Origin of the sequence: Acaryochloris sp. 'Moss Beach' (genome assembly GCF_021497025.1) — a bacterium.
Classification (GTDB): Bacteria; Cyanobacteriota; Cyanobacteriia; order Thermosynechococcales; family Thermosynechococcaceae; genus Acaryochloris; species Acaryochloris marina_A.
In genome coordinates this window covers 57,672-173,014 of the sequence record NZ_CP071717.1, presented here as the reverse complement: position 1 = coordinate 173,014, position 115,343 = coordinate 57,672, and the positions used below count along the sequence as shown (strand labels likewise).

Annotated in this window: 95 protein-coding genes, 17 tRNA genes and 4 pseudogenes (1 of these 116 only partly in view); 60 read left to right on the top strand and 56 right to left on the bottom strand. The window is 46.5% G+C overall.

What is annotated here, in order from left to right; genetic code table 11:
* Window positions 1-760: 760 nt before the first annotated feature.
* From HRE53_RS00885 to HRE53_RS00875, 3 genes are read left to right on the top strand one after another with little or no spacing between them, the layout of a single operon-like run.
* A complete protein-coding gene (locus HRE53_RS00885) occupies window positions 761-1,684 on the top strand; it encodes a DMT family transporter (RefSeq protein WP_235108726.1) in 924 nt (307 codons plus the stop codon).
* A 30-nt stretch (window positions 1,685-1,714) separates the two neighbouring features.
* Window positions 1,715-2,209 (top strand): ureidoglycolate lyase, encoded by a 495-nt coding sequence (locus HRE53_RS00880; RefSeq protein ID WP_235108725.1) that lies wholly within the window; start codon window positions 1,715-1,717, stop codon window positions 2,207-2,209.
* Between the two features lie 11 nt (window positions 2,210-2,220).
* Window positions 2,221-3,147, top strand: a complete 927-nt coding sequence (locus tag HRE53_RS00875; protein ID WP_235108724.1) for an ion channel — start codon at window positions 2,221-2,223, stop codon at window positions 3,145-3,147.
* 33 nt (window positions 3,148-3,180) lie between these two features.
* On the opposite strand, the gene HRE53_RS34250 is transcribed toward HRE53_RS00875, so the two are convergent.
* The 5 genes from HRE53_RS34250 to HRE53_RS00855 all read right to left on the bottom strand — a co-directional run bounded on the left by HRE53_RS34250 (window position 3,181) and on the right by HRE53_RS00855 (window position 5,706).
* A complete protein-coding gene (locus HRE53_RS34250) occupies window positions 3,181-3,303 on the bottom strand; it encodes a hypothetical protein (protein ID WP_255801066.1) in 123 nt (40 codons plus the stop codon).
* A gap of 16 nt (window positions 3,304-3,319) precedes the next feature.
* Window positions 3,320-4,021 carry a transposase gene (locus tag HRE53_RS00870; RefSeq protein ID WP_235108723.1) on the bottom strand — a complete coding sequence of 234 codons (702 nt, stop codon included), beginning with the start codon at window positions 4,019-4,021 and terminating at the stop codon, window positions 3,320-3,322.
* Window positions 4,022-4,028: 7 nt separating this feature from the next.
* Window positions 4,029-4,355 carry a hypothetical protein gene (locus HRE53_RS00865; protein WP_235108722.1) on the bottom strand — a complete coding sequence of 109 codons (327 nt, stop codon included), beginning with the start codon at window positions 4,353-4,355 and terminating at the stop codon, window positions 4,029-4,031.
* A 248-nt stretch (window positions 4,356-4,603) separates the two neighbouring features.
* On the bottom strand, window positions 4,604-5,068 hold the full coding sequence (locus tag HRE53_RS00860; protein ID WP_235108721.1) for a hypothetical protein: 465 nt from the start codon (window positions 5,066-5,068) through the stop codon (window positions 4,604-4,606).
* Window positions 4,981-5,706: an IS1 family transposase gene (locus HRE53_RS00855; RefSeq protein WP_235108720.1), complete on the bottom strand. Its 726-nt coding sequence runs from the start codon at window positions 5,704-5,706 to the stop codon at window positions 4,981-4,983. The genes HRE53_RS00860 and HRE53_RS00855 overlap by 88 nt, the downstream gene beginning before the upstream one ends.
* Before the next feature lie 381 nt (window positions 5,707-6,087).
* On the opposite strand from HRE53_RS00855, the gene HRE53_RS00850 reads away from it, so the two are divergent.
* Window positions 6,088-7,146 (top strand): substrate-binding domain-containing protein, encoded by a 1,059-nt coding sequence (locus HRE53_RS00850; protein WP_235108719.1) that lies wholly within the window; start codon window positions 6,088-6,090, stop codon window positions 7,144-7,146.
* A gap of 51 nt (window positions 7,147-7,197) precedes the next feature.
* On the opposite strand, the gene HRE53_RS00845 is transcribed toward HRE53_RS00850, so the two are convergent.
* Window positions 7,198-7,407, bottom strand: a complete 210-nt coding sequence (locus HRE53_RS00845) for a Nif11-like leader peptide family natural product precursor (RefSeq protein WP_212661772.1) — start codon at window positions 7,405-7,407, stop codon at window positions 7,198-7,200.
* A gap of 794 nt (window positions 7,408-8,201) precedes the next feature.
* On the opposite strand from HRE53_RS00845, the gene HRE53_RS00840 reads away from it, so the two are divergent.
* From HRE53_RS00840 to HRE53_RS00825, 4 genes are all read left to right on the top strand, one after another.
* Window positions 8,202-10,568 carry a peroxidase family protein gene (locus HRE53_RS00840; protein WP_235108718.1) on the top strand — a complete coding sequence of 789 codons (2,367 nt, stop codon included), beginning with the start codon at window positions 8,202-8,204 and terminating at the stop codon, window positions 10,566-10,568.
* A 123-nt stretch (window positions 10,569-10,691) separates the two neighbouring features.
* A complete protein-coding gene (locus HRE53_RS00835) occupies window positions 10,692-11,198 on the top strand; it encodes a DUF1643 domain-containing protein (RefSeq protein ID WP_235108717.1) in 507 nt (168 codons plus the stop codon).
* Between the two features lie 417 nt (window positions 11,199-11,615).
* Entirely contained in the window at window positions 11,616-11,795 is a 180-nt protein-coding gene (locus tag HRE53_RS00830; RefSeq protein ID WP_235108716.1) for a hypothetical protein, read from the top strand.
* A gap of 51 nt (window positions 11,796-11,846) precedes the next feature.
* Window positions 11,847-12,578, top strand: coding sequence for a hypothetical protein (locus HRE53_RS00825; RefSeq protein ID WP_235108715.1), 732 nt, complete (start codon window positions 11,847-11,849; stop codon window positions 12,576-12,578).
* 5 nt (window positions 12,579-12,583) lie between these two features.
* Here the strand turns inward: HRE53_RS00825 and HRE53_RS00820 are convergent.
* Window positions 12,584-13,823: pseudogene (locus tag HRE53_RS00820) on the bottom strand (IS256 family transposase).
* Between the two features lie 59 nt (window positions 13,824-13,882).
* On the opposite strand from HRE53_RS00820, the pseudogene HRE53_RS00815 reads away from it, so the two are divergent.
* A pseudogene (locus HRE53_RS00815) lies at window positions 13,883-14,233 on the top strand (ISKra4 family transposase); the annotation flags it as partial.
* An 895-nt stretch (window positions 14,234-15,128) separates the two neighbouring features.
* Entirely contained in the window at window positions 15,129-15,920 is a 792-nt protein-coding gene (locus HRE53_RS00810) for a WecB/TagA/CpsF family glycosyltransferase (RefSeq protein ID WP_315876529.1), read from the top strand.
* An 80-nt stretch (window positions 15,921-16,000) separates the two neighbouring features.
* Here HRE53_RS00810 and priA read toward each other — a convergent pair whose 3' ends face one another.
* The 4 genes from priA to HRE53_RS00790 all read right to left on the bottom strand — a co-directional run bounded on the left by priA (window position 16,001) and on the right by HRE53_RS00790 (window position 22,050).
* A complete protein-coding gene (gene priA, locus HRE53_RS00805) occupies window positions 16,001-18,493 on the bottom strand; it encodes a primosomal protein N' (protein ID WP_235108714.1) in 2,493 nt (830 codons plus the stop codon).
* 18 nt (window positions 18,494-18,511) lie between these two features.
* Window positions 18,512-19,783, bottom strand: coding sequence for a response regulator (locus HRE53_RS00800; RefSeq protein ID WP_212661767.1), 1,272 nt, complete (start codon window positions 19,781-19,783; stop codon window positions 18,512-18,514).
* 50 nt (window positions 19,784-19,833) lie between these two features.
* Entirely contained in the window at window positions 19,834-20,262 is a 429-nt protein-coding gene (locus HRE53_RS00795) for a response regulator (RefSeq protein ID WP_212661766.1), read from the bottom strand.
* 225 nt (window positions 20,263-20,487) lie between these two features.
* Window positions 20,488-22,050, bottom strand: coding sequence for an ATP-binding protein (locus HRE53_RS00790; RefSeq protein ID WP_235108713.1), 1,563 nt, complete (start codon window positions 22,048-22,050; stop codon window positions 20,488-20,490).
* Window positions 22,051-22,137: 87 nt separating this feature from the next.
* On the opposite strand from HRE53_RS00790, the gene HRE53_RS00785 reads away from it, so the two are divergent.
* From HRE53_RS00785 to HRE53_RS00675, 23 genes and pseudogenes are all read left to right on the top strand, one after another.
* The gene (locus HRE53_RS00785) at window positions 22,138-22,476 is read left to right on the top strand and encodes a hypothetical protein (protein WP_235108712.1); all 339 of its coding nucleotides are present in this window, start codon (window positions 22,138-22,140) and stop codon (window positions 22,474-22,476) included.
* Window positions 22,477-22,553: 77 nt separating this feature from the next.
* Window positions 22,554-23,072 (top strand): HNH endonuclease, encoded by a 519-nt coding sequence (locus tag HRE53_RS00780; protein WP_235108711.1) that lies wholly within the window; start codon window positions 22,554-22,556, stop codon window positions 23,070-23,072.
* The gene (locus tag HRE53_RS00775) at window positions 23,029-23,520 is read left to right on the top strand and encodes an alr0857 family protein (protein WP_235111305.1); all 492 of its coding nucleotides are present in this window, start codon (window positions 23,029-23,031) and stop codon (window positions 23,518-23,520) included. The genes HRE53_RS00780 and HRE53_RS00775 overlap by 44 nt, the downstream gene beginning before the upstream one ends.
* A gap of 201 nt (window positions 23,521-23,721) precedes the next feature.
* Window positions 23,722-23,796, top strand: a tRNA-Asp gene (locus tag HRE53_RS00770).
* 85 nt (window positions 23,797-23,881) lie between these two features.
* Window positions 23,882-23,982 (top strand) — tRNA-Cys (locus HRE53_RS00765).
* Between the two features lie 6 nt (window positions 23,983-23,988).
* Window positions 23,989-24,059 (top strand) — tRNA-Trp (locus HRE53_RS00760).
* A 143-nt stretch (window positions 24,060-24,202) separates the two neighbouring features.
* Window positions 24,203-24,309, top strand: a tRNA-Tyr gene (locus HRE53_RS00755).
* A 53-nt stretch (window positions 24,310-24,362) separates the two neighbouring features.
* Window positions 24,363-24,448, top strand: a tRNA-Ser gene (locus tag HRE53_RS00750).
* A 4-nt stretch (window positions 24,449-24,452) separates the two neighbouring features.
* Window positions 24,453-24,526 (top strand) — tRNA-Arg (locus HRE53_RS00745).
* 155 nt (window positions 24,527-24,681) lie between these two features.
* Window positions 24,682-24,757: transfer RNA gene (locus HRE53_RS00740), tRNA-Asn, on the top strand.
* A gap of 6 nt (window positions 24,758-24,763) precedes the next feature.
* Window positions 24,764-24,835 (top strand) — tRNA-Gln (locus tag HRE53_RS00735).
* A gap of 11 nt (window positions 24,836-24,846) precedes the next feature.
* Window positions 24,847-24,918: transfer RNA gene (locus HRE53_RS00730), tRNA-Gln, on the top strand.
* Between the two features lie 56 nt (window positions 24,919-24,974).
* Window positions 24,975-25,048, top strand: a tRNA-Leu gene (locus HRE53_RS00725).
* A gap of 66 nt (window positions 25,049-25,114) precedes the next feature.
* A tRNA-Leu gene (locus tag HRE53_RS00720) sits at window positions 25,115-25,188 on the top strand.
* A 52-nt stretch (window positions 25,189-25,240) separates the two neighbouring features.
* Window positions 25,241-25,314, top strand: a tRNA-Leu gene (locus HRE53_RS00715).
* Between the two features lie 4 nt (window positions 25,315-25,318).
* Window positions 25,319-25,396, top strand: a tRNA-Leu gene (locus HRE53_RS00710).
* 5 nt (window positions 25,397-25,401) lie between these two features.
* A tRNA-Pro gene (locus HRE53_RS00705) sits at window positions 25,402-25,475 on the top strand.
* 363 nt (window positions 25,476-25,838) lie between these two features.
* Entirely contained in the window at window positions 25,839-27,140 is a 1,302-nt protein-coding gene (locus HRE53_RS00700; RefSeq protein ID WP_235108710.1) for an RNA ligase family protein, read from the top strand.
* Window positions 27,141-27,249: 109 nt separating this feature from the next.
* Window positions 27,250-27,672: a hypothetical protein gene (locus HRE53_RS00695; RefSeq protein ID WP_212661761.1), complete on the top strand. Its 423-nt coding sequence runs from the start codon at window positions 27,250-27,252 to the stop codon at window positions 27,670-27,672.
* A gap of 105 nt (window positions 27,673-27,777) precedes the next feature.
* A tRNA-Met gene (locus HRE53_RS00690) sits at window positions 27,778-27,854 on the top strand.
* Window positions 27,855-27,869: 15 nt separating this feature from the next.
* Window positions 27,870-27,965, top strand: a tRNA-OTHER gene (locus HRE53_RS00685).
* 65 nt (window positions 27,966-28,030) lie between these two features.
* Window positions 28,031-28,549, top strand: coding sequence for an O-acetyl-ADP-ribose deacetylase (locus HRE53_RS00680; RefSeq protein WP_235108709.1), 519 nt, complete (start codon window positions 28,031-28,033; stop codon window positions 28,547-28,549).
* Window positions 28,550-28,645: 96 nt separating this feature from the next.
* Window positions 28,646-29,885: pseudogene (locus tag HRE53_RS00675) on the top strand (IS256 family transposase).
* On the opposite strand, the gene HRE53_RS00670 reads toward HRE53_RS00675, so the two are convergent.
* Genes HRE53_RS00670 through HRE53_RS00660 form a run of 3 tightly spaced genes read right to left on the bottom strand, consistent with a single transcriptional unit; the run spans window position 29,875 to window position 30,613 of the window.
* Window positions 29,875-30,069: a hypothetical protein gene (locus tag HRE53_RS00670; protein ID WP_235108708.1), complete on the bottom strand. Its 195-nt coding sequence runs from the start codon at window positions 30,067-30,069 to the stop codon at window positions 29,875-29,877. The pseudogene HRE53_RS00675 and the gene HRE53_RS00670 overlap by 11 nt on opposite strands.
* Window positions 30,066-30,266: a helix-turn-helix domain-containing protein gene (locus HRE53_RS00665; RefSeq protein WP_255801503.1), complete on the bottom strand. Its 201-nt coding sequence runs from the start codon at window positions 30,264-30,266 to the stop codon at window positions 30,066-30,068. The genes HRE53_RS00670 and HRE53_RS00665 overlap by 4 nt, the downstream gene beginning before the upstream one ends.
* Window positions 30,267-30,316: 50 nt before the next feature.
* Window positions 30,317-30,613: a helix-turn-helix domain-containing protein gene (locus HRE53_RS00660; RefSeq protein WP_235108706.1), complete on the bottom strand. Its 297-nt coding sequence runs from the start codon at window positions 30,611-30,613 to the stop codon at window positions 30,317-30,319.
* 1,119 nt (window positions 30,614-31,732) lie between these two features.
* Here HRE53_RS00660 and HRE53_RS00655 point away from each other — a divergent pair.
* Complete coding sequence (locus tag HRE53_RS00655) at window positions 31,733-32,443, top strand: methyltransferase domain-containing protein (RefSeq protein WP_235108705.1); 711 nt, start codon at window positions 31,733-31,735, stop codon at window positions 32,441-32,443.
* A gap of 249 nt (window positions 32,444-32,692) precedes the next feature.
* Here the strand turns inward: HRE53_RS00655 and HRE53_RS00650 are convergent, their stop codons facing one another.
* Window positions 32,693-33,967, bottom strand: a complete 1,275-nt coding sequence (locus tag HRE53_RS00650) for a DUF4336 domain-containing protein (RefSeq protein ID WP_235108704.1) — start codon at window positions 33,965-33,967, stop codon at window positions 32,693-32,695.
* Window positions 33,968-34,722: 755 nt separating this feature from the next.
* Between HRE53_RS00650 and HRE53_RS00645 the strand changes: the two genes are divergently transcribed.
* Window positions 34,723-35,073, top strand: coding sequence for a hypothetical protein (locus HRE53_RS00645; RefSeq protein ID WP_235108703.1), 351 nt, complete (start codon window positions 34,723-34,725; stop codon window positions 35,071-35,073).
* Here the strand turns inward: HRE53_RS00645 and HRE53_RS00640 are convergent.
* Entirely contained in the window at window positions 35,070-36,059 is a 990-nt protein-coding gene (locus tag HRE53_RS00640; protein WP_235108702.1) for a phosphotransferase enzyme family protein, read from the bottom strand. The genes HRE53_RS00645 and HRE53_RS00640 overlap by 4 nt on opposite strands.
* Before the next feature lie 441 nt (window positions 36,060-36,500).
* Here HRE53_RS00640 and HRE53_RS00635 point away from each other — a divergent pair, with 441 nt between their 5' ends.
* Window positions 36,501-37,127, top strand: a complete 627-nt coding sequence (locus tag HRE53_RS00635; RefSeq protein ID WP_235108701.1) for a type IV pilin-like G/H family protein — start codon at window positions 36,501-36,503, stop codon at window positions 37,125-37,127.
* A gap of 189 nt (window positions 37,128-37,316) precedes the next feature.
* Window positions 37,317-38,543 (top strand): (E)-4-hydroxy-3-methylbut-2-enyl-diphosphate synthase, encoded by a 1,227-nt coding sequence (ispG, locus tag HRE53_RS00630; RefSeq protein ID WP_212661756.1) that lies wholly within the window; start codon window positions 37,317-37,319, stop codon window positions 38,541-38,543.
* A gap of 20 nt (window positions 38,544-38,563) precedes the next feature.
* Here ispG and HRE53_RS00625 read toward each other — a convergent pair whose 3' ends face one another.
* Entirely contained in the window at window positions 38,564-40,105 is a 1,542-nt protein-coding gene (locus HRE53_RS00625; RefSeq protein WP_235108700.1) for a hypothetical protein, read from the bottom strand.
* A gap of 411 nt (window positions 40,106-40,516) precedes the next feature.
* Between HRE53_RS00625 and HRE53_RS00620 the strand changes: the two genes are divergently transcribed.
* From HRE53_RS00620 to HRE53_RS00600, 5 genes are all read left to right on the top strand, one after another.
* Window positions 40,517-41,260: a D-alanyl-D-alanine carboxypeptidase family protein gene (locus tag HRE53_RS00620; protein WP_235108699.1), complete on the top strand. Its 744-nt coding sequence runs from the start codon at window positions 40,517-40,519 to the stop codon at window positions 41,258-41,260.
* A gap of 5 nt (window positions 41,261-41,265) precedes the next feature.
* On the top strand, window positions 41,266-41,934 hold the full coding sequence (locus tag HRE53_RS00615) for a hypothetical protein (RefSeq protein ID WP_212661754.1): 669 nt from the start codon (window positions 41,266-41,268) through the stop codon (window positions 41,932-41,934).
* Complete coding sequence (locus HRE53_RS00610; protein WP_235108698.1) at window positions 41,934-43,097, top strand: pyridoxal phosphate-dependent aminotransferase; 1,164 nt, start codon at window positions 41,934-41,936, stop codon at window positions 43,095-43,097. The genes HRE53_RS00615 and HRE53_RS00610 overlap by 1 nt, the downstream gene beginning before the upstream one ends.
* A 97-nt stretch (window positions 43,098-43,194) precedes the next feature.
* Window positions 43,195-43,425, top strand: a complete 231-nt coding sequence (locus HRE53_RS00605) for a DUF433 domain-containing protein (protein ID WP_235108697.1) — start codon at window positions 43,195-43,197, stop codon at window positions 43,423-43,425.
* Window positions 43,422-43,775: a DUF5615 family PIN-like protein gene (locus HRE53_RS00600; RefSeq protein ID WP_235108696.1), complete on the top strand. Its 354-nt coding sequence runs from the start codon at window positions 43,422-43,424 to the stop codon at window positions 43,773-43,775. Before HRE53_RS00605 ends, HRE53_RS00600 begins: the two co-directional genes overlap by 4 nt.
* Here HRE53_RS00600 and HRE53_RS00595 read toward each other — a convergent pair.
* The 6 genes from HRE53_RS00595 to HRE53_RS00575 all read right to left on the bottom strand — a co-directional run bounded on the left by HRE53_RS00595 (window position 43,768) and on the right by HRE53_RS00575 (window position 48,552).
* Window positions 43,768-44,139 carry a hypothetical protein gene (locus HRE53_RS00595; protein ID WP_212661750.1) on the bottom strand — a complete coding sequence of 124 codons (372 nt, stop codon included), beginning with the start codon at window positions 44,137-44,139 and terminating at the stop codon, window positions 43,768-43,770. The genes HRE53_RS00600 and HRE53_RS00595 overlap by 8 nt on opposite strands.
* Before the next feature lie 151 nt (window positions 44,140-44,290).
* The gene (locus HRE53_RS34830) at window positions 44,291-44,518 is read right to left on the bottom strand and encodes an SUMF1/EgtB/PvdO family nonheme iron enzyme (RefSeq protein WP_315876076.1); all 228 of its coding nucleotides are present in this window, start codon (window positions 44,516-44,518) and stop codon (window positions 44,291-44,293) included.
* Window positions 44,457-45,515 (bottom strand): RNA-directed DNA polymerase, encoded by a 1,059-nt coding sequence (locus HRE53_RS00590; protein ID WP_235108695.1) that lies wholly within the window; start codon window positions 45,513-45,515, stop codon window positions 44,457-44,459. Before HRE53_RS00590 ends, HRE53_RS34830 begins: the two co-directional genes overlap by 62 nt.
* Before the next feature lie 4 nt (window positions 45,516-45,519).
* On the bottom strand, window positions 45,520-45,855 hold the full coding sequence (avd, locus tag HRE53_RS00585) for a diversity-generating retroelement protein Avd (protein ID WP_235108694.1): 336 nt from the start codon (window positions 45,853-45,855) through the stop codon (window positions 45,520-45,522).
* Window positions 45,856-45,928: 73 nt separating this feature from the next.
* Window positions 45,929-47,863 carry an SUMF1/EgtB/PvdO family nonheme iron enzyme gene (locus HRE53_RS00580; RefSeq protein WP_235108693.1) on the bottom strand — a complete coding sequence of 645 codons (1,935 nt, stop codon included), beginning with the start codon at window positions 47,861-47,863 and terminating at the stop codon, window positions 45,929-45,931.
* Between the two features lie 461 nt (window positions 47,864-48,324).
* Window positions 48,325-48,552, bottom strand: a complete 228-nt coding sequence (locus tag HRE53_RS00575) for a hypothetical protein (RefSeq protein WP_235108692.1) — start codon at window positions 48,550-48,552, stop codon at window positions 48,325-48,327.
* Between the two features lie 742 nt (window positions 48,553-49,294).
* On the opposite strand from HRE53_RS00575, the gene HRE53_RS00570 reads away from it, so the two are divergent.
* Window positions 49,295-50,110 (top strand): M23 family metallopeptidase, encoded by an 816-nt coding sequence (locus tag HRE53_RS00570; RefSeq protein WP_235108691.1) that lies wholly within the window; start codon window positions 49,295-49,297, stop codon window positions 50,108-50,110.
* On the opposite strand, the gene HRE53_RS00565 is transcribed toward HRE53_RS00570, so the two are convergent.
* A complete protein-coding gene (locus HRE53_RS00565) occupies window positions 50,105-51,034 on the bottom strand; it encodes an FTR1 family protein (RefSeq protein WP_235108690.1) in 930 nt (309 codons plus the stop codon). The two genes, HRE53_RS00570 and HRE53_RS00565, sit on opposite strands and share 6 nt — an antisense overlap.
* 478 nt (window positions 51,035-51,512) lie before the next feature.
* Here HRE53_RS00565 and HRE53_RS00560 point away from each other — a divergent pair, with 478 nt between their 5' ends.
* On the top strand, window positions 51,513-53,687 hold the full coding sequence (locus tag HRE53_RS00560) for a glutamine synthetase III (protein ID WP_212661748.1): 2,175 nt from the start codon (window positions 51,513-51,515) through the stop codon (window positions 53,685-53,687).
* 131 nt (window positions 53,688-53,818) lie between these two features.
* Window positions 53,819-54,775 (top strand): polyphosphate kinase 2, encoded by a 957-nt coding sequence (ppk2, locus tag HRE53_RS00555; RefSeq protein ID WP_235108689.1) that lies wholly within the window; start codon window positions 53,819-53,821, stop codon window positions 54,773-54,775.
* A 503-nt stretch (window positions 54,776-55,278) separates the two neighbouring features.
* Here the strand turns inward: ppk2 and HRE53_RS00550 are convergent.
* The 6 genes and pseudogenes from HRE53_RS00550 to HRE53_RS00525 all read right to left on the bottom strand — a co-directional run bounded on the left by HRE53_RS00550 (window position 55,279) and on the right by HRE53_RS00525 (window position 63,424).
* Window positions 55,279-56,961, bottom strand: coding sequence for an IS1634 family transposase (locus tag HRE53_RS00550; RefSeq protein ID WP_235108688.1), 1,683 nt, complete (start codon window positions 56,959-56,961; stop codon window positions 55,279-55,281).
* A 125-nt stretch (window positions 56,962-57,086) separates the two neighbouring features.
* Window positions 57,087-58,163: a beta-N-acetylglucosaminidase domain-containing protein gene (locus tag HRE53_RS00545; protein WP_235108687.1), complete on the bottom strand. Its 1,077-nt coding sequence runs from the start codon at window positions 58,161-58,163 to the stop codon at window positions 57,087-57,089.
* Between the two features lie 114 nt (window positions 58,164-58,277).
* Window positions 58,278-59,958, bottom strand: a pseudogene (locus tag HRE53_RS00540) (alpha-glucosidase).
* A 107-nt stretch (window positions 59,959-60,065) separates the two neighbouring features.
* Window positions 60,066-61,613: a mercuric reductase gene (locus HRE53_RS00535; RefSeq protein ID WP_235108685.1), complete on the bottom strand. Its 1,548-nt coding sequence runs from the start codon at window positions 61,611-61,613 to the stop codon at window positions 60,066-60,068.
* Between the two features lie 95 nt (window positions 61,614-61,708).
* Window positions 61,709-62,767 (bottom strand): glucokinase, encoded by a 1,059-nt coding sequence (locus HRE53_RS00530; RefSeq protein WP_212661743.1) that lies wholly within the window; start codon window positions 62,765-62,767, stop codon window positions 61,709-61,711.
* Between the two features lie 453 nt (window positions 62,768-63,220).
* Complete coding sequence (locus HRE53_RS00525) at window positions 63,221-63,424, bottom strand: hypothetical protein (protein WP_212661742.1); 204 nt, start codon at window positions 63,422-63,424, stop codon at window positions 63,221-63,223.
* A 507-nt stretch (window positions 63,425-63,931) separates the two neighbouring features.
* Between HRE53_RS00525 and scpB the strand changes: the two genes are divergently transcribed.
* Window positions 63,932-64,429: an SMC-Scp complex subunit ScpB gene (gene scpB, locus HRE53_RS00520; RefSeq protein WP_212661741.1), complete on the top strand. Its 498-nt coding sequence runs from the start codon at window positions 63,932-63,934 to the stop codon at window positions 64,427-64,429.
* 875 nt (window positions 64,430-65,304) lie between these two features.
* Window positions 65,305-66,408: an inositol-3-phosphate synthase gene (locus HRE53_RS00515; RefSeq protein WP_212661740.1), complete on the top strand. Its 1,104-nt coding sequence runs from the start codon at window positions 65,305-65,307 to the stop codon at window positions 66,406-66,408.
* 79 nt (window positions 66,409-66,487) lie between these two features.
* Here the strand turns inward: HRE53_RS00515 and HRE53_RS00510 are convergent, their stop codons facing one another.
* From HRE53_RS00510 to HRE53_RS00500, 3 genes are all read right to left on the bottom strand, one after another.
* A complete protein-coding gene (locus HRE53_RS00510) occupies window positions 66,488-67,036 on the bottom strand; it encodes an NAD(P)H-quinone oxidoreductase subunit J (RefSeq protein WP_212661739.1) in 549 nt (182 codons plus the stop codon).
* A gap of 75 nt (window positions 67,037-67,111) precedes the next feature.
* On the bottom strand, window positions 67,112-67,474 hold the full coding sequence (gene ndhC, locus HRE53_RS00505) for a photosynthetic/respiratory NAD(P)H-quinone oxidoreductase subunit C (RefSeq protein WP_212661738.1): 363 nt from the start codon (window positions 67,472-67,474) through the stop codon (window positions 67,112-67,114).
* 195 nt (window positions 67,475-67,669) lie between these two features.
* Window positions 67,670-69,394, bottom strand: a complete 1,725-nt coding sequence (locus HRE53_RS00500) for a DEAD/DEAH box helicase (protein WP_235108684.1) — start codon at window positions 69,392-69,394, stop codon at window positions 67,670-67,672.
* A 487-nt stretch (window positions 69,395-69,881) separates the two neighbouring features.
* Between HRE53_RS00500 and HRE53_RS00495 the strand changes: the two genes are divergently transcribed.
* Complete coding sequence (locus tag HRE53_RS00495; RefSeq protein ID WP_212661736.1) at window positions 69,882-70,157, top strand: hypothetical protein; 276 nt, start codon at window positions 69,882-69,884, stop codon at window positions 70,155-70,157.
* Window positions 70,158-70,793: 636 nt separating this feature from the next.
* Here HRE53_RS00495 and HRE53_RS00485 read toward each other — a convergent pair.
* From HRE53_RS00485 to HRE53_RS00470, 4 genes are all read right to left on the bottom strand, one after another.
* Window positions 70,794-71,048: a hypothetical protein gene (locus tag HRE53_RS00485; protein WP_212661735.1), complete on the bottom strand. Its 255-nt coding sequence runs from the start codon at window positions 71,046-71,048 to the stop codon at window positions 70,794-70,796.
* Between the two features lie 186 nt (window positions 71,049-71,234).
* Window positions 71,235-72,146, bottom strand: a complete 912-nt coding sequence (locus HRE53_RS00480; RefSeq protein WP_235108683.1) for an RNA polymerase sigma-70 factor — start codon at window positions 72,144-72,146, stop codon at window positions 71,235-71,237.
* The gene (locus HRE53_RS00475) at window positions 72,125-72,514 is read right to left on the bottom strand and encodes a hypothetical protein (RefSeq protein WP_235108682.1); all 390 of its coding nucleotides are present in this window, start codon (window positions 72,512-72,514) and stop codon (window positions 72,125-72,127) included. Before HRE53_RS00475 ends, HRE53_RS00480 begins: the two co-directional genes overlap by 22 nt.
* A gap of 8 nt (window positions 72,515-72,522) precedes the next feature.
* Window positions 72,523-72,984 carry a carboxymuconolactone decarboxylase family protein gene (locus HRE53_RS00470; RefSeq protein ID WP_212661731.1) on the bottom strand — a complete coding sequence of 154 codons (462 nt, stop codon included), beginning with the start codon at window positions 72,982-72,984 and terminating at the stop codon, window positions 72,523-72,525.
* Between the two features lie 133 nt (window positions 72,985-73,117).
* Between HRE53_RS00470 and HRE53_RS00465 the strand changes: the two genes are divergently transcribed.
* Window positions 73,118-73,768, top strand: a complete 651-nt coding sequence (locus tag HRE53_RS00465; protein ID WP_235108681.1) for a GIY-YIG nuclease family protein — start codon at window positions 73,118-73,120, stop codon at window positions 73,766-73,768.
* Between the two features lie 34 nt (window positions 73,769-73,802).
* Here the strand turns inward: HRE53_RS00465 and HRE53_RS00460 are convergent, their stop codons facing one another.
* From HRE53_RS00460 to moaC, 4 genes are all read right to left on the bottom strand, one after another.
* Window positions 73,803-74,564, bottom strand: a complete 762-nt coding sequence (locus tag HRE53_RS00460) for an ATP-grasp domain-containing protein (protein WP_235108680.1) — start codon at window positions 74,562-74,564, stop codon at window positions 73,803-73,805.
* Window positions 74,565-74,730: 166 nt separating this feature from the next.
* Window positions 74,731-75,348: a glutaredoxin gene (locus HRE53_RS00455; RefSeq protein ID WP_235108679.1), complete on the bottom strand. Its 618-nt coding sequence runs from the start codon at window positions 75,346-75,348 to the stop codon at window positions 74,731-74,733.
* Window positions 75,349-75,516: 168 nt separating this feature from the next.
* Entirely contained in the window at window positions 75,517-75,708 is a 192-nt protein-coding gene (locus tag HRE53_RS00450) for a glutaredoxin (RefSeq protein ID WP_235108678.1), read from the bottom strand.
* Between the two features lie 211 nt (window positions 75,709-75,919).
* Window positions 75,920-76,417, bottom strand: coding sequence for a cyclic pyranopterin monophosphate synthase MoaC (gene moaC, locus HRE53_RS00445; RefSeq protein WP_235108677.1), 498 nt, complete (start codon window positions 76,415-76,417; stop codon window positions 75,920-75,922).
* 86 nt (window positions 76,418-76,503) lie between these two features.
* Between moaC and HRE53_RS00440 the strand changes: the two genes are divergently transcribed.
* Window positions 76,504-76,577, top strand: a tRNA-Arg gene (locus HRE53_RS00440).
* Between the two features lie 213 nt (window positions 76,578-76,790).
* Entirely contained in the window at window positions 76,791-77,450 is a 660-nt protein-coding gene (locus HRE53_RS00435; protein WP_235108676.1) for a type IV pilin-like G/H family protein, read from the top strand.
* Window positions 77,451-77,482: 32 nt separating this feature from the next.
* On the opposite strand, the gene coaBC is transcribed toward HRE53_RS00435, so the two are convergent.
* Entirely contained in the window at window positions 77,483-78,688 is a 1,206-nt protein-coding gene (coaBC, locus tag HRE53_RS00430; protein WP_235108675.1) for a bifunctional phosphopantothenoylcysteine decarboxylase/phosphopantothenate--cysteine ligase CoaBC, read from the bottom strand.
* Between the two features lie 33 nt (window positions 78,689-78,721).
* Window positions 78,722-78,934, bottom strand: coding sequence for a DUF2555 domain-containing protein (locus HRE53_RS00425; protein ID WP_212661723.1), 213 nt, complete (start codon window positions 78,932-78,934; stop codon window positions 78,722-78,724).
* 391 nt (window positions 78,935-79,325) lie between these two features.
* Here HRE53_RS00425 and HRE53_RS00420 point away from each other — a divergent pair, with 391 nt between their 5' ends.
* Window positions 79,326-79,841: a DUF4330 domain-containing protein gene (locus HRE53_RS00420; protein ID WP_235108674.1), complete on the top strand. Its 516-nt coding sequence runs from the start codon at window positions 79,326-79,328 to the stop codon at window positions 79,839-79,841.
* Window positions 79,842-80,108: 267 nt separating this feature from the next.
* On the opposite strand, the gene HRE53_RS00415 is transcribed toward HRE53_RS00420, so the two are convergent.
* Entirely contained in the window at window positions 80,109-80,699 is a 591-nt protein-coding gene (locus HRE53_RS00415) for a DUF4329 domain-containing protein (protein WP_235108673.1), read from the bottom strand.
* 271 nt (window positions 80,700-80,970) lie between these two features.
* Entirely contained in the window at window positions 80,971-83,748 is a 2,778-nt protein-coding gene (locus tag HRE53_RS00410; RefSeq protein WP_235108672.1) for a CHAT domain-containing protein, read from the bottom strand.
* A gap of 220 nt (window positions 83,749-83,968) precedes the next feature.
* Here HRE53_RS00410 and HRE53_RS00405 point away from each other — a divergent pair, with 220 nt between their 5' ends.
* Complete coding sequence (locus HRE53_RS00405) at window positions 83,969-84,727, top strand: carbonic anhydrase (protein ID WP_235108671.1); 759 nt, start codon at window positions 83,969-83,971, stop codon at window positions 84,725-84,727.
* An 89-nt stretch (window positions 84,728-84,816) separates the two neighbouring features.
* The gene (locus HRE53_RS00400; protein WP_235108670.1) at window positions 84,817-86,817 is read left to right on the top strand and encodes an amylo-alpha-1,6-glucosidase; all 2,001 of its coding nucleotides are present in this window, start codon (window positions 84,817-84,819) and stop codon (window positions 86,815-86,817) included.
* 2 nt (window positions 86,818-86,819) lie between these two features.
* Here HRE53_RS00400 and HRE53_RS00395 read toward each other — a convergent pair whose 3' ends face one another.
* Both HRE53_RS00395 and HRE53_RS00390 read right to left on the bottom strand, forming a co-directional pair.
* Window positions 86,820-87,287 carry a HugZ family protein gene (locus tag HRE53_RS00395; protein ID WP_212661717.1) on the bottom strand — a complete coding sequence of 156 codons (468 nt, stop codon included), beginning with the start codon at window positions 87,285-87,287 and terminating at the stop codon, window positions 86,820-86,822.
* 114 nt (window positions 87,288-87,401) lie between these two features.
* Window positions 87,402-88,577 (bottom strand): alpha/beta hydrolase, encoded by a 1,176-nt coding sequence (locus HRE53_RS00390; protein WP_235108669.1) that lies wholly within the window; start codon window positions 88,575-88,577, stop codon window positions 87,402-87,404.
* 119 nt (window positions 88,578-88,696) lie between these two features.
* Here HRE53_RS00390 and secD point away from each other — a divergent pair, with 119 nt between their 5' ends.
* Window positions 88,697-89,587 carry a preprotein translocase subunit SecD gene (secD, locus tag HRE53_RS00385; RefSeq protein WP_235108668.1) on the top strand — a complete coding sequence of 297 codons (891 nt, stop codon included), beginning with the start codon at window positions 88,697-88,699 and terminating at the stop codon, window positions 89,585-89,587.
* Between the two features lie 15 nt (window positions 89,588-89,602).
* Here the strand turns inward: secD and HRE53_RS00380 are convergent, their stop codons facing one another.
* The 6 genes from HRE53_RS00380 to HRE53_RS00355 form a co-directional block, all read right to left on the bottom strand.
* Window positions 89,603-91,141, bottom strand: a complete 1,539-nt coding sequence (locus HRE53_RS00380; protein ID WP_235111292.1) for a phosphomannomutase/phosphoglucomutase — start codon at window positions 91,139-91,141, stop codon at window positions 89,603-89,605.
* A gap of 453 nt (window positions 91,142-91,594) precedes the next feature.
* Window positions 91,595-92,467 (bottom strand): rhomboid family intramembrane serine protease, encoded by an 873-nt coding sequence (locus tag HRE53_RS00375; protein WP_235108667.1) that lies wholly within the window; start codon window positions 92,465-92,467, stop codon window positions 91,595-91,597.
* Window positions 92,468-92,556: 89 nt separating this feature from the next.
* A complete protein-coding gene (locus HRE53_RS00370) occupies window positions 92,557-93,072 on the bottom strand; it encodes a tetratricopeptide repeat protein (RefSeq protein WP_235108666.1) in 516 nt (171 codons plus the stop codon).
* Window positions 93,073-93,403: 331 nt separating this feature from the next.
* The gene (locus HRE53_RS00365; RefSeq protein ID WP_235108665.1) at window positions 93,404-94,249 is read right to left on the bottom strand and encodes a LapA family protein; all 846 of its coding nucleotides are present in this window, start codon (window positions 94,247-94,249) and stop codon (window positions 93,404-93,406) included.
* Window positions 94,250-94,351: 102 nt separating this feature from the next.
* Entirely contained in the window at window positions 94,352-95,473 is a 1,122-nt protein-coding gene (gene corA, locus HRE53_RS00360; RefSeq protein ID WP_235108664.1) for a magnesium/cobalt transporter CorA, read from the bottom strand.
* Between the two features lie 249 nt (window positions 95,474-95,722).
* Complete coding sequence (locus HRE53_RS00355) at window positions 95,723-96,208, bottom strand: hypothetical protein (RefSeq protein WP_212661710.1); 486 nt, start codon at window positions 96,206-96,208, stop codon at window positions 95,723-95,725.
* Between the two features lie 814 nt (window positions 96,209-97,022).
* Here HRE53_RS00355 and HRE53_RS00350 point away from each other — a divergent pair.
* The 3 genes from HRE53_RS00350 to HRE53_RS00340 all read left to right on the top strand — a co-directional run bounded on the left by HRE53_RS00350 (window position 97,023) and on the right by HRE53_RS00340 (window position 105,902).
* Window positions 97,023-102,230 (top strand): translocation/assembly module TamB domain-containing protein, encoded by a 5,208-nt coding sequence (locus HRE53_RS00350; protein ID WP_235108663.1) that lies wholly within the window; start codon window positions 97,023-97,025, stop codon window positions 102,228-102,230.
* A gap of 39 nt (window positions 102,231-102,269) precedes the next feature.
* The gene (locus tag HRE53_RS00345) at window positions 102,270-103,994 is read left to right on the top strand and encodes a mechanosensitive ion channel family protein (RefSeq protein ID WP_235108662.1); all 1,725 of its coding nucleotides are present in this window, start codon (window positions 102,270-102,272) and stop codon (window positions 103,992-103,994) included.
* A gap of 855 nt (window positions 103,995-104,849) precedes the next feature.
* Window positions 104,850-105,902 carry a Fe(3+) ABC transporter substrate-binding protein gene (locus tag HRE53_RS00340; RefSeq protein WP_235108661.1) on the top strand — a complete coding sequence of 351 codons (1,053 nt, stop codon included), beginning with the start codon at window positions 104,850-104,852 and terminating at the stop codon, window positions 105,900-105,902.
* A gap of 19 nt (window positions 105,903-105,921) precedes the next feature.
* On the opposite strand, the gene HRE53_RS00335 is transcribed toward HRE53_RS00340, so the two are convergent.
* The 3 genes from HRE53_RS00335 to HRE53_RS00325 all read right to left on the bottom strand — a co-directional run bounded on the left by HRE53_RS00335 (window position 105,922) and on the right by HRE53_RS00325 (window position 112,596).
* Window positions 105,922-106,359, bottom strand: a complete 438-nt coding sequence (locus HRE53_RS00335) for a secondary thiamine-phosphate synthase enzyme YjbQ (RefSeq protein WP_235108660.1) — start codon at window positions 106,357-106,359, stop codon at window positions 105,922-105,924.
* Between the two features lie 130 nt (window positions 106,360-106,489).
* Window positions 106,490-107,521, bottom strand: a complete 1,032-nt coding sequence (locus HRE53_RS00330) for a diguanylate cyclase domain-containing protein (protein WP_212661705.1) — start codon at window positions 107,519-107,521, stop codon at window positions 106,490-106,492.
* A gap of 353 nt (window positions 107,522-107,874) precedes the next feature.
* The gene (locus HRE53_RS00325; RefSeq protein WP_235108659.1) at window positions 107,875-112,596 is read right to left on the bottom strand and encodes a GAF domain-containing hybrid sensor histidine kinase/response regulator; all 4,722 of its coding nucleotides are present in this window, start codon (window positions 112,594-112,596) and stop codon (window positions 107,875-107,877) included.
* Between the two features lie 212 nt (window positions 112,597-112,808).
* Here HRE53_RS00325 and typA point away from each other — a divergent pair, with 212 nt between their 5' ends.
* Together typA and HRE53_RS00315 are read left to right on the top strand one after the other, a co-directional pair.
* Window positions 112,809-114,602 (top strand): translational GTPase TypA, encoded by a 1,794-nt coding sequence (typA, locus tag HRE53_RS00320; protein ID WP_235108658.1) that lies wholly within the window; start codon window positions 112,809-112,811, stop codon window positions 114,600-114,602.
* A 464-nt stretch (window positions 114,603-115,066) separates the two neighbouring features.
* Window positions 115,067-115,343, top strand: partial view of a hypothetical protein gene (locus HRE53_RS00315; RefSeq protein WP_212661702.1) — the 5' portion only. It continues 11 nt past the right edge of the window; only the first 277 of its 288 coding nucleotides appear in the window; it begins with the start codon at window positions 115,067-115,069; its stop codon lies beyond the right edge, outside the window.

Here is a 115,343-nt window from a genome sequence, read left to right as displayed (position 1 = left end):
TTAGTGGCTGTAAAAGATCTATTTCCCTTGCTTTCGTACTCTGGGATAGTTGACCATACTTCGTATCTATGGTTTTATCATTTTGGCTATGTAAGCATAACCCTTGAAAATATTTATTATTTCATGTAGGTAAGAGGAAATTATTCTTCTGGAATAGCAGTGGTGAGTCGTTTAAGTCTACTGGTTTTTCTTAAGCATCCAGTCTCTCGGATGAATGGAGTAATAATAAGTTGCTTGAACTCTAAAATACTCTAGTAAATGGCTGAAATAAGGTACAGAATTTTCAGGGCACCTATATTGAAATGCTAGTAATATCAGTGCTGAATTCTCATTGTCTGTAATAGTTGTGTGAAGACCATACCTACAGAGGTAAACCTAGATCGTTTCTTGAAGACATCCAAAATTAGCAATGAAAGGTTGATTGTTTAGTGCTTTTATCTTTCATAACAAAAATTGTGGACAAACAGCCCAAGATACGGAGCAAATATATTATTGGGTATGGGCGTTGTCACGTTATAAGTAACCATGAGCAAGCTCAGCAAGTCATGTCTCTAGATCAAGACGTTGGATAATATTGATCGAGAGTTGCTATGAAAATCGATATCACAGCCTGTGGCAGATATGGCAAAGATGTGTGTGAGTAATTTATTGCTCCAGGGCCAGCTATAGCCTGAATTGATTACTTTTGAGTATGCACATGTTTGTGGCTATACGATTGGGATAATTAACCACAGATGACTGCTGATACTTGCTATTTACCATGACTCAGCTCAAGTTAACAGAGAAAAAGGTTGGTTCGCATGGTGTCAAACCCAATCCCTATGCTTTCATGGCTCTGCTTCTGGGGGCTGTGGGCATTGCTTTTGCCCCCATCTTTGTTCGCTTGAGTGAATTAGGACCGAGTGCAACAGCATTCTATCGACTAGGATTGGCTGTCCCTCTATTGGGAGTATGGTTGTGGACATCACGACCTTCTTCATCCTCCCTCCCGAAAGAACAGGATGTAAATTTGTGGCCCCTGCTGACAGCAGGGGGCTTCTTTGCAGCGGATTTGGCGGTTTGGCATTGGTCTATTCAATTTACCTCTGTTGCCAATGCAACTTTGTTGGCTAACTTTGCCCCTATTTTTGTCGTTCTAGGGGGGTGGCTACTATTTGGGGAAACCGTCTCTCGATGGTTTTTGGTTGCTATTGCTCTCGTTCTCTCAGGGGCGACCTTATTAGTCAGTGCTAGTATCGATACCCAACATCTGTTTGGGGAGGCCTTAGGGCTACTTACGGCCATTTTTTACGCTGGATATATTCTGTCTGTTGCTCGGTTACGTTTGTATTTCCCCACGGCCACCATTGCCTTTGCGAGCAGCATGGTTGGAGCTACTATTTTGTTCTTTGTCGCTTGGCTGTCAGGAGAAAGCTTCTTACCCATGACGATGACTGGATGGTTGTCTTTGGTGGGATTAGCCTGCATTTCTCAGGTGATTGGCCAAAGTTTGATTATGTTTGCTTTGGCCCATTTGCCTTCTGCTTTTGCTTCTGTCAGTTTGCTGCTCCAACCGGTTACGGCGGCAATTTTGGCGTGGCGATTATTTGGAGAGGCGCTGACTCTGCAGCAAGGCTTGGGGGGCGTTATTGTATTGGCAGGGATTGTTCTGGCTCGTTGGAGCGATCGCAAACCCGTATCATAGCTTCTGGCAGCATCCTTCGAAAACTCGTCTATGCAATGTTCCACACAACAACTAATTGCTCAACCCATTACTCCAGAGGCTTTTCAACCCTACGGCCAGGTCATCTTTGCCTCAGAAGATGGGGCTGTGTATGGTCCTGATAATGCTCAATTGCAGCTAGACAACGGAATTCCTCGATTCTATATCATGCGGCTGGAAAAACTGGGCCGACAGTTCTCGCGCATTACGCGGCACCTAAAATGTACCCAGTGCTTAGGTTCCCTAGGTGGTAAACCCTGGCTGATGGCTGTTGCTCCCCCAGGAGATGCTGCTCAACCGGCTCTAGATCAGATTACTGCATTTCAAATTCCTGGGGACTGCTTTATCAAATTAGAGGTTGGGACTTGGCATGCTGGCCCTCACTTTGATACAGACTATATTGATTTCTATAACTTAGAGTTATCAGACACGAATCAGGTTGATCACGATACATGCAACCTGATCAACCAATATAATGTTGAATTCTTAATCACAGCTCCTATGTGATTGTCCATTCTATGCGTTCGCCTGTGAATTCCCGCCGCCGTCAGTCCCTCCGCCGAAAATTAGCCCAAAGTTTGCCTCAAAAAAGCTATCTGAAGTTTAAGGATGGCAAATTTAGTATTTCTGGCCTGGGCGTTTGGTACACCCATTGGCGCGATCCCTATCATTTGCTGTTGACGATTCCCTGGTTGGGATTTCTGCTGATTCTGGTGGGCGGCTATTTAGTCATTAATGTTCTGTTTGCTTTGGCTTTCTTGGCAGGGGGAGATTGTATTGCCAATGCGACTCCGGGATCTTTTTGGGATGCGTTCTTTTTCAGTGTGCAAACTTTGGGAGCCATTGGCTATGGTGCCATGCACCCGACAACGGCATACGCCAATTTTGTAGTTACGGTTGAAGCCTTTACGAGTATTCTCAGTGTGGCCTTAATTACAGGTTTGGCATTTGCTAGATTTTCTCGACCAACAACTCGGGTGTTGTTTAGCCACGTTGCAGTGATTACGCCTTACAATGGCGTTCCAACATTGATGTTCCGTACTGCCAACCAGCGTCGCAACCAAATTCTGGAAGCTGAAATTAACCTATACTTCCTCCAGGACGAAGTTAGCACTGAGGGAGATGCCATGCGGCATTTGTATAATCTTAATTTGCTGCGTCCTCGGACTCCTTCCTTTACCCTAACCTGGACGGTGATGCATCCCATCGATGAATCCAGTCCACTCTACGGCGCGACTGCTGAGTCGCTAGAACGTACTAAGGCAACCCTAATCGTTACATTGACTGGGATTGATGACACAGTGGCTCAATCCCTTCATGCTCGCCATACTTATGGTGCTTTGGACATCCTGTGGAATCACAAGTTTATTGATATCTTCCATCAGACTCCAAATGGACATCGATATATTGACTATACCCACTTTCATGATGTCACTCCAAAATAGCTGACTGCCTGACAGATCTTCGCCTTCCCCTGCTCATAAAGCCTTGCACTGTAAAGAGCGGATGCGAGAGAACCAGATTTTGTTGTAGTGTTTCTTTTGAGCTTTTTTAGACGCAAAACACGGTTGTGGATCATGGCAGAGCAAGGGGACTGGCATCAACAACTCCCGTCCTTTATGGACTACCCCCCTTGAGCCATCGCAATCCAATTTTGAGATAACTAATGCCTCGCCGCCAATGTGGATCAACCTGTTGGCGCAGCCCTTTAATGTGAACAGCCATTCCTTGAGTCGTGCTGAATAGCAGTGCCACAGCAGCAACCAGATAAAGCCTCTCTAATGCATCAGCACAGCGAATTTTCGACTCTTCTAGCTCAAACACTCCAGACTTACTATCGAGAAATAATTCTTCGACCCGAAACCTCAAAGCGTATTGCCACAAGGTCTGTAGCGTGGGTGATTCATCTGTAATCACCGCCCATGGTTCTTTCACTCCTCGGATATTAGCCAACACCAGATTGCACCGATAGATGCCATCTTCCCAAAGACCGACATTGCGGTAGAGGAGGGCTTCGCCTTTGGATGGCCACAATTGTCGGACTTCTCTTGGACATTGACGTGGACCATGGAGAAGGACATCACAAGGGACACGCAGACAGTAATGCCAATGGCTCTGTTGTAACCAGCTCATCAGTTGATGGTTCGCAAACCCACGATCTGCTAACACCATGACATCTGGATGCTGCCGCAATAACCAACGGGCCTGGCGCAATAACGGTTGATATTCCTCAAAAGCGACAGCTGCACTCTTGTGCTCTAATACTTTCCACAACAATGGTACTGCTCTGCCACAGCAGACGACGGATAGATGAATCATGCAATATTCATTCCCATAACACCGTTGTATCCATTGCCAGGTATAGACGATGAGATTGCCAGTTCTTAAGGGCTAGCAGGACTAGAGGTACATATAGCTTGTTAATATCAATGCGTTGATTGGCTATAAATCGTTGCCACCGACGCTCGACACTTTGGGCTTTTCTGGCTCGGCAGGGAACATAGGATTCCCAGGCAGATAAGCTTAAGCGTTCACTACAGATTAACGCGCTTACCATCCAGCCCAGAGCAATGAGATGGCGCAAATCTCGATAATGGCTGTGTTGACGTAAAAAGGAAAACAGTTGACGATAAATTTGGGTGGGGCCTGACATTTGAATAACGCTGATTTGTGATTAAATCTAGCCTCACATGTCTCTCCACTCTTTTCTCATAAACTATGTAAATAAAGGCTTTGACCTACTTCTGTCAGGCAATCAGCCAAAATAGTGTTGCTTGGCACTGAAATTACTTAATTTTATTGATTAAGCCCAATTTTCTTGCCATCGAGTGATAACGGTAGATAGCTACCAATTATCCGCGCCCGTAATGTTAGGTAGTTAGGCGAGATTATCTCAGCCCCCTATTCTTGAGAAGCTATATAAACCGGTGCTCTGAGGATCTGAGCTTCGGTCCAAATGTGTTCAGTTAATCCAACTGCCATGGCAGGAGTTCTCTGTTGAAAGCGCTTTTTACCCTCGGGTACTTCTAGAGGAGTTCGTAAACTGCGATGCACTCTCACCCAGTTGTAAACTGTAGCACTCCACCAAGCAACGGCCTGACGAGTATTACTGCGATGAGCGAAAGCAAGTGAGCGTCTGACTTGATGAGCATTCATCCGTCGTGCAGTGCCATTGAAACGCTCCATAGTTGAGGTGTTGGGAATGTTGTACCCTATTTCATCTAGCGCTTGATTGATCCGTTGCCAGCTCCCATGAGCTTTGCTCACCTCTACGGCTTCTAACTTTTGTCCCTGACGATGCTTGATGACTTGGACGTGGGCAAGGGTTCGAGGAATCCGATACTTGGGGTTGGGAGGTCGACCCATCGTGCTTTGACGGGGGGGAGGTAAGACACCCCGAAGATGACCGGAAAGAGAGTGCGATAACTCGCTTCTCCATCGGTCATCAGCACCAGGTCTTGGGGATGAGCTAGTCGTCTGTGACTGCCTTGCATCAGCCTTTCTATCAGGTCTGTGTTACGGGGACCAACTGCCACGTGGACAATGAATTTACTGGCGGCATCAATGGATACCGCATCCCAACACTGCTGCTTTTTGCTGGCGACGTATCCATGACGTTCGTCCATCTCTAGTATGTCGATATCCAGTTGCTGAGCTTCCTGCTCATGAAAGTCCTGGGCATGCTGACCAAACTTGAGGGTCAAACGTTTCACCGTATCCGGATGGGTGTAGGTCAGACGTGATGTTCCTTTGATAGACGTTCCTTCTGCAATTTGACGACCTACTTCTATTGCTCGAGATTCAGGGTTTTTTGTATTCCAAAAGGCAGTGTTCTTGCGTTCACTGAACTCTGCTCCACAGCTATGACAGCGCAGATACCGTATTCGATCTTGTCCGTAGACTTTACGTACTGTTAAATTCTCAAGGCCCGCTTGACCATAGCTTTCACAGTTAGAGTTCACGCAAGCTAGCTCTGAAAGTAATGGCCTTTTTTTCTCTTCCATGGGAGTATCTTGGCTCAATAACTCCCTTCAGCAATACCTTTTTCGAGCCTCCCTTAGCTAGAGGGGCTGAGATAATCTCACCTAACTACCCAACAATTTATTCAGCGCTTAACTGGAGAATCTGATCCCCCATTCGAAACCTCTGAACAGGCACGGCAAGCACTTTTAAGCTTACCTTCTATTCCAAAGCTAGAAATTTTATCGTCTTCAGTTACGACGAAAGAATCGAGACCAACTCGTCCATATCGCTGGTGGATGGGATGGGTTTTTGCTTATTTATTCATAGGCAGTGTAGGGATAGGGTGGCTGTACCTTAGAAATCAAACTAAACACTCACTTTCTACAGAGAATATCTCTTGCTGCATCGATCAAGTTGCCAATGTGCCGATAGGCCCTGTGCAATTCTTAGCTGAGAAACAGGGGACCTGGGATTTCCTCTATACCCAACCCCACTTACTAAAGCGAAATACAACCCTTCAGCGGGAATTAATTCAGGCCCAAGCTCTTCTACAGTCTTGGGAATATCAGCCGATATCGATATCACAAGATTCGACCGCCAATCAACCTGGGGCACATGGGCAGAGAGTGATAACGTTGCTCAATGGGCAAACAGCAAACTTTATTATTACCAACCATACGGATGATATTGATCCATCCTTTGGCGTTAAGCCCTTTGCCTATAATGGCATCGCTGTATTCGTTGCCTTTGGCTATGCTCAGCGGGAGAATAGCCTTCCTCGAAGACTGAAGGGCAAAATTACCCTAGACCAGCTACGAAGGTTATATACTGGCCAAATCAAGAACTGGCAGGAGTTAGGCGGTCCTAATCGTCCCGTTAAAGTGTATTTTCCCGATCAGGATGGACTGCTGCGAATCTTCGAACGTCAAGTTCTTGTAGATGATTCTAGTATTGCCGCTTTCCGTAAACTGGTAGCAACTCAAGGTCGAATCCCCATTCATAAACCGAATCAAAAGTGTGTGGGTTCCTTTTGCGGCTTTGCAAGTACCACCTTGCAACTCCGAGCGGTGATTGAAGACTTCGAAGATCGAGACTCATTCAGCATTGGGTTTGATGAGCTGAACAAAGTCATTAACCAATGTTCTGTCTATCCCTTAGCCCTGGCAGAAAAAGGGAAGGCTACTGTTTCTCCGTTGCGGCTAAATAATCATCGACCCGTTACACCTGCCACGGACTTATGCAATTCCAAAGCCAGTTATTCCGTCAATGCTCAGGCGCTTCAGAACCAAACCTATCCCCTCACGTTTTCGCTGAATGTGGTTTACCCTCGTGATAATCGGCGTCAACCGGCTGGACAAACCTTTGCTAATATTCTCAAAACCCAAGAGATCCAATGTTGGCTACAGCAAATTGGATTAGCCCCATATCACAAAATCTCTGTAAAATCTGCTTGTCGGGCGAAATCAAAGAAAAAACCCTAGCGTTTTGCAGAAAGAGGGCAATTTGCTAGGGTTAATGAATTAGAGCGTATTTTAGATGCCAGGAATTTCGGAGAGCTCGCACTGTAGTTCTTCTACGTTGAAGCCAATCATCTCTTGCCACTCATCTACCGTGAAGTCATAGCCATACATCTGGGCCATGCTGACAAATTCTTCTTGATTAGAAGCTGCATTTAATTGCTGACGCAGTGTGGGATTCTCCTGAGTTGCTCTGAATAATCTTGCAAATTCTGTTTTTGCCATCGTTCAACCCTACTTAGACAATGGTTCGTGCCCCTCACTTATAGAGCAACGGTTCAGGATTCTCTATTAGCCAAAAGTTGAAGATGCCGCAGTATCAGGAAGCAAGCGATCTTGAATGAGCCTAATTGACGGGTCAACTGGGCTTGATATGGACTTTAGCGCCAGTGATACCCTCCTGGACCCTATGCTGCTCTTTGAAGAAATTTACGCCTGGCAATCAAAGGGCAATATAAAAATATTTTTTTAAAAGAAATATGAGATTTCCCTGAATCTAACCTTAGAATAATGCTACAAATAAAAAAATTGCGCGGGGACAGAGAAATACTATCCTACGGAGTATCTCATATTGATGAGTAAAAGATAAGTTATTCGAAATTCGCAAAATAAATATGTGCCTCAGCTAATCAACACTAAACACTCACCTCTTTTTTGTTGTTAATTGCTTCCCCTTGTCACCCAGCTTTCTGGACCAACTGACTCTCAGTAGAAACTTGGGTTGTTGTGCATAATCACTTATATGAGACTTAATCAGTCTTATCTATGTACTTGAGGGTGCTAAATCAGTTCCCTGCTGGATTAATAAAATATTCAAGCTATTTTTTGGCTCTTAAGGCCGCCAAGGTTATTTAACTTTGGCTGGTTCTTCTGACCGGAAATATGGATTGAGGAGTTATTGAACCGATAAACCTTCCCTTAATTTAGATCTAATTAAGGGGTAAGTTTTTTGGGGGAAATTCCATCAATGAAGCTTGAATAAATTTTCAATTGTTGGATTTTTTCTGAGGTTTAAAATCATGAACGATAATGAAATGGTACCCAATGATATAGAGTCGACCGCCACTCCACTCTATGGCTCTCGAATATTGGATATAGATCAAGAGGAAGGTACCGTTCCAGGCAATACGAACTCGTTGTTTCAATATCGCTCAATTGACGGAACAGGTAATAATCCATACCATTACCATGCGGGTTCGAGTGATACTCAGCTTTTAAGACTATTAACCCCTGCTTATGATGATGGTGTGAGTACTCCTCGAGGGGGGGCGATCATGATTGACTCTCCACATGGTGGCTCCTATAGCATTCCAGATCCAGCTGGGTTACCTAATCCGAGAGAGATAAGCAATACAGTTGCTAGCCAAACTGAGTCGATTCCTAATTTTTTGGGAGCGAGTGATTGGTTGTGGCAGTGGGGACAATTTATTGATCACGACCTAGATTTGAACGAGGGTGGAAAAGAAGCCTTTTTTATTCCTGTTTCTAAGTCTGATTCACTCTTTAATCCGAAATTTCCTTATCTGCCTTTTACTCGTGTGCCAGCTGCACATGATACAGGGACTAACCGACATAATCCTCGTGAGCAAAATAATGAGATTACCTCATTTATTGATGGTTCTGGAGTGTACGGTTCAGATGCAGAGCGAGCTAACTTTCTTCGGTCCTATGCAAACGGTGAGCTGAAAACCACTGTTGCCGAGAATGGTGAACAACTCTTGCCATACAATCGTGCTGATCACCCATTTGGCAACGCTAACGGTGGACAAAATATCGCGGATGCAGACCTTTACTTGGCAGGAGATGTTCGTGCCAATGAACAACTTGGGCTCACGGCCAATCATGTTCTGTTTGTGCGTGAACATAATCGATTAGCCGCTGATATTTCAGAACGACTAGAGGCCGGCGAATCGGGACTCGTCGCTCAATATCAATCCTTTAAAGGGGAGTATCTCAACCAGAACGGAGTAACCCATGCAGATAAGGTGAAGGATGAGTACCTTTACCAAGCGGCTCGTAAGGTTATTGGGGCCAAGATCCAAATCATTACCTATAAAGAGTTTCTCCCGCTTCTGATTGGAGATACCCTGCTCGATGACTATGAGGGGTATCAACCCTATATCAATCCAGCCGTTAGTAATGAATTTGCGAATGCGGCTTATCGTTTGGGCCATACCCTACTCAATAATCAAATCCACCGTTTTGATGACAACGGTTTAGAGTCGATTGCCCTTAAAGATGCCTTCTTTAAACCTGGGGAAGTGTCGGCCAATGGGGTTGATTCCCTTTTACGAGGGCTAGTTTTGCAAGAAGCTCAAGAACTGGATAACTTTATTGTGGATGGCGTCCGCAACTTCCTTTTTGGCGCTGGTACAGGAGGCTTTGACCTAGCATCTGTCAATATTCAGCGGGGTCGAGAAGTGGGTCTTCCCAGTTATGTTGACGCTCAAAAACAGCTATTTGGTGTTGAGATTACCTCTTTTGAAGAGTTGCCGTTTGCCCCTGCTGTGATTGAGCTGTTTGAGACAGCCTACAAACATGTGGGCCAGATCGACTTATGGCTAGGGGGTATTTCGGAGTTGTCGGCGAATCATGGTGGTTTGCTTGGACCCACCTTTAGCTTTTTCATCAAAGATCAATTCGCTCGTGCAGCGGCTGGCGATCGCTTTTTCTTCTTGAATGATCTGGATGAATTAAAGGTGCTCGCTGCAGACATTACCCAGACAAATTTATCGAATATCATTCGTCTGAACACGACCCAAGATTATCTGGTTCAAGATAATGTATTCCAGGTCCCCTATGAGAACAAAATCTTGGGAGATGATGGCCAAAACTCATTACGGGGAACTCGACAGAATGATCTGATTGATGGACTAGATGGCAATGACTTCATCCGGGGGAATTTTGGGGCCGATATCCTGATCGGTAATCTTGGGGATGACTACTTAATCGGTGGTGCGGGTAACGATACCGTTATTGGCGGTGATGGTAATGATGTGTTGACTGGATATGCTGATAACGATGTATTAGTTGCGGGTAATGGCAACGATATGGTCAGAGGTGGCAACGGCAATGACATCATTAATGGTGTTGGCGATCAGTTTGGCCGACACGACTTTGACCTCTTAAAGGGAGGTAGAGGCGAAGATGTCTTTATCTTAGGAGATGAGCGTTCTGTCTTTTACCAAGGTCGGGGTCTGGCAATTATTCAACGGTTTGAACTCAATCAAGATACGATTGAGCTCGCTGGCAGTGCTGCAGACTATACTTTAATGACTTTTGGTAGTCGAACTAGCCTTCGTTTAGCGGGGAGTAACGATTTGATTGCCATTCTAGAAGGAAGAGTTGAAAACTTTAATACGGGTTTTGAATTCACTGAGAATTAGGAGTTAACTTCTCCGTCCCACCAGCTTTCAATCGCTTCAGACACCTTCTGGGAAGAATCCCGGAAGGTGTCTTGATTGAGTCACTGATTGAACGCGATCATGATTGTAGCGTTGGGGTTCTAGATGTTCACCTTAGGTAATGAGTGTTCAGGGGCAGCCTTTTCCCCTTGCCGGACTTGGCGATATCAATTGTGGCGTCGGTGGAATGATGCTCCTCTGTTGATCCTCATGGGTCTCAATCCCAGTACGGCTGATGAATCTCATAACGATCCAACCATTACTCGCTGTATTGGCTTTGCCCAACGTGAGGGATATGGTGGCTTATTGATGCTCAATTTATTCGCCTTTCGAGCGACGGCTCCTCATGACTTGAAAAAAGCCCAGGATCCCATTGGTCCAGAAAATGATGCGGTGATAGGGGCCAAATGCCAGAATCAAGATCGGGTGGTCGTCGCTTGGGGCAATCAGGGTGGGTTTTGTGGGCGAGATCGCATCATTAGTACCCTATTGCATTCATCCTCAGCTAAGGTGGAGTGCTTTGGAGTCACACAATCAGGGCGTCCCCGCCATCCGCTCTATCTAAAAAAAGACACTCCTTTAGTGCCATGGCCTGCTGAAGGAGATCGATAAGATTGTTGCCTGCCCAGAACTATATGGCGAATAACAGGGTAGATTTTGATTTTGTTATACGCTGAAAGCACTGCTATAAAACTCTTTCAGGGAATTAGTGAATTGTTGTTTACGTCTAGAGTGAGAAAGAATTGAAACATCATATTGTTGCCATAAATCAATGATTTGGGCATGCCATAGGGCAATTTGAATGGGCAGGGTGAAAAATACAGCTGGTGTTGAATATTAGAGATAGATCGGGCGCTTTTGAAGGATGTAGGAGGGGTACTCTTCAAGAAAAAAGGGACGAGATAATGATCCCGACCCCATTCAAAAAAAGCACCATGACTTTACCCCCAATTAGAGGCTCTATATCCAGAACATGCAGACTGGTCATCCTACTGCCAGCAATTGCACCAAGCCAGTAATCTGTCTGCGATGGTTCTCATTGCTCTGCAATTAGGACTCCTGTTTGCCCGCCTGACCTTAGAGAAAGCACTCAATACTCGTGCGCAATTTCCCACGATTTGGCCAGATTGTTCAGTCTGTGGACGACATATTCGCTCCAAAGGATTTCGGTCTCGCCAGATGAAGACGCTGGTGGGTCAGATCGCCTGAAAGCGAAGAGTCGGGCGTTGCCCCAATCAAACCTGTAAGGTGAGTCTCAGTGTGCCCTTAGATCAAGCGTTGGGTATTGCTCCTTATCAATCGAGTAGTGAAGAACTGATACGTTTGGGATGCTTGATGAGTATTGTCATGCCCTATGAACTATCGAGTTGGATGCTGCATCAATGTACCGGAATAGCGGTGAGTGCGAGTACCTTGTGGTCTTGGGTTGCGCATTATGGACAACAGTCTCAATCCCGATTAAAACAACAACTAGAGCAGTTCCTCCGAGGAGTATGTCTGTCACCAGACACCTTGGAGGAGATGACCGCCATGCTCCGTCTTGCTATTGCTGCTGATGGGGTGATGGTGCCTTTTCGACCGAAGCCTAAAACCGCTAAAGGTAAAACTCGATGGCGGGAAGTGAAGGTCGGTCTATTTGCTCGCTTAGGACAGCATCTAACCCGGTCTGGAAAACAAGTGACTCGATTATGTCATCGTCGATTAGTAGCTGTTTTGGGGGATATTGATACCTTTATTCCTCTCATGCAGATGGAGGCTCAACGACAATCCATTGACACTGCTCCCCAAGTCATTTGGTTGAGTGATGGCGGACGGGGATTCTGGCGGGTCTACCGTCAGTGCTTTGCCCATTGTGCGATGGGTATTCTCGATTTCTATCATGCCGCTGGACATCTGTGGCGAGCGACTGCAGCCTTATTCGATTGTCGGTCCCCTGAGGCTAAAAATTGGTTCAAGAACTGGAGAGTGTTTAGATTTTTGTGTAAGCCGTAACGTATTCAATAGTTGAATCGTGTTGGGAACAGAATAGCAAAATGGGACAGCGCCGCCTTCCAATTCAAAATCGGTCTGGTCCATCTCTTCGAGATATTCCTCATCGCCAGAAACATCAATTTGTAGACAGACTCTTCATTCGGGAAGACAGCTTTGGTCTTAATCACCTTTCGCAGTGAGCGATTGAGCGACTCAATGGCATTAGTGGTGTAGATAACCTTTCGGATGGCCATTGGGTACTTAAACAACGGAGCAATATTATCCCAATGCCGTATCCAGATTTGGCTGATGCCAGGATACGTCTGGTCCCATTTGTTGGCAAACGCATCCAAGGCAGCCTCAGATTCCTCCAAAGTGGCCGCTTGATAAATGGGCTTGAGGTCTGCAGCTACGGCTCGACTTTCCTTCCAAGGCACATGGCGCAAACTATTGCGAATGAGATGAACGATACAAACTTGAACTTGAGTATCGGGATAGACCGATTCAATCGCCTGGGGAAAGCCTTTGAGACCATCACAGCAAGCAATCAAGATATCCTGAGCGCCTCGGTTTTTAAGGTCTGTGAGCACTGAAAGCCAGAATTTTGCTCCCTCCCGCTCGGCAGCCCCTATCCATAATCCCAACAGCTCTTTGTTTCCCTCCACAGTTACCGCTAGCGCGACATAGACGGCTCGCTTGCTGACTTGGCCATTGACTTTGATGTTCACATACAGGGCATCGAGATAGACAATCGGATACACCTCATCCAATGGTCTTGAGCGCCAGTCTTTAACCTCCTCCATGACACTATTGGTGACGTCACTAATCAGACCCTCAGAGATATTGGCCCCATACAGCTCCACCAATTGAGACTCGAATATCACGAGTGGTCATGCCACGAGCATATAAGGCGATGATTTTCTCGTCGAGTCCCGCGATACGTCGCTGGCCTTTGGGCACGAGGACAGGCTCAAACTCACTGCAACGGTCGCGAGGAATCGATAGGTCCATCTCTCCTTGTTCAGTCTGGACGGTCTTTTTCGAGTAACCATTGCGACTGTTTCTAGGGCCATGAGAACGCTCATCGACGGAGGATTGATGCAGGTGATGAGTCAATTCACCTGCCAAGGCTCGTTCCACTAGGCGTTTGCTGAGTTGTTTGAGCAGTCCTGATTCGCCCAGAATATCCTCTGGCTGTGGATTCTCTCCAATGAGTTCATCCAATAGCTCATCAACTCGATTGGGTACTTGTTTCTTTCTAGACATGATGCGGTCTCCTGGTGTGTTTGGATTCTAGACCGCTTACACAAAACTCTGATCAGTCTCAGAACTGGCGGTCTCTACTCAGACATGGGCAACATCACGCTGTACTTAAATCCTTGACTGCCCTGGTCACTACAGATATTCCGCAGGGCAAAGATTTAGAGACACTTATCCAGGTGCACACTTATTTCCAAACCCATCATCGACATATCCGCTATCAGGATTTTGAGAAGGACCAATGTCCACTTGGCAGTGGCATGATTGAGAGTGCTTGCAAGTGGCTGATTCAACAGCGCTTTAAGGGAGTGGGGATGCGATGGAGTGAGGATGGATTCAATCATCTCCTTCACCTGAGATTGGATTGGGTGAATCAACGCTTTGATACCTTATTCCCCCATGTCCCAACGAGGTAAATTCAGGTCTCCCACGACTGCCGAAAGCGCCCAGATAGATCAGCCTGTCTGCTTAATAAGGGGCTAATATGTTTAACTACCTGATTTCATGAATTAAGTTGTTTTGAGTCCTAAATTCGATATAAATAGAATTTATGAGTCATATAACTCTTGATTATGATGGTTAGTAACTCATTACTTCCATTAAAGATTTCCTTGTTTATTTCTTTGAGAAAAGATAAAATAAGATTTCATAGCTTTTTTTTAAGATGTTTTTATTTATACAGAAAAGATAAAGATGAAAAAAAATACAATCAGATTGCTTTCAGTCTTTATGGAGAAGGAGCTACCATCTCTAGTTCTAGAATCGAGGAATTTTTGGTAGTTTTATCAAGCTTATTGTGGAGATTCTTATCCCGTTTTACCGACCTTTATTTTGAAGATTACTGTTTCTATCTTCTCGTTAATTAAGCATTGAACCGTTAAAGAAATTATCTAAGAACAACCATCTGTAGAGTTGTCTAACTTCCTAACCGCTTTTGAAAGGCTAGCTGCTTTCCCATTAACTCCCTTCTATTGGAGAGGTAAAGAGTGGCTATAGATCAACGCTTTTTTGTGCGCTCGATCACTGCACCCAAGGGTATTAGGGCCGAGTATAAGGTCATCGGGAAAAGAATCAAATCTGCTGGGTACGGCTTATTAGTTCTTACTTCCCCTCTTAAGTAAGATGGCAGACATTCTGCACCCACATCTTCTTTATTTATCCAAGTCCAGCCTGCCCTGAGTGAATTGCGTGACCGCCATGAAAACGACTTTGCCAAAGCCAACCAACGTCAGCCCAAACTTCACTGCAGATAAAGTCCTCATGTCTTTGCCTCAACCCAAGGTCTTATTAAAACCAACCAGCGCGGCCAACATGAACAAGTCATTGCCAGAGCAGCAAGTTCTGAACTCTTCTATCACTGCTCTTCGATTGGATAAAACAACGCGCACTATCATGCAGTGGGCTCATGGCGGAGAAAGCAAAGCAGTCTGTGTTGCTAATGTCCACATGTTAATGGAAGCCTATTGGCACGGGCAGTTTTCTCAGGTGCTACAAAATGCGGACATGGTAACCCCTGATGGGATGCCTTTGGTTTGGATGATGAGATTGCTGGGGCGTAAAGGACAAGATCGCGTCGCTGGTATGGACATCCTCCAAAACCTTTGCCAAAAAGCTTCAGAAGAGAAGGTTAAAGTATTTTTCCTCGGGTCTCAAAAGTCCATCTTGGATCGGATGCGCGCTCGCTTAGAGAAGGAATATCCCAATCTAGAAATTGCGGCTATGAAGCCTTTACCCTTCCGTCCGCTGACCGCGGCTGAGGATGAGGAGTTAATGGAAGAAATCCATGAATCTGGCGCTGGCATTGTCTTTTTGTCTCTAGGTTGCCCCAAGCAAGAAAAGTGGATGGCCGAACATCAGGGTCGTGTTCAAGCGGTAATGATTGGCCTCGGCGGCGCTTTTCCAGTCTATGCTGGCTTGAAGAAGTGGGCTCCTCGCTGGGTAAGACAAGCAGGACTTGAGTGGCTGTATCGCCTACTCCAAGAGCCTAAGCGCCTCTTGGGTCGCTATACCCAAACGATTCCACCTTTTATCTTTTTCGCCAGTATGCAGTTAGTGGCCCATCACTTGGCACCGAAGAGACTGCTTAACGCTTTTAATCTCTAAACACTGTCTCATCAGTTTTAGGGCTTATCTCAACACAAAAGCGCATCTTTGGGGTGCGCTTTTGTGTTGGAGAGTCATCATTACAAGAGTTTGAGGGGATCAACATCTACTTGTAGGCGAATATTTTGCGGGCATTTTTGTTGGCACCCTTGTCTGGGAAATGGCCAGAGTTCAGTCTGCCCTATTTCCGTTTGGGGGCGTTTGATTAAGACGTGCCAATAATAGCGTCGAGCCACCTTCAAAATATTGGCAGGTGCTGGACCCAGAATGCTGCCCTGATATTGATGAGTATGGATATAAGCATGCAGGTAATCGGCAATCTCGAGGGCTGTCTTCTCAACTATCGTTTCATTCAAACCACTAATGCGTAAGAGGATTAACTGATGGAACGGCGGATAATTGGCTTCCCGGCGCTGTTTGAGTTCAGCGATAAGGAAGGTATCCATTTCATATTTTTGAACGGCTTGGATCACGGGATGTTCAGGGGCATAGGTTTGGAGAAGAACTTGCCCTGGATGTTCCCCTCGGCCTGCCCGTCCGGCCACTTGCAATAAGGTTTGAAAGGTGCGTTCACTGGCTCGAAAATCGGGAATATTGAGCAAACTATCTGCAGCTAAAACACCAATGAGTTGAACTTGAGGTAGATCAATCCCTTTGGTTAGCATTTGGGTGCCCACCATCAGGTCTGCCTCCCCGCGAGCAAACTGATTGAGAAGCTGACGATGGGACCCTTTGCGGCGAGTGGTGTCACTATCAAAGCGAATCACCCGTAAATCAGGAAAGGTTTTGGCTAATTCCTGCATGACCCGCTGAGTACCGCTGCCAAAAAAACGAAAATAAGACGACTGGCAGACTGGACAAGCTTCAGGTTGAGGCTGAGTATAATTGCAGTAATGACACCGCAACAAGGTTTGGCGGGAATCGGGGCTATGGTGATAAGTCAAAGAAACGCTGCAGTGGGGACATTCGGAGACATAACCACAGCTGCGGCAGGAGACAAATGTACTATGGCCTCGACGGGGCATAAATAGGAGCCCCTGCTGTTGCTTTTGTTGCAGGTTATGTAAGCGTTTTTGCAGGAGTCGACTAAAGATGGAATGGTTCCGATCCGCTAGTTCCAGACGCATATCCACGATTTCAATGGGAGGCATAGGGCGAGCATTGACTCGCTGAGGAAGCCGGAGATAATGGATGCTGGCCTGAGATGGCTGGGCGTTGGCGGGGGGCGTTTGGGACCAACTTTCCAAGCAAGGGGTTGCAGAGCCAAGGATCAGGGGACAGTCTGCCTGTTGAGCCCGCCATCGAGCGACAGTACGAGCATGGTAGCAAGGGGCTGGTTGATCTTGCTTATAGCCCGTATCATGCTCTTCATCTAGGATCACTAGGCCAATATTGGCGATGGGGGCGAAGATGGCGGACCGGGTCCCAATCACTACTTGAGGCGTGCTGGTGAGAAACTGTCGCCAGGTGTCATACCGTTCCCCATCGGAGAGGGCACTGTGGTAGACCCGAATGCGATCGCCAAATCGAGACCGGAATCGATCCGTCAGTTGGGGGGTGAGACCAATTTCCGGCACCAGGACGATCACCGACTGTTGGCGAGCCAAAACAGGAGTGATGGCCTGCAAGTAGACTTCTGTTTTGCCGGAACCAGTAACGCCATGGAGTAGGACTTCAGCGTAATCCTGGAGCTGGTGGATTTGAGCTAGGACTCCAGCTTGGTCAGGGGTTAGGGTGCGAGGTTGATCGGGCTGTATGGGGGAGGTTTCTAATCGGAGTCGCTCTTGTTGATGCAGGGTGATACAGCCTTTACTGGCTAATTTCTTCAAGGTGCTGCTGCTTGTATGGGCCAGTCTTAGGAGATCTTGGGCCCATAATTCTCCACCCTCATGCTTGAGGAGGGTCAGAATTTCCTGTTGGCGCAGGGTCAGGTCCGGCGCACTGGGGTCGGTGAGGGTAACGGCCTGCTGCTGCCTGGGTTTGGTTGGCGTTTGGGTTTGTAGGTAGCTTTCTACGAGTCCTTGCTGTTGAAGCTCCCTTAAGCCAACCTGGGCTTTTTTAATCTGACGACGGAGGTATTGCCAGGTATAGTCTTGGTTTGGACTTTGCTGTAGCAGCGCTAGAATGCCTTGGGCAGCGGTTCCTAAACCGTTGATGTCTTGGGGGGGAAGGGCAGCGTTTAAGCGGATACGGCGTTGCGATCGCTGCAACAATCCCGGTGGTAAGGCCACGCGAATCACCGCCATCAAAGAGGTGTGATAGTAGGCCGCAACTTTTTCTAAAATTTGCCAATAGCCGGGGGGGAATAACGTGCGGCAAGCCACATCCACCACGTTCAGAATCCGAGTGGTGGCTAACTCTGGCGGGAGATCTGCCCGAAACCGAATGGCAATGGCTCCGACTTGCTGAGCGCCAAAGGGAACGCTGAGAATATCTCCGGGCTGAATACTCAGATCGGAGGGAATGCGATAGGTAAAGAGCTTGTCAGCGCCAGGACAGTCCACGAGGACTTCCACAAAGGGGGCAGCTGTAGAAGAGAGGTTTGGGAGGGGAGAGGTTTGGGGTGTCGACATATGGGCGCACCCTGGAGCTTATTGTTTGTGGGCCAGGGTCCAATAAAATGTAGCACCTTGATTTACCACTGCATCGAACCAAATTTGCCCACCATGGCAGTGGATGATGCGTTGCACCGTCGAGAGGCCAATCCCGCTACCCGAAAAGTCTTCAGAATTGGTGAGTCGTTGGAAGGGCAAAAAGATCCGATCGGCTTGGTTCAGATCAAACCCAGCCCCATTGTCCCGGACAAAATAAATGGGCTGGTTGGGGGCAATGGTCTCTGCCGCATTTAGAGGTTCCCGACTCACATGGTTGAGGGTGGTTTTGCCGAACTCTATTTGGGCGTGATCTAGTGCCCCAGTATATTTCCAGGCATTTCCCAATACATTTTCGAGGGCAACCCAGAGCAGATGGGTATCCCCCTCTACACTAACTTGGGGTTCAATGACGAATTTGACATTTCGTTTGGGTTCTTGCTGCAGGAGCTGTCTAGCAATAGTTTGTACGGTAGAGCTTAAGTTAACCACCTGGGCCTGGATCGGGTTACGGCCTATATTCGATAGCTGTAGGAGCCCTTCTAGTAAGGTGGCCATGTGCCGCGTATAGTCTTGTATTGTGCCCAGATATTTTTGGAGTCTGGGGTCTTCATCCCCCATATAGGCTGTCAGCAAGGCGCAGCCTGTTTTAATCCCAGTTAAAGGATTGCGCAGATCATGGGAGACAGTATAGTTAAAGGCTTCGAGTTCAGTGTTGGCCGCTTCTAGCTCTAAAGACCGTTTACGAAGTTCTTTATTGACACGTTCTAATTCAATGGTTTTTTGCTTGAGAGCCAGCTCATTTTGTTGGCGTTCAATAGAATATCGAATGGCATGAATTAAGGAGCCTGGGGTCACTTGACCTTTCACTAAGAAATCTTGGGCACCTTGTTGAACGGCTTGCATGGCCACCGTCTCGTCATCTAAACCCGTGAACACCACAATCGGGACAATGGGACTTTGGGCCACTACTTTCTCTAAGGTGGTTAACCCATGACTGTCCGGCAAGGACAAATCCAGCAAAACAACGCCAAATTCTTTTTGGGTCAGAGTTTGCAAGGCATCCTCAAGCTTATCGACATGGGTGATTTCATATTGAAGTGCATCTTCGCTCCGCTTGACCCCCAACATGCCCTGAATCAAAAAGGCATCCCCAGGATTATCCTCAACCAGCAACACGCGGATAGTCCCATCTTCCTGGGGTGAAGATGTGGAGGAAAGTTTTCCCTCTTGTTCGGGTTTAGATCGCTTCGATTTGAGTGACTTGGCCATTATTTCCTAAGAGGAGGTAGACATTCCTTTATGAGTGGTGAATAGGTTTATTAATTACGTCCTTGCCATTGCAACCAAAAATCTTGAATATCCTGCGCTTTTCCAGCGAATTCATGAAAACTACTAGGCTTAGTGACATAATAATCTGCATTGAGCCGATAGCTTTCTTCAATATCCTCAGGGGCATTGGAGGTAGAAAGCACTATAACAGGGATGTGTTTTAATTTCTGGTCAGTTTTAATGTCTGCCAAGACCTCTTTTCCGTTCATAATCGGTAGGTTTAAATCAAGCAAAATCAATTGAGGGAAAGGAGCCTGCTCATAGGAACGCAGATTTCGCAGGAAATCCGTAGCAGATTTGCCATTGTCAACCCGATGCAACGTGTATTGCAGGGAGCTTGCTTCCAACATCCGAGTGATTAAAAATACATCGCCGGGGTTATCTTCTACGAGGAGAATGTCAATGGGATTCGTTTCCATCGAAACAACGGTTCAAAAATTGATAGACGATTGCCTTTTGAGTTGTATCTAGGTTGCACAATTCCCACTGAAATTTGCACAGTTGGCAAACAAAATCCTACTTTTGTCAGTCGCTTTACCTAAAAAAAAGAATTTTTTACCTCAACAGTCACTACAGCTTGCCGGAGTATTAATCTTCACACAAGCCCTAGGTTAATATTCGTCTGCCTCCTAGAATACTGCCCTTCAACTGGCAGATTCAATAGGCAATGTGAAGAAAAATGTTGAGCCTTGATCGACTTCTGACTCTACCCAGATTTTGCCACCTTGCTGATCAATTATTTTTTTGCAAATTGCTAAGCCAATGCCCGTACCGGAATATTCTTGGCGAGTATGTAAGCGCTGAAAGACCATAAACACCCGATCAGCATGTTTAGACTCAATCCCAATCCCATTGTCTTTCACCCAAAAAAGATAGTTTTTTCCCTGTTGTTGGTAGTTGATTTCAATGGCGGGGACTCGTTCTCCTCGATATTTCAGAGCATTGCCGATTAAATTTTGGAAGAGTTGAGTGAGTTGGCGGGGATTGGTTTGCAGTGTGGGCAAAGGGGAACAGTCTAGGGTTGCCCCACTTTCTTGGATAGAGAGCTGCAGATTTGCGATCGCACTTTCCACAATTTGATTGCAATCTACCGTTTCCAAGATTTTGGCCTGGGTACCGACCCGAGAATAGCTGAGTAAATCTTGGATGAGCTGCTGCATACGAGTCGCTCCGTCCACCGCAAAGCCAATAATTTGGTCGGCCTGCTCATCGAGCTGTCCCGCATAGTTTTGTCCCAATAACTGGGTAAAACTAGTCACCATGCGGAGGGGTTCCTGTAAATCATGGGAGGCCACGTAGGCAAACTGTTCTAGCTCTCTATTGGATCGTTCTAGCTCTTCATTTAGCTGTTGAAGTTCATGTTCGAAGTGCTTCCGCTCGGTGATATTGCGGGCGACCCAGACGACGGAGTCTTTTTGTTCGGTGACATTACGAGCCACCCAGACAACTGAGCTATCTAGAAGGGGGGAGACACTCGCGGTAAACCAGACGGGTTCTTCATCAATCATCAATTGATAATCAAAGTTGACGGTCTGCTGGGTTTTAATAGCTTCCTGAATAATGTGGGACCATTGTTGTTCAGGGTCTTGCCATAGCTCATTAATGGTGTAACTGATCAGCTCGGCATCTGGTTCACTGCCTTCACTGGAGCTGGTGGGAGCAACTTCGATATTGCTAATTTCTCCCTCATCAACATCACAGACAAACACTAAGTCTTTCATAGCCTCAAACACAGCCCGAATTTTGCCTTCTGAGCTGCGTAGCTTGGCTTCTAATAATTGGCGATCGCTGACCTGATTTTCTAATTCCTTGATTCGCTGTTGCAGGGTGGCGACATCATCGGAGAGAGGGGGCGATGAGGTTTGTTGGATGAGGGTGTCTGATGAGACGAGCCCTTGGAGATGGGACGCTTGATCCACGAGGGCAATGTAAGAACTGCCCTCAGTTTGCATGACTTGAGTGACTACTGCTAAGTCGTCGGCTTGGTCTAAAGGCAAGGTGGGCAGTGGGGCCATTACGGATTGGACTGCAGTTGCAGACAAGTCAAGTTCAGTGGCTAGGGCGGTAACTAGGGTGCGATCGCAAACCACACCCACAGGAACTTGTTCATCAACCACCACTAAGTAGTTGGCTTCCGCTTGATATAAAATTGCCACCGCATCTGCGATAGAAGTATCTGGTTGAGTCACCAAAGGCTCAAGAATCATCACTTGCATTTTTTGAGTAGGTCAATGCCTTATAGCATCTAGCTTTTTCTAGATCCGATACAAAAGGCAATCCGCATCGATACTAGCGTGAATCTCAAGGTCAAGGCTTCCTTCTCTCCACCCAAAATAGAAAATTTTGCCAAAACCCTTGACGAAGCCAAAAACCTGTGCGAGATTTGGTACTACAAACGTAGTATTTCATCCGCTTTGGATCGAACCCTTCAAATGAAACGCAGACTTACCTCAGCCAACCTCCATCGCCCCTCGCAACGTTCCGTTGCTGGTGCAGCGATGCAATTTGGCTTTGAGGCTTTGACAAACATAGTCTGCAGTCTCCCGGAAGGCAGAAATTGGGAAACCATTTTAGGTGGACTATATCAAGATCCAATCATCCAGAGCGGTAGGTGCGCCCCAGCACCGACATAACAGCAAGCCTTACCCAAACTTTGCTGAACCCCCGCTCTGACACCCAGAGCGGGGGTTCTTTTATTGAGGAGTGATCCATGACCGTTATCCAGCCTATTCTCCAAAACTCCGTGGTCGTCTTTTCTAAAGCCTACTTGCCCCTGGCCCGGATCAATATCAAGCGCGCCATTGTTCTTCTGATAACGGGTCAAGCTGAGTCTCTCGATTTTGGCAATACCCAGGTATGGGAAGTGCGATCGCCCAATCAGGTCTTGCAGGTATCGGAGCATATCCGCCTGCTGATGGGGAACCCAGGGCGGATGTGGAAAATCCCTCCCGTCAACCGCCGCGAGGTCCTTAAACGAGATCAGCATCGCTGCCAATATTGCGGTAGCCATCGCCGACTCACCTTGGATCACGTCATTCCCCGGTCTAAGGGTGGATTGCATACCTGGGACAACGTCGTCGCCGCCTGTGAGCCTTGTAATTCCTCAAAAAGCGACCGAACGCCAACCCAGGCAGGGATGACCTTGCAGACCAAACCCAAGGCCCCCATCCATCCGGCTGTTGCCTTTGCCGACCAGTTTTGGAAAAGCCAAGAAACCGCTACGCATTAAAGGCTGGGCCGCCCCAGTTCTCCGACTTTTACTCAGAATTTTTTGGAGACAGTCCACCATGCTGAAACTGATCTATACCGACTTGGGACTGCATATGGAATATGTAGGTGACTCTTTAGAAACCGTTGTTTCTCACCATGTTGTTCTCACCGTCCGTACAGGCCAAACCCTCCATGTTGAACTGGGACAGGCTTCTTTCCTACTCCCAGTGTTGACCCCTGGTTTGGGTGCTTTAGAAACGGCACTTCGCCAATATGACAAAACCCTAGAGATTGCTCGTGTGGATGCGGAATACGTCGAAGTTAACCTTTCTGGGACCTGGATGGCCCAGACGGCCCAAGCCCATGAGGGAATGTTCTTAGCTGCTTATGACTATGAGACTGAGTTAATTCTTCGTCGTCTTTGGCAGGCTGCTGATCAAGCCCTAACAACGGTAGTTGTGGATTAAGACCCTTGAGAGAGAGTATTTTGACTCATTCTATGGGTTTGCTCTCTCTCAAACTTAATTGCTCAAAAGAAAGTGAAAAAAATTTGTAGTATGCCCTTGACATTTCTGTAGTATATTTGTAGTATAAATGTAATGCAGTTGAAACGAGCTATTACAGCCCATCAACTTCTGAACCTTGAAAACTGAATATTTTCCACATTTGGGGGTGTAGCTCAGTTGGTCTAGAGCAGTCGCCTGTCGAGCGAAAGGTCGCGGGTTCAAATCCCGTCTCCCCCGTATAGTCTCGTGGACGATTAGATAAGTCGCTTTGGTTCTCAGCCAAGGAGAAGCGGGTGCAACTCCCGTCGAGACTTCTTTACCTGTCCAGGTCGCCAAGTGGTTGAAGGCGTCGGTCTGCAAAATCGATATCGTGGGTATCTCCTATCGGAGACGCTTCGCGAACGAATCCCATCCTGGACTCCAACTCTTGCGGGGATGGTGTAATGGCAACACCTCAGTCTCCAAAGCTGATGTTCTGGGTTCAAATCCTAGTCTCCGTGTTGCCTGAATTCACTTGAGTTCAGGCAGTTAATAAAGTGGTGTACGCAAATGGCTCAAGCGGCTTGGTTTTCACCCAAGTGATTGCGGCTACTCTCCGAGAAGTCGCTGTGCGCCTACAAATCCCGTCGCCACTCCCAAACATAGGTCGGCTCGCCTACTGGTGTGGGCAACTGCCTGTAAAGCAGCCGCTTATTGTGTTGCAGGTACCCTGCGGGAAGCCTCCGTCTACAATTCCTGCCCGACCTACCAGTTTGTATTACAAGTTGGCAGCTTGTAGTACTTATCACTCAGCAATAGCTTTTGGAGAGGTGGCTGAGTGGGGAAAAGCGCTCCCCTGCTAAGGGAGTACGGTTTAAGACCGTTGCAGGTTCGAATCCTGTCCTCTCCGTTTTGAGAACGTGGTGTAACTGGATAACATCTCAGGCTACGAACTTGAAGATTGAGGGTTCAAGTCCTTCCGTTCTCGCTTTAGACAACCCATCGGTTGTTTTGTCCCCCGGTAGCTCAGAGGTAGTAGCGCCTGTGTGTTGGCGCAGCCTACCCGAAGGGCTTAGTGCAGGAGGTCGCCAGTTTCTCATTCGGAGATGCTTCGCGACCAAAACCGACCTGGGGAGCTGTCGTTGCCCTGTAGCTCAGTGGTAGTAGCGGTCGCCTGTTAAGCGAACGGTCGCAGGTTCAATCCCTGCCGGGGCAGCCAATTCTTTGCCGAGTGGACGAATCGCAAGTCGCCTGACTCTGAATCAGGAGGGTGTAGGTGCGAATCCTACCTCGGCATCTATCTTTTATTGTCCTGTGGTGTAACTGGCAACACTTCGCTCTTTGACAGCGAAATTCTAGGTTCGAATCCTGGTGGGACAGTTGGAGGCCGTTGAAACAAAACCTATCGCCTGGGTCTATTCACGCCTCCTTTTACTACTCCTGTGGCGCAATTGGCAGACGCAACTGTCTTAAACACAGTTTGTTGTGGGTTCGACTCCCACCAGGAGTATCGGGAATAGGGTGAGTTCACCCCTTGTTTCCGTTAACCTGTCAGGCCTGCCTGATTTCTCAATTTACTCCTGTAGCCCAATTGGAAGAGGCGCTGGTCTCAAAAACTAGAGGTTGTGGGTTCGATTCCCACCAGGAGTACTAGAAATTTAAAGAACTCATCTTTGAATTTCTAACTCTAAATTCCTTTTATACTCCTGTAGCCCAACCGGAAGAGGCGCTGGTTTTAGAAACCAGAGGTTGTGGGTTCGACTCCCACCAGGAGTATTGTGCTCCCGTGGCGAAATTGGTAAACGCCTCTGTTTGAGAGACAGAGTTTTTGCAGGTTCAACTCCTGTCGGGAGTACCAGATATCCGGGTGTAGCGCAGTTTGGTAGCGCGCCTGGTTTGGGACCAGGATGTCGCAGGTTCAAATCCTGCCACCCGGACTAAGCCCCTAATAGATCGTGGAGGGGCCTTCCTCTCCATCGATCTGCTAGGGAACTATGAAGCTGATATAGCTCAAAAGACTAATGAGCCGTTGGCAGAGCGAATATGCAGCCGCCTTTTAAGCGGATAGATCTAGGTAGCTCCTTCGGAGCCGCTTCGCGTATATCCCCTAGGCGGCCCACCAGGGTTGTTAGCTCAGCTGGCAGAGCAGCCGCCTCTTACGCAGAAGCGCGTAGGTTTCTCCTATCGGAGACGCTTCGCGAACGAAGCCTACACAGCCCATCATCCAATTTGGGGTGAAAAAGCCAGAATATCTGGCATTGATTTCGTTGATATTAGTCAGCCAATTGAGGAGTGACGTGATGACTGTGATTGTAATGGAGGTAAAAAACGTCGAGAAGCATCCGAATGCTGACTCACTCAAAGTGTATACGATGCAATCTCCTGGATCTCCTCCTACTCAGGTAATTGCAAATTTGGAACGAACCTATGAGGTCGGTGATCTAGTTTTGGTTGCCCAGGTAAATTCCGTTCTCAAAGACGGCACCAAAATCAAAGCAACTAAATTGCGAGGCATCGTCTCTTATGGAATGGCACTGGGTAAAACTGAATTACCAATGGGTCAAGATGTATCCAAGACCTATTGCCAACAGTCCGTTGTCCAGTCGGTGCAAATGCAGCGATGGCCGAGTGTGGAACTCCTGCATAATGTTCGACGCAGCTTAATAGTGTTGGAAGCCACTCCGGTGGTGACCTATCGAGCAAAAATCAAGCTGGATGGAACCAATGCCGGGGTGCAAATCTTCACGGATGGTCGAGTGGCTGCTCAAAGTCGTTCCCAGATCATCACACCAGACGATGACAATATGGGATTTGCCCACTGGGTCAGTCAACATATGGATTACTTCACTGCGTTGGCAGATCACGAGCACATCACGATCTTCGGAGAATGGTGTGGTCAGGGAATTCAAAAGCGGACTTCTATTTCCCAAATTGATCGCAGAATCTTTACGGTGTTTGCAATCCAGTATGGCGGAGTAGAAAATGAAGTTGCTAAGTTGGAGGTTAATCCAGCTCCGATTTCCCAGCTTTTACCATCCCATCCAGATATTTTTGTCTTACCTTTTTTGGGTGAGCCATTGACCTTGGATTTTGGCAACCGAGACCAATTGGAATCAGCCGCCAATTCTATCAACCAGTTTGTGTCTGAAGTTGAGCAAATTGACCCTTGGGTTAAAGCGACCTTCGGAATTGAAGGATTGGGGGAAGGACTGGTTCTCTATCCTCAAAGCCAAACCCGGGTGGATCGACTGACCTATCCTGAGCTGATGTTTAAGGCCAAAGGCGAAAAACATCAGGTGGTCAAAACTAAACAACCGGTGCAACTAGACCCTGAATTCGTTAAGAGTATTGATGAATTTGTGGCGTTGATGGTGACTCCCGCTCGCTTGGAGCAAGGGTTAACCGAGAGTTGCCAGGGGCCATTGGATATGAAGCAGTTGGGTGGATTCTTGAAGTGGCTGGCTCAGGATGTCCAAAAAGAAAGCAAAGCTGAATTAGAAACAGCACAGCTGGCTTGGAAGGATGTCAATAAAGCGGTTACTAATGCTGGGAAGTCTTGGTTTCGCGATCGCATCCTGTCTTTCTCTGACATTGCTCAGTAGGCAGGTGGTCACTATCGCTCCTATGGGAGTTGATCATTGGCCACCTCCCAACCTCAATTTCCGGGTGAAAGCCAGCTCATGATTGCTTGCGAGTCAAGATGGAAGTCTAATGGTCAAATCCAACACCAGTACAATCGTCCAAGAATTTTGTGATTGCACGTTACCAAAATCAGCGTGGACTCATGAAGCTCATTTGCGGGTAGGACTCTGGCATCTGATGCACTATTCCTCTCAAACAGCGTTAAATCTGCTTCGGGAGTGTATTCAACGGTACAACATTGTGTGTGGTGTGGTGAACACGGAGACTTCGGGCTATCACGAGACCATCACGCAATTTTATCTGAAAGTGATTATTTATTTCCTTGAACAGCATGATGTCTCACAGCCCATCGATCAACTAGCTGAGACTTTGATAGAAGAGTGGGGTGAACGCCATCTCCCCTTGATCTACTACTCGAAGGATCGGTTGATGTCGAAGGCAGCCAGACAGTGTTGGGTGGAGCCAGATCTGGCTCAAATGCCAGGAGTATAGGTTCACGGTAGGTATGAGTTTTGCGATCGCAAATCATCCTCCACCCCCTAAAACAACTCCAAAATTGGCAACCACTCTGGAGCAATATAATATCCCAACACTCATAGCGGAGATGGAGCAAGAGGGGCTCGGCAGTTTCATAAGCTGCACATCCGTGAGTGCAACTCTCACCTCCGCTACCAAATACCAAAACTTGAGCTGGTGTAGCTCAATGGCTTGAGCAATTGTCTTGTAACAATAGGTTGCAGGTTTCTCCTTCGGAGACGCTTCGCGAACAACTCCTGTCACCAGCTTGTTCCATTATTTAGGTACAGAATGATGATATTTCTCACAAGGGAATTCCCTAAGGGGCTAATCCATGAATGCTCGAATCGAAATTGTCCAAACTGATATCACAACCCTTAAGGTAGATGCGATTGTCAATGCAGCTAATGAGTCATTGCTTGGCGGGGGTGGAGTCGATGGAGCAATTCATCGCGCAGCCGGGCCACAACTTTTGGCAGAATGCCGAATGCTTAAAGGCTGTAAAACAGGCCATGTCAAACTCACGAAAGGATATCAACTGCCAGCCAAGTATGTGATTCACACCGTTGGTCCTATTTGGCGAGGTGGGGGAGCGAATGAGGCGATTTTGTTGCAAGCCTGCTATCAACGCAGTTTAGAATTAGCAGTTGGCAATGGGATTCAAGCCATAGCCTTTCCTGCCATTAGTTGCGGAGTCTATGGCTATCCGATAGACCAATCCTGTCAGATCGCCTTTGAAACGACCCTCAATTTCTTGCAGGCAAACCAATCCATAACCAAAGTTATCTTTGCCTGCTTTGGCGACTTGATTTATAACACCTACCTAAAAATAGCTGAACAGCCTAATCAATAGGTGTGAAATCATTTAGGTGCATAAAACCTAAAAGATGAGACTGATCAGAGTTTTGTGTAAGCGGTCTAGAATCCAAACACACCAGGAGACCGCATCATGTCTAGAAAGAAACAAGTACCCAATCGAGTTGATGAGCTATTGGATGAACTCATTGGAGAGAATCCACAGCCAGAGGATATTCTGGGCGAATCAGGACTGCTCAAACAACTCAGCAAACGCCTAGTGGAACGAGCCTTGGCAGGTGAATTGACTCATCACCTGCATCAATCCTCCGTCGATGAGCGTTCTCATGGCCCTAGAAACAGTCGCAATGGTTACTCGAAAAAGACCGTCCAGACTGAACAAGGAGAGATGGACCTATCGATTCCTCGCGACCGTTGCAGTGAGTTTGAGCCTGTCCTCGTGCCCAAAGGCCAGCGACGTATCGCGGGACTCGACGAGAAAATCATCGCCTTATATGCTCGTGGCATGACCACTCGTGATATTCGAGTCTCAATTGGTGGAGCTGTATGGGGCCAATATCTCTGAGGGTCTGATTAGTGACGTCACCAATAGTGTCATGGAGGAGGTTAAAGACTGGCGCTCAAGACCATTGGATGAGGTGTATCCGATTGTCTATCTCGATGCCCTGTATGTGAACATCAAAGTCAATGGCCAAGTCAGCAAGCGAGCCGTCTATGTCGCGCTAGCGGTAACTGTGGAGGGAAACAAAGAGCTGTTGGGATTATGGATAGGGGCTGCCGAGCGGGAGGGAGCAAAATTCTGGCTTTCAGTGCTCACAGACCTTAAAAACCGAGGCGCTCAGGATATCTTGATTGCTTGCTGTGATGGTCTCAAAGGCTTTCCCCAGGCGATTGAATCGGTCTATCCCGATACTCAAGTTCAAGTTTGTATCGTTCATCTCATTCGCAATAGTTTGCGCCATGTGCCTTGGAAGGAAAGTCGAGCCGTAGCTGCAGACCTCAAGCCCATTTATCAAGCGGCCACTTTGGAGGAATCTGAGGCTGCCTTGGATGCGTTTGCCAACAAATGGGACCAGACGTATCCTGGCATCAGCCAAATCTGGATACGGCATTGGGATAATATTGCTCCGTTGTTTAAGTACCCAATGGCCATCCGAAAGGTTATCTACACCACTAATGCCATTGAGTCGCTCAATCGCTCACTGCGAAAGGTGATTAAGACCAAAGCTGTCTTCCCGAATGAAGAGTCTGTCTACAAATTGATGTTTCTGGCGATGAGGAATATCTCGAAGAGATGGACCAGACCGATTTTGAATTGGAAGGCGGCGCTGTCCCATTTTGCTATTCTGTTCCCAACACGATTCAACTATTGAATACGTTACGGCTTACACAAAAATCTAAACACTCTCGTTGGACAGGCTGTTCGTCCATACAAATCACCGGACAACTTGGGTCATAAGGCTGAGCATACACTTCCAGCACTTCTTCCATCTGAGCAACGAACTCTCCATCTGCTTCAGGCGGAATCACCCAGTACTCAATCTTGCGGTTGGTCATCCCGTTTTTTTCAGAGTCTGACGAACCGTTTCATGACTGACAGATTCTACGATACCCAGTTCCACAACTTTGCGGGCCAGCAAGCGCAATGACCAATTCCCATAGCCCTTAGGAGGGCTGCCTAATCGCATGGCAATGACTTGAGCTTCCTGCTCACCATCGAGTAACTTATACCAATTAACACCTAAGAGTGTAATTTTGATTATTTGCTAAGCCAACTCAGTATTGGGTTTCACGAGTTTGAGAGTTACGCCTTCAAGCACAGCTTGGTATTACTGCGAGGTGCTCTGACACGTTGGGCACCGTTAAGGGTTTCCTCACATCCTCTCTCTACAAGACGTTTACGGATGTTCTCAACTGTTTTAACTCGACAAGAATAAGCATCTGAAATGCGTTCATCGGTCCAATTTGGCCCGTCGGCATTTGCTTTCAAAAGAATTTGAGCACGTCGTACTTTTTGGCTGCTGCCCTTGAGCTTTTTGATGACGGCTTGCAGATGCTTCTGCTCATCTTCACTCAGTCGGACAATATATTTTTTCGGCATAGGGATAGGTATTTTCTCGGTCTGACTGCAATACTGCCACCATTGTTACCTACCCTAATCTTTTAGCTTGACGCTGCACTAGTGCCAAAAATCTGAATCAAACTTTCTGAAAATCTTCTAAATTGTATTCAAAAAATACACCCTGGGGATAAAAATGATTGATATAAATTATCTATTGGAATTTATAGAAATTTAGCAAATAATAACTAAATCTCTTTGTTTATTAATTGTCAAATTATTTGTTTTATGCATTAGTCTTCAAGATTTGTCCAAATTCTTAATACCTTGAGATGGTAGTGGCGAGTGTTTGATAATTTGAGAAAAGCGAGTTTATTTCGTTTCTATAAAGTCAATTGCTTGAAGAAAAATGATTTTTGGTATCACATCCTTCCAAAATTTATGATGTGATTAGTTTAATGGCTGTTTTATAAACCTTGTTAACAATATATTTTTCAAGATAATTGCAATAGTGAATTTAAGATATTTTGTTTTAAAATATGAGATTATAAAGCCCAGATTAAAAACTATTTTTTGGATATTGAAATAAAATTTTTTATGCTCAAAAAAAGTGAATGTTTTGATTTGAATTACTTTGATAATCTACCATCATTTATAAAAAATTTAATTTTATGTTTTATTGTTTTGGCATAAATATATGACTTATACAAGTGTTTTAGTTTTGATAGACATGAATAACGAAGATACTTTTAGCAGCTTAAGTGGCTTTGGATTTGTGGGTTTTGATGCCGATAGCGATCGAAGGCATGAATAATTTACAGCTTGTGATCAATTAACATATCGCTTTCATTGTTGAGAATATTTAGTCAGATAATCTAACTACTCTCTTTCCGCTTCAAGATTGCATATGACTAGCAGCTCAAAAACATTCACCATGCAAGGATTATGCAAGTTGGCCACCCTATTCATTCTTTTGTCGGAATAAGAGTAGTAGTTTTTTGAATTTTAATAAAAACAAAATAATTTTAATTCTATTAATGCAAGAACAAAAAGCTTTAAAATTTTATACTCTCTCTAGATTTTTTTGAGATTTTCTGTTAATGAAATATGCTTCTATTAACATTTTAATGACTCATATAAATAGTAAAAAATAGGAGTAGCATGGATTTATTTCAAGGCATACAAGACAAAATTGATACTCGAATCAATGCGAGAGATGAATATGAAACCAGAGTTGCTTCAAAAAAACTTATTCTTGATGTGGGTGGAAGAAACCATCAATCCAAAAGCTATATGAGATTGAATCAATTATCATCTAACTCAGAGACAAAAATAATCTCGACTGACATTGTAGAAGATTACCAACCAGATGTTGTTGATGATATTTGTGACTCTCACCTAGAGTCAGACAGTTACGATGCGATTTATTGTGATGCAATTTTAGAACATGTGAAAGATTACGAAGCAGCAGTCCGGAATATTTATAGGCTTTTAAAGCCAGGTGGAGAAGTTTTTATTTATGTACCTTTTTCTTATTGCTTTCATGATCTAATGGATTACCATCGCTTCACCTTTTCTGAAGTAGATCGAATTCTTGAAGCTTTTAGCGAGCATAAAATATTTTTGCCGGATGGTAATGGTTATGGTGGCGTATTTTGGTTAGTCCTAACGTTCTTTCAGATCGAAAGATTTCCTAAGTTGTGGAATTTTCTATCTATGGCCATCAATCTTTTGCTGACTATCCCTATAACCTTTAAATTCATTCAGCAGAAGAATAGTGATAGAAAGCCAAATGTCTCATTTCAAGACTATCGATTTTACTATACACATCTGCTTCTCAACCATGGCTTTTGTGGATGGGCTATGAAATAAATTGTATTCAAAAGATATTTTCTAAGCCACTTTCTTCTCTTCAGGAAGAACTAAATTAAGCCCCTTGGCATCCCATTCAATACCGATTGTGCTTGATCTGATTTGCAAGACGTCGTGGGTAGCATCCCATAGCCCTTGACTCTTCTGATTCTTTTTGTGTCGAGCGTTACTGGTGGTGCCGATATGAGTTTCTGCAGCCTGACTAATAGGGGAGAGATCGCCTTGATGCCAAGATTTAACAAGAAGAAACTATTGCTCTGAAGTTTCTCTGGGTAAGGGTTTAGCCGGTGGTGTAATGTTGCGATCGCACAAGAATCGATCCACTCGATCCAAAAAGGCCATATCTTCCTTGGGAAAGCTCACTGAGATGGGTTGTTTTTTAGCAAACCACCCTCGTTTAGGAGGTGGTAAAGGCCTCAAAAAGTCAAAAGCCTGACTAAATTTCTGGGGCGTGGTCATAACAGGCGCATCTAAATGGCAGGGAATAATGCGACGAAAATTCCATTGAGCCACTCGATCAGCCCACTGGAGTACCACCTCTGGATTGCGATTAAAAATCAGTTTTCGCAGAATGGGTGCCACAATCGGATTTCCATCTTGGCGGAATGCATCGAAGGCTCTCTTCCAATCTGGATTCCACTGTACGGGAAATAAGCCAAAATAAGCTTTCTTGGATCGATCAGGGGCTTTCCGGGCATCCTTAAAAGTTTGTTTTGTATTCACAACGTCTAACACGCTCGGCTGGAAATAGAAGGCGAATAGGGCCATACGTTGCCACCCTTTGCGCCGGACCGTTGGCGTATCTTCAACTACGTCAAAGGCATTATCTTTGGCATGGAATAGCATCGGATAGGGGGCAAACTGTAACACCTGGGGTGGGTTCACGGGAATAGAAACAATGGAGTCTGTTACTAGCAAAGTTTTGGATTGTTTATGAAAAAGAGCGACTTCTTCAAATGGACCTAGGCCCAAATCCACGGGACCTAAAATGGCATAGTCAAATTCATCGGCAAAGGGAGTATCTGCACTATTGGCTGGTAGTTCTTGGGTTTGGCGACGAGACAGCCCCAGCCAACTCAAGGGGATATTGAGTGGAAACGTCCATTGGCTAGGTGAGACAAAAACCTGGGCCTGTGGAAACCACTTAGAGAAAGGCCCCGTAAACACCTTATGCTCAATCCCAGAAGCAGTCGGCAAGATAATGTATTTAATCTCACCGTGCTGTTCAATCAGATCTTTGACTAGACGGATACATTCCCGTGTGGGGGCAACCGGCGCATAAACCAATAACCCTCCAGCAGCTAATTTAATGACTGTCATCCGCACGGGGATAATCACATAAAGAATGCCCTGGAGCTGCTCAAAAGTCCAAATTTTTCCTTTGATGATCTCTCGGCAGAGGGTGCGACGTTGACTATAGGGGTACAGGGGGACAAATGGCCAATAGGGCCATGACCAATCCCTAGAGCGTTGGGGTTGTTTGGGTTCTGATTGATTCTGTTCGCTTCTTTGGGTTGTTGCCACTGCCACGCATCCACACTTCAATAATTGAGAGAAAGAGATAATCTTCACCTCAATTTAAGAGTGTAGACAAATCCCTGGCTAAAATGTTTGGCGTAAATGAATATTCTTTGGGGCAGACTAGTCAGCAATCCTATCTAAACAGACGTCCTCTGTCTTCAGAAGCTACGACTGCGGCCAATTTAGGGAAGGGTTGATAATCTGATTTTGCTCCTGCGCCGGTAGAAATGAGCCAGGTAACAAATTGGGCCAAGAATTTGACAGCCAAAATAGGGTAACCATGAGCATGACAATCATCGTGGCGTGACTAAATACGACGAGGGTCTTGAACTGACTATCCATAATTTGGACTCTCTCTGTAATGCTAAAGGTAGGCTGCCTACGTAGCGATATGAGTCTACAGTGCCACAGAGAGATTCTGAACGGTCATTTCTTTATATAAATCAAAGAAAAAAGGCCCCAAAAGTAGATTTTAGAGCCATTAGCAGGTGATATCTGCATTAGAGGATTTATAGAAGCTTGCGCCCCTATGCCTATATATCGGTTGGCTCTGAAGCTTTTACGCAAATTTCGGGAAAGATTTAGGAAAAAAACTGGATTCATATTCGAAAACCCTGACACCAAAAGGATTTCATGAGATAAAAAAATATTGACATGAACCCATAATCAGTTCCTTTTCTCTGTTGCTCACTCATGGAGCGCTACACCGAGAGCATTCAAGGTAGGATCGAAGCCATTAGCGTTCAATCTCTGTCACCATGGCCAAGCGTGCTTCTTCCTCAGCATCTGATCAAGCTTCTGCTCCAGAGGATCAGGACTTTACGAATTCCATGCGCATTGTCGGTGGAGTCGGCTGGTCCAGTGTCATGACTCTAATCATTGGTATTGTCTTAGTGCTGATTCCTCAATATCCGAGACCCTGGTTATGGTATGTCATCCCTTTATGGGGTGTGTTATCGGGATTGGGGGTCTTTTTACAATGGTCCGTTGCCAGAGGTCCTTGCCCTAAGTGTCGTGTTGTCCAATCCGTACCGCCAACCTTGAAACGCTGCCCTAACTGTCGCAGCTATCTCAAGGCAGTGGATCGAAAAATCGTCAAAGTGGGCTAGAACAGCTCCCATTCGGGAGAAGATAGCATTTTGAGCTGTTGAATCCGCTGACTAAAATAACTATCGTCTAAACGGCAATTGTCGTGGACCTTGGCTGATTTCAACCCAATAGACCATTGCCAAATGTGGGCCGCTTGAGAAAACGGCTGAATCGAGTCTTCTTCCTTGGGTGTAACCGCTTGAACGGTTTGATAGCCCTCTAGAAAAGAGTTGCGCACTTTCTTTTGCATGCCAGTGCGGGCCGACACATGTAAAAACTTAGCGAGTTCGAAGGCCCGCCAACCGTAGCCACATTGATCAAAGTCAAATAAGGTGACTTGATTGTCGTCGGTGAAATGAACATTGCCACTATGGGGATCGCCCCAGCACACGCTCCAAAACGGCGGATCTTTGGGCATGCCTTGCAATTTGTTTTTAATTTCGGAAATGATTTCGATCAGGTATTCACGATCTTTAGGGCGTTGCTGGAGAAAGGGTGCGATCGCATCTAAGGAATCGTCCAATAAATAATCAAGGGTTAAAGGCTGTCGATGGGCCTGACTGTGAAAATCGGTGGCCACCTGATGGAGTCGACCGATGGTTTCTCCTAGTTTTTGGCCTTGGGTATGACTCAAATCTCCTAAGGGAACCTGGCCTGGTGCAAAATCAAATAAAGCCGCATACCGTTTTCCTTCAGGTGCTGCGATCTCGATAGATAGTTGACCGTCTAGGGTGTGTAATGGACGGGCAACCGGGATGTCCCTTTGTTGCAAAAAAACCAATAATTCCAACTCAAAATCAATTTCTGATTTGGTTCGCCAATGGGCATGGGACACCCTGAGCACAAATGATTGAACCGCAGTTTCAACTAAGTAGACATCACTCAAACCACGGTGCCATAACTTGCAATGGGTAATATCTTTGATCTGAAAATGAGGCAGAATCCTAGATACCAAAGCATCACAAGCAAGGGTTGAGTAGGTGACGGGAAAAAAGGGTGAGGTCATGATCAAGGGTGGGACATCCCTATCGAATCAACTACACATCAAGCTGATGGTTAGAATGCCCTCATAGTTCTACGAAAGTAGCGAAGGACAAAACATCAAGCAGAACTTGAGCTTAGGAGTAAAACAAGTTGCTTTTATCCTTCGCTAAATCAGAAGAGAAAACAGTGTTAGCTGCTACAACTTATGAAAACTCAAACTGAATAACTGGTGAAAATAATATCAATCTTTAACAAGAGGATAAACAGTGTTCCGCTGTGGCATTGCCTAGGCCATGTGTTTTGAAGCTGTGTCCTTATTTATCTTTTTTGGGGAAGACTCAACTTAGAGAACGACAGATGTAATTTTTCTAAATATTTTAAGACTATGGCTTGGCTTCGAAACAGATATTGGTTATGTGTGATTGCGAGTAGCTTACTGATTAGCTGTTCAGGATCTAAGACCGTGCAGCAATCTCCAAAACCTAATGTAAATTCTCCGGTGCCTGAGAGTTCGCCGAATTCCCAGTCTCCTCAACCTTCCCCTAAGGTGTCTCCTCAGCCCACCACGGCAGCAAAACCAACCTCTCAAACTAGCCCAGCGGTTCAAAAGCCTGTATCTGCACCTCCTAAAGCCAAGGTGAAGCTCTCACCTGCACCTAAGGTGGAGCTGTCGAAATCAGACAAAAAGCTGGTAAGCAAAGTCCACAAAGAAGTGCAAAAAAAAGGAGCTGTTGCGAAACAAGATTCGGGGCAAACCTATTTGGATAATGTGCTGCAATCGCAACAGGCTGAGAAGTTAGTAACAGGCCGATTCACCACGAATTTGCAGAAATTGGAATCTGATTCCCCCAAAGATAGCGGTGAATTTCAACTGCAGGTTTTAGAGGCCAATGAGAATAAGGCAATCGTGGCTGCGATCGCAAAACAAAACGGTATCTTCAGCTACACAGGTGCGGTCTATGCTCAAGACGCAAGCATTCCCGTTTCCGCCATTTGCAAATCGAATGAGCCCACTAAAACTCCTCCGGGTACTCCAAAGCTAACAGGCTCTACAATCGTTTGTGCTCAAGGCTCCACAGTAGTTGAATAGGAACGTTCTCTCAGATAGGAAGTCTTCATAGTGGATCAATACTAATCCACTATCCGTGAGGGGGAGCATCCATAAGAGAGCAGGATTTCCTATGAATCGACCGCCACACGGGGATCGATCTATGGCAAGCTAGGGGGTGGAGCGATACTGCTCCTTGAGTTTCCTTATCGTGGCCTTAATCCTTTCACCATGCAGACTTTATCAACCTCTGTCAAAGAAACTGACGAGCAGTCCACCCCAGTCACAACTTCAATTATTCGACGCAAGACTCGCCCTGTTCCCGTTGGGGATGTGATGATTGGTGGAAACCACCCTGTGGTGGTTCAGTCCATGATCAATGAAGACACCCTAGACATTGATGGCTCCGTAGCTGCCATCCGTCGTCTGCATGAGTTGGGCTGTGAAATTGTTCGGGTGACCGTGCCGAGCATGGCCCATGCCAAAGCCCTAGCCACAATCAGGGAAAAATTAACGGCAACCTACCAGACCGTCCCCCTCGTTGCAGATGTGCACCATAACGGCATGAAAATTGCCCTAGAGGTGGCCAAGCATGTTGATAAAGTGCGGATCAATCCGGGCCTGTATGTGTTTGAGAAAGCCAAGGATGATCGGACAGAATTTTCGCAATCCGAATTTGAAGATATCGGCGATAAAATTCGCGAAACCCTGGAACCTCTCGTGATTTCCTTGCGAGACCAAAACAAGGCTATGCGCATTGGGGTCAACCACGGCTCCCTCGCAGAGCGGATGCTATTCACCTACGGGGATACTCCTGAAGGCATGGTGGAATCAGCACTAGAGTTTATTCGCATCTGCCAGTCCTTAAATTTCAACAATCTCGTCATCTCCATGAAAGCGTCTCGGGTGCCCGTGATGCTAGCTGCCTATCGTCTGATGGCCCAGCGTATGGATGCGCTGGGAATGGATTACCCCCTGCATTTAGGCGTGACGGAAGCTGGGGATGGCGAATATGGACGGATCAAATCTACAGCCGGGATTGCGACCCTGTTGGCAGATGGGATTGGAGATACGCTCCGAGTTTCGCTGACAGAATCTCCTGAAAAAGAAATTCCCGTTTGCTACAGTATTTTGCAAGCCTTGGGCCTTCGCAAAACCATGGTGGAATATGTGGCTTGTCCCTCCTGTGGACGAACTCTTTTCAACTTGGAAGATGTTCTACATCAAGTGCGATCCGCAACGAACCACCTTACAGGTCTAGATATTGCCGTTATGGGCTGTATCGTCAATGGTCCTGGTGAGATGGCTGATGCAGACTACGGCTATGTCGGTAAACAGCCTGGCTACATTTCACTTTATCGGGGTAGAGAAGAAGTGAAAAAGGTACCAGAGACTGAAGGCGTTGAAGAATTAATCAACCTCATCAAATCTGATGGTCGTTGGGTTGATCCTGAATAGTCCTTCACGAAAACGGCTGCCTAAAGCTGAGTCTGTTGTTGCCCCACAAACGGCGCACCTGTATCAAATTTAAATAGATCTCCTGTCCCGCCGTCGAGAATTAAGGTGAGACGGTATTTGCGATCGCTAACCGTATCAAACCGAGAATTCAATCCCGGAGCTACTTCCTCAGTCCATCCGGCCTGAATGGGTTCAACTTTGCCGGTTTTGCGATTAAGGCGTTGTAACCCCGTAATCTCGCTCTCGCCAAAATCAAACTCGACGGTGAGTTGTTGGCGCGTTTGCTCGATCGAATGTTTCTTACCTGCTAGTCCATTCGTAAGCATAAAATATTGTTGATTGGTGGCTGGACCGTCAAAGCTTTCTCGTAAAGGCTTGAAATACCCCACCAGCACATCGCCATTGCGTCCACCATATAAAGTACCTAGATTTTTGACGTCTAGTCGAGTCATATAAGGGTCAGCTTTGGCATCCCAATGAGAGATATCAGGGGCGATTAAATCTGCTAGTGTCGGAGGTCTGGGAACTATTCGCACATCTGTACTGAGTAATCGAACCAAAGTGGGTCCTAAATTGAGGCTTTGCTGGTTGATTTCGGCGATATGCTGGAAGGCTGGCGTGGGATCTTTGCCAAAGGGTTGATTGAAGAATGGAGCGTTTAATTTCCCTCCAACATCACTGGTGCCATTGTAGGTAAAGACATTAAGGAGTTTGAATCCCAGTGTCAGAGCTGCGAATTGTTGCTGGCTCAGTTCGGATTCAGATGGGAAGCGAGTCCATGTCCCTACCCCAGTAGCAGACCCTTTGAAGGTTTGAATCCATAATCCGTAGGGAATGGGGCGACGCCCTGTACCATCATTGCCAGCCAAGGCTAATCGGCGATAGCGGATCATAGCGTAATAAAGTTGAGCGGGACGCCCCCCTTGGTTGCCCAAATCATTCCAAATCCCGTAAGGATAGGTATCTTGCATCAGCAAGTCGGGCTGGATGCGACGCATATAGCGCTGGATAGTTAGGTCACGCGTACTGCCAAAACCACCAAAGCGTTCATCACCATGCTGATTGGTATATAAGAGGGTGTTTGGGAGTAGCGGTCGGTAATGCTTGATCCAGGTTTCCAGTTCTTGAAGTTCACTTTCTTCGTTAATATCTTGTTCGTCTTTATATTGCCAACTGACGAGATTCTTAATTTGCCCTGACTGAAAGAGTCGATCTGGTAGACTTTGGGTCGGATCTTTAGGATTGCCTCGCCACGTGGACCAAGACTTTTTGCCGGCGATCGACTCGGGTAGAGCCAATAGCTCGCCGCCCACATCAAGGGTAGTAAAGTGGCTAGCCTCCCAATTTTGCCAAAGCTCAGGATCATTTTCTTTTCCTTTGGTGGTGAACCCAATGGTCAGCGCGTTCAGCTGTAGCCCTCTTTGGATCAGAATTCGATGCCCTCGATCAAGGGTTTGCAGCTGTTCTGGAGCTGCGATCGCATCCCCGCAACCTGCCACCATCACCCCCAACATCAAACCACAGCTCTTGAGGAGAAATGCCCGTGGGGATAGAGGTTTCAATCTGCCGGGACTGAACCAAAATTTTTTTCGGCAGGAGATTACGATTGGCATATTTCCCATCAGTGAGGTGACCATACGGTATCAAACCACTCCGAATGATACCCAAGAGCGATCGCATCCTCCCACATATTTAGAATCACGCAAAATCTTCAACATCCTACCTTGTGAACTTGCACTTATAGGTTAGGGAACCTATGGTGGCAAAATTCATCAATAAGCTTAGTTTTTGCTCATCATCAAAGAATTTTAAGGCAATCGTAGAATTGGCGGGATAGGGGTGAGGGACTTTATGATAGGAAGACTAAGACGGATCTTCTGGGGGTAACGGCAGATTCGTGATCAAAACGGACCTTTTAGATTAGTCCCTTAGGAAATAATATTAAGATGCTTATCTCTCTTGCTTGAGTCTTTATGTACGACGATATTCCAGAGGCCCGTCGGCAGACCGTTCCACAAACGGCATCTTCACCTGCTCGAGGTAACCCTGCCCTTTTAATTGGCAGCTGCATCGGGCTGTTAGTGATTGCCGTAGGAGCCGCATTTGCAATCGGCTTTTTTAAGCCTGAGCCCTCCCAAAGCAAGGTAGAAAATGGACCCAATACATCTCCCACTGGAGGAACAGATACTCCCAGTACTCCAGATACGACCTTAGGGCATTTTTCCTACAAAGTCGCTCCGGAAAACGAATTGCAAGCCATTACAGCAGATAACCGGATTCGTCTACGGTCTGCTGCCGCTCAGGCCTACAAGCAAATGTCCTCAGCGGCAGCAGCAGATGGCGTAAAACTACAGGCATTATCTGGGTTTCGGACCGTAGACGATCAAGATTACCTGTTTTTTAAGGTGAAAGAAGAGCGGGCCCAAGGTGCACAGCAGCGAGCTAAAGTCAGTGCGCCCCCTGGACGCAGCGAACATCATACTGGGTATGCCATGGATATCGGCGATGCCACCCAGACAGATGCCCATGTGAATGTCGCTTTTGAGGAGACTCGGGCCTTCGACTGGCTGCAAAAAAATGCACCCCGATATAGCTTTGAGTTATCCTTCCCAAAAGGGAACTCCCAAGGGGTTAGTTATGAACCCTGGCACTGGCGCTATGTCGGTGACAAAGACAGCTTGGAGACCTTCTACAACGCCCGCAACTTAAAATCTTAACCCCCATGAATCAAACCCCTCTTAATGCGATCGCACTTTTCGTTGCCCTTCTCAGCGGTTCGATTCTGGTGGGCCCCATACTAAACATTGCCCCAGAAATTCCCTTCACCTTTGCCGCTATTGTTCTAGGATTAGCAGTTGCTGATACCTTTGGGTATCAGGGCAAAGGGATGACACTGTTTCTAGATGGGTTTGCCCGATTGTCTCCTCAATATCGCCAGCGGGTCATTCATCACGAAGCCGGACATTTTTTAACAGCTTATTTGCTGGACCTGCCGATTACGGGCTATACCTTAACGGCATGGGAGGCTCTGCAGCAGGGACAAGGCGGACAAGGGGGCGTTTGTATTGAAACGCCTGCCGATTTTTCTGAGACGAGTGCCGCAGAACAAGTCGAACGCTATTGTACGGTTTGGATGGCGGGTGGCGTAGCCGAAGACTTAGTCTACAAAGCCGTAGAAGGGGGCAAGAATGACCTGCAACAGCTCCGTCAAACTTTAAACCGACTGAAGATGAATGTGAAGGTTCATGAGCGCCAGGCGGGGAACCGAGCCCGACAAATGATCCGGGCTAATTGGGATGCTTACGAAGCCCTGGTCCAAGCCATGACTGATCGCAAGTCGGTGGCAGAATGCTGCCAAATTCTAGGGCAACTCTGTACGGCTGCTGTCTGATGACCTGGCCATCGGCTCGTGTTGAAGCGGTTCAGGCTCCCATTATCCCGATTATTGGCGATCTGATTCGCCAGCATCCTGGCACCTTGTCTCTAGGGCAGGGGGTTGCTTCCTATGGCCCGCCGCCAGAAGCCCTTGCCCAGGCAGCCACGTTTCACCAAAATCCTGGAGTGCATCTCTATCAATCGGTGCAGGGAATCCCGCTGCTGGTTGATGCGATCGCACAAAAGTTACAAGCCGAAAATCAGTTGAGCTTTAGCCGTGACCAAATTATGGTGACAGCGGGGGGCAATATGGCGTTTATGAATGCGGTCCTTGCCATCCTTGATCCAGGAGATGAGGTGATTCTGCAAACGCCGTATTACTTCAACCATGAGATGGCGATTCGCCTCGCTAATGGTCAGCCGGTTTGTATCCCCACGGATCAGCAGTATCAACTCCAGCTCGATCAGATTGAAGCCGCGATTACGGATCGGACTCGGGCGATTGTGACAGTTTCTCCGAATAATCCATCTGGGGCAGTGTATTCGGCGGCGGATTTGCAGGCGGTGAATACACTGTGTTTAGAGCGCAATCTCTATCACATTAGTGATGAGACCTATGAGTACTTTACCTACGACGGGGTTGAGCATATCTCGCCGGGTCGTTTTGACCCTGAGCAAACCCATACGATTTCCCTATTTACCCTCTCGAAGGCCTATGGCTTTGCCAGTTGGCGGATCGGCTATATGGTGATTCCTTGCCATCTGCAAGAGGCGCTGCAAAAAATTCAGGATACATTGCTGATTTGCCCGCCTGTGGTGTCTCAGTATGCGGCGGTGGGTGCGCTGCAAGTGGGCCGCAAGTATTGTCACGAGCATTTGGCGACTCTTACAGAGAAACGGAATCTGGTGCAGAAGGCACTTCAGCCTCTTGAGAGGGTGTTTGCACCTGCTAGCTCTGGTGCATTTTATGTGTTGATTAAGGTGGATACAGACTTGCCCGATCGGGTTTTAGTAGAGCAGTTGATTCGTGAATATGGGGTCGCAGTGATTCCCGGTAGTGCCTTTGGTATGGAGTCGGGCTGTTATCTGCGAATTGCCTATGGAGCCTTGGATAAAGCGACCCTAGCTGAAGGATTGAATCGATTGGTCAAGGGGTTAAGGGGAATCGGCCTGGATTAAAACCTAATGCTCTGAAACTCGGCAATAGCAACTTGCAAACGGATGGGTAAGAAACATTACTCGCTAAGATAGAGACCAGCAGCTTGCAGATCGTCCTATGAATGCCACTAACCTACTGACTCGCATTACCCAAGTACCGGGCCAGTGTGGGGGGCGTCCTTGTATCCGAGGAATGCGAATTAGAGTCTCCGACATATTGGAAATGTTGGCAGAAAATGTCACAACTGCTGAGATTTTAGAAGACTTTCCTGATTTGGAGTTGGCAGATATTCAAGCCTGCTTGCTGTTTGCGGCACGACGGACTGACGTTCCTCAACTGACCGCATGAAGATTTGGGTAGATGCTCAACTTCCACCCACTTTAGCTGAGTGGTTGTCAGCGACCTTTGATGATATCGAAGCTGCTGCCCTGCGAGATTTGTCCCTACGAGATGCTCAAGATATTGAAATTTTTGAAGCTGCACGGACTGAAAATGCTGTGATTATGACGAAGGATAGCGATTTCATTGATTTAGTAGATCGTTTAGGAACGCCTCCTCAGGTCATATGGCTAACCTGTGGGAATGTCACAAATCGCAGTTTACAGCAATTGCTGATGACTGCTTTACCTAATGCTTTAGAACAGCTAAGACAGGGAGATAGGATTGTGGAAGTCAGTAAAACTTTTGAAATTACTTAGGACGGCTAAATTTTAAGGTAATTCCGCCTGTATTCCCCAGCTTACCGCCATTGCCTACGAGACTAAGCTGACCTTCTGCATTAATTTCAACTTTCAGCTCTACTTCATCAAGCTGCATTTTGGTCTGAACTTCTGATTGGATGAATAGCTCATCGACCACCTGCATCATGCTATTCATCTGTTTTCTGAGCAGAGCCACATCCACGGGTACTCGTTTACGAGTCATGGAAATCAACTTTCTTGTTGTCCGATCCACCGTATCGCCAAAACTAGGTCCGGTATAGCCACCGTCACGACTTCCGGTTTCCGCTGGCACTTCATCCTCAGCTTCTGCTACTACCCAAAGTTCAATTGTGTCTGACATAATAGTCCCCGCTTACATTGTTTGGTTGGACTGAATAACTGTTCGGCAGCTCACCTACGAAGCTATCCAGCCCGGTTTGATTTTTGGATGCCGTTACCCGCATCTCTGGACTAGACCTGGACTCTTCTAGCACACGCCCCATTGATTCCCATCAATCGGTTCTGGTATGGAGAGTACTCGCCGAAACACACACGACACGAAAACCGACGTTGTTGTTCTGGTTGTCGGGTTCGTTCCTGTTGCGCGTGGCCGAGCGGCAGTTCCTCGGATTGTTGTTCCAGGAGCCGCCCCGCAGCACGGTTGTGTCTAGCCCATCTCTACTGCCTTGCAAATACAAGGTCAGTAAATATCCGTTTTCGCAATTGCCAAGTATCGGCATGGTCAAGGTGGGCAACCCAGCTTTGAATGGATTGATCGATTATCCTGGCACTAATTTCTCCTCGTGCATAGGCTTTTTGTAGTTTTCGTAATCTTTTGCGACCTCTGCGGATATTGGCATTTTGCACTCTAATATGGGTGGGAAAAATCCGAAATCCTAAAAAAGCAACGCCATGCTGGGTGGCAACAATTTGGCTTTTGATCGGATGAATTTTGAGCCTGAGCTGGGTCAAAAAGGCTTCTATGGCTTGGCGTGCCTGTTCTAAGTTTTCTCGGCTGTCATCAAATAGGGCAAAGTCATCCACATATCTGACATATTTTTGGGCTTTCAACTGCTCTTTGACAAAGTGATCGAACCCATTCAGGTAGACATTGGCAAAAAACTGGCTGGTTAAGTTGCCAATGGGTAGTCCTTGGCGATGGGACAGGGGCGTGAGTAAATCATCTCCTGGGAAATACTGGATGTCTGAATTTTGGGGATTGCTATGGTCAATAATCCGGTCTATCAGCCAGAGAGCTTTGGGACACTTGATTTTGCGACGCAGGCCAGTTTTAAGTAGACCATGATCAATGGAGGGAAAGTATTTGCGAATATCGCACTGCAACACATATCGACTGGAGCGGGCAAACTGCGTAAACCGTTGCACAGCCCGATGGGTACCATACCCCCACCGATTGGCATAAGAATCGCGAATAAACGTTGGTTCAAACACAGGGACAATAATGTTGCAAAGGGCATGGTGAACCACGCGGTCTCGATAGGGAGCAGCCGATATTAACCTCAGTTTTGGCTCAAATATTTCAAAAGTCCGATAGGGGCCTGGGGTATAGGTGTTTGTGGCTAGTTCGGACTGAATAGTGAATAGTTCTGTTTCGAGATGATGGTTGAATTGCAGAACATTAGCTTGATATCGTTTACCTTTTTGGGCCTGCCGTGCCGCATGAAGCAGATTCTGAAAGGCAATAATTTGGGACCACAAGTTGCCGACCCGTCGCATGGTGCTACCTCCGCTGTTGCTTAATCCATCCCCCCAGATCTAAGCCAATCTCATGCAGTAACAAACTTGCATTTTCGTACCGCTGGCCGGAGATCAGTTCAAAGTCTTGCATAAGCCGGGTTTGATATCGCAAAATATCCAGCTTGCTATTGAGGGTTTCTAGCAGGGGCAGCTTATTTCGGGAATATCGAGCTGTAATCAGTCCTTCGAGCAAGTCATATAAACTAGCAATCATTCGATCTCCCAAAGTATAGCGATGATGGCGAGGTAATTTACTCAGAATCGGCACATACCAGCGAATACAATCGTAAGTTTTCTGAATGACAGGTAGATTTTCCATAACTATTTTATTTTTTTGGTATGTTTTAAAAAAATAATTCGATCAGAGGGCAATAGGGAAAAAGGGTAAAGGGCTAGAAGGCCCTCGCCGAAACACACACGACACGAAAACCGACGTCGTTGCCCTGGCTGTCGGGCGCGCACCTGCCGCGCGTGGCCGAGCGGCAGAGCCTCGGATGGCCGTCCCAGGAGCCGCCCCGCAGCACGCGATAATGATTATCATTTTTGTCCAGCCAAGCAGTCCCATCAGTAGGAGCGTTCTTATAGTCATCATGCCAATGATCCAGACACCATTCCCAAACTTTGACATGCATGTCAAATAACCCAAACGCATTTGCCCCTCCAAACTGAATGACTGGAGTTGTTCGTTGACGGTATTCCCCATAGGGACCTTGACCATATTTACCGGGGTAGGTTGTTCCTTGATATTCCCAATCTTGCCCACGATAATTCGCTAAGTCGGTAGTTAGAGTAGCCCCAAAATGGAAAGGGGTTTCAGTGCCCGCACGACAGGCATATTCCCACTCGGCTTCAGTCGGCAACCGATAGTCTTGGCCAGAATGTCGAGACAGGCGTTCACAAAATTCAGCCGCCTGATACCAAGACACCTGCTCCACGGGTAAAGTCTTTCCTGTGAAATTGGAACAATCTGGGTCCAGATCCACCTTGACTTTGCTCAGTCCCGCAATAGCTTCCCACTGCCGTTGTGTTACCGGATATTGACCCATCCAAAAAGAGGGCACCGATACCTGATGCCTGGGGTGCTCTCTATCCATCGCATCTTCTTCACTCTTTTGGGCACCCATCCAAAACTGTCCCTGGGGAATATGAACCAAAGACAGGGGTACTTCTCCTGGCAACATCACCAAGTTTTGTTCCACCTGCCGCTCTTGCTGGTCAATTATCTCGCCTTGGGCATTCACCTTGACTACCGTAAACGTCACCCTTGAGGGTTGAGGATCAGACGGTTCGCTATCAGCCAGATTGTCTTTGGGGGCTGACGAGAGGTTAACCCCAGGTTCTCGGGAAGAGTCATCAGCCCGACGAGTTACTTTCTCTGGATTTAGAGTAGATATCGGCCTGGCAGACTGGCCCGTTGCCCGTTTGACCGCAATCCGCTGCAAGCCCTTAATCGCTTGAGTGTCTGCCTGGGAAGCTGCTAGCACACGAGTCCAGAGATGTTCAGCCCCATCCAAATCATTTTCCGCCTCAGCTTCCAGGGCATCATTTTTCATCGCCAGCGCATCCTGCAGCGTAGCTTGCCCAGGCAGCAGAATAAAATGCAGCTTCGACTCAGGTTCTATCCGTGTATAGGGAGTTTGAGAAGGTTTGTTATACCGACGGTTAACCTCGGGCACCTTTGCCCTCAGATATTGGCTCAAGCGTTCCACCGTCGCGCAATTCCCCGCTCCCTGGATCTGGAGTCCAGCGAGCAAAGTATGGGTAAACGCCCCTTGCTCTATCTCCTCAATTTCATAGGACAACTCATTGGGGCTACAGGCAAACAGGGTAATAATCCCTTTTTGCTGTTGACGACCCACCCCCTCACCGCCATCGCGATCATCCTCCCCGCGACAGGCATCAATCATCAAAATAACGTTATCCGCCCCACTGCGCCGCAACCGTTCAGCAACATAATCAATGGCAATGCCCATCTGTTCTACACGGCGGGGATTGCCATCAATCGGCATCAAATAATCTCGCCCCTTGTGGCGTTTGCCATGCCCGGCAAAGAAAAACCACAGATTATCTCCTGGCTCTAGAAATGGGCGTTCAAAGCGAATATCAAAAAACGTATCTAAATTGCCAACTGTTGGTATCGCTTCTAGGGGCGGGCCATCTGCATAGCGGACATGCTCTGCCCCCTTGGTAAATAGGTCCACTTTGTCAAAATGCAACGTCTCCTGAAAAAATTGACATACCACCTCTGCATCTTTGCGGGCATAGTCCAGCCGACGCATATTTTGATATTCGTTAATACCAATGGCAATTGCCCAGTTTTTACCCATTACCTAGCAGAACTTCCAACTGTTCTCTAATGTCGCATATATTTCTAACTGATTTCTTGCCCAAGCAACATCAAGCAGCTTGTCTGACAACATCTATAGAAGAATCATTCAAAATTATAGAAGGCCCCAAACCGGGCCTTTAACTAGCCAAACTCATCCAAACCCCATTTCTTGACTGTTTAACTTAAGGAGAAGACAAGTATTGATCTTTTGGTGAGGAAAACACCGTTAGGAATGAAAATTGATTAATACCGAGATTTCTGCCGTCTTTTTTGACAACATCAGCTTTTGCAATCGCCCCCTAAATCCCCCATCCTGGGGGACTTTGAGCCTAGCTATAGGCTAATGAATCTAGACAGTGAGATCTCTAGATTTGTTGAGGTTCAACTCTGTCACAGATCCTGTGTGGGTCGAGCAGACAAGTCCCCCACCAGTGGGGGATTTAGGGGGCATCAGTAGCGTTAAGGCTGTGGAGGATAGGAGGTAGAGCCGTATTCAACTATATTTTCCGGTGTGATTAAGTTCGTTATCCTTATCTGATTTCTGAGCATCGCCACATCCACCAGCACTCGCTTCGACCATCGTTTCTCAGCAACTCTCTCTTCCCCATCGCAAAAAGCAAGCCCAGTATAAAGAGTATCGCGACTTCCGGCATCAACCTTCAATTCAGACTCTTTTTCGGCTGCCACCTAATGTTCAATGATGCTAGGCATATTTTCCCTTGCCCATAGTATTTAGAGACAACATTCTTTGCATTCAGAATGGCTAATGAAGTAATTTTTTATTTCTCAGATTTTAATAGCATCAATGATTTTTAAAATGCTTTCGTCTTCCAAGGTAAAGCCTTTTCTTCTCCCGCAAACAGGGAAATAAAAGCAAAGATAATTTGGCTACAAAGCTTTCTCTGTGAGTGATTTAGCTCTCTACCTCTCTAAATATATTATTCCAAGGGAGAGAATTTTGAAGCTGGTTGTACTTCTCCCCCTATCTCCAAGTTCTTAAGAATGGGACAGGGATAAGATAAATGGCAATCGCTTATCAACTGAGGAATCAACAAAAAAACAGAGCGTTATTTTATTCCTATAAAGCTTCAATTGGCTGCCTCAGGCAAGTCTAGAAACAATAAAAAAATGATTAACATTTTCTAATATAAAAACAATCAATCAATACTTGAAGAATAAATTTTATTTGCATAAATGTATTCAATGCTACTACATTATTATCTTGATCAATTTTAGAGTTGGGCAGCCTAACCAGTGTGTTCAAGTATTATGTCTGATGAGAAGATTCCTTGCTGGGTAAGAGAATTTTCCTCTTTAACCTCTATATTCAATCCCATTATTCCTCACTTAAATAAGCTTAGAAATCAGAATTATTTAGAAGATATTTTTTCCAGAAAATCATTTTTCTCGCCTAAAAAAAAGGGAAAAAATGGATTTAAAAGCTGATTATTATCAATATTTCTATAAATTATTTAGCAATAAGCAGAATTGGTGGGATTTCCCTCTAGAACACCACCGAACACAACAGATTCTAAATCGTCTCCCCAAGGGCATTAAGCAAACGGCCACTCTGGTCAGCTTGTCATTGGTGTGTGGATTCGGAACGGGCTGCTCATCATTGGCATCTCGACCTGCTCCTGCCATCGGTGGTGCTTTTCCTGATCCTCCTGCCATGCCCAGATTTATTCCCAGGCGATTGGGGATAAAGCAGTGGTTTGATAATCGTCAAGGAACACATCCCCTAACTGATCTGCCCAGTACAGCCATGAAAGGGTATTGCCATCCTCTCCAGGGCAAAGGGTTTCTCAGCCAGGGGACCCGAGGCAGCACCCATCAAGGCCGGATGAAATATGCCTATGATTTTGGCGTTCCCATTGGTATGCCTGTTTATGCCATGCAGGGTGGGCGAGTGATTGGTGTGCGAGATAAATATCCCGACAAAGGGGGAAGACGCAGAAATGCGGAGAAGTTTAACTTTATCTGGCTAGAGCATAGTAATGGTGTCCGTTCTGCCTACATTCATTTACAGCAGAACTTTAAAAGAAAAATCCCAATCAAGTTGAATGATTGGGTTAGGACTGGAGACCTTATTGGCTTTAGCGGCAATTCTGGCTGGAGTTCGGCCCCTCACTTGCATGTCGAGGTGCATAGCATCAGCGATTCTGGCTTCGGCCAAACTTTGCCTTTTGAAATAGCCTCTAAATGCTACAACAGCCCTTTTGCCAGCGTTCGTCAGTCTTCATAATGCGGTGGTCTTAGAAGGGATTGGGGCTACAGCTTGAGGCTGCAGACTTCTGAGATACAGGGTTCCTACTGAGAATAGGAAGGTACCATAAGCAACGGCCTGCCCCAAGTAGATATGATCGCGGTAGCCCAATAGGGCCTTAAACAGCAATCCAGGAAATTGGTGATCGGATAGAACTTTGCTGGTATCCCACAGTTGGGGGCCAAGCAGACAAGAGTCTTGGGCAAAACAAAGGTTCGTGGGAGAGATGGCCATTTGCTCCCAAGCATAGGCGGCGGCGTCCAGGTTCTTGCAAACGGAGACGACCAATCCCGAGACAATCAGTAGCAAGAAGATACCCATGATCTGAAAAAAGCGGCGGATATTAATTCTGACCCCGAATTTGAATAGACCAAATCCGATGCCAGTGGCTCCGATCAAGCCTGCGATCGCACCCACGCTACCTGCTGTTCCTTGCTGCAAATTAGTAAAGATAAACAGGACCGTTTCAAATCCTTCTCGCAGAACAGCAATCAAAACCAACATAAATACGCCCCATCCTGCCGATTTGCCATTCTTTTGCAAAGCTGAAATCAACGACCCTTCTATTTCCGACTTAAGGGAGCGCGCTTGTTGAGTCATCCAGATCAACATCCAGCTCAACATCACAATGGCCGTTAGGCACAAGCCACTTTTCAGCAATGGCTCAATGATCGGTTCAAAAGTGGCGTTACTCACCGTCACCCAGGTCAGCGTCCAGTTTAAGAGAAAGCCTGTGAGTACACTCCCCACTAAACCCGCCAAAATTCCCAGGTAAACCCAGGTATTGAGATAGCTTTTTCCCGATTTTTGCAAGCAAGCCAGGACAATCCCCACCACGAGAGCTGCTTCGACGCCTTCTCGGAGGGTGATCACAAAGGTGGGTAATGCAGCAGAAATATCCATAAAGTTCAGTTTAAGAGTGAATATTTAGTTGAGAGTCATTCTTAATAAGTTCTAGTCTAGCAAGTCACTTGCTCTAGGGAGAACTAAATTTATTTAGAGAAAACGGTATAAAACCAGATGTTCTGTAGTTTGGAACACAGCAGTGGTTTAGATTACATGTCAGTAATGAAATCAATTCAGGTCTAGGCTTGGATTACTCCAACTTCAGTGGCGTTACTGAATTTACCAACTCAGCGTGTTGAGAACGATAGGTTAACTTTTATTAATGCTATTTTTCTATTGATACCAGGGTCTTTTTTTTTGATTTAAGTAGCGCCATTATTCCTTCTCCGAAGGAGTTCCAAAGGTTTTACCCACTGGTCTCATCTACCCTATAGGAGGTGAGAGAAAGAGTCGGTTGTCAATTTGGTATCGATTCTATCTATTTTGAGGAATAAATTTGCGTACCATCAGGAGGTTCGAGTCCTGAGGAATCACTATGAGTGGAAATGAAGCCCGAGTCCTAGCTGTTCACCAAATTACCAATCGGGAATTGATGCCACCCAAGCCTCCTGAATCCCTAGAGAAAATTTGGGCTGAGAACGTCTTCAATCTAAGTAAAATGCAGGCGAGCCTACCGAAAGCCGTCTTCAAATCGATTAAAAAGACCATTACCACGGGTGAAAAGCTTGACCCGTCTGTGGCAGATGCAGTGGCAACGGCCATGAGAGACTGGGCCCTCGCCAAAGGGGCTTTGTACTATGCCCACGTCTTCTATCCCATGACCAACCAGACAGCAGAAAAGCATGATGGCTTTATCTCCGTCCAAGGGGATGGCACCGTTATTACAGAATTCTCTGGCAAAGTGCTCGTCCAGGGAGAACCCGACGGGTCTTCTTTCCCTAATGGCGGCATTCGCGACACCTTTGAAGCTCGGGGCTATACGGGTTGGGATGTCACCAGTCCCGCCTACATTATGGAAACGGATTATGGCGCTACCCTTTGTATTCCCACCGTATTTGTCTCCTGGACTGGGGAAGCCTTAGACAAGAAAGTCCCCTTGTTGCGATCAATTGCTGCCATGGACAAAGCGGCCAACAAAGTACTGAAGCTTTTGGGCCATGCGGATGTGGCTCAGGTCAACTCTAGCTGTGGTGCCGAGCAAGAATATTTCCTGATCGATTCCAACTTTGCTAGCCAGAGACCTGATTTGATGCTAGCGGGACGCACCTTATTCGGCAAAGCTCCGGCTAAAGGCCAGGAATTTGATGATCATTATTTTGGTGCCATTCCAGAACGAGTGCAGGTTTATATGCAGGATGTGGAGGAAACCCTCTATAAACTCGGCATTCCCGCCAAAACCCGTCATAACGAAGTGGCTCCCGGACAATTTGAAATTGCTCCCTTCTTTGAAGCTGCTAATGTGGCCAGCGATCATCAGCAGTTGATTATGACGGTCCTCAAGCATACGGCTAAGAAGCATGGGTTTATTTGCTTGCTCCACGAAAAGCCCTTTGCAGGGATTAATGGGTCGGGCAAACATGTGAACTGGTCTGTGGGCAACGCCACCCAAGGCAACCTGCTAGATCCAGGCGACTCTCCCAAGGAGAATGCCCAATTCCTGATCTTCTGTGGCGCGGTGATTCGAGGCGTGCATAAATATGGTCCTTTGATGCGGGCTGCGATCGCAACTGCTAGCAACGACCACCGCCTGGGTGCAAATGAAGCTCCCCCAGCAATTATGTCTGTTTACCTAGGCACTCAGCTAGAAGAAGTCTTTGAGCAAATCAAAAATGGCTCAGGAACCGATTCTAAGCACAAAGGGGTAATGGATTTAGGCATCGATGTCCTGCCTCCTTTGACGAAAGATCCAGGTGATCGCAACCGGACCTCTCCTTTCGCCTTTACGGGAAATCGATTTGAATTTCGAGCCGTCGGATCTAGCCAATCCGTCTCCGGTCCCTTGATTGTCCTCAATACCATGTTGGCTGACTCCCTAGCATGGATCGGCAATCGCCTAGAAAGTGAGTTGTCGAAGGGACTCGAACTGAGTACAGCCATCTTGACGGTACTCAAAGAAGTCATGGAAGCCCATGGTGCAGTCGTATTTGGCGGCAATGGCTATTCCGACGAATGGCACAAAATGGCCGTCGAAGAACGGGGGTTAGCCAACTTACCCACCACTGCCGATGCATTACCCTATCTCAAAGCAGAATTCATCGAAGACCTCTTCCAGAAAACGGGTGTCTTAACCCCCGTTGAGTTGGAAAGTCGCTTTGAAGTCTATGCGGAGCAGTACATTCTCTCCATTGAGGTAGAGGCGAAGCTAGTCGCTAATATGGCCAAAACCATTATTTACCCAGCGGCAGTTGAGTACTTATCCAAGCTGTCCTCGACCATCTCTAGCTTGGCCACTCTAAACATCGATTGTAATAAGGACAGTGCTAAGACCATTGCTGAACTCACCAATTCGATGTCGGCTGTCACTAGCAAGTTGACTGCAGCAGCAGAAACCCATGACTTTAGTTCGACAGAAGAGCATATGATGTATTGCGCCAAAACAATTCGCCCCCTCATGGACGAGGTGCGCTCCTATGCAGATGCGTTAGAAGGTGAAATTGCAGATAGTTTCTGGCCCTTGCCCACCTATCAAGAAATGTTATTCATTAAGTAACGGCATTAGCGAATAGCCATCTGAAACTCACTTGAAGCACTTCAAGTGAGTTTCTTGATTTAAACCACTCTGCCCAAAAGCTAGGGCTAGTATAGATGTAGGGTGCTATCCAACCTAGAAGGATTTGAGTCATGACATCTAAAAAGAAGCAAGATACTTCCTCTGATACCCCACCCAAAAAGGCTGAGGCCAAACAGAATACCCCACCCAAATCCAAGAAGAAAAAGAAAGCCAGCAAACAGCCGAAAGCGAGCCTTAAATCCTCAGAACGCAGAGTGTTTCACCATATTTCAGAAGCAGAAGGCAGCTCCAAACTCTCCAAAAAGAAATACGAGAAAGAGCTAGCCCGGCTCCAACTCGAACTGGTCAAAATGCAGTACTGGGTCAAACATACAGGCACTCGAATCGTGATGTTGTTTGAAGGCCGAGATGCGGCAGGCAAAGGCGGCACCATTAAACGCATGACTGAACCCCTCAATCCTCGCGGCTGCCGAGTAGTAGCCTTGGGTACCCCCAGCGATCGCGAAAAGACAGAATGGTATTTTCAGCGCTATGTTGCCCACCTCCCTGCAGCCGGAGAGATTGTTTGTTTCGATCGCAGTTGGTATAACCGAGCTGGGGTCGAGCATGTGATGGGGTTTTGTACCAAAGAGCAGTATCAGGAATTCCTGCAAACCTGCCCTGAATTTGAGCAAATGTTGGTTCGCTCCGGCATTATCTTACTGAAATATTGGTTTTCCGTTAGCGATGAAGAGCAAGAGCGGCGCTTTCAGGCACGGACAACGGATCCAGCTCGCCGCTGGAAGCTGAGTCCCATGGATCTAGAGTCCCGCGATCGCTGGGCTGAATATTCTCAGGCCAAAGACAATATGTTCGCCTACACGAATATTCCTGAAGCGCCCTGGTTTACAGTGGAAGCGGACGACAAGAAACGAGCTCGTCTTAACTGCATTAGCCACTTTTTGAGTAAGATTCCCTATGAAGATATGACGCCCGATCCGATGGAACTACCACCCCGGAAAAAAGCACCTAGTGATTATGTACGCCCCCCGTTAAACGAACAGTTTTTTGTCCCCCAGCTCTACTGATGGCGTTATGGTGAGCATCGTCAAACTAAGGGCGTTGCTTAACTATGACAACCGCTGATATTCTATTTCCAAAAACCAGCCTATCTACCACCATTTTTCCTGGGATGGGGGAATTTAACGAGCCTCAAATCTGAGGCCTCAGCTTACAAGACACGCTGCATAATCAACTCTCCATCCTCGTCTTTTTTACCTGTGTGGGCAAAGCCCATCTTTTCATCGAAAGCTCCTGGCGACCTCTCTCCAAGAACACAGATGGACGTAAGCTAATCAGGAGTTAAATGTAGAAATCAGGTAACTACTCAGGCTGCCCCCTAAAATCTCCAGAACTACCTGTGAGAAAGATTTACACTCAATTTTTGTTTGAAATTCAATTCTCAATAAAATGGGCAATGTGGCTCCTTGTTGAGAATTGCTTATTATTTTGACGTTTGGAGATTAATGGCAAACACCATATGTAGTGTTTTAAGAAACCAAGAGTCTAAATCCTACATTCAGCAGGCTAGCTAGCAGAGCAGATAATATTTTTTACAGCCCTTCCCAAGGAACGGCAAGATAAGTTGCTGCCTGCTGTTGAGCTTGATGAGATGCTTGGCACCATCAAGCCAAACTAAATGGACGGCCTGAAAGCATTGGAGAATCCAACGTAACGTAGGTTTCGTAGTTTGTTTCCCCTTCTGATTAGGGAGAGTTGTTTGTACTTGTTCTAGTGCATTTCTTAACTGTCGTTGTCCTAAGCTGTAGACCATCAAACACAAGGCCATGATCATGGCTAAGGCAGCGATACGCCGAGGTGTCTTCAGGAAAACACTAGAGGCAAAGAAGAGTGGATCTTTGATAAAGCGAAAGCCTCCTTCACACGCCTGCTGGTTCTTATACTCGCGCAGAATATCATCATTGCTCCATTGCTCTTGTTCCAAGAGATTGGTGGCTAAGATGAAACGACCTGCTTGCCGCCGATAGCGTTCGATGACTGGCTCATTGAGGGTTAAGGTAGCCTCAATAGAATAGGTGTAGTGAGTCACAACCGTTGTTTTTGTCGGTCGTCCAGCCTTTGAATAATGAGGTTTTTTGTGGATTTTGAGATCGTCAAGGGTGTGATACCTGAGGATTTTGCCAAAATCTTGGGCTGCAGCTAAAGCATCTGCAGGGCACGAGAAGGTCTGTTTGCAGAGGGTTTTAAGTGCAGTAGTTTTTTGGCTAAACGCCTGATCAATCCGCTTTTGCACTTGTTTGAGTCCAGAGTCTCTGCGAGCTTTACTTTCAACCACCAGCCACCGTTGTTGAATCTCTCCATAGGTACTACATACTTCGACAAAGCTATAGCCGTTGAGAGCACTGGGGTGAAACTGTGAACCCGGCAGCCCTTGTAATAAGTCTTGGGCTGCCGTTGAACTTGCTGGAACTCGGCTAATCCAAGATGTACTTCCTAATGCTTGCAGATTGTCGGCACTGTAGAGGGCACTATCAGCAACAATCACCTCTGGCTGTTGCTGACTCCACTGTTGCTTAAATTCATGGATGATAAGCACAAACGTACTTTTGTCCGCATCATTACCGTTGCCCACTTGTAAAAATAAAGGAATACCTCCGTCCCCACTCACCAGTAGGTTCAATACAAACTGCTTGAGATCATGACGATTGTCCCGTGAGTAGCCGTAGGTGATTTTCACGGGTATCGGCTCCTCTGATTCAGCCAGTGCAGGGGAGGGGGACTCAGGTGCAGAGGGGGATTCGTCTGACGCCTCAACCTGTGGTTTATCTAAGTATTGCCCCTCAACACTAAGGCTTGTCGCATCTAGATGCGCACACCTTAGAGCTACATCGAATTTCTGAACGACTGCCATTGCCACACGGATAAATATCTGGGTCACACCATAGGCATAGAGCTTGTCGAGGACTCGACCGATACGGGTATCGTTGAGGTGCTCTGGCAGTACACCTTGACCGAGTAAGTGCTCGGTTGCTTTGCCTTCGAAAAACTCACTAAATAAGTACAATGGGGCACTCAAAAAGCCCATACCATTTAAAATCAGGGCTTTGACAACTTGACCACAACTAACATTCTCTTGCTCGTGAGTACCTAATAATCGATCCACTATTTCGACAATGCCGATCTCATCGACGATACCGGCGATAATACCGAGATGGTCAATATCCTGAACGTCTATCTCTTGAGGTGAATACATGGACTTGCGTTGAGGGACAACCTCAAAATTATCCCTTGATGGTTAGTACCTGCTGAATGTCGGCTAAATGTAGTGCCTGAGTAGTAACGAAATCAGCTTACAGAGAAAATCCAAAGCTTTGATAATCACATTGTTAGACAGTCCGTGGAGAACGGATAGTCACCTTGCAACCAACCCACAATTTCTTGAGAGAATTCAGTACCCATAGGTTGGTATTTGGCAATTAACTCTGCTTTTCGCATTGGCCCCATCTGCTCCAAACCCTGTTCTGTCAATAAGCTGAGATCATCGATCAGCATATTAGCCAAGTCTGGACGACATAGTGATTGAGCTGCTTCCTGCATCGCTTGCTGAGGACAATATTGCTCTTGTTGCAGATAACTCAGGTGCAGGGTCCGCAACGGAATTTGAGAAAGGTAAGCCTGATTCATGGGATTAACCGCATGTCCTGAGATCCACTCCGCCATTTGAAAGGGCCGATCTTCAAAAGCACTGAGATGCAGATAGTTACACATATTGGCACTATCATTGACCGGATAGTTATCCCAAATAAAGGGTTTTCTCCCTAGCTTCTGACTGACCTCCTGTAGGTGTTCGAGAGGATAGCTGTTCGAGCAAATCTCTGGCCCTGTCCAGAAAATATGCAATTGTGGATCGATTAATTTTCCCAGGGTCTCCAAATAGTCATCGGGGCGTTCTCCAAACAATTGATCCAGAATCCGACTGCTACTGTAGTAGGTCGGGCACATGATAAAAGTTTTTGCCGTACTCAGTTCAGTAATCCGATGGGTGATTTCGGCTTGGATATGGGCAATGCGATCGCAATCTCCTCGCATATCATCAAATAAAATTGCCAGAATATCCGGTTGAAGTTGATTGAGATACCGAATTTTGGCAGTTAACTGCTGAATCGTCTGTTGATCGTAATTGAAGAAGATTTCATATAGATTAATGCCGATTCCCCAAGCTATACCGGCTTGGCGATACCGTTCTCCTAGCCGTTTCAGTTCTACATAGGTAGTCTCCGGCCAACAGTCCTGCCACCGGATGCGCAAATAGGGATCTGCTTTGGGAGCATAGATATAAAACTGATACCCATTTTTCTTGAGGAAATTGGCGTAATCTAACCGAGCTTGCCAGGTCCAAGGCTTACCAAAAAAGCCTTCAATGACGCCATATCCCCACGATTGATGCATGGTCATATTTTTTGCCTAGCCAACCGTATCTTTACCCTTTACTCGATTCATGCAACAAAGCCGTTGTGTGGCACTAATTCTGGAAAACGGAACAATAATTCTGGAGTACACATCTCAACTTTATGCTTTCCTCAAAACATCTATTTCGAAGGATTGCAAATTCTCGGGGAGAGTCACGGTTTTACCAGAGTCCCATTTATTAGAAGCTAAAACAGTCCAGTCCTCTTGGACAATGGGTTCATCTAACTCTAGGGGTTTCTCATAGGCAAAATTGATCAAGATTAGCACCTGCTCAGAGTTTGTCTCTCGCAGATAGGCCATATGTTCGTAAGGGTAATGAATGAGAGTCCGCCAAGTGCCAAACTTGAGAGCCTCACTTTGTGCCCGCACATAGAGCAACTTACGATAAAAGTTCAAGATCGACTCATTGTCTTTTAAGGTGGTCTCTACATTGATTTCCGGGTAGTTGGCATGAACGGGTAGCCAGGGTGCGACCTCTTTACCAAAGCTAAATCCAGCATTGGCCGAAGCATCCCATTGCATTGGGGTGCGAGAGCCATCTCGATTGGGAGGCAGCTCTCCCGTTGGACTAGCTACTATCGCCTGATCGCGCTGTAGTTCGGGGGGGATATCTTGGTTGTCAACCATGCCAATTTCTTGGCCATAGTAAAGCACAGGCGTTCCCCGCACCGTTAAGAGTAGGGTAGCAGCGGCCTTGGCAATTTCCGTGGGATTGGTGCACAAGGCACATTCAATCCAGCGAGACAAATGGCGAGGTAAATCATGGTTATCCAGAAAATAGGTGGGCCAAGCCCCAGCTGGGGTAATCCGCTCTTTCTTCTCGATCTCCCGTTGTAAATAGCCGGGATACCAAGGGCTGAATGGGAATTCAAAGGCAAAGGGGAGATGCAGTTCATCATTGTTGACCCCATAAAAGCTATTGGAGTCATACAAACGGCTGTCGATAAAAGTCTCCCCGATCAAGACCCGATCTTCGTACTCGTCCATGAGGGCGCGAATTTCCCGGATAATTCCATGATTGTCGGGCAGATCTTTGTCGTAGAGGTGATCTTGGTTATAGTAAGCATTCTTGTCGGTTGCCCCAAATTTGACGGGGTTATCTCGATAATATTGGTCCTTGCTATACACACTAGAGGCATCTAATCGAAAGCCGTCAATGCCCATGTCTAGCCAGTAGCGCAGCATGTCATAAATGGCTGTCTTGACCTCGGGGTTGCGCCAATTTAAGTCAGGTTGGTTTTCGTTGAAAACATGAAAGTAATATTGCTGGCGATCTTCATTAAACGTCCACCCGGTTCCCCCAAAATAGGACAGCCAGTTATTAGGAAGTCCCTCTTTATAGCCAGGATCTTGCCAGAGGTACCAATCGCTTTTGGGATTGTCCTGGCTAGCACTGGATTCAATAAACCAGGGATGCTGATTGGAAGTATGGTTGAGCACCATATCCATAATCACCCGGATTCCTCGGATATGGCATTGCTCTATCAGTTCTTGGAATTCTGCTAAGGTGCCGAAGGTAGGGCAAATATCGCGATAGTCGCTGATATCGTAGCCGTTATCCACCATCGGTGACTGATTGACCGGAGACAGCCATATGGCATCAATGCCTAAGTCAGTCGTATTATCGGGATCTCCATCGTTTAGGTAGTCTAGCCGTTGAATAATTCCCCGTAAATCCCCGACGCCATCCCCGTTCCCATCGGCAAAGGTGAGGGGGGTAGATCTGATAAATGACTCCCCCTTGCCACCACTTGTGATTGGCATCTATTGCTGCGGGCATGAAGCTCTTCCTTGATATAAATAACAACACCCAAACTTACAGTCAGGCAATACCTGACTGTAAGAATGCGCCAAAAAATTTCAGAGTGATTGAGAGACTTTCCAACCCTAGGAGAGTTTGGTTAACAGTCCCAAGAACTTAATGGTTCTGGCTGTTAGTAAAGTTCGACGGTAAGCATCTGCAGCCTGTTTAATGGCAGATGCCTGGGTGGGATAGGGGTGGATGACGCTTGCCATACTTCCCAATCCCACTTTGCCAATCATGGCCGTTGTAATTTCACTGATCATTTCACCAGCATGACGGGCAACGATGGTGGCTCCGATGATTTTGTCTGATCCCTTGGCCAGATGAATTTTGACGAAACCTTCTTCTTCCCCATCCGCGAGGGCTCGATCCACATCATCAAACAGGATCTTAATAGTGTTGACATCCATGCCCTGATCCTGGGCTTCCCCTTCATATAAGCCGACATGGGCAATTTCAGGATCCGTGAACGTCACCCAGGGCATAACCAGATCGCTGAGTTTGTACTTACCAATGCCAAAGGGGGAAAATAAGGTATTTTTGAGGACGATGCGGGCAGCAGCATCGGCAGCATGGGTAAATTTCCAGTTCATGCAGATATCCCCAGCTGCATAAATTTTAGGATTTGTGGTTTGAAGGTGATCGTTGACGGCAACGCCTTTGCGGCTATCATACTCAACCCCAACAGCTTCGAGATTTAATCCATCGACATTGGGAGCACGACCTGCACCGGCCAATATTTCATCGACGACAATGGATTCTGCTCGACCATCGCAAATGAAGTGAATCACTTTCCCTGCGGGAGTTCGTTCAACTCGCTTCATTTGGCAGCCTAACACCAGCTTAATGCCTTCTTTGAGAAAGGCTTGCTGCACAATATCTGCAGCATCGGCATCTTCTTTATTCAAGAGATGGGAGCCTCTGTGGAAGAGCACCACTTGACTGCCTAAGCGGTGAAAGGACTGGGCGAGTTCACAGCCAATGGGTCCACCCCCAATCACGGCAAGGCGCTTCGGAAGTTCCGTTAGGGAGAAAACCGTTTCGTTGGTGAGATACCCGGCTTCCTCAATCCCTTCAATTCGGGGCCTGACTGCCCTTGCACCTGTGGTAATCACGGCCTTTTTAAACCGGAGGGTTTTTCCATCTACGGATACCGTATTGGGACCTGTAAATTTGCCCTCTCCCAAATACATGTCTACCCCAGACTTAGCGGCAGCAGCAGCTGAGTCCACGGGACTAATGCGAGCACGAACCTGACGCATCCGCTCCATGACCACTTGAAAGTCGACATCTATCTGGGCTGGCGGATGAATCCCATAGGGCTCAGAGTCCCGCATATCAGCGACGACACGAGCAGATCGGATTAGGCACTTGGAGGGCACGCAACCTACATTTAAGCAATCTCCTCCCATCAAGTGCTTTTCGATTAAGGCGACCTTAAGGCCGACGCCTAGACCTGCTGCGCCCTTCGCAGTGACTAAACCCGCTGTTCCCGATCCAATCACAACCAGGTCATAACATTCAACTGGGGTAGGATTCACCCAATCTGGAGGATGAACGTTATTGATGAGCTTGCGATTATGAACATCCATGGGGGGGATGTTCACACCAGAAAAAGAAGATTGTGTCATGGATTGCGAAAACTCCTCAGGATTAAATAGGTATAGAAACGAAAAACTCTTTCCCAGACCAGTCAAAATCAACGCAACCATTATGCAGATAAATTCTAAGAATCTGCTGAGAGCTGGGCTGCGTAGATGGCGGAACCCATTAGCCCTACTTTGGGATTGAGCACGACATGAATCGGAACTTTATGGAGGAGAGGACTCACTCGTCCCTTAGTCTGAAATGCTTTGAGGAATGCCCCTGTCTGAAGTAAGGGCAAAATTTTAGCTGCTACGCCCCCAGCAATGTACAGCCCTCCATAGGGTAGAAGCTTTAATGCTAAATTTCCAGCTTCAGCCCCATAGGCTTCGACAAAGAGGGCCAAGGTTTTTTGACAGAGGGGATCTGTGCTCTGCAATGCGGCTTGTGCGATCGCAGCTGCCGGATCAACTAAATGATCGGGTTGATCCCCTCTTTGCTCCCAAGCTTGAAAGACCTGGGCCATCTCAGATGACTCTGGATGCTGACCTAAACTCCGCAGAAATCGATAGACCGAGACAATCCCTGTGCCAGACACGACCCGTTCCACAGAAACCCGTTCTAGCTTCATATTCTCTCGCAAGAAATCAAGGAGTTGAAACTCAATAGGCGTGCGGGGGGCAAAATCTGCATGGCCTCCTTCACTGGGAAAGACATGATAGCCTTTAGCATCTGGTATCAGGAATCCTTCCCCTAAGCCAGTACCGGCGCCAATGACGGCAATGGGTGCTTTTGGGTTTGCAGGTGCAGCCTGCAGCGTCGCAATGTCTTGCTTTTCTAAGCCCAAAATGCCATATCCCACTGAAGCAAAGTCATTGATCAAGGCAACATGATTGATACCAAATTCCGACTCCAGACGACGAGCATTCAAAGACCAAGATAAGTTAGTGAGCTCTGAGGTGTCATCGATGACAGGGCCAGCAATGCCAAAACAGGCTGCTTGGGTTGTAGTTCCTGCCTCGGATTGGGCCAGAAACTGCTCAATCATAGGGCTTAAGTCTGAAAAGTCCTGACTTGGGTAAGTCTGTTCAGATAGCGTTGTCAGTTGGGGAATAGAGTGTTGGGAAAGCGATGGTTCTGCTTTGACTAGGCGCAGAATGGTTTTAGTGCCTCCAATATCCCCAGCAAGAATGGTTTGCATAGTCTCCCCTTGGACTTAACGGTTCTCGGTCTTCTTGCGATGGTACCCCTAAGCTTTTGTGAGGGTGACAACTCTAATTTAAGCTTGCAAAGGATAATAAGAAATGGCGAAAGAACCCGTTTAATTGTGTAATGAACAGTATTAGAAATCTATCCCATCTAATATACTCCTCTCCATTCTTTTGTCGGCATCATAGGGTTTTACTCTGAGAAAACCATGATGTTTTCCTGAAAAGATGAAAGAACTAATCTGAGAAGAGTTAGAGGGTTTGCTGAGAAACCTGAGAAAGACTGGGTGAAAAAGCTGCTTAGGAACAGAGCTGAGTATGGACCAAGTACAGGTGATACTTACACAAAAGCATCCAAAGACCACATTATCCTTGGATACTCAAGTTAAGCTAATCCTGTTCGAGAAAAAGTAAACCCCGAAAAAGAATAGCGACGTTAGCAAAAACTAATCTGAAGCGGTGGCTGTATTATCAGAAGAATTATTAGATTCCTGATTCTCTCCGTTTTGATTGTCCGAAGTGGATTCTTGACGATTAGAATTATACTGACGTCGACCAAAGCGGCCAGAGCCTGAACGCTTACGAAACTTTCGGGCATAAGCTTGATTTCGCAAGGCTTTTTCTTTCTTTAGGTTGCGGCGCTTAGCCATAAATACCTCAACAAGGACGATGGACTTCGAATCTTGGTGGACTACATGCCACCTAACCGAAAGGAGATGAAGTCGGCGGAACAATTTATCGTATCACATCCATGAATTCATCGGTTTCACTTCACCATATTTCCCAAATCTATAGCCAAGTACCAGCGGTTAACGGTCTATCTTGAGCAATTAATTTGGAGAAATATACGGCACTCTAGCAGGCCTCAAAAAGCAGCATAGAGAGGGGCTACTGGTTAAACAGGTAGAAGAAAGTAGCCTTTCTCAATGGGATGATCAATTTTTCCCCACCCCAGATGCAGCCCAAGACACTCTAGAGCATCAAAACGATCGGGTGGGGATGATTTCGTCCTGCGAACCTAGATGATATTTTGGTGGAACTGACGGGACGCAATTTGGATTAAAATCCTTACCTATGGTTGCGATCGCGAGCAGAAAAGCTATCATTGGCGCAATACAGATTGTCTTTCCCCCTGCATTGATCGAGGAGCATTTATTGTGGTTGGCACTACTGAAACAGCCGCATCCACCCGTTTAGCAACGGTGATTGAGGCCATTCTCTACCTAAAAGCCCAACCGTTGACCCTCAGCAAAATTGTGGAATACGCTCAATGCGATCGCGATGATGCTGAAGATGCCTTGATCGAACTGATGCAAGATTATGCCCACCGGGATAGTGCCCTAGAAATTGTTGAAACCGATGTTGGCTACAGCCTCCAACTGCGTCAAACCTATAAAAGTATGGTGAATACGCTGGTTCCTGTTGATATAGGAGTTGGAGCCTTAAGAACCTTAGCTGCCATTGCCTTAAAAGGTCCCATTGCCCAAACCGATCTGGTGGAATTGAGAGGATCAGGCGCCTATCAGCATGTCCATGACCTAATGGATCAGGGATTTGTGCAAAGACGTCGTCTATCGACTGGACGGTCTTACCGAGTGCAAGTGACCAATCAGTTCTATCAGTATTTTGAGATTGACCAGCTCCCCAAAATCTAACGTTGCCCAAATCCTACTTTTGTAGTTAAGGCAACCGCTTTTTCTAATTGAGATTGCTAAATTTGCAAAGGCTGGCAAACTTAGCTGAGCATCAAACCATACCTAACCCACGATTGTTTGGTTGATTTGTCAGTAGATCAGGAGATATTGATTCACCTGTGTGATCCTTCAATATCTACCCATTGTTAAGGATATAGACTCTGTATGTTATGCGACACATGTCAGAGAAATCGGACCTGTATACCCCTTGCCCTGGCCCGGACTGACTCAACCCTTCTCCACCAACTGGACACACTACAGCAGTGTGATCTTCAACTCATTCCACCTCACCCCCAGAAGACTAGCCTCCGCCAAAGGATGGGGAAACCCTATCAACACCTGAAAAATCTATTTCTGTTTTGTACCTCTTCGGTTTACCATAGGTTTTTGGTTAACTCCGGTTAACGAATGGTGAAAGCTAAGTTACTATCTTCTAGTAGAGTGCAGGGATATGCGCTAGATCGTTATCCCCTAACATACTAGGTGAACAGATTTGATCTTCCTCCTTGGCATGCTGGACCTAGACTAAAGCGAGAATCCAACCCAAATTTTGTTCTTATCCCATAGGAACCTTGGCTGTTGGAACATTTGTTTTAGTCTTTTGTCGTTGTATTTACCTGGGAAGGATGTTTTCATCAGAATCTTGAACTGTTTCACCAGAAAGTTGTTGATATTCAGGGATTGCAGCGATCGGCTCTATGCAGTTTTTCGCAAAAGAATGTATCTGTTTGGCTGCCATCAAAATTATTAGGTGATGGGCTTTACATTACGGCCATTTGGTTGGATAACAAACAGGTTGCTCGAAACCCTAAATTCTGCGAAGGAGATAAGTTTTAGTGGAAAAGATCAAGATAGCGATAATAGGGATTGGCAACTGTGCAAGCTCCCTGGTTCAAGGGATTGAGTATTACAAAACCAAAAGCCCTGAAGACGCCATTGGCATTATGCATTGGGACATTGGTGGGTTTAAACCCCACGATATAGAAGTCGTTGCGGCTTTTGATGTTGACGAACGCAAAGTTGGTCAGGACGTCTCTAAAGCTATTTTTTCTGCACCTAACTGCACCACAGTCTTTTGCTCAGATCTTCCCGATAGTGGCGTCAAAGTCTCTATGGGTAAAATCTTGGATGGCTTCTCTGAGCATATGAGCGATCACAAGCCTGAATATACGTTTATCCTCAGTCAGGCAGCAGAACCTTCCAAAGCAGATATTGTCAAAAGTCTTAAAGACTCTGGGGCCGAGATTCTCGTCAACTATTTACCCGTGGGTTCGGAAGAAGCGACGAACTTTTACGCTGAATGTGCAATTGACGCAGGCGTCGGCTTTGTCAATTGCATTCCAGTCTTTATCGCTAGCAATCCTCTGTGGGCCGAAAAGTTTAAGCAAAATAATCTTCCCATTGTTGGAGATGACATTAAAGCCCAACTGGGTGCCACCATTACCCACCGCACGCTATCTGACTTATTTAAGAAGCGTGGCGTGAAGTTAGAGCGGACTTACCAGCTCAATACAGGTGGCAACACAGACTTTCTGAATATGCTTAATCGCAGCCGCCTGGCCTCGAAGAAAGAGTCGAAAACCGAAGCGGTTCAGGCGGTATTGGGTGATCGCCTAGACGATCACGATATTCATGTAGGGCCAAGTGACTATGTCTCCTGGCAGCAAGACAATAAAGTCTGTTTTATTCGTATGGAAGGGAAGCTGTTTGGCGATGTTCCCATGAACATAGAACTGCGCTTGTCTGTGGAAGACTCTCCTAATTCTGCGGGCGTCTCTATTGATGCAATTCGATGCTGCAAACTAGCGCTGAAAGCTAAGAAAGGTGGGATTCTCCACTCTCCCTCATCCTTCTTTATGAAGCATCCTCCTCAGCAGTTCACGGATCAAGAAGCCTATGACATGACCGAAGACTTTATTGCAGGTCGTCGGGAAGACTAAGGAAAATCTTGGTTTTGTAAAAAGAAAAGGCCCTACTAAATTTAGTAGGGCCTTTTCTTTTAGCAGATAACGAGTGAGTTTAATAGGCATCCTGAAGTTCGTAGAAATCTGGACTGATATAGTCCTTACGCAACGGCCAACCCACCCAATCTTCAGGCATAAGGATACGAGTCAGGTTTGGATGACCTTCGTAGATGATGCCATACATGTCATAGGACTCACGCTCTTGCCAGTCAGAGGCTTTATACACCCAATACAGAGTGGGGACGCGAGGATCTTCTCGAGGCAGAAAGACTTTGATTCTGACTTCGGGAGGTTGTTCAGCATTGTCGCTGAGCTTCAGGAGATGGTACATGCTGACTAAATCTTGGCCTGGCCCTGAGTCATATCCGCCTTGGCACAGGAGATAGTTATAGCCGTCATCGACCAAAGCCGTAGCCACATCCACGAGCTGATCGGCAGTCACTTTGACCATTTCTATGCCGAGATGATCGGCTCCTAAGGCTTCAACCGTGAAACCTGCTTGGGTCAGATGTTTGGCGACAGGACCTGCTTCAATAATGGGTGCTGCTTGTTCTTCTGCAACAGATTGTTCGTCTTGCGTTGATTCGGGAGAGGACTCTGCCACCGTTTGCTCCTTTGATATGCACTAGAAAATGAAGAAGAAGTTTTTAGAAAGAAGAAGAGGGAATATCCGATTTCATTAGGACCACTCCAAGGCTCCTTTTCGCCAGGCGTAAACCAAACCCACAATCAGGATGGCAATAAAGATCAGGGCCTCGATAAAGGCTAAAACACCTAGTTTATGGAATGCTACGGCCCAGGGATAGAGAAAAACCGTTTCAACATCAAAAATGACGAAGACTAGGGCAAACATATAGTAGCGAATGTTGAACTGGATCCAAGCTCCACCCACAGGCTCCATGCCAGATTCATAGGTTGTTCGCCGAACAGCCCCTTGATTACTGGGACGAAGGACTTTGGACGCACTGAGGGCTAAGAGTGGAACTAAGCTACACAGTAGTAAGAAACCTAATAGATATTCGTAGCCGCTTAAAGCAAACATATAGTAGAGGTCGGATGTGTTCTCGTCGAGTTCTGTAGAACTATTATAAGGTCAGACTCCCCTATTCCCTGGGTTTAGGAAAATAAACCGAGGCTATGTTTGAGTGTTGTGCGGATCCAGGCTGTTCCTTAGTCCCTCTCGCTCTGAACTCTAGTCGTTATACGGGGCGAAAGGGACAAGGAAATGATGACGGATTTAGCTTTTCCCGGCCTTTGCTTTACGGTGGGAATGCTTCTTATTTCGACCCTTGTGGGAGGGTTTAGCTGAGCGATTTCTAGACCGTTCTTCGTTATCGCACAAACTAATATTCAGCTTCTGCCCCCGGACTCTGACCTGTTTCAGATGTTGAAAAACAGATTTTGGCATGCACTCTGGTAGATATACCGTACTGAAGGTATCAAACAATTTGATTTGACCGATATAGCGAGGAGCGAGGTTAACTTCATTTGCGATCGCACCCACGATATTCTTCGGCTTCACCTCATGTTGGCGGCCCACCTCAATGCGGAATAGCTGCATCTGTTGATGGGAGGGTTTACCCAAATCTGCGGCCCAGTTACTGGTTTGAACGGCATGACCCGCATCTGACGATAAATCTTCTTTGGGGGGGACCAAGGGCTTATCTTTTTGCACTAAATAAGCTAGGGAGGCAGCGATTTCTCGCAAGTTCAAGTCCTGCTCCTGCTGATAATTGGAGATCAGATCTTCAAAGAAACCTAGATCCTGATCTTCGATGGTGTCAGTAATCAACTGCTTGAATTGAACAATCCGACGATCGGCGATATCTGCATGACTAGGGATTTGCATCGGCTGAATAGGCTGGCGGGTGGCCTGCTCAATAGACCGCAGCATCCGCTTTTCCCGAGAAGACACAAATAGGATGGCATCCCCTTGTCTTCCCGCTCTCCCTGTTCGACCAATGCGATGGACATAGGTTTCTGTATCGTAGGGAATGTCGTAATTAATCACATGGCTAATCCGTTCGACATCCAACCCTCGGGCAGCAACGTCCGTGGCCACGATGATGTCTAAACGACCGGCCTTGATCCGTTCAATAGTTTTTTCCCGTAAAGGCTGGCTAATATCGCCGCTGAGGACCGCACTGGAGTAACCTCTAGCCTCTAGTTTCTCAGCCAATTCGGCTGCCATAACTTTGGTGCGAACGAAGACCAGCATTGCTTCAAAGTCTTCAACTTCTAAGATGCGGGTTAGGGCATCGAGTTTGCTGAGGCCTCGAACTTGCCAATAGCGTTGGGTTACCGTCGAAACGGTGGCAGTTTTCGACTTGATTTGAATCTCGACGGGATCCTTGAGATGTCGCTGAGCCACTCGTCGAATCGCAGAGGGCATCGTGGCGGAGAATAGAGCGACCTGCCGCCCTTTCGGTGTTGCGTCTAGGATTTTCTCAACATCTTCGATAAAGCCCATGCGCAGCATTTCGTCGGCTTCATCTAGAACAATAGTTGAGAGGTTGTCTAGTTTGAGTGTGCCTCGCAGGAGGTGATCGATCAGTCGTCCGGGTGTTCCCACAACTGCATGAACCCCGCGACGGAGTTGTCGGAGCTGGGTGCTGATATTTTGTCCACCGTACAGGGTGGCGATATGAAAGCCAGGAAGATGGCGAGCATAGGTCTGCATTGCTTCTGCCACCTGAATCGCTAATTCTCGGGTAGGCGCTAAAACTAAGATTTGAGGATGGGTTTTGGATAGATCCAGTCGGCTCAGCAGGGGTAAAGCAAAGGCTGCCGTTTTGCCCGTTCCTGTTTGGGCTTGGCCTAGTAAATCACGGCCTGCTAATAAAGGTGGAATACTCTGGGCTTGAATCGGAGAAGGGGACTCATAGCCGACTTCTTCAACGGCTTGCAGCAACGGTGGTGCGATCTCAAGATCGGCAAACCGAGAAAGGGTAGGTTGTGACATAGGGAAGTTAAAAAGGTTAGGTAACCAGGCCTGACAGCATCACATCAGATCAAGGAATAGGGACAACGGAGGTACATTGCTATACCCCGGACGCAGTTATGGAAGTCTGGGCCAGCTTGTGGCGACGGGTTGACCCAACTCACTAGCTTACAGAAGACCTAACCATCATAAACGATATAGTTCTGAAATAGGTCCAATGTCATGGATATAAAGGCTATCCTCTTGTATGCCAATCCATTTCTAGCCAATGAGCAATCACTAGGATGACTGCATTGGATAGAATGGTTGAACCTTGTGCTTGAGGATTCCGCTAAATATGGAATAGAAAACTACCGTATTAGATTAAAAATGGGAATGGTTGTTAGCCTAGAACAATCTTGTTTTTGACTTTATTATCGCTATGAACTTTGGGCATCCTAAGGATAGAGAATGCCATTTTTAGTAATGGCATAATTGAGCCCTTAGCAGATGATTATTGGAGACTAGCATGTCCCGGAGCAAACTTTCCTCACTGACCCATATTCGCTACACTGTTCACCAGGATGTGAGTGAACCTGCCCTTCAGCTTTTACAATTCATTGCTCAACAAAAAGGCAATGCAACCTTTCAACAACTTTTAATTAAAGCCAATAATTCCCTAGAGACTTTGGTTGAGTTAATCGAAGAATTAATGGCAATGAAGTTAATTCAAGAAACAGATCCTTCTAAGGTCACTTTTGTTGAAGATCCTTGGGATGGCTCATCCGAAGCTGCTGCTTCTTAACTCATCAGAAGCGTTTTCTTCGACTTTTTTGCTAAGTCCTCCTCATTAGAGACGATTACGGACTAGATAAGGGAGGCTTTTATCGGCTTGCTCCTCTATAGTCGAGATGATTGCAGAGATCAAAATACCTGATTAATCTGCTAATCCCAAATCTATGTAAGACCGAACGATTGTCTGTAATCCTGCACTAAGAGCTCTGAAATCGTCAGATTCAACCTACAATGCGGTAAAAAATTCTCCTTTGAGAAAATTAAAGGAGACAGAATGTCATGCCGCAAGCTATCTCATACGGTTTGGGAATACAATCGTCATGTGATTTTTTATGCTCAATATTGCAAGAAGCAGATTTATGGCCAGGAATAGGTTATTGCTTGGTTCAGGGCTTCGTGATAGGAGCCGGTATCAGGTGAGTGTGATAGAAGAGAAGGCACCTGATACCGGCTCCTATCTCCTATATATAGGCTGATCAGAGTATTCCGCTGAATTATGGTGTGTCGAACGTCGTCGGCTATATGAAGGGTAAAAGCACAATCAACATTGTTTGAGAGTTGGGCAATAGTCGGAATGTAAGTGGCTATAGTCCAGGCTAAAGTGGCTGGCACCTAGCTTATTGGAATCGAGACTGGAATACAGGTGCTATCGTTGCTGTCGCTGAGTGGAATAAATGACCTTATGTAAACACCTTAATTCTTCGGCCAAAGTATTATCTGGCATACCTTCTCCAGCACGCCGATACCAATATCTGGCATTGCTTAAATCTCCTTCGACACGATGTAAGTAGCCATGAATTAGGCAAGATGTTTGGTCTGATTGATGCTCTACCAATTCATGTGCTTCATGCCATTTCCCAGCCATTGCCAAATCCAAAGCATTGATATGCAGGTCAGTCACAGTTCCCCCAGAGATTGACTAAAAACTTTTACCTACTGTTAGTGACGGATTGATTTTTCGCTGTTTGAGTAATTTGTCAATGTATTCTAATCACCTCATAGAATATATTACCTATGAGTAGTAAAAGACATCTTAAATAATCTATTCTTCATTATTGACCTTTTTGCTTGAGATTTTTAATTTTTCTCAATGAAGACTGCTTGCATGATGGGCTTGCTTTAACCTCAGTTTTTCAGGATTTCTGATAAAAAAGATCGAAGTTATCTTGTGCCCTAGCGTCTCTAAGACAGCAATCGTTTCAACTTTGTTTGAGATCGAGAACTGAATCCCCGTTTGGCCATTGACCTGAACTAGATTGAGGGCTGAGATATGGCCCAATTTGCGTTGATACCGATGGATGGCACGGAGGAATCCGCTTACTTTGGCTGCACCCTGAATGGGCTTGAGGGCTGCAACTACATGCCCTCCGCCATCGGACCAGAGGGTAATATCATCAGCTAGATATTGCAGCAAGCCCTCCATCTCTCCCTGTTGGCAAGCCTGCATAAATTTCAGGGTAAGCTGCTGGTGCTGTTCGGGGGAAGACGAAAATCGAGGTCGTGGCTTGGTTACTTGTTGACGGGCTCGGCGAGCAATTTGACGACAATTAACGGCACTTTTCTCAACGATTGGCCCAATTTCGTCGTAGTTATAGTCAAAGATCTCTCGTAATAGAAAAACGGCTCTCTCGATTGGGGAGAGCCGTTCTAGCATGACCAAAAAGGCCATTGTTAAGGAGTCAGCCAGTTCAACTCGATGATGGGGATCGGCTGAGAGATCGGTGACGATTGGTTCTGGAAGCCAGGGGCCAATATATTGCTCTCGCTGAACTTGAGCGGATCGCAAGCGATCGATACAGAGTCGGGTGATGATGGTGGTGAGATAGCTTTTGACAGACCGTACTTGAGATTTTGATACGGTTTGCCATTTGAGAAATGTATCCTGCACCATATCTTCGGCATCCATAACGGTGCCCAGCATCCGATATGCGATCGCAAACAAAAGCGACCGATATTCTAAAAAATCATCCGTTGAGGCTACCGAGTCTTGAGTCCCCATAGACTGACTCCAATACCAATTCCTTCTGAAACAGCTAGCAAGATTGCAGTTATTTGAAATAAAACCCCCAAGGGGGTCGGAGGCAACTGTGAAATATGATCTGGACTGATAACGACAAAGTGGTTGTAAAGCCCAAAGAGCAAAGATCCTGTCATCGATAGTAACAGCACAGTTAATGCCCATTGAACTCGCTGTCTCCAGATCAAAAGTGCAGCAATGATGGGTAGAACTGTAATCACCCCACCAATAAAAATGGCTTGTGGGACTGAGATAGGAACCGGAATCAGGAAGTGGGCTAGGCCATGCAGCGCACTAATCACGGCATGGATAACAACTGCAATTATGACTTGGGTTGTTAGGTTGCTCATGATTCTGTTCAAGCGACAGCTGCAACAGTGTAACTGCCAGGCAAGATTTGAGCTGCAATTGCCAGTCGATTCCAGCTGTTGATAGTCACAATTGCCATTAAAATTTTCGTGACCTCTGCGTCCGAGAAATGTCGACACACTTCGGCATAAACCGTATCGGGGACGGCTTTCTCCGAAATGCACGTTACCACCTCAGTTAAAGCTAGGACAGCCCGTTCTGCTGGAGTAAAAAAGGACGTTTCTACCCAAGCACTCAGGGCATAAAGGCGCTGTTCCGATTCGCCGTCGGCTCTGGCTTCTTTCGTATGCATGTCAATGCAGAAGGCACAGCCGTTGATCTGAGAGGCTCGTGTTTTGATCAAATGCAGCAATGGCGGCTTCAGGCCACAGTTATGGAGATAGGTCTCTAATCCCAACATAGCTTGATAAGCTTTCGGATCGGATTGACTGAAATCGAATCGTTGAGTCATGGGAACGCTCCAAAATGGGTTTCTAAACAGGAGACGAATGAAACCGACAAGCTGTGACAAGTTTGGCTAAATTTTCTGATGAAGGGATCACGATGACTGATAATAAAGTTATGTCGGCAAGGGAGCTAAATCTGTGGGTATCGAAAATCCGAATGCGATCGAGCATCAGAATGTACCACAAGCCCATCAAGGGCTACATGACTTTCTCTACAGTTCGGATGATGAGCATACGGCAGGCACCGCGATTACGCCAACCACAGATCAATCCACAGAAGTCCCTATTCCCATCTCTACTTGGTGTGAAGCTGCAGGCGAGGTCAAGGTTGCAGGCGTTTATGCTGTGTTTGATCAAGCCGGCAGTCCCCAATATGTAAACTATTCCCGCAATGTTTCCTTATCCTTGAAAAGCCATATTTCTCAGCATGGTGAGGATATCTGTGCTCAAGTAAAAGTTCAACCCTTTAAATTTCCCAAACGAGCTGAAATGGAGCAGTTGCGGGATCAGTGGATAGACGCCTTCCCCAGTCTTCCGCCTGGAAATACCGGAGACGGCAAATGGGCTGGGTCGGTTAAAGATGCAGCACTCCAAGCTATGTCGGCTCAAGAACGGCAGGTCTATGAAGAAAAGAAAGTGAAATTGCAGAAAGCAATGGCTCTAGGCGTAGCAAGCAATACCCAGCCCCAGAGCGAAGCAGAACGTCGGCAGGATTTGGAGTCTGCAATTAACGATGATAACTGGAGTGAAGTGATCCGCGAACAAACAAAGGAAACTCGTGCAGAATAGGGTTTGTGGCGGTACGGCTATCTACTGATCTTAGCTAGGTTTTACTCTGACTGAGTAGTTCTTCCCACCTCGCTAGGATCATATCAGTATAGTCTTGGGCACTAATCCCATAGGCACCAATGGCAAACCCATCGTTCATTTCAATCAGAGCGGTTTTGCCAGAATCGAATACACCAAAATCAATCGCGTAACCAGCATAAGCCTCACCCGATTCCCTAAGGATACGGATGGCCTTTTCAACAGTATCTCGATTTACTTGAACCAGCGGATTGCCCTCATAGTGGTGAATCCCTCTGATTTGGGATCGAACAACATAAACTCGATACTCACTGCGCCAATTGACGACTTCCGAACAAATCAGTGGTTCGTATTTTGATACACCTGAAACTTGGGCTAAATCAGACTCAGATTGAAAAATCGCCCCTGTAAATTGCTTTCGACGAGAACAGGGTTTGGCAAAAATGGCAGGATAGTCCCCTTTCTCTAGTCTAATTGCTAGGTCTGATACAGTTGATTGCCAAGTCCGTCGGTGCAAACAATCCTGTAAGCAAATTGGATAGTCATTGGGTTCTGGCCAAGGAATGTTCAGTTGTTTCAACGCCCCCAAAATACAAGGAAGATTGCCGACCACAAGGGTATGTTTACCAAGAGGGAGTTGTCGGCGATGTATACGCTTTTCCGTGAAAAAGGAGTAGGGTATTTTTCTCCGATTTAACTCTTCAACGACCTGTTGCTCTTCTGTTTCTAGTTTTCTATTCCCTAGCTCTTGAATAAAAGCTTTAGTAATCGTTGACATAGGTAAAGAAACAGTGGGATTGCTTCACGCCTGAATGAATTGTCTAGTTTTCCCTGAAGATACATTCATATAACCCTTAAGCTTGTTCAAGCTAAAGCACAGCAACAACTGACTCAATACTTTTATCTAGTCCTAGAGTATTGGTGGGTCCAACTCCATCGAGTTCTTATCTAGATTGAATAGCCGTTTTTACTCCATCATATTCAGGGCGGAATAATCCTTGCTCATGCATCACCTGCTCTAGGCGATCCGCACCACCGATATATTGCCCTCCCAGCCAAATTTGGGGAACGGTAATCGGTGTTTTGGGGCCAACGAGGGGCTTTACCCGTGCCAACATTTCGTAGAGTGAGCGGGGGCTGCGAACCACATCATGGTAAGTGTACTGAATACCTGCTTGGTCTAAATAAGCTTTGGCACGTTTGCAGTGGGGGCAGCTCTCTTTCCCAAATAAATGACTTCTTTGGATCGGGACTTTGCTAGCATAAGCGGCAGTAACGGCTTCTGTCAGTAATCCTCGGTTGAGAGCATGGCCTTGACTAATGACTTTGTCATTCACCATCACAATTGGAGCATGCCATCCGCCTTTGAGTAAGGGCTTCCACCACTCTGATAACCATTCGCGGATTTCTAGTATGACGGGAATGCCTGCTAGCTCATGTTCCAAGGTGTCTAGGATGACATCTTTGGTCAGGGTGCATTCGCCACAAGGAATTTTGACTTTAAAAGGTCCCCATGCTCCTGCCCAACGGTACAAGGTGATGACAACTTCATGGCCTGACATAGTGTGCTCTCGCTATTAACTTCAGAACTATGTCTACTATGGCTACCCTAAAGAAAAATGCACTGAACCCGAGCTTAATGTTTGATGAGATCCTCCCTTTTCTCAATTCAGATATTACAGGATTTGTAAAACGCTCATATTCTTATCAACCCAGTATGGGGGATTGGGCTAGGGTTGCCACCATTCCGTTAGCCATTCTCGGATTTCCGATTCTACTGGAATTCCGACTGTCTTGGTGGTTAACGTGTTTAAAAGTGCATTATCTCTGAGAGGACTGTCTTTACTAGTTATGTTGACTTCAACGGAACTCGATGCTACAGCTCGACGGTATATCTCGATTAAAACAGTAGGGCCTGGCATGGTTTACTCCTGGAAATATCTTCACAGTTATATGTACTATGACTTTCCTAACGGAATGGCTCCTGAAACAGAGATGAATGTTGTGTGAGATTTTCTCCTGCCTGATGAGAATGGAGTACGAATCTTTATTCTGCTTCTTAATGGCTAGTTAGACTAACTGTTGCAAGTATGGGTAAGGGTGATTTGGAGTTGCGATCGCAACCCACTATCCCTAATCGACAGAATCTGCTTGCCAATGCCCAGACTTACCCCCTATTTTTTCTAGCAACTGAATATCGATGATTTGCATGGATTTATCTAAAGCCTTAGCCATGTCATAAAGCGTTAAAGCGGCAATAGACACCGCCGTCAGAGCTTCCATTTCGACACCTGTTTCCGCCTTTGTTTTTACTTTGGCTTGGATTTTATATCCGGGTAACTCTGAATGAGGCTGAATGGACACCTCCACTTTACTCAGTGGCAGGGGATGACAGAGTGGAATCAATTGTGAGGTTTGTTTTGCTGCCATGATTCCAGCGAGGCGAGCAGTGCCTAGCACATCCCCTTTAGGTGCATTCCCTGCTTGAATGGCTGCGAACGTTTCATCGTTCATCTTTACCTGGCCTACGGCAGTTGCTTCCCTTACGGTTGTGACCTTTTCTGAAACATCCACCATTTGGGCTTCCCCTTGGTGATCGAGGTGGGTCAGTGCTGATTGTTGATTCGACATAATTAATAAGGGACTCCTGATGTGGACAGCTTTCACAAGTTGTTCTTGCTATACTGTTAGGCTGTGGTAAGATAATAATCCCTTAGGGGCTTGTAGCTCAGTGGACTAGAGCACGTGGCTACGGACCACGGTGTCGGGGGTTCGAATCCCTCCTAGCCCGTTCCATTCCTAAATTTACAGTAACCCCAGATGATTTATGTCTCTCTGGGGTTTGCTTTTGCCAACGAAACTTCCTTTGGAAAGACAGTCTTGGTCTTAATCACTGTTTGCAAGAAAGATTGAATACAACACTTCATTGCAATTGAAGGGCTAAAGTCAGGCTAATCTATTGGACAAGTACTGTAGTTCTGTTATTAGAGGTAGATATTTTTCTATGCCTTGTCAATCATTGCGATATTCTACGGCTCTATTAAGTACTGCTGCAGCTTTTTTATTGTTGGCAAGTTGTTCTACTGAGAACCCAACTAGTGACAAATCATCTACAAACGATACTTGGCCAGGAACTTGGGAATTTAAAGATCCAGTCAGAGAGGAAAAGGTTACCTTTATATTGCGGCCGGATCGAAAGGTATATCTGATTACCCCCGATCCAACAACAGCCAAGGACAAAGTAATTGAAATTCCACTAGCAAAAGTTTCTGACAAGACAGATTTACCTGAAAATATTAAACCCATTCCCTTGTTTGATGCAGTCACTAATCAGACAGCCAAGCAAGTAGCTAAAGCGCGCGAAAACTCTGCCCAAAGTGCACTTGGTGCTATAAATAGAGCCCAACAGGCTTATCGGCTTGAGAATCCAACCTTTACGACTTCATATAAAGAGTTACAAATGAGACGTTTTGACAACGAATTTTATGATGTTCAGATCGTCTCAGGTGATGTGAACCGAGCTTATGCAACAGCAACAGCCAAACGCTCAGATAATAGGAGCTTTAGTGGTGTAGTCACCATAGAAGACGGTATAACCACAGCTCATATCTGTGAGACGGAATCCGCATCCCAAACCCCTCCTCCCATAAACTGTGAACCATAGGGTAATGATTAGGGTGGGGAATGTGTCCGTGTTTAGGCTAATCCATCGATGAGAGCCAAGACTTGGTGAGCCATTTGTAATTTACTGCATCTAGGAATAGCCACCGGATGTCCGGTTGCATCTATAAACACAGCTTGATTCTGATCGGTGCCAAATCCACTTTGGGGTTGATCAATGGGGTTCGCAACGATGGCATCCAACTGTTTTCGCTCTAACTTATCTTGAGCAGGGGCGATGATATCTCCTGTTTGGGCAGCAAAACCAATCAGTTTCTGGTGAGGCTGTTTTTGCTGTCCAAGTTCCGCCAGGATATCTGGAATAGGTTTGAGGGGTAAGTCCGTGGGTAGAGATTTTTTGGGTAGCTTCTCAGGAAAATAGTGGGCTGGTTTCACATCGCCAACTGCCGCTGCCATAATTGTCCAGTCAGCTTGAGGATATGCTGCTAACACTGCAGCACGCATTTCTCCCGAACTGGTCACGGCAACCGTTTCTAATTGAGGTGTTGTGGGTAATGGAGTTGCTAAGGGACCATGCACCAACTGAACTTCTGCCCCTCGATACCAAGCGACTAAAGCCAGAGCCAGCCCCATTCTTCCTGATGATGGATTACCAATAAACCGAACAGGATCGAGATGTTCACGAGTTCCGCCAGCACTGATCAGAATCCGTTTACCCTTTAGATCCCTTTTGCCCTTAGTCACTAAAAGGGAATTGATGTAGGTCAATAAATCAGCGGGTTCCGCCATCCGACCTTCCCCTACGGTATCGCAAGCTAGCATGCCAGCCGCAGGCCCCAACGCGTGATACCGCTGATCTTCAAGTAATTGTTGCCAATTGCGCTGAACCACCGACTGTTGCCACATAGTGGTATTCATCGCGGGGGCGATCAGGATAGGAGCAGTGGAAGCCAACATGGTATTGGTCAACAAATTATCAGCCAATCCCGTCGCTAGCTTGGCTAAGGTGTTGGCTGTTAAAGGAGCTAGGACTAACAAATCAGCCCATTCGCCCAACTCAATATGTAAAGGGCGAGTGTGGTGAGGTTGCCACAGACTCGCGTCTGCATATGCTGGCTGTCGGCAAAGGGTGGTGATGGTTAAGGGGGTAATAAACTCTTGGGCGGCAGGAGTTAGAATCGCCTTAACCTCAGCACCGGATTTCACCAATGCTGAGATGACTTCACAGACTTTATAGGCAGCGATACCGCCACCGATACCAACTACGATACGGGAAGACACTAGGTCGCTATCAGCTCACAAGTAGGATGGGGATTAGGATTCGTCGAATGCTTCTAGATCTAATAGGTATAGATAAGATTCGGCTAGTTCTGGACGCTGGAAGGCAATCGATCTCAATAAATGCCAATCTTCCAAAGCGGCAAAGGGGGTTTCGTAGTCATCTTCTTCTAACCGCTTGGCGAGCAGAGCTACGTCCTCTTCGGTGAACCCTGAAACTTTTTTGTTTTCACTGTGTGTGACACTCATCAGCTAACCCCCACCTCTGGTATAGACATCTTGGGTAATGTCGTTCAAACAAACCGATCTAGTCACATTTTGGACTTAAATGACCTGTTTGGCTAATTCTTTCCAAGAATGGAAAGAGTAATGAACAAACAACCATATTTCCTACGCCGATCATACCCTTTCTTCATTAAAGACGGTCTGCTTTTTCTTTAGTAGCGATTTATCTATAGAATTCTCAATCAAGATATGTAAAGACCAAGTTCTGTTAGGGAATATCGTGGGCCGAGGCTCTTTCTCTAGGATCAACTTCTCGGCTTACAAAGCCAAAAGACGTGATAGTCTGGCAGCATCAAAAATTTAGTGGCATTCCACTCTTTAGTTTCACCTGTAGACGTCTAGGACTTATTTGCAAATGGCTGTATTGGATTCCAAGGGACGCTTATTCGGTAAAGTCAACCTCTTAGATGCTGGGGCTGTCTTAATCATGTTGCTTGTGGTGGGGGGGATTTTCTTATTCCCAGGACCGTCTGGCACCTTGGCAAATTCCGATGCCAATGTTGAGGTTGATTTATTGGTATTAGGATTGAAAACTCGAAATCCCAAAACTTTGATCAAGGAGGGGGAGAAGGCTAGTTTTAAAATCCGTAACCAACCGATTGGTGAGGTCAAGATTAAGAAAGTAGAATTTATGCCCAGAACCACATTGGCTCCTCAAGCGGACGGTTCTGTCAAAGCCGTTGCCGATCCTAGAGAGGAAGAAAAATTCTCAGTCAATATGATTATCACATTGGAAGGAAAGGGCCAAATGACGGGTAATGGCCCAGTTTTTGGCGGTACTTTAATCAAAGTTGGCCTACCTGTGGAACTAGATGGTGGACTGTACAATTTCAAGCCCAGCGTGATAGATATCCGAGTCCCAGAGGGATAGGATTATTTTGAGGCTGATAGGAGTCGTATTTTGAATTTTAGGACTCTGTTGTGTCTTGAAAGTTGTGAAGATTGATCTCAACTGCTGAGAACTCTTTTTAGGTTGAATCAATGGGCAAAGTCCCAAGTTTAGTAATGTGTCTGAAGTAGATATGAATCCCAAAGGCCAGCTTTCCCCTTAATAGGAGAAGGCTCAAGTTACGTTGCTTGCCCCCTGGATCTATGGGCAGATACTCCAGGGAGCAAGCAACGCGATATGTGTAGTGGGTTAACATTCACCCTGGTCATTCGCAGCCCTTTGTCTGAGCTGAGGGATTGTATATTGGGCTTTGGGAGCAAAATTTTGGCATCTACGAAAGTTTGGATCACTGACTACACTGCCTGGCCCGAATAGCATGACTGAATCTTTGTGTTTAGGATCGTTTAACCAAACTCTTCCTGAAGGGGTGGCGATATAGCCATAAATTTTCTCTTGGATATCTGCTTGTAAGTCTTCTACAGAGGGAACTTCTGTGTCGGCATCTATCGTATAGGAACCGTGGGTATGGTACGAAGCAAGGATCGTAAAGCCTACCGGTGGATCATTGGGTTCACAACTATCTGCACGCCCCCGTTTAGGGGATGTTCCAGTGAAAGGGCCGCCGGTGTAGAACCCAAAATATCCACAGTATTCAACCCCTTCTCTAATGGAGAGAGTTTGGACCCTATCTAAGTGTTCAGCAGCAACCTCGTGGAGTTCTTCCAATTCACTGTTAGTGGGACTGTAGTGTTGAGCTAAAGCGATGGGAGAGGTCAGGACCAGCAGGGTAGTTACTAATACACCTGCCAATTTGGTTCGTCGTTTGATGGGTTGAGTCATTTTGCTGCTCCTCAAGGATTTGTAAGGGCGAAGGCTGGTTTAACGTTCCGGGTTTAAAAGGGTCAGTAGGTTGGTAGGGTATGCTTCGCTGTTGAGTTCACTATCCCAAAGTCAAACTGCAGAAAAAATCCTGAAAACTTCAGATTTATTCAGGAACTTATTCAGGTCTGTGATCGAATTTCAACTCAAGGGCTGACTTGAATGAAAAAAATTGCTTATGATCTTCGTGGCAATCCCAATGGGTAATCTCTCGGCCATTTTATGGCACTGATTATTCAGCTTGTCCCATTAGGGAAAATGCAGCCCAATCTCGTGGGTTGGGGTGCTGTTCACGGGTTTTTAACATGGCATGGCGTAGAGCTTGAGCTTTATCTGGGTTTTGTTGCCAGTGGGTATAGAATTCTGTCATGAGGTTGGCTGTGGGGGCGTCGGGGACGGCCCATAGAGACACGATTAAGCTGGGAGCACCTGAGGCCATCAATGCCCGAGATAAGCCAATCACTCCATCTCCAGTGATGGTTCCAACTCCGGTATTACAAGCACTCAGAACCACGAGTTCTGCTTGGAGATCGAGGTTGAGAATTTCTGAAGTGGTGAGGAGGCCATCGTTTTGTTGGGCGGATGGGGTGAGTGCGATCGCACCGGGGATACTCAATCCTAAATGCTTCAGTTCTTCCAATAGTCCGTGGGTGGCTAAATGAATGACAGGTGCTTTGGACATCTGTTCGGTAACCAACGATTCAGTCGCGTCAGACCCAGTCAGGGCAGAGGTGTCAAGCAGTGAGGCAATCTTGACAGCTTCCTGCTCAGCCCCTGGCAAGGGCAGCAGCGGTTCAGCAGGTAGATCTACTCCGGGGGAGATATGGGGCATGTCTGGGTTGCCGACTACCAGAGCTTTTCGAGGACTTTTTTGTAATTGCTTCCGTCGTTGTTCGGTATAGTGCAGCAGTTGAATTGATGGAACTGTGAGCATGGTATGTCGGGCGATTAACGGACCATCTTCTCCTTCTAGAGCTGGGAAAGGCACCATAAACAGCTCACGATGGGGGATGAAGATGACGCGGTCATCGGCATCTTTAGGTAGCAAGTCTGCGATCGGATCAATGAGAACCTGATGGAGTTGACTCAAATGATCGGGAGACTGGGCAACAGGAAGACCATCCAGGGAAAGAGACATCATGTCTGTACCAGTCCCCATTTCCATTGCTTGTCTCGCTTCTGCAACCATTTGAGGGAGTGATTGCTGCGATTGTTCCGATAGCGCCTTCAGATCCACTTGTCGCAATGAGACTAATCCATCGGGTGTGATCACCCAAATCAGGAGCTGTTCTGGCAGCAGTGAGTACTCGACTAACGTGGCTTTTTGGCTGCGAGCGATGTTGCGAATTTGATCAATGGTTGGGGGGCTAGGCTGCTGGAATTGACTGGAGGAGTCGGCCCCAATACGAGATGAGAGCAACTCAACAAAGGCCCGGGCCCGACCTCGTTCAGCAACTTCTAGGGCTTGATCGGGTTTCTCCAGGGCAATCAACGCAGTTTGTAGATAGGAGTAGGTAATCACCTGAGTCTCAAACAATGAGACTTTGTTGGCATCGGTTAGACCCGGACGTAGAGACTCCCAGATTGCAACTGCCTTAGCCAAAGCATTACTGGCCTTGGAATAGTCTTTCGTCTGAAGCCAAGTTTCTCCTATATTGTGGTGAGTGAGCCCCACTCCGGGTTGATTCTCAATGGTTTGATTAATCGTCAAAGCTTGCCTAAAAGCCTTGAGAGCTTGTTTCGCATTTCCCTGGTGACGGTAGGCTTTGCCCAGCAGATTGAGGGTCGATGCCATTCCAGCTTGATCTTCAATGTCGGTTGCTACGTTTAAGGCTGATTCCAATATCGTTGCGGCTGCCTCAGGTTGCCCTAAGCCGAGCAGGGCTGCTCCTCGGGTTTCCATAATCAGGCGTTCATGAAAACGCTTATTCGGAAAGGCGGGCGGTATGTTATCAAACAGACCTTGAGCTTTATCCAGGGCTTTTAATGCTTGGGGCTGTTGGCCTTGACGAATAAATAGTCGGGCTTGCCAGCCATAGAGCAATGCCTCTTCCTTAGTATGTTCGTATATCCCTCCTCCATCTAATCGGAAGGGGTTTTGATTGCCCAGAGAGACCGATGCTTGTTGGAGTAAATCCTGAGCTTTAGTGTAGAGCGCTAATCGTTCATAGACGGAAGCTAGGCCGGTTAGAGACACAACGATTCCTGATTCATCGGTAATGTCTTTCCGAAGTTGAAGGGCCTGTTCATGGGTTGCTAAGGCTTGGGGATAGTTGCCCAACTGGTGATAAATATCGCCTAAACGATTGAGGCTATCCCCTAGTTTGTGGCGATCACTATTTTGCTTGTAAGTATTTTGCAGCGTTTGAAAGCTTTGGAGGGCTAATCGTAAATTACCTTGTTGATACTGTTGTTCTGCGGTTGCGAATTGATCCTGAGCTTCATCACTAAACAAGCAGACGCTGCTAGGTGTAACTGGACAAAGTTTTTTCTGGATCGGATTCGACAACAGATTGAGGGAGGTGAGCTTTTGTAGAGGCGTTAACATGCTCACATCTTGAATTTGATTTAGATCTAAGACCACATAACTGAGGTTGGGGAGCTTAGCTAAGGGCGATACATCTTTAATTTGATTGCGACCGGCCAGAAGGAAACTCAGATTGGGTAAGTGGCTTAAGGGGCTGAGATCCTTGATCTGGTTGTCCATAAGATTAAGGTTGCTCAGATGAGGTAAAGACTTGAGGGGACTCAAATCTGTTATTCCCTGATTCTGGAGGTTAAGCCCCGGATTAGAACCCAGAATTTGCTCTGCTTCAGAACAGTCCTTGGTTTTCGCAATTTTTAATAAGGTCGTAACGGTATGGCGTTGTCCTGGTTCGAGCTGGACAATATTGGTGCACCAGTCTGAGAACTGTTTCTTTGGGACAGCGTTTGCAGAGGAGAGGGGATGAAGTGCTATCCCAAGACCAAATAGTGCTGAAAACCTAGCCCGAAAAGAACTTGGACGCATAGGATGAAGACAACTAACCCATACATATTAGGGTGCCCGATTCGAGCAAACTTGTTCTATGTAGGGTGAGGGATGCGGTTTTAATATGTGCGGTTCGGTCCCATCCATAATCTTGTTCTGGAAATAGCTCTTGGGAGTATGAGGTGGTTTAGAAATCTTGATTCTTTGGAGGCAATGATTGACTTACAGTCAAAACAGCCTGCTTTATACCTAGTTAATTATGCGTCTCTTAAACAGTGCTCTTTCTTGCCTGATTGGTTGTATTTGGATGTTGTTGGCGACACCTGCGATCGCAACTCCGATTTGGAGTTATGAAGGCGCATCCGATCCGGGACATTGGTCAGAATTGCAGTCCGACTATTCCCTCTGTTCAACGGGACAGGCGCAGTCACCGATCAACTTGCGATCGCAAGATCTCAACAGCGATCACGAAACCCTAAATGTGGACTACCACTCATCTCCGCTGGATGAAGTCAATAATGGGCGCACGGTAACGGTGAACTATGAAGCCGGAAATACCCTCACCCTGAATAGTCAGACCTATGAATTAGTCCAGTTTCATTTTCATGCTCCCAGCGAGCACCTGATTGACAATAAAACCAGTGCCATGGAAATGCACCTGGTCCATAAGAACGCGGCCAATGAGCTGGCGGTGGTGGGAGTCATGATTAAGCCAGGAGCTGCAAATCCTTTATTAGATGAGATTTGGGACAATATGCCTGGGGTAGAAGAAGAGAATGCACCTAATTTAGATATTGATGTTCGCTCGCTACTGCCCCGCGATCGCAGTTTTTACCATTACCAAGGTTCATTGACGACACCCCCGTGTAGTGAATCTGTGAATTGGGCGATTCTACAGCAACCGATTCAAGCTTCCCGCCAGCAAATCAATACCTTCAAGTCTAGGTTTCACGCTAATGCTAGACCGGTCCAAGCCCTCAATAATCGCCCCATTCAGTTTTCTGATTCTTTAAGTTAATTGAACATCCCCAACCAACCTAACGATAATGTCCCTAAGCTAGCGGCATCATCTCTGTAAGATGAACAGCTACGAAAGGGGGATACAGAATGATTCAGTTAGGGCGAGAGATTACTAGTGATCTCAAAATAGCCTCTTCCCGAGAATGGCTCGTGACCAATGGCATAGGTGGATATGCCGCGGGAACTGTGGCGGGCCTATTTACCCGGCGTTATCATGGGCTGCTAATCGCTGCTTTGACCCCGCCCTTGGAACGAACGCTCTTACTTTCTAAACTGGAGGAAGCGGCTCTTTATAACGGTGAATTGTTTGATCTCTCTACGAATCAATGGGCTGACGGTAGTGTCACCCCCCAGGGGTATCGATATATTGAGCAATTTGAGTTGGAAGGAACGGTTCCTTGTTGGCGCTATGCCCTGGCTGATGCCCTGCTGGAAAAACGGGTGTGGATGCAGCAGGGTGAAAATACGACCTATATCCACTATCAGCTCAGGCGGGGTAGTGGTCCGGTAGCTCTATCTGTCAAAGCATTAATAAATTATCGAGATCACCATAGTCAAACCCATTCCCATCAGTGGCAAATGCAGACTCAGTCTGTTGCCCAGGGCATTCGAATTAAGGCTAATGAGACGGCGACTCCCTTTTATCTATTGGTCAGCCAGGGGGGCTTAGTTACGCAACACCACTGGTACCAAGGGTTTGAATTGGGGCTGGAGCAATACCGAGGATTAGATGATCAGGATAATCATCTCCATATCACGACTTTAGAAGTCGTTCTGAACCCCGGTGATAGCTTGACAGTGGTCGCCAGTACTCAACCTCATGCCAATTTAGATGGGGCCACCGCCTTACTTGAGCGCCGTTTTTATGAGGAAATGATTCGAGGCGAGCTGGACGTTACACCCGCATCTCCAATGCCCCAATGGATTCAGCAATTGGCCTTAGCTGCTGATCAATTTATTGTGAATCGTCCCTTAGCTGAAGAACCGGAAGGGAAAACGGTGATTGCAGGCTATCCGTGGTTTGGTGATTGGGGGCGAGATACCATGATTAGCCTACCCGGCCTGACCATTTCTACGGGGAGACCTCGAATTGCCCGCACGATTATTCGCACCTTTGCCCGGTATTTAGATCAGGGGATGTTGCCTAACGTCTTTCCTGAGGTAGGTAAGCTCCCCGATTACAATACCGTCGATGCTATTCTCTGGTACTTTGAAGCCATCCGTATCTACACTGCGGCGACTCAAGATAATGAACTACTGGAAGAGTTGTTTCCATCCTTGGTCCGGGTGATCGATTGGCATCGGCAAGGTACACGCTACCAAATCCATGTGGATATAGATGGGCTGCTCTATGGAGGGGAAGAGGGGGCGCAACTGACCTGGATGGATGCCAAAATTGGCGACTGGGTGGTTACCCCAAGAACGGGAAAACCCATTGAAATTAATGCCCTTTGGTATAACGCCCTGCGGAGTATGGAACGGTTCGCTCAACAGCTGGGCCAGCCCCAGCAGGTGTATCGAGACATGGCCCAACTGATGCTGGAGGGGTTCCAGCGGTTTTGGCAGCCTACCCAAGGCTACTGTGCCGATGTGCTGGATGGTCCCCAGGGGGATGACCTTACCTTGCGGCCCAATCAAATCTTTGCCGTATCGTTACCCCTAGTGGCAGGAGCAACGGATTATCCAGCGTTGCTGACGAAGGAGCAACAGCAGGCGGTGGTTGAGACCTGTGGACGCTATCTACTCACATCTCATGGATTACGATCCCTCTCCCTAGACGATCCACAATACCAAGGAGCTTATGGGGGGGATCAGGTTAAACGAGATAGCCGCTATCACCAAGGGACCGTTTGGGGCTGGCTCTTAGGCCCCTATGTCCAAGCCCATTACCGAGTTTATAAGAATCCGCAACAAGCACTAGCACTGCTCAACCCCATTGCCAACCATCTTCAGACCCATGGCCTGGGCAGTATTAGCGAGATTTTTGATGGTGATCCACCGTTTTATCCCCGAGGTTGTTTTGCCCAAGCTTGGTCCGTTGCAGAAATTCTGAGGGCTTGGATGGATATTTCCCAGCAACAATCCTAAAGTTATTCGGCAAACTGCTCGGGCTCTAGCCAAAAAATCTTGCCAAACCCACCAATAAAGCGAATCCGCACAGGCGTAATCTCATAAAGCTGAAAGCCATGGGTGTTCTGATATCCTTCAGCTTCAGGAAACCGCTGGAAATATTGTTGGTACTTGGCTTCATTTTCAGCACCCGTCGTTTCCAGTGGCGTTGCTCGCCCTAGGATACTGGCTCGTCCATGCTTCTGTGGATCTTCGGCCCCATCTTGCAAATTTTCTAAGATAGTTAAAGAGACTCGATTGTCGTTGATGATGTTTTTGGTGTGTTGAGCTAAATTGCTGATAAAAATCAGGGGATGATAGGTTTCCATCAAGCTATAGGGCGTGACCGATCCAAAGGGAAAGCCTTCCACAGCCACTGATGTTGTTGAAAGGACACCAAAGCTTTGTTGTTCGATTAGTTTCTTGACTGCTTTTGCTTCTGAAGACATGAGGCTACCTACCGTTGTATGCAATCCAACCTTCATCTTAGGCACAAACGTAGTAAATAAGCCTACCTTGCAAAATAAATACTCTTTTTGAGAAGCATTCTTATCTAGGGGGCTTTAGAGTAAGGACCAGGCTAAGAATCGTTCTGTATAGTAAAGAGCAATTTGGTTACTGACCCCGCTAAAAATGGCGTCAAAGGCATGTTCTGCCCAGGGGATTTCAATCATGACAGCGGTATTGCCCTCAGAGTGCAATTTTCTCAGCATATTGCGACCGAATTTTACTTTCACTAAATGATCCTGAGTCCCGTAAACCAACAAAGTGGGAGGAAGATTGGGTTTAACGGCATTAATGGGTGAGGCTTGTTGGTATTTCTCGGGAAATTGTTTCGGATCACCGCCAATAAAAGCTTTCAGGACTGATTTGATATCAATAGGGTCAGGAACAGGCGGATCATAATAGCCCTTAGCCAGGTTGACGGGACTGTAGTAACTCACAACGGCCTGGACGGGTAGATCGGTTTCTCCATAGGCTGCTAGCGTCGCTAGATGCCCACCCGCTGAACGCCCCAGTAATGCGACTCGGTTGGGATCAGTCTCATATTCGGATGCATGATCTTTGATAAAGGTGAGGGCTGATCGCACATCTTCTAATTGAGTCGGAAATTGATAGTGGGGAGTATGCCGATAGGAAATGGCCCAAACGACGTACCCCCGAGCTGCGAGATACTGACTAAATGCGGCGTTACTGTCAGGGCTCCCGGTCCGCCAGGCCCCCCCATAAATCATGACAACGGCTGGATAGGTTCCTGGCTGGGGCGGGCGATAGAGATTGAGCTTTAAGGTCTGTCCATCGGGTTGAGCGAAGGGAATACCTAGATCTTGGCGGATTTTTCCTAGGGGGATTTGGCGAACGAAGTCAAGAATGCTAAAGGGATGGGGGCGTAGTTGGGCTTGCTGGGCTGGAGATAATTTGGCTAAATAATCTTTGCCCAGGTTGGCTTGCATTGCCCCATTGGCTTGCTGAATCGCTCTGGGTAGTTGAATTAGTGGCAAGCTACTTAAGACTAGACCCAATAGCCCACCCACCATCATGATTCGAAAGGCAGTCTTATGGGTGCGGTAAAAGAAGGTGAGCAAAATTGTGATCCCATTCAATACCATCAACCCTGGACTAATTTCAGGTGCTCCAACGCCCAAGGGAAGCAACGAAAAAGTGGGGGCAGGAACTACAATCCAAAGACTTAAAAATAGCCCGATCCCAATTAACAGTTGCAGCAGTCGATAGAACATAGATGTCTCTGAAATGAGATTAGATGTGAATGGAGGCAACAACCCCTATCCCAGAGTGTATCTGGTGAATGAGTATAGGGTGAATTAGCATGGAGAGATAAATTGAGATTGGAGTGTTTATGCCTTATAGCTTGCAGTCTGGAATCGCATCAGCATTGATCACCATAGCGACAACAACTCATTGTGCTGACGTTGATTTTTTGTCTCAATTTCCCATCTCTATCCCCTCAACCGTTTCTTCTGCAAAACTATGTCCCTTTCAAGGCACTGAACTGACGCTGCAAATGGGGAAAGCCTATCAAGATAAGATATCTCGTGGGCAAGCGTTTGACCAAGTTCAAACTGTTTTAAGGGAGCGATTGCTGAATCTTAGACAGGTAGTAGTTGGTTTGGTCCCTCTGCCCCCCGATCAATTTTTGGTTCAGCTGCCGGGTCAGTTAGATCAGCGCCAAGCTGTGGAGCAAATCACTCAGCGATCGCATTTAACGTTTCGTCTACAAAATCCAACGACTCCTCAAACCGAATCCCTGTTACTTCAAAAGATAGCGCTCCAGCCTAAATTGGCCGCAAAGCCATCCGATCCCCGTCAGCTTGAAAAGCAGCTAGCCCAGATCTACAAAAAACTATATGGCCCGCCCGTTTTGACCGATAAAAATGTGATTAGTGCATCGTACCAGGTTGCTTCTGTGGGGAATCGTTGGGATGTCGTTCTCCGTTTTGACGCCCAAGGCGCTGAGCAGTTTCAGCAAATCACCAAAAAAGTGGCTGGTACCCAACGACCCATTGGCATTTTTCTGGACGATCAACTATTAAGTGAGGCAATTGTTTCCTCTCAGTTTGCTAAAACAGGGATTGCTGGGGGAGCGGCGGTCATTACTGGCAACTTTGATTTGGAAATGGTGAAAAACTTGGCCTTCCAGTTGAAAGAAGGTAGCCTACCTGCACCCATTACCGTCTTGAAAACAGAAGCAGTGCAGACTGAACAATGCTCTTCTTCCCCCCAGGTCTAATGGGCCTTCATATTGCTAGGAACTCCCAAGCGCTGAAGGCAAGTTCAATCCATCAATACCTTGGAAAAAAGAGGCGAGCTTTGTTGCAATACTGGCCACACCACCTCCTACATTAGACTCAATATTTAGGGGTAAAACGGGATCGTGGAGGGACAATCGCAGTAATAACCAGCCTTGCTCTGAGGGGGAGCTGCAGGCGATCCGAATACCTTCGTAATTATTGGGAACGATTTGCCAGTCTGATTGCTGAGCCGCAAAGTTTTCTAACTTGGAAATAACCGAGTTTCCATGGGCTTTGAAATCATCTGCCTGGATCTTGATACGATATTCTTCACTTTCCTGAGGTTCTGTCAGATTGGCGATCAAATCAGTGATATTTTGGCCTGCCATCTTAGACTTCGCCAGTTCGACCAATAGCTTGCTGATCAGATAAGCCCCATCATCTAGAAAATAGTTTTCCTTCATCGCCCCGTGACCGGAGGTCTCAATGGCTAACCAAGATTCTTGCCCTGACTGGTTTAAACGAACAGACTCATTAATCACATTCTTGTAGCCGCGCTTAAACCGATGATGCACACCACCTAACTCATCCCCAATAAATTGAGTGAGCCCATCTGAAGTGATGGAGTCCGTGACAATGGTGGAACCTGGATGCTCCCGCAAAACCACCGCAGAGATTAAGGCGATCAGCCGATTGCGATTCAGATCCTGCCCAAGATGATCGACGGCAGCAGCGCGATCCACATCCGTATCGAAAATAATACCGAAGTCTGCCTGTTGTTGGGTTACGGCTTGGCAAATGGCTGCCATTGCTTCTTTATTTTCAGGATTAGGAATATGGTTGGGAAACGTGCCATCTGGGTCTAGAAATTGGCTGCCCGTGATATCTGCTCCTAGGGGCTTTAAGACCTGATCAGCGTAAAACCCTCCAGCGCCATTACCGGCATCGACGACAATATGGAGTCCTTGCAAGGGTTGTTCAAAATGGTCTGGATGATTAACAGCCACGCGAATTTGACTCACCAGTTCTGCGGCATACACCCCAATAAAGTTGTGCTCGGAGACTTGGCCCGGATCAGCCGCCACTTCAAACGCCTGCTCAGCAGCGAGACTGAGGATTTGGGTGATATCGGTTTTGCCTAGGCCCCCTTGAGCTGTAAAAAATTTGAGGCCATTGCGGTTAAAGGGAAGGTGGCTAGCGGTTAGCATAATTGCACCGTCACAGTTAAACCCATCGGTGACGGTGCTTTTGAACATGGCTGGGGTGGAGGCCAATCCAAAGTTGTAGCCATTACTCCCCATCTGGGTAATGCCAGCCAGAACAGCGTCCATTAACGTGGGGCCAGAAATGCGGCTGTCTCGACCGACGCCAACGGTTAGCTCACTAGCAGATTTGTTCAGGGTTTGGGAGAGCCAATGTACGAAAGCCATGCCTAAGATCTGGGCGATCTCTGGGGTCAGGTTCACGGCTTCCCCTTCAACGCCTTCTAAAGCAACGCCTCGAATATCTGAACCATTTTGAAGTTGAGGCCAATTAAATGCGGTCAGGGTCATATGCGATCGCAAGCTCAGTACAACACACAACCCCCATCATGCCCTGAGAAAATGATCCCGTGTGAAATATACAGCTTTGATTAATAGTCGAGAACAAGTAGGTGTAATTAGCAAGAGATTAATAGGTGTACTCAAAGATCCTACGTGCATCGAAATTCTCATTTTTGCTAGGGCCTAATCTCCTGGTTTATTACCCCGATAAATACCAAAAGTTTATATTTCCTCTTATTTCAAGGAAGAGCTTTATGGCTTTTTATCGTTATCCAGTGCCCTATGAATTCCTTTGAACAATCTGGCGAAATAACATGCATTTTACTGACCCATACAAAGTGAATTTAGACTGATGCGGGTTCTAATTTCTCTACCTCATATTCTGCAAAGCATAGCCCTAGATCACCAAAATATTTGCATAGTGCAATACCCATGAAGTCATGCCCTGACAGCGCAATCGGGTTATCCAATGAGCAGTGCATGGATGGGGGACAGAACAATGCTTACACAGGTTGCCGCCAGTGCTCCAGCTGCAATCCCCAGATGGTAAAGACGTTGAGGTTGATTAGGGTTAAACCCAGGCATGAGTCCGATTAGATACCCGCCCATAAAGCCACCCAGGTGTCCCCAATTGTCTACCCTGCCAACAAAAGCTGACAGTACAAACGAAATAATAGTTAGCGTTAGGGCTTGTTGCAAAACCTGTCGTTGATTAGCCCGTTGACCATAAATCACCAGCGCTCCCAGGAGACCAAAAACGCCGCCAGAAGCTCCTACACTGAAGTTAGACCCACTAAACGATACAGGCAAAGAAGTCCAATATTGAGCAACAAAACTGGTTAACAATGAACTGGTAATGGTTGTGAGCGTATAGATACTGACTAGCCGACCTGCCCCATACCCCTTTGCCACCATGGGTGAAAGATAGTTTAACCAGGCCATATTGAACCCTAAATGCCACAGCCCTCCATGGAGCCAACCCGAACTGAGTACCGTCCACCATCGGCCCCACTCAAATATGGGAACGGAACCCGTAGAGCCAAAAATCAGCAAGCTATAGGAACTCGGCATTAAAAGGTTCATAACCCCTGCTGACTGAACACCAGGAAGATCAAACAATAGTGTGATCAGATAGAGCAAAGTACACCCGATGATCACAATTTTGATGAAACCAAAATTGGCCCCTAATCTGCTAATTGGACGTGCAAATCCCCATAAACTGGGATTAACCTGACCACATTGTGGACATTCCTTTTGTTCAATAGATACCAGCTTCTGACAGGAAAAACAGACGGCAGAACCCGATGTCTGTCGTTTAGGTAACTTAAAGGCCATGGGTGATGACAGGGCTATTGGGTAAATCTAGGATAGACCACTGTAGTCTGGTGCGGTCTAGTGCCAATATCGCCCCGACCTCAACCCAACTATTGAGGTGTCCCTTGCTGATCGATCCAATGCTCCATTTGCTCAGCGGCTGGCCGATTTCCTTTTTGTTGAAATAATTGTTTAGCCTGCTGGTAATCAGAGATGGCTCCTTGGCGATCTCCCAAGGTTTGGCGAATTAAACCTCGATTGCCATAAGCTTCAGCCATATTGGGTTGTAGAGCAATGGCTTGGCTAAAATCTTGCAGTGCATTTTGGGGCCGATTAATTGAAAAATAAGCAACGCCTCGGTTGTAATAGACCTCTGAATTACTAGGGGCTAGCTGAAGGGCTTGATCATAGTCTTGAATGGCATGGACATAATCTCCATTTAAGGCTTTTTGAATGCCTGTGGAGAACAAAATTTGTGATCGATCTTCCCTGGAAAGAGCAATATGTTCTAATGAAGATTGCTGGATATGAGGTTTAGCATAACTCTCTTGGCTATTGCTTACTGATAGAAGGACGGCAATTAATAGAGTAGGAAAAAGCCAGGAACGATGAGGAGAGATAAGCATGATTAAACCTAATTTCTTAAACTTTAGGCACAGAAAAACTGCCCCTGGTTGTAAACAACAAATGGTCTTCGTTTAATTAAAACGATCAGAATAAATACCTGCAGAAACTTGGCCCAAGCAAGTAGCTTGAAACTGAAGAGACTTATAACTTAGAAAATGTTTGGGGAAAGATTTATATTCCCTATTCTAAGAAATAAAACAGGAGTCCCCCGCAACTGCAACATTTCTTGCCATTGGCAGTTGAGGGGGGATGGCAACTATTGGGATGGCGGCAGTGTTCCGAAAGCAGATAAGAGGTTATAAATTTAGAGTTTTTTAGGAGGCTTTCGACTTATGAGGAAACCCCTGCCTCCACCATCCGAAAGCGACTCCGGCCCCAAAGACTTGATTTCTCTAGCATTTGCTCGGCTTGAGAAATGAGTTGTTGACTGGTAACGGTGGTGTTATTGCGTGCGATCGCACCTCCAATCTTCAAACTAACGGAGACTTCTGAAGCATCCACGAGCTGTAAAGGTTCATCCAAAGTTGTGGATAGAAACTCACCGTAATCAGCTGCCGCTTCAATGGCCATTCCCAGAGTGACGCAATACAAACGATGGCTGCCATCAAAATGTAGCCAGCTACGAGGAGAAAGCTGGCGCTGTATTCGATCGGTAATGATAGGCCAAACGGCTCTTGAATTGACGTCATCAGAACTAGGGGCATCTTCAATATCCATCACGAATAAACAGATAGAGCGATGCCAAGCCGAATCAGGATTATCCCCCAAGTTACTCAAGGCATGAGTGAGAACTTGATCCAGCAGCTGATATTCTAATAACCCTGTTTTAGGTTCCGTTAATCCGAGGGCCGAAAATAACTGCATCTGTGCCGAATGCATCAAATCAAGCTTCTTCTTCTGGCTAGATGCATCTTGAGCTTGCCCCTGGTAGTCTTCTTCCAGCTGACTCAGTTGTCGCTTTTGGCGAGAAGAAACCCATCCCCGTTTAATAATAGTGGGAGCAGTGACCAATAAGCCAACGATAACCCCTAATGCCAGCGTTAGTAAGAGAATTAGAGCTAAAGAGCCGTAAAATTGCCAAATCAGAAAACTCACAGGAATCGAATAAGCGTTTTGCAACGCAAATAGGATGGCAATCAGGGCGATGAGTAACGCGAGAACAACTAAGATAGGCATCTGAATTTAGTAAATATCGCTTCCATCTTAAGATGTAGCCTCGCCATCAATAAAAGTTGCAATTTAGCATCAGTTTTAGCATTCTGAAATATTGTGAAGCACTCAAGGTGATACTTTGCTGAACCACCCTCGACGCCAGAATAAATAGCTCAGACTGCCCGAAATTAACAACATGGTAGCTATTACCGCAGGATACCCCCAGTACCAGCTCAACTCCGGCATGTTAAAAGGGGAGACTTGAGGGTTAAAGTTCATGCCATATAACCCCGAGATAAAGGTCAAGGGAATAAAAATAGTTGAGATGACCGTTAGGACTTTCATCACTTCGTTCATTTTATTGCTAACAGAGGATAAATAAACATCCATTAGACTGGCAGCAAAATCTCGATAGGTTTCAACCATGTCTAAGATCTGGATGGAATGGTCGTAACAGTCCCGTAGATACACTTTGACTTCTTGACTGATAAGGGGGCTATCTTCCCGCAAAAGGGCAGATAACGCATCTCGTTGGGACCAACTCAGCCGTCGCAAAGTCATCAGTTCGCGCTTGAGAGAATGAACTTGGTTCAGGATCTCTCGGGTGGGATTTTCTAGTATTTCATCTTCTAAGGTTTCCAAGCGTTCTCCGTAGAGTTCTAACACCGGAAAGAAACCATCAATAATGGCGTCCAATAGGGCATAGGTGAGAAAGTCAGCCCCCATTTTGCGCATCAGCCCTTTCTGCAATCGAATCCGCTTGCGAACCGGCCCAAAAGAATCGTGGTAGGGCTCTTCTTGAATGGTCAGCAATGCTTGTTGATGCAAGATGAAGCTGACTTGCTCACTCACAAATCCGACTCCGTCTGGGTGAGGAAGAACCATACGGGCAATGATTAAGAGCTGATCATCAAAATCTTCAACTTTTTGGCGCTGAGGGACATTCACCACATCCTCTAAAACCAAGGGATGCAGATTGAAGGTTTGCCCTAATCGGCGCAGAATATCTTCATCCCCTAGCCCCTGAACGTCAATCCAAGACACGGTCTCTGTGGTCAGATAATCCGCACTTTCCTCAGGCTGATCAACGATGATCCGACGAGCTTGATTGGGGTTGTAATCTATGACGACGATGCGGGTCGGTGAAGCATCCTCGTCAATGGTCAGGGTTCCAGGAGAGCTACCCGCTTGGTCATAAAAATAATCGACGTACCCTTGTTGCAAAGGGTCCGATAGGGGATTGGTCATGTCTGACACCAGAATGCTTATGCATCTTTAGTTTGCATTGATTGTTCCAAGCAAACTAAAGAAATTTGTCTGGTGCTAACGAAGGACAAGCATAAGGCTGCTAATCCAAATATGGTGAGGGAGACAAAATAATACTAAAACCCAGGCAAAACCCTGAATGAGAGGGGCTTTTGCCTGGGGCGACACAGTATAGGAAAAATCTCTTCGTTGCCGATCGACAACCTCGATCTATCTAACCAATCGTCGTGGCTAACATTCCCCAGTGGATGGGGTAGCCCCATATTTTCTAAATCTAGAGAACCTTGAGGTTAAGAAGACTCGACCTTTCTCATCGCGAGTCCATCCTTGGGCTTCTACAACGATGGGTCGCTTAGGTAATGTCGTTTGATAGCTACGGGCTGCGGTATTAGACAGTTCAGACTCGTGCAGGTCAATGGAGGATGAAGATGTGGCGCCGGGGGATCGCAAATCTTGCCACACAGCAGTCCTGACTGGCTGCCTCTGTTGAGGTGTGGGGGATTGGATCGTACTTATCGGATTACTTGGACGGTTTGTATGTCCTGTGTAGCAGCCCTTTTGTGCCTGTGATTTCTGAGTATTGCTGGGGTGAGTGGTTAAGGCCGAGTGTTGTCGTTGCGTTGAGATAGGTTTTGTGGGTGCTTGTTGGGCTTGGCCTGGAGAGAGAAGCAGCATCCATGCTAACGCCGTCGGGATGCACAAAACTGTCTTGTTCATGAGTTTCCTACTTACGGTCTGCGGACAAAGGGGAAGGAGCAAACAGCAAAATTCTCAGATAGGAAAAGGGATTGAGTTGCTTGGTCAGCATGCAAATCTGGAATATGGAGTTGCCATTCTGTAGATATTTCAGGGGGGGGGGCAATCAAGTATTATTCCTATTTTTTACATATCTTAACTATTGGTAAGCCTCAAAAAAAATGAAAAATCTACATTTACTAGTTTCTATAGCAATCTGAAATCAATCGTGAGATGTAGAGAGGCTGAAATCTTTACCAGTATCCATTTAGGTTGAATATAATTCTCACAACTCACGTCAGATCGCTATATCACCTGGTGATTAGCATTAGTTACATATTTTTTAGATTCAGAAGCTATGATTCTCCTTCCTTATTTGTCTTTAGCTTGTTCGGTTTATTCAACGATTTATTTAGAGTTAATAAGCGCTTAGTTTTTGGATTGATACGTTACTCGGTTTTATCTATAGATAACTAGAATGATATTCAATTTCTCGCAAGAGCTGATTTGAATGCCTAGCAATAATCCGGTTGATTACTAATGCTTTTTAGAAAAGAAAGAATATTGATAGAGGAGCGATTAAATGAAGACCTTGTTTCAAAATTCTAAGTTATCTCTTCAGATAGATGAATTATGTTTAACAGTTGCCTAATCTCTTAGGAAGGGGGGATTTTAGTTTTATGGAGGGATTTGTAATTTAGGTTCCGTCCTTCAAGCCCCTCAGAGTGGTAATCTTCATTACAACTATTGAGTCGTGCAACCGTAACTTTTTGATCTAGTCGGCAGCTTATAACTCATGCCTCAAGAACCTTCCGGTGGAGAGCAAGCTCCACGCCCCTTTCGCCGCCTCTGGCTGATTTTATTCAGTCGCCCAGTGATAGGCACAGCCCTCGTTCTTCTCGCAATCTTAATTTGGGGCGGTTGGCGAATCTTAGGCTTTATCAACGAAGAACTTGCTCCCCAGATTGCCAAAGAACTCACAAAGTCCCTGAATCGCCCAGTGCTGTTAGGCGATGTAAAAAGTTATTCACTGACGGGACTACAGTTTGGACCGTCTTCGGTACCCGCTCATACCTATGAGAGCAACGGTCGAACCCTCGAAGATCAGGATGAAGGTAAGGTTCAAGCCGTTAATGTCCAGTTCGATGTTTGGAAAACCCTCTGGACCCGGACCCTTAATTTAGATGTGACATTGGTTGATGCGGAACTGTATCTCGACCAAACCGAAGATGGAGAGTGGGTATCAACGACTCTTACTCAGGATGATTCTGAGGGATTGGTCAAAATTCAGCTTGATTCTCTAAGTGTCGATGGGGGAGAGGCCGTTATTGATCCCTATGGTGCAGAGGCTCGGACCCTGAGGGATTTGAAGGGTGTTCTAACGCTCCATGACAACAATGAGAAGCTGAAGGTTGAGGGAAATGGCACTTTAGACTCGGGTGGCAAAGCCAGACTAAAAGGGGAGTGGTTGCAGCCCAGTCAATCCCTGAAGTTAGATGTCAAGGCTAAACAGGTTCAAATTACCCCGTTAATGGGGTTTGTGCCCACAGATATTCCCATTCAAGTTCGTTCTGGCGAAGTGGATGGGGATTTTCAGTTAAAATACCGACCTCAAGCCCCCATTCAATTGACTGGAACGACAGAAGTCAAAGATGCCGATATTCGTGTGCCTGAACAGAATATTTGGGTGAAGGCAAAAGAATTTCAGGGAGAGTTGGATGTTGAGTATTCTCCCAATCAGCAGCTTCCCAAAGTGGGGGGAGAAGCCCAGTTTCGATCGGCGGATCTTTATGTACCTGAAAATTTACTGTTTCAAAATGGGCGATCGCAACGTCAGCACCTTCGTCGCACAAATGGCACCTTAAAATTCCTAAAGGACAAAGAAAGCCTGCAATTTGAAGCCCGAGGCACGATTGCCAGTGGGGGGCGACTGCGGGCTAAGGGGGAAACAACCCTCGATTTAAGCAAGATCAAAGTTTCCGTCTTGGCCCAGAATGTTTCTGCACCTATTTTTGATCGAGCGTTTCAAACCCCTGTGGCGATTCGTTCAGGCCAAGTGGATGCCAACGTCACGTTATACCTAGATCAGGCTAAAAAACCGAGTATGCGCGGCACCGCCCGCATGAGGGATATCGATGCTCAACTGATCGGCCTTCCCAAGTCTTTTTATGATGCCAATGGATTTATTCGCTTAAGGGGATTAACTGCCACCCTAGAAGGAGTAACGGCTCGATATGACCAAGTGCCTGTGGCGGCAAAAGGCTCGATTGATATTGAGCGAGGCTATAACCTTTCTGCCCGTATTCCTGGATTGGATGTCAATACGGCTCTGGCTACCCTAGAAGTGCCTGCATTGCCTGTGCCCATTGCGGGTGAAGTGAGTATCCCAGATATTCGGATTACGGGTCCGATTGAACGACCTTTTATTGCTGGGGAAGTCGTTATGGCTTCGGGCACCAAAATTGACCGAGTGCCTTTTGAGACGATTAAAGCTGAATTCACGTTAGATAATCCGTCCCTAGCGGTTACACGGATTTTGGCAGTGCCTGAAGCCGGGGGAGAAATTACGGGCACGGCCCTCTATAACCTATTACCCGGAGAAGACCTGGCGGCGGATGTTGATGTTGTGGGGGTGCCAGGGGATGAGATCGCATCCCTATACGAGGTGCCATCGGGTCTAACGATTGGTCCGATCAACGCCCAGACCCAGGTGCGAGGACAACCCGAAGATTTACGAACGCAAATTGCCTTTCAAGCGCCCCGTGCCACCTATCCCACTAATGGGGAAATGCGGTTGCGAAAAGGTATTACGCGGTTAGACAATGTCGTGGCTCAGGTGGCTGGCGGCACGGCGCGGCTGGATGGGTATTTTGATCAGACCGATCTGAAAGCAGATGTCAGATTGGCAGGCATTGGGCTATCCAATTTTGCTCCTGAACTAAAGGGAGATTTGAGCGGTAATGTCGCCCTCAATGGTCCCATTGCTGCCCTCAGCCCTGATACCCTTCGAGCCCAAGGCCAAGTGAATTTCTCTCAAGGATTATCGCTGCTTGAACAGCCGATGGATGCGCGATTCCGATGGACGGGGCGCCAGATTGTGGTGCAGTCAGCGACGGCTAAGGGGTTCCGAGCGGATGGAACCATTGATGCTGACTTCCAGTCTCCTCAAGGCCCCCAGATCACGGCTTTGGATCTCAACATCAAGGCAGACGATTATGATTTACGAACCCTAGCCGCATTGGGACCCACGGCTATCCCACTTACAGGACAGGCCGACCTCACAGGCCGCATCACTGGGACGCCCGAAGCCCCCAATTTAGTGGCGACCCTGCAGTTAGAAGACTTAGCGGTGTCTCAGTTTCGGTTTGAACCGTTGATGAAAGGTAACTTGGCGTTTGGCCAAGGGGTTGAGATGAAGGTGGGGGGAGACCGCGATCGCATCCACGTCTCCCTCAATTCACAATTCCTGCCCAACTCGTTTCTGATCCGCAGAGATCAGGCCTTAGCCAAAGGGACGACTCAAGGCAATATCCTCCAGGCAGAAGTCCAGCAATTTCCCCTACAACCTTTGAATTTAGGTTCTATAGCTAATTTAGGAATAGGAACGGTCTCTGGGACTGCCTCTGGCCAATTCCAAGCCAATCTGAAACAACAAACCCTAGACGGTAACTTTGCCGTTGATCAACCGGCCCTCAACCAGATTCAAGCCCAAACCCTGACAGGCAAGATTCGGTATCGAGATGGAATTGCCAATCTAGACCAGGGGACATTACTCAAGGATGATAGCCAATATGTATTGAATGCGAAGTTTATCCCCAGCGATAATCCTCAGTACTCTGGCGATTTAGCGATCACGAAAGGCAATCTTGCTGATGTTGTGGCGTTGTATCAGACCGTAGATTTCGCCAACTTAGGATCATCCCAGCCCCAAGCCTATGGAACGGCTGCAGATTTAAAAACCATTCCGATTGGTGTGAACGGCCCTTTACTGACTCAACTACGCCGTTTTACTGAAATTCAGCAATTAGCCATTATCCAAGCCAACAAGCAGGAGCAAAGCTTATTTGCTTTGGATGGATTAACAGGGCAGTTCGGTGGCCAAATTGACTTTGCTGGATCGGTTAAAACGGGTGTGAATGCTGACTTCGATATTCGGGGACAAGATTTTAAGTTGGGGCTATATGGCATTGATCAACTGATCGTCAAAGGAGAACTGGAAGACGGTCTCCTGAGGTTGCAGCCCCTGCGCATTAAAACAGGCGAGAGCCTATTGGCCTTTCAAGGGCAACTCGGTAGCTCTTCTCAGTCGGGTCAACTGCAGCTGCAAAATATTTCCGTCGAACCGATCAACCCCTTCTTGGATCTGCCGGTCACAGTCACCGGAAAATTAAATGGCACTCTCAATTTGGCCGGAAACTTGGATGACCCTCAGCTTGAAGGTCAGTTCGAATTAGTTGATGGGCGTTTGGACGATGCCGTCATCAATAATGCTCAGACCACCTTGAGCTATAAACAAGCGCTCCTCAAGATTGACAGTCAGGCTCGTATTAATAACTCCCAACCCTTGATCCTCAAGGGAGAAGTTCCCTATTCACCATTTTTCTCATCTGTGACGCCTGCAACGGATCAAGTCTCTCTGACAGCTAGTATTCGGGATGACGGCTTATCCCTGCTGAGTTTATTGACGGACCAAGTGACTTGGGAAGGCGGTAATGGTGCCCTAGATGTAAAAGTCAATGGAACGATTGATCAGCCTGTTGTAGACGGTAGTATTCGCTTTCAAGACGCCAAACTTCAGGCTGCTGCCCTGAAACAGCCCCTAACCAATCTGAATGGCACGATCAAGTTTGATCGCAATTTAGTGACGATTCCTCAATTGACGGCCAACATTGGCGATGGCCGGTTAGTCACCAAGGGCAGTCTGCCCATTTTTCAGGCTTCAAATCAACAAGATTTGAATGTCAAATTGGAAGACTTAGATTTAAATGTCCAAGAACTCTATCAGGGGGGAGTGAATGGAGCCATTGTCGTCAAAGGTAGTGCTCTACAACCTCAGATAGGCGGAAAACTTCAACTCACTAACGGTAAGGTCAAATTAGCTAATGCCAGTGCTGCTGAAAGTGCAGTTCCTGGAACGGTTCCTCAACCTGCTGCGGGTAACCCTATAGACTTCAACAATTTGGTGGTTCAGATTGGCGACAATGTCAAAATTTCTCAGCCGCCTGTCCTTAGTTTTATGGCGACGGGTGAACTCAAAATTAATGGAACAGTGGATCAACCGTTAGCAGATGGCGTGGTTAGCTTTCGTAAAGGATCGATTAATCTGATTACGACTCTGTTTAGCGTTGATTCGAGACGGGATAACTTTGCTAGATTTGAGTCTCGATTTGGCTTAGACCCTTACCTCAACATCGGCATGAAAACCACTGTGACTGAGGTAGTACGTGCTTCAACAACTGATCTAAATGAGTTCGCTGAGTTGCCTTCGAGTGCGATTGGTGCCGTCCAGTCTGTAAAAGTGAGCGCTACGGTTGATGGACGAGCCAGTGAACTCCTCGCTGACTTTGATGATGTGGTCACTCTCAGTAGTCGCCCTGGTCGAACCAATCCCCAAATTATTGCTTTATTGGGGGGCGGCATCGATCGATCGCTGCAGGATGGTCAAGCGACTCAAGCTGCAGCCAATATTGCTAGCTCGGCAGCTTTCTCCAGTGTGCAGCAAGCGCTAAATGATGCTCTGGGTAGTCGTGCTAGTTTTCGAGCCTTTCCTGTTTTGCTGCCTAATCAGAGCAATAATCAAAGTGCTGTGCTCGCTTTTGGGGCTGAATTAGGCTTCGACATTACCGACCGCTTTTCTGCCTCCGTTCTCCAAATTTTGACGGGGGTAGATGAACCGACCTTATTTAACTTGAGTTACGAGATCAACAATCAAATTAGAGCTCGGTCCTCGGTCAGCTCTGAAGGCGAAGCAGTCGGTGTTTTGGAATATCGCATTCAATTCTAATCCTCGTTACAATAACCCTTTGCAATAGATACGGCTGCTATGATCATCAACCGATTCTTCGCCTGGGTAGCCCGAATTATTAGGGATTTTTCTTGTCGGCGCTTGTGGCGTTGGTGCTGTCTTGCCCTGATTACGGCAAGCTTAATTCTCTTAAGCCATCCCCATACGGATACCGTTGTGGCTCAAACCCTTGATTCCGAGAAGGTGGAAGTTGATGGTATTCCATTATTTGAATTGAGTTCGTCTAAAGCATTTCCGGCGGAAGACAGAGCTAGAAAGGTCAACCAAAGCTTGCAAAGTCTGGTGAGTAAATCAACCCAGGCAACGGTCATTGTGGATGTCTCTGATGATTTACCCGTGTTGAAAGTCGAAGTGGGTGCTAAACAGCCCTTGTATTTATTGACGGTGAATAGTCAGGATGCCAAGTGGTCTACTCCAGAAGTGACGGCCAGAACTTGGCAAAAGAAATTGCAGCAGGCGATTGATCGGGGGCAGGAGGAACGGGAAAATCCCTGGCGGCTAATCGCCATCGGCTCGCTGTGTTTGCTATTGGCACTCATCGCTCATTGGGGAATAGGGTGGTTTTGGCGTCAGAAGTTATTCACGCTTTTACCTCGGGCAACGGTTGATCCGACCACGGGAGATCAGCCCCAAAGTCTCAGATTTCTCCTCAAAGTCATTTTCTACTGTTTGCGGCTAGCGTTGTGGGTGGGCACGATTGGCTTTATCTGTGGTTTATTCCCCTGGACTCGCAATGGCATCTACTTAATCATCAACGCTCTAGTTCAAACCTTTTCCACTCCGTTTATTCCGGCCGGTGGGAAGTCTTACTCTGTTTTGGATGTTGCTCTGCTTCTAGTTCTACTGGCAGGGCTAATGAACCTAGCTAAAACCGTGCAGCATTTGTTGCGATCGCGGGTATTAGGTGCCACGGGATTGAATCGAGGTGCCCAAGAGGCTGTTGCTTTCGTTGCCAACTATGTCTTGCTGTTCATCGGGGCAATGGTGTTATTTCAGCTTTGGGGATTTGATCTGAGTTCCTTAACAGTATTTGCCAGTGTCCTCGGTGTGGGGATTGGCTTAGGATTGCAAGGGTTTGCCAAGAATTTTATTAGTGGTATGGTCCTGATTTTTGAGCAGCCCATTAAGGTTGGGGACTTTGTGAAGGTAGGAGATTATCAAGGCACGGTAGAGCGTATCAATGTTCGTAGTACAGAGATTCGCACCCTTGACCAAGTCTCTATCATTGTTCCTAATGCAGATTTTTTGGAATCTGAGGTAGTGAATTGGGATCATGGCTCCTCCATATCTCGTTTACAAATTCCTGTGGGCGTTGCCTATGGTACTAACCCAAAACAGGTACGAGAAGCACTGATGGATGCAGTTGCTGATTATGGTTCAGTTCGCAAAGATCCGCCGCCCCGAGTATTTTTCACTGAGTTTGGGGATAACTCTTTGAACTTCTTGTTATTGATTTGGATTGATGAGCCCGAAAAGCAATTTGCAATTAAAAGCGATCTTAATTTTCGGATTGAGACTATTCTGCGCCATCGAGAGATTGAGATTCCTTTTCCACAACGGGATCTCCACCTACGGTCCGGCAAGCTACCCCTAGATCTACCAGACGAATTAGTAACTTCCTTTACCCAGCTCACCCAAAATTTAGAAGTCTGGTTACAAAAGCAGTCTGTAAATGGAATATCTTCAGAAATTCATGCTGCTGACAATACGAATTCAACTCATCAAGATGATGGGGCTAGCTAGTTTATTATGCTTAGATTAGAAAAAAATTCTTCTCTTCTTGGTCTCCTAGTTAAGTTGATATTGACTAGGAGAAATCTCTCTGAATAACTTAGCCACTACAAACGGATCTAACCAGTTGACGTTCAGATGAATATTGAGGCTTAAAAAGATGTTTCCTACCATGAACCTTGTTTTTTGATATGCCCTAAATGATCGAATAATTGGTAGTTTGTTGGCCGAATCATTGCAGTGGGACAATATACTCTGAAATCTGCTTGCAAAGCATCTCCATCAGAATATTATAGAACAGCTCTAGCCATTTATAATCCGGGCTTTTCAAGAGGCTGAATGTTTGATGCTTGAGCAGTTTGTGCTGCCACAGCTGTGGTTACAGAAGATGCAAGTGTTGCTGTTAAGACTGTCAGTTTTTGATTCATTCTAAGGAGTAGTTGAAATAGTGAATAGCAAGTAAATTGTTAATATAATCTTACTTTTTTTGGATGGATGGACTGGCCTCAGTATAAATACAGAATTTAGTTAAATTTTGACTAGAAAATAAATTTGGACCAAACAAAATATATTTCTTTGCCTATATAAAATATTATTTTCCAAGATTTATAAGATATTTACATTCGTTTGTCTTGCTGCATACTGAGTTTCTAACCTTTTTCCTACTATCAGAACAGAACAGTTCAGAAGATTCAGATGTATCGTCAGGATGGCCGCATTGTGCCAAATTCATCGTCAGTTGCTGGAGATCGAGCCCCAATCGGGAAGTCCAGGTTCTGTCTGCTTGACAGAGGTGAGTCGACTCAGATAGCTTGAAGACTGGTCTAAGAATTAAGAATTGTTTTCATTAGTGCGTGAAAATTTAAGATGATCTTCAATCTCTCTAAAATCGCCCTGATCACTTCGGTGGGCTTTTTCTCTATTACCGTTTTGGGCGGATGTACCAACACTCAGACAGGCAGTGAAGAAAAAATTGTCAGGGTATATTCTGCACGGCATTATGATACTGATCAGGCCCTATATAAGGATTTCACAAAGCAAACGGGGATTGAAGTCAAGCTTTTAGAGAGTAAGGATAATGAGCTTTTAGAACGAATCAAAAATGAAGCCAGCAACCCCCAAGCGGATGTGTTGATTACCGTAGATGCAGGTCGATTATGGCGGGCAGAACAGGCCAACTTATTGCAAAGTATTTCTTCTAAGCAGCTGGATGACAAAATTCCAGAAAATCTCCGTCATCCAGATGGTCTTTGGTTTGGACTGACTAAGCGGGTGCGGATGTTGATATACAACAAAGCTAAGGTCAAGCCAGAAGAGCTTTCCACCTATGAAGCATTGGCAGAACCCACTTGGAAAAAGAGAGTGTGCGTTCGAAGCTCCAACAATATTTATAACCAATCTCTTCTAGGATCATTTATTGAATCCAAAGGGGAAGCAGAAACAGAGCAATGGGCCAAAGATTTAGTCGCTAACTTTGCTCGTCCTCCCAAGGGTGGGGATGTTGATCAAATTAAGGCTGTGGCGGCAGGTCAATGTGATGTAGCTATTGTGAATCACTACTATGTAGCCCGTTTAGCCCAATCTGAGAATTCTAAGAATAGAGCCATTATTGAGAAGGTAGGGGTCTTTTTCCCTAACCAGGAAGATAGAGGGACCCATGTCAATATCAGTGGGGCAGGTGTAGTGGCTGATGCGCCCCATAAGGAACATGCGATCGCATTTATGGAATACCTCACTAGCCCTGAAGCCCAGAAAGTTTTTGCAGAAGCGAATAACGAATATCCGGCAGTGATCGGAGTGGATGTTTCACCAGCCTTGAAAGAATATGGTGAGTTTAAATCCGATACCATCAACGTCAGCGCCTATGGACGAAATAATCCAGAAGCAACCAAAATAGCTGATCGTGCGGGATGGCAGTAACCCTATGCAGGGTTGCCGATTACTCTCCAGAAATTTGTAGAAATACAGTTCTTTGGCGAGGGCCATCTAGTTCAAACAATAGGACTGATTGATACGTCCCTAAAGCCAATTGGCCCGCGACAATAGGAACCACTTCACTGGAGGAGAGGGTAATGGCCATCAGGTGGGAATGAGCATTTTCAGGTTCATCTTCTGGCACGTCCCTCAGGTGTAGATCGTTGTGCAGGTATCGTTGGTTGGTAGGTGCCAGTTTATGCAAATAGACCTTGATGTCTTCTAATAGTCGCTCTTCATACTCGTTGATGGCTAAGGCAGTAGTGGTATGGCGAGAACAGATTAAGACTTGGCCATTTTGAACTGAGCTAGTAGTAATAAACCCTTGAATTTGAGGGGATAGATTATAAATGCCAATCCCTTGATCGGTTTCAAGATCAAGAATCTCATGCACAATCACCATGCAACGATAAAAAGAAAGATCTCACCTAAGATACACCTTACTGAGCGCTGGGTTTAGGCTCAGTCTTAAGCATCGTTTAGCTAGCACCCAAAGTAACCATTGGCATTGAAATGTCAACAGGATGCTGAGCTTAACGGAGGCTTAGGGGGGAGGGCGAGCAGCTTAGAGAAGGAGGAGATTGTGAACAGTCATGGTGACAATAAGTATTTCTGCCTTCTTCCTTGGCCCGATATAGCGCTTTGTCTGTCAGCTCAATTAAGTCATCTAAGGACTGATCAGATTGAGGGATAACGGTTGCAATGCCCAAACTCAGCGTAATCTGGGGGCTAACACTGGACACCTCATGGGGGATATCGAGTTCTGAAACTTTATTGAGGATTCCCAGGGCAACTTGTTCTGCTCCTTGGGCATGGGTTGAGGGTAGAACAATCGCAAATTCTTCTCCACCATAGCGAGCTACCAGATCATCCGGGCGATGGACGGCCTGCTGGATGGCATGGGCGACTTGCCGTAAGCAGTCATCTCCAACTTGATGGCCATAGCGATCGTTAAACAGTTTGAAATAATCTACGTCGCATAAGATTAAAGATAGGGGCTCATTGTCTCGCTGGAGTCGTCGCCAAACTTGCTCCATATCTTGGTCAAAGCGATAGCGATTGGCCACTTGGGTTAAGCCATCAATATGGGCCAGACGATGTAAAGAGGCATTGGCCTTTGCGAGTTCAGCTTCAACCCGTTTACGCTCTTCGATTTCTCTCTGCAGATTTTGGGTCAGTTCTCGAATACTCAAATGCACTTTCACTCTCGCCAGGACTTCTGCTTCCTGGAAAGGCTTGGTAATGTAATCAACCGCTCCTAAGGATAACCCTTCAACTTTATTCGCTTGCTCACTGAGAGCCGACATAAAAATAACGGGAATATCTTGGGTACGAAGATCTGCTTTTAATTTTGTACAAGTTTCTAAGCCATCCATTCCCGGCATTTGGATGTCTAACAAAATTAAATCGGGTAAACCGTGAGCTAATTGCTTTAAGGCTGCATTTCCACTGGTGGCGACCCAAACTGTAAACCCCTGATCCCTTAGAGTCTGAGCCAAAATTGTCAGATTGGTTGGGACATCATCAACAATGAGAATATTTGAAGTTTTAGGGGAATCAGGCATCGCCTTTGTAAATAAGACTGGACTAGTGGAGGCTAATGGCACATTCAGATAAATTTATGTCAAAAAACAGGATGGTTTGACTTTTCCATTGTGAAGGGTAATGGAACGAACAAAATCCGCAAGAATACTTAAATTTAGAGTTGACTGTCTAAATAAATATATTTCAATGTGTCTATTTTTAGGCTTTGGAAATCTTTTTGCTACACCTGTTGAGTATTTCTAGCCTATCTCTGAGTTTTCATCCTCTAAGTGTTTCAGGGGGGCAAGGAGTAGAATCTCTGGAGGCAAATTGACGAGAAACTCAATATGTATTCAACAAATACTCGACAAATATTTGGGAAGATTTAGTAGATTTAATTCAGCTTTTGATGTAGGTATTCTTGGATTTTAGTGATTTCAAAGTTTTCAGCCCAATCTATAATTTTCTGGCAAAAACCTTTATATTGTGAATTAATTGCCTGAATATCAGATATTTCATCAGTAATTTCAAACACACTCCCTTTATTTGCCATAACCAAGAGTCTTTCCAACTCTACCCGAGGAGGACAGGTTATATTGGGTTGCATTGAAGGAGGATGGAGGCTATTTGTTTGCAAATCACCCCTATGAGCCTTATCTGTAGTCACCCATTTTAGGTTTAAGTAATGCTGCAATTTCTGGATTAACTCACCCATCTGTAAGGGCTTAGCAATAAAGTCGTTGCAACCTGCGGCTAAACTACGGGATTGATCCGGCCCATAAGCACTGGCCGAAGACATGAGCACGGGAATATCCGTTGTCGAGGGATGTTGACGAATGGCTTGAGTCAAAGCACAACCATCCATATGAGGCATCATTAGATCAGAAATCACTAGGTCAGGTTGGTGATCAATGGCAACCTTGATTCCATCTTGACCGTTTATGGCAGTCATCGTCGTAAACCCTAAGTCATTCAGTAACTCAATCATTCCGGCACAAGTATCCAAATGATCGTCGACGATCAAGATGGTGCGAAGATGTCCACGGTAGCCCGTTATGTTTTCATAGGTCTCCAGAGCCAAAGCCAGTGCGTCGGGTTGAACTACGGGGAGAGCGAGGGTAAAAGAAAAGATACTGCCTTCATTGGGTTGGCTAACAACTGATAATTTGCCCCCCATCATTGCAGTCAAGTTATGACTAATCGCTAACCCTAATCCTGTGCCTTGATGGTATCGATCAGGATGACCAACTTGTTCAAAGGGGAGAAATATTTTAGCGAGTTCCTGAGCGACAATGCCAATACCGGTGTCACTAACTTGAAAAACGATGGGTTGGATGTTTCCTCCGAGGGTAGAATCGTCTTCTTGATCGATTTGTGGGGGAGAAGCAGTGGCTAATGTTACTTTGAAGCTAACACTCCCTTTGTCGGTGAATTTCACCGCATTGCCGAGGATATTGAGCAAAATTTGCCGTAATCGCTGTTGATCCGCATAAATGCCACCAGGTAGATTGGGGGCAAACTGCGTGATGAGTTCGATGCCTTTCTGTTGTGCCTTAATTTTGCAGAGTTCTGTAATACCGGTCAGAAACTCAGGAAAATGGAACGATTCAGGATGCAGCTCCATCCGTTGCGCTTCAATCTTTGATAGGTCTAGTAAATCTTCAATGAGGGTTAACAAATGCTGACCACATTGGCGCATCACCTGAATTCCCTTGTGGTCTTTGGGGCTGAGGGATGTCGACCGCTGTAAAATTTGGGCATAGCCCAGAATGCCATTCAAAGGAGTGCGCAGTTCATGGCTCATATTGGCTAGAAATTCACTTTTTGCTTGGTTAGCAGATTCAGCTTCCCGCTTGGCTACTAATAACTCGTGATTTTGCTCGGATAGCTTCTGGCTTTGCTGTTTTTCTTGCTCCAATAATTTGGCATGGGCTAATGCGATTCCCACTTGGTTGGCCAAGGCTTCGATGAGTTCAACTTCATCTGATGTCCATTGACGCAGCATGTCGTTCTGCTCTGGGATGGGTAGCTGCAAAAAGTCTTGACGTTTAAATTTCTGCTGACAATGCTGTAGCACAATGGCGCCGTTAGGTTGCCCTTGATAGGATGTGCGCACGGCAAGGATGGACTTGAGCTGAATAGAGCGACTATCTAGGGAAGGGTAAATAAGCGGATCCGTATAAACATTAGACGTCAACAGCGCTTTTTCTTGCGAGAGCATCTGCTGGACATGGGCCACGCCATGGACTGGTATGTTAATTCCCCACATGGAATCACAACCCGGTTGAAGATATTCAGCGACAATCGGAAATTCTTCTGCAGGCTCTGCTGTATAGCTATGAATATGGCAACGATTGACATTAAATACTTCACCGATCATTTGCACGGCTGTGGTGAAGATTTGCTGGGTATCAAGACTCTGACGGATATCAGCAGTGAGATTCCGTAACAGCATTTCTCGCTGAATCTGCCGTTCTAAGGCTAGGGCGGCTTGTTTGCGCTCCGTGATATCGCGTGAGACGGCACTGAAGCGGTCTTTTCCCTGGAACTGAAAGTAGGTGGATGTTATTTCTACCGGAATAATGTGACCCGATTTGGTTCTGTGAATCCCTTCAAAGGTGAGGGATTGATTGTCCCTAATGTCTTTTAATAGCAACTCAAGCTTCTGAGGGGGTATCCAAGGGGCAATATCTCCAAACCACTTTGTTAAAATTTCGGTTCGAGAATACTCTAACTGTTGACAGGCTCGATCGTTGGCATAGAGGAATTTCCCGCTTGAGTCCAGGAGGTAAATGCTATCTTTGGCTTTATCAAGGCTATATTTTGAAAGTTCCAGTTCTTGTTCTGCTTGTTGCCGCTCTTTGATCTCTTGCTGTAGCTGGCGGTAATTTTGGATCAATTGCTGGCGCTGGTGCTTTTCTCGTTCCAGTAAGTGGGATTGGGCAAGAGCGATGCCCACCTGACTGGCGACCGTTTCGAGCAGGCTGATTTCTTCGGGGGTCCAAGCACGAGTGCGATCGCATTGGCTCAGGACAATCACGCCATTAGCTTCATCCAAGTAAGAGGTTCGAATTGACAGAATAGAGAGAAGTCCTGCTTGGGTAAGGAGGGGACGCAACTCATTCAAAGTGGTATCAGTGTCCACGTGGGTGGATGGAATGGCCTGATCGAGGGACAACAGTTGTTGCATGTAAGGTGTATTGAGGACGGGAATATCCTGACCGATCAGGGATGGCATATCCGTGGCCATATATTCTGCGACTACTTGCAATCGGGGAGTGGGATGGTGGGTATAGGTGTGGATATGACAGCGACTCACCTTGAAAATCTGGCCAATATGATGAACAGCGGTGTCTAGTATCTTTGAAGCATCTAGGCTCTGACGGATATCTCGTGTGATTTGGCTGAGGAGATTGGCGTTGTAGAGCTGTTGTTCCAGGGCTTGCTGAGCTTGCTGACGTTCAATTTCTGATGCTGCCCGGGCAGCAAAAATCTGCAAGATCATTTCATATTGGGATACGTCTTTGAGTGGAGCAGTATCCAAAACTGCGATATGCCCCAAAGTCTGACCTGAAATATTCAAAATGGGAATGCCATAATAGCTTTCTGCATCCAGGGTCACTAGATCGGCGTCATTGGGAAAATATTGCTGAACGGAGTCTTTATAGATGCAGGCTTTTCCGGCAAGCACTTCTCTGCAGGGTGTTTCTTCTAAGGGATATTCGAAATTCTCGCCAAAGGAATCCCCCTGCCAGAAGGCCAGAGTGTGGACGCGATCTTGGGCTATACCGACTAACTCTGTAATCATGGCATAGCGTACATTTAAGGTGTCGGCTAAGGCCCGTGTGCAGGTGCGAAAGAAGGCTTCACCTACCTTTGTGGCAGTTCCTTCTAAAATCAGTTGTAAGGCTTCTTTGGATTGTTCACGTTCAGTGATGTCTTCATACAGTCCCAAGATGCCAACGACTGCTTGTTCACTGTTGAGGAGGGGAAGTTTGCTAGTTTCTAGCCAAATTTGATGACCATCTGCTTGGATTTGGGTCTCGATGATTCGATCTTCTGGCTCATTTCTGTTCATGATTTTGCGATCGCACTGTCGATACCAATCCGCCTCTTCCTGGGACCAGGGCAAATCATAGTCCGTTAATCCCACAATCTGGTGGGGGGCCGATAGTCCAGCATCTGCAGCAAAGGCAAGGTTGCACCCCAGATAGGTGGACTGTCGATCTTTCCAAAAGATGGATTGAGGAATCGTATCCAAAATTAATTGCAACAAACGCTGAGATGCGTGGAGATCCGTTTGGGTTTGTTGGAGCTGTTCAAAAGTGCGTTGTTGTTCTTGTCGTAAGAGCTGGTTAAGGGCAATTTCTGCTCGTTTACGATCGCTAATATTGCTTTCATTGACGAGAATTGCCAGCTCTCCTGTGCGGGGATTTTGCGTACCGCGCACGTCAATTCCATGCCATTCCATGCCCTGCAGGGTTTGGACCTGGACTTCAACACTGAAAACATCCCCAGCTTTAACCGCAACCATGGCTAGATTAGCGAGGCCGGGATCTTTAAACCGACGCGCAAACGTCGGCTCTGATTCCTGACGGACTTCATCTCCATAGCATTGCAAGGCCGCAGGATTTTGGAGAATGGCTTGCCCCTCTAGATCATAGAGGGAGATCATAACGGTGGTATGGCGCAGGGCTTCTAAAGAACAGAGACTATCGACATCCACCTGTTCTAAAGCGTCGGAGATGCCTTCGGATAACATTGCCAGTCGGCCTGATTCAATGGCAATGCCTGAAAAAATGCAGCGAACGGAAACCGCAGCGCCACCTTTGGGATAAAAGGTCCATTGCTCTGTGATGGACTCTCCCTGTTGAAACTTATCAAGATAGGACTGTAATCGAATCTCGGTTGCTTCTGAATAATCACTCCAATCTCGATTGAGTAGTTCCTCTAAACTATCGGCATTCCATAACCCAAGTGCTGCCGTATTGGCCCACCACATCCGCATCTGCTCAATATCAAAGATCCAGACAGGAGTCGTCAGCCGATTAAACAAGGTTAGCTCGGCAGGGGTAACGCCTGTAGTTGTCGAAGGATTCACGTAACGACTAGCCATCACTCACTGACCCTAGACTGCCCATTTCTACCCTCTTCATAGCCTTTTTTATATCCTTTCAGCAGGGTGACTTGATCATCACTGCACTGATTTGGGCAGAATCAGTCTAAAATTGTTAAATAAAATTAATATTTTTTCAAGTCTGGCCGAAAGTATTCTTTCAGATTTGCAAAATCCATGTTGATCCAACATCTGTATCTTTGGAACCTAGTATGACGCTCCTTCCCATTCGTAACGTCGCCATTATTGCCCACGTTGATCACGGCAAAACGACCCTTGTCGATGCCCTACTGAAGCAAGCCGGCACCTTTCGTGAAGGAGAGGACGTTCCTGATTGCGTAATGGATTCTAACGATCTAGAGCGGGAACGAGGTATTACCATTCTGTCCAAAAATACAGCGGTTACCTACAAAGAGACCCTGATTAATATTGTGGATACCCCAGGTCACGCCGACTTTGGCGGGGAAGTTGAACGGGTGTTGGGAATGGTGGATGGCTGTCTGCTAATTGTAGATGCCAACGAAGGCCCCATGCCCCAAACGCGGTTTGTGTTGAAAAAAGCCCTGGAAAAAGGCTTACGACCGATTGTGTTGGTGAATAAGATTGACCGCCCCCAAGCCGACCCTCATGGATCAGTAGACAAAGTCTTGGATCTATTTATTGAACTGGGTGCGGATGATGATCAGTGCGATTTCCCTTATCTGTTTGCATCTGGCTTGGATGGTTATGCCAAGGAAGATTTAGAGGCGCCAGGGGAGGATATGAAACCCCTGTTTGAGTCTTTCCTACACCATGTTCCACCCCCAGTAGGTGATCCTGAGAAGCCTTTGCAACTACAGGTAACCACCCTGGACTATTCCGATTATTTAGGCCGAATTGTGATTGGCAAAATTCACAATGGCACGATTAATATGGGGCAGCAAGCTGCTTTGATCAATGAACATGGCGAGATGGTCAAAGCTAAAGTCAGCAAATTGATGGGCTTTGAAGGTTTACGGAGAGTTGAGTTAGCAACTGCTTCTGCAGGTAACTTGGTTGCGGTCTCAGGTTTTGCCAACGCCAATATCGGTGAAACCATTACCTGTCCCAACGAACCCCAGCCGCTTCCCCTCATTAAGGTGGATGAACCCACCCTGCAAATGACCTTCTGCGTCAACGACTCTCCCTTTGCTGGCTTGGAAGGAGATTTCGTAACCTCAAGACAAATTCGTGATCGCTTGATGCGCGAGCTGGAAACCAACGTAGCGTTGCGAGTAGAAGAAACAGACTCCCCAGATCGGTTTGCTGTTTCCGGTCGAGGTGAGTTGCACTTAGGTATCTTGATTGAAACCATGCGCCGAGAAGGCTATGAGTTTCAAGTGTCCCAGCCCCAGGTGATTTATCGAGAAGTGAATGGTCAGCCCTGTGAACCCTATGAGTATCTAGTGCTAGACGTTCCTGAAGAGGCCGTGGGTGGCTGTATCGAACGCTTGGGACAACGCCGTGGTGAAATGCAGGATATGCAGGTTAGCAGTGGCCGCACCCAACTCGAATTTGTGATTCCAGCCCGTGGCTTAATCGGGTTTAGAGGCGAGTTTATGCGCCTCACTCGCGGAGATGGCATTATGAACCACAGCTTCTTGGAGTACCGAGAAATGGCTGGAGATATTTCATCTCGACGGAATGGCGTGATTATTGCCTTTGAGGAAGGAACCGCTACCTTCTATGCCCTTAAAAATGCTGAAGATCGTGGATCTTTCTTTATTGAGCCAGGTGTCAAAGTCTACAAGGGCATGATTGTGGGTGAGCATAACCGTCCCCAGAATCTGGACCTCAATGTTAGCAAAACTAAGCACCTCACCAACCACCGCAGTTCTACGGGCGATGAGTTAGTGCAGTTGCAGGCTCCTGTCGATATGAGCTTAGAGCGGGCGCTTGAGTATATCGGTCCTGATGAACTGGTAGAAGTGACTCCTAAGTCTGTGCGTTTACGGAAACTAGAGAAGAAAAAGCTCGCCAAACGCTAATTCTGGTGTGGTGTAGCCATGGCCAGTAATCACGGTAAGGAAACATTTGGTTGAGGTTATGGGGTTTACCCCATAACCTTCTTATGGACGCGGTATGGGAACTATCCGCTGATTCTCCTGGCGTCCTGAAAGCGCCGCTGGTTTAACTTAGGGTAAAGACCCATCATTTTGATCCTTCCGCGGGGGCGATCGAGAATAAATTCAGGTGGGGAGAATATCAAGCAACTGGGGAATTCTCAAAGGATTGAGGCTACAGTGTAGAGGTCGCCTGGTGGAAACAGACGGATAAATATATCAATTTTGACATTAATGAACTGGACGACCTCGGTTAAATTCTGCTTTTTATGATTGGCCGATTTTGAATAAATCTGGACTAATCACAACCGATTACTACACAAGTCCCAAGACGCTCTTATCAGGTTTTTACCGCCCTTCATTACCCGCTCAAGGGTTTGTAACTCCTAATGAACAACAAACCTAGACCTCTAACCTTCGCAGAACGAGCCGAACAACATCAATTGACGAGTGTCTTGCAGCAGTGTTTGCAACAAGCTGTTGAGCTAAAGAATCCCATCCCTGCACTGCATGACTCCTTGCAACTCATTGAGGACTTAGAGATATTTCAAGACTTCGATTGGAAAATTATCGAAGACGCTCTAGAAAATGTGCAACAACATCGACACACCACTCAAGGTGCGGCATCCATAGCTGCTCTAGAGATAACAGGTCTCTCAATATTGC

Excerpts from the sequence above, each read along its gene's own strand:
- HRE53_RS00780 (WP_235108711.1), top strand. The coding sequence starts at position 22,554 with ATGACCGTTATCCAGCCTATTCTCCAAAACTCCGTGGTCGTCTTTTCT.
- HRE53_RS00860 (WP_235108721.1), bottom strand. The coding sequence starts at position 5,068 with ATGGGTCGACCTCCCAACCCCAAGTATCGGATTCCTCGAACCCTTGCC.
- HRE53_RS00645 (WP_235108703.1), top strand. The coding sequence starts at position 34,723 with ATGGCCAAGCGTGCTTCTTCCTCAGCATCTGATCAAGCTTCTGCTCCA.
- HRE53_RS00870 (WP_235108723.1), bottom strand. The coding sequence starts at position 4,021 with ATGATTCATCTATCCGTCGTCTGCTGTGGCAGAGCAGTACCATTGTTG.
- HRE53_RS00875 (WP_235108724.1), top strand. The coding sequence starts at position 2,221 with ATGCGTTCGCCTGTGAATTCCCGCCGCCGTCAGTCCCTCCGCCGAAAA.
- HRE53_RS00885 (WP_235108726.1), top strand. The coding sequence starts at position 761 with ATGACTCAGCTCAAGTTAACAGAGAAAAAGGTTGGTTCGCATGGTGTC.
- HRE53_RS00325 (WP_235108659.1), bottom strand. The coding sequence starts at position 112,596 with ATGGCTAGTCGTTACGTGAATCCTTCGACAACTACAGGCGTTACCCCT.
- priA (WP_235108714.1), bottom strand. The coding sequence starts at position 18,493 with ATGTCGACACCCCAAACCTCTCCCCTCCCAAACCTCTCTTCTACAGCT.
- HRE53_RS00495 (WP_212661736.1), top strand. The coding sequence starts at position 69,882 with ATGTCCCGGAGCAAACTTTCCTCACTGACCCATATTCGCTACACTGTT.
- HRE53_RS00480 (WP_235108683.1), bottom strand. The coding sequence starts at position 72,146 with ATGGGGACTCAAGACTCGGTAGCCTCAACGGATGATTTTTTAGAATAT.
- HRE53_RS00340 (WP_235108661.1), top strand. The coding sequence starts at position 104,850 with ATGATCTTCAATCTCTCTAAAATCGCCCTGATCACTTCGGTGGGCTTT.
- HRE53_RS00545 (WP_235108687.1), bottom strand. The coding sequence starts at position 58,163 with ATGACCATGCATCAATCGTGGGGATATGGCGTCATTGAAGGCTTTTTT.
- HRE53_RS00880 (WP_235108725.1), top strand. The coding sequence starts at position 1,715 with ATGCAATGTTCCACACAACAACTAATTGCTCAACCCATTACTCCAGAG.
- HRE53_RS00865 (WP_235108722.1), bottom strand. The coding sequence starts at position 4,355 with ATGTCAGGCCCCACCCAAATTTATCGTCAACTGTTTTCCTTTTTACGT.
- HRE53_RS00375 (WP_235108667.1), bottom strand. The coding sequence starts at position 92,467 with ATGGCCTTTAAGTTACCTAAACGACAGACATCGGGTTCTGCCGTCTGT.
- HRE53_RS00680 (WP_235108709.1), top strand. The coding sequence starts at position 28,031 with ATGAATGCTCGAATCGAAATTGTCCAAACTGATATCACAACCCTTAAG.
- HRE53_RS00450 (WP_235108678.1), bottom strand. The coding sequence starts at position 75,708 with ATGCCAGGCCCTACTGTTTTAATCGAGATATACCGTCGAGCTGTAGCA.
- HRE53_RS00590 (WP_235108695.1), bottom strand. The coding sequence starts at position 45,515 with ATGCGACGGGTCGGCAACTTGTGGTCCCAAATTATTGCCTTTCAGAAT.
- HRE53_RS00365 (WP_235108665.1), bottom strand. The coding sequence starts at position 94,249 with ATGCCTATCTTAGTTGTTCTCGCGTTACTCATCGCCCTGATTGCCATC.
- HRE53_RS00415 (WP_235108673.1), bottom strand. The coding sequence starts at position 80,699 with ATGACTCAACCCATCAAACGACGAACCAAATTGGCAGGTGTATTAGTA.
- corA (WP_235108664.1), bottom strand. The coding sequence starts at position 95,473 with ATGACCAATCCCCTATCGGACCCTTTGCAACAAGGGTACGTCGATTAT.
- HRE53_RS00695 (WP_212661761.1), top strand. The coding sequence starts at position 27,250 with ATGGTCAAATCCAACACCAGTACAATCGTCCAAGAATTTTGTGATTGC.
- HRE53_RS00790 (WP_235108713.1), bottom strand. The coding sequence starts at position 22,050 with ATGATTCTTGAGCCTTTGGTGACTCAACCAGATACTTCTATCGCAGAT.
- HRE53_RS00560 (WP_212661748.1), top strand. The coding sequence starts at position 51,513 with ATGAGTGGAAATGAAGCCCGAGTCCTAGCTGTTCACCAAATTACCAAT.
- HRE53_RS00620 (WP_235108699.1), top strand. The coding sequence starts at position 40,517 with ATGTACGACGATATTCCAGAGGCCCGTCGGCAGACCGTTCCACAAACG.
- HRE53_RS00395 (WP_212661717.1), bottom strand. The coding sequence starts at position 87,287 with ATGTCTTCAGAAGCAAAAGCAGTCAAGAAACTAATCGAACAACAAAGC.
- HRE53_RS00570 (WP_235108691.1), top strand. The coding sequence starts at position 49,295 with ATGGATTTAAAAGCTGATTATTATCAATATTTCTATAAATTATTTAGC.
- HRE53_RS00595 (WP_212661750.1), bottom strand. The coding sequence starts at position 44,139 with ATGTCAGACACAATTGAACTTTGGGTAGTAGCAGAAGCTGAGGATGAA.
- HRE53_RS00530 (WP_212661743.1), bottom strand. The coding sequence starts at position 62,767 with ATGCAAACCATTCTTGCTGGGGATATTGGAGGCACTAAAACCATTCTG.
- HRE53_RS00470 (WP_212661731.1), bottom strand. The coding sequence starts at position 72,984 with ATGACTCAACGATTCGATTTCAGTCAATCCGATCCGAAAGCTTATCAA.
- HRE53_RS00550 (WP_235108688.1), bottom strand. The coding sequence starts at position 56,961 with ATGTATTCACCTCAAGAGATAGACGTTCAGGATATTGACCATCTCGGT.
- HRE53_RS00425 (WP_212661723.1), bottom strand. The coding sequence starts at position 78,934 with ATGAGTGTCACACACAGTGAAAACAAAAAAGTTTCAGGGTTCACCGAA.
- HRE53_RS00800 (WP_212661767.1), bottom strand. The coding sequence starts at position 19,783 with ATGGCCAAGTCACTCAAATCGAAGCGATCTAAACCCGAACAAGAGGGA.
- HRE53_RS00500 (WP_235108684.1), bottom strand. The coding sequence starts at position 69,394 with ATGTCACAACCTACCCTTTCTCGGTTTGCCGATCTTGAGATCGCACCA.
- HRE53_RS00610 (WP_235108698.1), top strand. The coding sequence starts at position 41,934 with ATGACCTGGCCATCGGCTCGTGTTGAAGCGGTTCAGGCTCCCATTATC.
- secD (WP_235108668.1), top strand. The coding sequence starts at position 88,697 with ATGCCTTATAGCTTGCAGTCTGGAATCGCATCAGCATTGATCACCATA.
- HRE53_RS00795 (WP_212661766.1), bottom strand. The coding sequence starts at position 20,262 with ATGGAAACGAATCCCATTGACATTCTCCTCGTAGAAGATAACCCCGGC.
- typA (WP_235108658.1), top strand. The coding sequence starts at position 112,809 with ATGACGCTCCTTCCCATTCGTAACGTCGCCATTATTGCCCACGTTGAT.
- HRE53_RS00855 (WP_235108720.1), bottom strand. The coding sequence starts at position 5,706 with ATGGAAGAGAAAAAAAGGCCATTACTTTCAGAGCTAGCTTGCGTGAAC.
- HRE53_RS00840 (WP_235108718.1), top strand. The coding sequence starts at position 8,202 with ATGAACGATAATGAAATGGTACCCAATGATATAGAGTCGACCGCCACT.
- HRE53_RS00390 (WP_235108669.1), bottom strand. The coding sequence starts at position 88,577 with ATGTTCTATCGACTGCTGCAACTGTTAATTGGGATCGGGCTATTTTTA.
- HRE53_RS00525 (WP_212661742.1), bottom strand. The coding sequence starts at position 63,424 with ATGGCTAAGCGCCGCAACCTAAAGAAAGAAAAAGCCTTGCGAAATCAA.
- HRE53_RS00700 (WP_235108710.1), top strand. The coding sequence starts at position 25,839 with ATGACTGTGATTGTAATGGAGGTAAAAAACGTCGAGAAGCATCCGAAT.
- HRE53_RS00660 (WP_235108706.1), bottom strand. The coding sequence starts at position 30,613 with ATGCCGAAAAAATATATTGTCCGACTGAGTGAAGATGAGCAGAAGCAT.
- HRE53_RS00435 (WP_235108676.1), top strand. The coding sequence starts at position 76,791 with ATGCCTTGTCAATCATTGCGATATTCTACGGCTCTATTAAGTACTGCT.
- HRE53_RS00330 (WP_212661705.1), bottom strand. The coding sequence starts at position 107,521 with ATGCCTGATTCCCCTAAAACTTCAAATATTCTCATTGTTGATGATGTC.
- HRE53_RS00535 (WP_235108685.1), bottom strand. The coding sequence starts at position 61,613 with ATGACACAATCTTCTTTTTCTGGTGTGAACATCCCCCCCATGGATGTT.
- HRE53_RS00605 (WP_235108697.1), top strand. The coding sequence starts at position 43,195 with ATGAATGCCACTAACCTACTGACTCGCATTACCCAAGTACCGGGCCAG.
- HRE53_RS00640 (WP_235108702.1), bottom strand. The coding sequence starts at position 36,059 with ATGACCTCACCCTTTTTTCCCGTCACCTACTCAACCCTTGCTTGTGAT.
- HRE53_RS34830 (WP_315876076.1), bottom strand. The coding sequence starts at position 44,518 with ATGCCGATACTTGGCAATTGCGAAAACGGATATTTACTGACCTTGTAT.
- HRE53_RS00580 (WP_235108693.1), bottom strand. The coding sequence starts at position 47,863 with ATGGGTAAAAACTGGGCAATTGCCATTGGTATTAACGAATATCAAAAT.
- ispG (WP_212661756.1), top strand. The coding sequence starts at position 37,317 with ATGCAGACTTTATCAACCTCTGTCAAAGAAACTGACGAGCAGTCCACC.
- HRE53_RS00345 (WP_235108662.1), top strand. The coding sequence starts at position 102,270 with ATGATCATCAACCGATTCTTCGCCTGGGTAGCCCGAATTATTAGGGAT.
- HRE53_RS00455 (WP_235108679.1), bottom strand. The coding sequence starts at position 75,348 with ATGTCAGGCCATGAAGTTGTCATCACCTTGTACCGTTGGGCAGGAGCA.
- HRE53_RS00830 (WP_235108716.1), top strand. The coding sequence starts at position 11,616 with ATGGTTCTCATTGCTCTGCAATTAGGACTCCTGTTTGCCCGCCTGACC.
- HRE53_RS00355 (WP_212661710.1), bottom strand. The coding sequence starts at position 96,208 with ATGAACAAGACAGTTTTGTGCATCCCGACGGCGTTAGCATGGATGCTG.
- HRE53_RS00460 (WP_235108680.1), bottom strand. The coding sequence starts at position 74,564 with ATGTCAACGATTACTAAAGCTTTTATTCAAGAGCTAGGGAATAGAAAA.
- HRE53_RS00670 (WP_235108708.1), bottom strand. The coding sequence starts at position 30,069 with ATGACCAACCGCAAGATTGAGTACTGGGTGATTCCGCCTGAAGCAGAT.
- HRE53_RS00420 (WP_235108674.1), top strand. The coding sequence starts at position 79,326 with ATGGCTGTATTGGATTCCAAGGGACGCTTATTCGGTAAAGTCAACCTC.
- HRE53_RS00475 (WP_235108682.1), bottom strand. The coding sequence starts at position 72,514 with ATGAGCAACCTAACAACCCAAGTCATAATTGCAGTTGTTATCCATGCC.
- HRE53_RS00410 (WP_235108672.1), bottom strand. The coding sequence starts at position 83,748 with ATGCGTCCAAGTTCTTTTCGGGCTAGGTTTTCAGCACTATTTGGTCTT.
- moaC (WP_235108677.1), bottom strand. The coding sequence starts at position 76,417 with ATGTCGAATCAACAATCAGCACTGACCCACCTCGATCACCAAGGGGAA.
- HRE53_RS00350 (WP_235108663.1), top strand. The coding sequence starts at position 97,023 with ATGCCTCAAGAACCTTCCGGTGGAGAGCAAGCTCCACGCCCCTTTCGC.
- HRE53_RS00845 (WP_212661772.1), bottom strand. The coding sequence starts at position 7,407 with ATGGCAAAAACAGAATTTGCAAGATTATTCAGAGCAACTCAGGAGAAT.
- HRE53_RS00380 (WP_235111292.1), bottom strand. The coding sequence starts at position 91,141 with ATGACCCTGACCGCATTTAATTGGCCTCAACTTCAAAATGGTTCAGAT.
- avd (WP_235108694.1), bottom strand. The coding sequence starts at position 45,855 with ATGGAAAATCTACCTGTCATTCAGAAAACTTACGATTGTATTCGCTGG.
- HRE53_RS34250 (WP_255801066.1), bottom strand. The coding sequence starts at position 3,303 with ATGCCAGTCCCCTTGCTCTGCCATGATCCACAACCGTGTTTTGCGTCT.
- HRE53_RS00615 (WP_212661754.1), top strand. The coding sequence starts at position 41,266 with ATGAATCAAACCCCTCTTAATGCGATCGCACTTTTCGTTGCCCTTCTC.
- HRE53_RS00370 (WP_235108666.1), bottom strand. The coding sequence starts at position 93,072 with ATGCTTATCTCTCCTCATCGTTCCTGGCTTTTTCCTACTCTATTAATT.
- HRE53_RS00400 (WP_235108670.1), top strand. The coding sequence starts at position 84,817 with ATGATTCAGTTAGGGCGAGAGATTACTAGTGATCTCAAAATAGCCTCT.
- ndhC (WP_212661738.1), bottom strand. The coding sequence starts at position 67,474 with ATGTTTGCTTTAAGCGGCTACGAATATCTATTAGGTTTCTTACTACTG.
- HRE53_RS00835 (WP_235108717.1), top strand. The coding sequence starts at position 10,692 with ATGTTCACCTTAGGTAATGAGTGTTCAGGGGCAGCCTTTTCCCCTTGC.
- HRE53_RS00405 (WP_235108671.1), top strand. The coding sequence starts at position 83,969 with ATGCGTCTCTTAAACAGTGCTCTTTCTTGCCTGATTGGTTGTATTTGG.
- HRE53_RS00655 (WP_235108705.1), top strand. The coding sequence starts at position 31,733 with ATGGATTTATTTCAAGGCATACAAGACAAAATTGATACTCGAATCAAT.
- HRE53_RS00810 (WP_315876529.1), top strand. The coding sequence starts at position 15,129 with ATGAACAAGTCATTGCCAGAGCAGCAAGTTCTGAACTCTTCTATCACT.
- HRE53_RS00335 (WP_235108660.1), bottom strand. The coding sequence starts at position 106,359 with ATGGTGATTGTGCATGAGATTCTTGATCTTGAAACCGATCAAGGGATT.
- HRE53_RS00600 (WP_235108696.1), top strand. The coding sequence starts at position 43,422 with ATGAAGATTTGGGTAGATGCTCAACTTCCACCCACTTTAGCTGAGTGG.
- HRE53_RS00565 (WP_235108690.1), bottom strand. The coding sequence starts at position 51,034 with ATGGATATTTCTGCTGCATTACCCACCTTTGTGATCACCCTCCGAGAA.
- ppk2 (WP_235108689.1), top strand. The coding sequence starts at position 53,819 with ATGACATCTAAAAAGAAGCAAGATACTTCCTCTGATACCCCACCCAAA.